The 100373-nt window shown below is 42.4% G+C and carries 97 protein-coding genes and 2 pseudogenes; 50 read left to right on the top strand and 49 right to left on the bottom strand.

Annotation, left to right across the window (positions count from 1 at the left end; genetic code table 11):
- Positions 1–170 precede the first annotated feature (170 nt).
- The 10 genes from rplI to ppsA all read right to left on the bottom strand — a co-directional run bounded on the left by rplI (position 171) and on the right by ppsA (position 10317).
- Positions 171–617 (bottom strand): 50S ribosomal protein L9, encoded by a 447-nt coding sequence (gene rplI, locus KUG37_RS04170; protein ID WP_216936339.1) that lies wholly within the window; start codon positions 615–617, stop codon positions 171–173.
- A 9-nt stretch (positions 618–626) separates the two neighbouring features.
- Positions 627–854, bottom strand: coding sequence for a 30S ribosomal protein S18 (rpsR, locus tag KUG37_RS04175; RefSeq protein WP_068888352.1), 228 nt, complete (start codon positions 852–854; stop codon positions 627–629).
- Positions 855–866: 12 nt separating this feature from the next.
- Entirely contained in the window at positions 867–1253 is a 387-nt protein-coding gene (gene rpsF / locus KUG37_RS04180) for a 30S ribosomal protein S6 (protein ID WP_153371619.1), read from the bottom strand.
- Positions 1254–1498: 245 nt separating this feature from the next.
- Entirely contained in the window at positions 1499–2377 is an 879-nt protein-coding gene (gene cyoE, locus KUG37_RS04185) for a heme o synthase (protein ID WP_216936337.1), read from the bottom strand.
- 10 nt (positions 2378–2387) lie between these two features.
- Positions 2388–2714: a cytochrome o ubiquinol oxidase subunit IV gene (locus KUG37_RS04190; protein ID WP_216936334.1), complete on the bottom strand. Its 327-nt coding sequence runs from the start codon at positions 2712–2714 to the stop codon at positions 2388–2390.
- A complete protein-coding gene (cyoC, locus tag KUG37_RS04195) occupies positions 2714–3334 on the bottom strand; it encodes a cytochrome o ubiquinol oxidase subunit III (RefSeq protein WP_216936331.1) in 621 nt (206 codons plus the stop codon). Before cyoC ends, KUG37_RS04190 begins: the two co-directional genes overlap by 1 nt.
- 4 nt (positions 3335–3338) lie before the next feature.
- The gene (gene cyoB / locus KUG37_RS04200; RefSeq protein ID WP_216936329.1) at positions 3339–5327 is read right to left on the bottom strand and encodes a cytochrome o ubiquinol oxidase subunit I; all 1989 of its coding nucleotides are present in this window, start codon (positions 5325–5327) and stop codon (positions 3339–3341) included.
- 3 nt (positions 5328–5330) lie between these two features.
- On the bottom strand, positions 5331–6425 hold the full coding sequence (gene cyoA, locus KUG37_RS04205; RefSeq protein ID WP_216936327.1) for a ubiquinol oxidase subunit II: 1095 nt from the start codon (positions 6423–6425) through the stop codon (positions 5331–5333).
- A gap of 300 nt (positions 6426–6725) precedes the next feature.
- Positions 6726–7523, bottom strand: coding sequence for an RDD family protein (locus tag KUG37_RS04210; RefSeq protein WP_216936325.1), 798 nt, complete (start codon positions 7521–7523; stop codon positions 6726–6728).
- Positions 7524–7938: 415 nt separating this feature from the next.
- Complete coding sequence (gene ppsA / locus KUG37_RS04215) at positions 7939–10317, bottom strand: phosphoenolpyruvate synthase (protein WP_216936323.1); 2379 nt, start codon at positions 10315–10317, stop codon at positions 7939–7941.
- 154 nt (positions 10318–10471) lie between these two features.
- Here ppsA and KUG37_RS04220 point away from each other — a divergent pair, with 154 nt between their 5' ends.
- Positions 10472–11308, top strand: coding sequence for a pyruvate, water dikinase regulatory protein (locus KUG37_RS04220; protein ID WP_216936320.1), 837 nt, complete (start codon positions 10472–10474; stop codon positions 11306–11308).
- Between the two features lie 237 nt (positions 11309–11545).
- On the opposite strand, the gene KUG37_RS04225 is transcribed toward KUG37_RS04220, so the two are convergent.
- The 4 genes from KUG37_RS04225 to KUG37_RS04240 form a co-directional block, all read right to left on the bottom strand.
- Entirely contained in the window at positions 11546–12106 is a 561-nt protein-coding gene (locus tag KUG37_RS04225; protein WP_216936318.1) for a flavoprotein, read from the bottom strand.
- 315 nt (positions 12107–12421) lie between these two features.
- A complete protein-coding gene (locus KUG37_RS04230) occupies positions 12422–13426 on the bottom strand; it encodes an LLM class flavin-dependent oxidoreductase (RefSeq protein WP_216936316.1) in 1005 nt (334 codons plus the stop codon).
- A gap of 155 nt (positions 13427–13581) precedes the next feature.
- Entirely contained in the window at positions 13582–14037 is a 456-nt protein-coding gene (locus KUG37_RS04235; protein WP_216936314.1) for a hypothetical protein, read from the bottom strand.
- Between the two features lie 236 nt (positions 14038–14273).
- Positions 14274–14705, bottom strand: coding sequence for a glycine zipper 2TM domain-containing protein (locus tag KUG37_RS04240; RefSeq protein ID WP_216936312.1), 432 nt, complete (start codon positions 14703–14705; stop codon positions 14274–14276).
- Positions 14706–15053: 348 nt separating this feature from the next.
- On the opposite strand from KUG37_RS04240, the gene prfA reads away from it, so the two are divergent.
- Both prfA and prmC read left to right on the top strand, forming a co-directional pair.
- On the top strand, positions 15054–16142 hold the full coding sequence (prfA, locus tag KUG37_RS04245; protein ID WP_216936310.1) for a peptide chain release factor 1: 1089 nt from the start codon (positions 15054–15056) through the stop codon (positions 16140–16142).
- Positions 16142–16960, top strand: coding sequence for a peptide chain release factor N(5)-glutamine methyltransferase (gene prmC, locus KUG37_RS04250; protein ID WP_216936308.1), 819 nt, complete (start codon positions 16142–16144; stop codon positions 16958–16960). The genes prfA and prmC overlap by 1 nt, the downstream gene beginning before the upstream one ends.
- Before the next feature lie 167 nt (positions 16961–17127).
- On the opposite strand, the gene KUG37_RS04255 is transcribed toward prmC, so the two are convergent.
- Together KUG37_RS04255 and KUG37_RS04260 are read right to left on the bottom strand one after the other, a co-directional pair.
- Positions 17128–17481, bottom strand: coding sequence for a hypothetical protein (locus KUG37_RS04255; protein ID WP_216936305.1), 354 nt, complete (start codon positions 17479–17481; stop codon positions 17128–17130).
- A 233-nt stretch (positions 17482–17714) separates the two neighbouring features.
- Complete coding sequence (locus KUG37_RS04260) at positions 17715–18737, bottom strand: AraC family transcriptional regulator (RefSeq protein ID WP_216936303.1); 1023 nt, start codon at positions 18735–18737, stop codon at positions 17715–17717.
- Positions 18738–18875: 138 nt separating this feature from the next.
- On the opposite strand from KUG37_RS04260, the gene KUG37_RS04265 reads away from it, so the two are divergent.
- From KUG37_RS04265 to KUG37_RS04275, 3 genes and pseudogenes are all read left to right on the top strand, one after another.
- Positions 18876–19646 carry an SDR family NAD(P)-dependent oxidoreductase gene (locus KUG37_RS04265; RefSeq protein WP_216936301.1) on the top strand — a complete coding sequence of 257 codons (771 nt, stop codon included), beginning with the start codon at positions 18876–18878 and terminating at the stop codon, positions 19644–19646.
- A 171-nt stretch (positions 19647–19817) separates the two neighbouring features.
- Entirely contained in the window at positions 19818–20954 is a 1137-nt protein-coding gene (locus KUG37_RS04270) for an acyl-CoA dehydrogenase family protein (RefSeq protein ID WP_216940201.1), read from the top strand.
- Between the two features lie 260 nt (positions 20955–21214).
- Positions 21215–22862: pseudogene (locus tag KUG37_RS04275) on the top strand (AMP-binding protein).
- Between the two features lie 236 nt (positions 22863–23098).
- Here KUG37_RS04275 and KUG37_RS04280 read toward each other — a convergent pair.
- Positions 23099–23632, bottom strand: a complete 534-nt coding sequence (locus KUG37_RS04280) for a pyridoxamine 5'-phosphate oxidase family protein (protein ID WP_216940232.1) — start codon at positions 23630–23632, stop codon at positions 23099–23101.
- A gap of 313 nt (positions 23633–23945) precedes the next feature.
- Positions 23946–25139, bottom strand: a complete 1194-nt coding sequence (locus tag KUG37_RS04285; RefSeq protein ID WP_254202608.1) for a multidrug effflux MFS transporter — start codon at positions 25137–25139, stop codon at positions 23946–23948.
- Between the two features lie 72 nt (positions 25140–25211).
- Between KUG37_RS04285 and KUG37_RS04290 the strand changes: the two genes are divergently transcribed.
- The 5 genes from KUG37_RS04290 (at position 25212) to KUG37_RS04310 (ending at position 28910) form a co-directional block, all read left to right on the top strand.
- Positions 25212–25826: a TetR/AcrR family transcriptional regulator gene (locus tag KUG37_RS04290; RefSeq protein ID WP_216940203.1), complete on the top strand. Its 615-nt coding sequence runs from the start codon at positions 25212–25214 to the stop codon at positions 25824–25826.
- Positions 25827–25846: 20 nt separating this feature from the next.
- Positions 25847–26632: a HesA/MoeB/ThiF family protein gene (locus KUG37_RS04295; RefSeq protein WP_216940204.1), complete on the top strand. Its 786-nt coding sequence runs from the start codon at positions 25847–25849 to the stop codon at positions 26630–26632.
- A gap of 58 nt (positions 26633–26690) precedes the next feature.
- On the top strand, positions 26691–27989 hold the full coding sequence (locus KUG37_RS04300) for an AarF/ABC1/UbiB kinase family protein (RefSeq protein ID WP_216940207.1): 1299 nt from the start codon (positions 26691–26693) through the stop codon (positions 27987–27989).
- 146 nt (positions 27990–28135) lie between these two features.
- Positions 28136–28516, top strand: a complete 381-nt coding sequence (folB, locus tag KUG37_RS04305; protein ID WP_216937691.1) for a dihydroneopterin aldolase — start codon at positions 28136–28138, stop codon at positions 28514–28516.
- The gene (locus KUG37_RS04310; protein ID WP_216937689.1) at positions 28473–28910 is read left to right on the top strand and encodes a 2-amino-4-hydroxy-6-hydroxymethyldihydropteridine diphosphokinase; all 438 of its coding nucleotides are present in this window, start codon (positions 28473–28475) and stop codon (positions 28908–28910) included. The genes folB and KUG37_RS04310 overlap by 44 nt, the downstream gene beginning before the upstream one ends.
- Positions 28911–29420: 510 nt before the next feature.
- Here KUG37_RS04310 and KUG37_RS04315 read toward each other — a convergent pair.
- Positions 29421–30122: a VIT family protein gene (locus tag KUG37_RS04315; protein WP_216937687.1), complete on the bottom strand. Its 702-nt coding sequence runs from the start codon at positions 30120–30122 to the stop codon at positions 29421–29423.
- 275 nt (positions 30123–30397) lie between these two features.
- On the opposite strand from KUG37_RS04315, the gene KUG37_RS04320 reads away from it, so the two are divergent.
- Positions 30398–31099, top strand: a complete 702-nt coding sequence (locus KUG37_RS04320) for a DUF1003 domain-containing protein (protein WP_216937685.1) — start codon at positions 30398–30400, stop codon at positions 31097–31099.
- 143 nt (positions 31100–31242) lie between these two features.
- Here the strand turns inward: KUG37_RS04320 and coq7 are convergent, their stop codons facing one another.
- Both coq7 and KUG37_RS04330 read right to left on the bottom strand, forming a co-directional pair.
- Complete coding sequence (coq7, locus tag KUG37_RS04325; RefSeq protein ID WP_216937683.1) at positions 31243–31878, bottom strand: 2-polyprenyl-3-methyl-6-methoxy-1,4-benzoquinone monooxygenase; 636 nt, start codon at positions 31876–31878, stop codon at positions 31243–31245.
- Positions 31879–31881: 3 nt separating this feature from the next.
- Positions 31882–33201, bottom strand: coding sequence for an MFS transporter (locus KUG37_RS04330; protein WP_216940208.1), 1320 nt, complete (start codon positions 33199–33201; stop codon positions 31882–31884).
- A gap of 174 nt (positions 33202–33375) precedes the next feature.
- On the opposite strand from KUG37_RS04330, the gene KUG37_RS04335 reads away from it, so the two are divergent.
- From KUG37_RS04335 to KUG37_RS04360, 6 genes are all read left to right on the top strand, one after another.
- Positions 33376–36132 carry an autotransporter assembly complex family protein gene (locus KUG37_RS04335; protein WP_216937679.1) on the top strand — a complete coding sequence of 919 codons (2757 nt, stop codon included), beginning with the start codon at positions 33376–33378 and terminating at the stop codon, positions 36130–36132.
- A gap of 36 nt (positions 36133–36168) precedes the next feature.
- Entirely contained in the window at positions 36169–40692 is a 4524-nt protein-coding gene (locus tag KUG37_RS04340) for a translocation/assembly module TamB domain-containing protein (protein ID WP_216937675.1), read from the top strand.
- 162 nt (positions 40693–40854) lie between these two features.
- Positions 40855–41004 carry a hypothetical protein gene (locus KUG37_RS04345; RefSeq protein WP_216937673.1) on the top strand — a complete coding sequence of 50 codons (150 nt, stop codon included), beginning with the start codon at positions 40855–40857 and terminating at the stop codon, positions 41002–41004.
- A 400-nt stretch (positions 41005–41404) separates the two neighbouring features.
- Positions 41405–41674: a hypothetical protein gene (locus KUG37_RS04350; protein ID WP_216938102.1), complete on the top strand. Its 270-nt coding sequence runs from the start codon at positions 41405–41407 to the stop codon at positions 41672–41674.
- Positions 41675–41831: 157 nt separating this feature from the next.
- Positions 41832–41972 carry a hypothetical protein gene (locus tag KUG37_RS04355; protein WP_216938081.1) on the top strand — a complete coding sequence of 47 codons (141 nt, stop codon included), beginning with the start codon at positions 41832–41834 and terminating at the stop codon, positions 41970–41972.
- Between the two features lie 1054 nt (positions 41973–43026).
- Positions 43027–43227, top strand: coding sequence for a hypothetical protein (locus tag KUG37_RS04360; protein ID WP_216938082.1), 201 nt, complete (start codon positions 43027–43029; stop codon positions 43225–43227).
- A 228-nt stretch (positions 43228–43455) separates the two neighbouring features.
- Here the strand turns inward: KUG37_RS04360 and xseB are convergent, their stop codons facing one another.
- Positions 43456–43650 (bottom strand): exodeoxyribonuclease VII small subunit, encoded by a 195-nt coding sequence (xseB, locus tag KUG37_RS04365; protein WP_216938083.1) that lies wholly within the window; start codon positions 43648–43650, stop codon positions 43456–43458.
- Positions 43640–44911 carry an exodeoxyribonuclease VII large subunit gene (gene xseA, locus KUG37_RS04370; RefSeq protein WP_216940211.1) on the bottom strand — a complete coding sequence of 424 codons (1272 nt, stop codon included), beginning with the start codon at positions 44909–44911 and terminating at the stop codon, positions 43640–43642. Before xseA ends, xseB begins: the two co-directional genes overlap by 11 nt.
- Positions 44912–45261: 350 nt before the next feature.
- Here xseA and KUG37_RS04375 point away from each other — a divergent pair, with 350 nt between their 5' ends.
- The 4 genes from KUG37_RS04375 to KUG37_RS04390 all read left to right on the top strand — a co-directional run bounded on the left by KUG37_RS04375 (position 45262) and on the right by KUG37_RS04390 (position 49583).
- Positions 45262–45696 (top strand): I78 family peptidase inhibitor, encoded by a 435-nt coding sequence (locus tag KUG37_RS04375; protein ID WP_216938087.1) that lies wholly within the window; start codon positions 45262–45264, stop codon positions 45694–45696.
- Between the two features lie 113 nt (positions 45697–45809).
- A complete protein-coding gene (locus KUG37_RS04380) occupies positions 45810–46169 on the top strand; it encodes a hypothetical protein (RefSeq protein ID WP_216938089.1) in 360 nt (119 codons plus the stop codon).
- A gap of 207 nt (positions 46170–46376) precedes the next feature.
- On the top strand, positions 46377–46646 hold the full coding sequence (locus tag KUG37_RS04385) for a hypothetical protein (RefSeq protein ID WP_216938091.1): 270 nt from the start codon (positions 46377–46379) through the stop codon (positions 46644–46646).
- 297 nt (positions 46647–46943) lie between these two features.
- Complete coding sequence (locus KUG37_RS04390) at positions 46944–49583, top strand: bifunctional aconitate hydratase 2/2-methylisocitrate dehydratase (protein ID WP_216938093.1); 2640 nt, start codon at positions 46944–46946, stop codon at positions 49581–49583.
- Between the two features lie 113 nt (positions 49584–49696).
- On the opposite strand, the gene KUG37_RS04395 is transcribed toward KUG37_RS04390, so the two are convergent.
- Entirely contained in the window at positions 49697–50440 is a 744-nt protein-coding gene (locus KUG37_RS04395) for a hypothetical protein (RefSeq protein ID WP_216938095.1), read from the bottom strand.
- A 176-nt stretch (positions 50441–50616) separates the two neighbouring features.
- Here KUG37_RS04395 and KUG37_RS04400 point away from each other — a divergent pair, with 176 nt between their 5' ends.
- On the top strand, positions 50617–50835 hold the full coding sequence (locus KUG37_RS04400) for a hypothetical protein (RefSeq protein ID WP_216938097.1): 219 nt from the start codon (positions 50617–50619) through the stop codon (positions 50833–50835).
- Between the two features lie 168 nt (positions 50836–51003).
- Here KUG37_RS04400 and KUG37_RS04405 read toward each other — a convergent pair whose 3' ends face one another.
- Positions 51004–52461, bottom strand: coding sequence for a DASS family sodium-coupled anion symporter (locus KUG37_RS04405; RefSeq protein ID WP_216940213.1), 1458 nt, complete (start codon positions 52459–52461; stop codon positions 51004–51006).
- 351 nt (positions 52462–52812) lie between these two features.
- Entirely contained in the window at positions 52813–53298 is a 486-nt protein-coding gene (locus tag KUG37_RS04410; RefSeq protein ID WP_216938214.1) for an Lrp/AsnC family transcriptional regulator, read from the bottom strand.
- A 264-nt stretch (positions 53299–53562) separates the two neighbouring features.
- Here KUG37_RS04410 and gltS point away from each other — a divergent pair, with 264 nt between their 5' ends.
- The gene (gene gltS, locus KUG37_RS04415; protein WP_216940215.1) at positions 53563–54789 is read left to right on the top strand and encodes a sodium/glutamate symporter; all 1227 of its coding nucleotides are present in this window, start codon (positions 53563–53565) and stop codon (positions 54787–54789) included.
- A gap of 172 nt (positions 54790–54961) precedes the next feature.
- Here the strand turns inward: gltS and KUG37_RS04420 are convergent, their stop codons facing one another.
- Complete coding sequence (locus tag KUG37_RS04420; protein WP_216940217.1) at positions 54962–55819, bottom strand: alpha/beta fold hydrolase; 858 nt, start codon at positions 55817–55819, stop codon at positions 54962–54964.
- 117 nt (positions 55820–55936) lie between these two features.
- On the opposite strand from KUG37_RS04420, the gene KUG37_RS04425 reads away from it, so the two are divergent.
- A complete protein-coding gene (locus KUG37_RS04425; RefSeq protein ID WP_216940218.1) occupies positions 55937–56395 on the top strand; it encodes a hypothetical protein in 459 nt (152 codons plus the stop codon).
- Positions 56396–56509: 114 nt separating this feature from the next.
- On the opposite strand, the gene KUG37_RS04430 is transcribed toward KUG37_RS04425, so the two are convergent.
- The gene (locus tag KUG37_RS04430; protein ID WP_216940220.1) at positions 56510–56728 is read right to left on the bottom strand and encodes a hypothetical protein; all 219 of its coding nucleotides are present in this window, start codon (positions 56726–56728) and stop codon (positions 56510–56512) included.
- 588 nt (positions 56729–57316) lie between these two features.
- A complete protein-coding gene (brnQ, locus tag KUG37_RS04435) occupies positions 57317–58603 on the bottom strand; it encodes a branched-chain amino acid transport system II carrier protein (protein WP_216940221.1) in 1287 nt (428 codons plus the stop codon).
- A 349-nt stretch (positions 58604–58952) separates the two neighbouring features.
- On the opposite strand from brnQ, the gene map reads away from it, so the two are divergent.
- Positions 58953–59747, top strand: coding sequence for a type I methionyl aminopeptidase (map, locus tag KUG37_RS04440; protein WP_216937380.1), 795 nt, complete (start codon positions 58953–58955; stop codon positions 59745–59747).
- 246 nt (positions 59748–59993) lie between these two features.
- Here the strand turns inward: map and KUG37_RS04445 are convergent, their stop codons facing one another.
- From KUG37_RS04445 to KUG37_RS04460, 4 genes are all read right to left on the bottom strand, one after another.
- Positions 59994–60893 carry a LysR substrate-binding domain-containing protein gene (locus tag KUG37_RS04445; protein ID WP_216937378.1) on the bottom strand — a complete coding sequence of 300 codons (900 nt, stop codon included), beginning with the start codon at positions 60891–60893 and terminating at the stop codon, positions 59994–59996.
- 84 nt (positions 60894–60977) lie between these two features.
- Entirely contained in the window at positions 60978–61682 is a 705-nt protein-coding gene (locus KUG37_RS04450; protein WP_216937376.1) for a Sir2 family NAD-dependent protein deacetylase, read from the bottom strand.
- 19 nt (positions 61683–61701) lie between these two features.
- A complete protein-coding gene (locus KUG37_RS04455; protein ID WP_216937374.1) occupies positions 61702–62634 on the bottom strand; it encodes an alpha/beta fold hydrolase in 933 nt (310 codons plus the stop codon).
- A 14-nt stretch (positions 62635–62648) separates the two neighbouring features.
- Complete coding sequence (locus KUG37_RS04460; protein ID WP_216937366.1) at positions 62649–63197, bottom strand: PadR family transcriptional regulator; 549 nt, start codon at positions 63195–63197, stop codon at positions 62649–62651.
- A gap of 166 nt (positions 63198–63363) precedes the next feature.
- Here KUG37_RS04460 and KUG37_RS04465 point away from each other — a divergent pair, with 166 nt between their 5' ends.
- The 3 genes from KUG37_RS04465 to KUG37_RS04475 all read left to right on the top strand — a co-directional run bounded on the left by KUG37_RS04465 (position 63364) and on the right by KUG37_RS04475 (position 67218).
- Positions 63364–65388 carry an NADPH-dependent 2,4-dienoyl-CoA reductase gene (locus KUG37_RS04465; RefSeq protein ID WP_216937364.1) on the top strand — a complete coding sequence of 675 codons (2025 nt, stop codon included), beginning with the start codon at positions 63364–63366 and terminating at the stop codon, positions 65386–65388.
- A 236-nt stretch (positions 65389–65624) separates the two neighbouring features.
- Positions 65625–66035, top strand: a complete 411-nt coding sequence (locus KUG37_RS04470; protein ID WP_216937361.1) for a nuclear transport factor 2 family protein — start codon at positions 65625–65627, stop codon at positions 66033–66035.
- Positions 66036–66105: 70 nt separating this feature from the next.
- Positions 66106–67218, top strand: coding sequence for a YheT family hydrolase (locus tag KUG37_RS04475; RefSeq protein ID WP_216937359.1), 1113 nt, complete (start codon positions 66106–66108; stop codon positions 67216–67218).
- Between the two features lie 55 nt (positions 67219–67273).
- Here the strand turns inward: KUG37_RS04475 and KUG37_RS04480 are convergent, their stop codons facing one another.
- On the bottom strand, positions 67274–67693 hold the full coding sequence (locus KUG37_RS04480; RefSeq protein WP_216937357.1) for a hypothetical protein: 420 nt from the start codon (positions 67691–67693) through the stop codon (positions 67274–67276).
- A 228-nt stretch (positions 67694–67921) separates the two neighbouring features.
- Between KUG37_RS04480 and KUG37_RS04485 the strand changes: the two genes are divergently transcribed.
- The 6 genes from KUG37_RS04485 to rodA all read left to right on the top strand — a co-directional run bounded on the left by KUG37_RS04485 (position 67922) and on the right by rodA (position 74135).
- Entirely contained in the window at positions 67922–69559 is a 1638-nt protein-coding gene (locus KUG37_RS04485; protein ID WP_216937355.1) for a CTP synthase, read from the top strand.
- 32 nt (positions 69560–69591) lie between these two features.
- Positions 69592–70449, top strand: a complete 858-nt coding sequence (gene kdsA / locus KUG37_RS04490) for a 3-deoxy-8-phosphooctulonate synthase (RefSeq protein ID WP_216937353.1) — start codon at positions 69592–69594, stop codon at positions 70447–70449.
- A gap of 59 nt (positions 70450–70508) precedes the next feature.
- A complete protein-coding gene (gene eno, locus KUG37_RS04495; RefSeq protein WP_216937350.1) occupies positions 70509–71798 on the top strand; it encodes a phosphopyruvate hydratase in 1290 nt (429 codons plus the stop codon).
- A 7-nt stretch (positions 71799–71805) separates the two neighbouring features.
- Entirely contained in the window at positions 71806–72198 is a 393-nt protein-coding gene (locus KUG37_RS04500) for a septum formation initiator family protein (protein WP_216937348.1), read from the top strand.
- Positions 72167–72883, top strand: coding sequence for a 2-C-methyl-D-erythritol 4-phosphate cytidylyltransferase (gene ispD, locus KUG37_RS04505; protein ID WP_216937333.1), 717 nt, complete (start codon positions 72167–72169; stop codon positions 72881–72883). The genes KUG37_RS04500 and ispD overlap by 32 nt, the downstream gene beginning before the upstream one ends.
- A 112-nt stretch (positions 72884–72995) precedes the next feature.
- Positions 72996–74135: a rod shape-determining protein RodA gene (gene rodA / locus KUG37_RS04510; RefSeq protein ID WP_216937331.1), complete on the top strand. Its 1140-nt coding sequence runs from the start codon at positions 72996–72998 to the stop codon at positions 74133–74135.
- Between the two features lie 800 nt (positions 74136–74935).
- Here the strand turns inward: rodA and KUG37_RS04515 are convergent.
- The 10 genes from KUG37_RS04515 to KUG37_RS04560 form a co-directional block, all read right to left on the bottom strand.
- Positions 74936–75238 carry a cyd operon YbgE family protein gene (locus KUG37_RS04515; protein WP_216940222.1) on the bottom strand — a complete coding sequence of 101 codons (303 nt, stop codon included), beginning with the start codon at positions 75236–75238 and terminating at the stop codon, positions 74936–74938.
- A gap of 3 nt (positions 75239–75241) precedes the next feature.
- On the bottom strand, positions 75242–75343 hold the full coding sequence (cydX, locus tag KUG37_RS04520) for a cytochrome bd-I oxidase subunit CydX (protein ID WP_216937326.1): 102 nt from the start codon (positions 75341–75343) through the stop codon (positions 75242–75244).
- Positions 75344–75368: 25 nt separating this feature from the next.
- The gene (cydB, locus tag KUG37_RS04525; protein WP_216937324.1) at positions 75369–76514 is read right to left on the bottom strand and encodes a cytochrome d ubiquinol oxidase subunit II; all 1146 of its coding nucleotides are present in this window, start codon (positions 76512–76514) and stop codon (positions 75369–75371) included.
- Positions 76511–78130 carry a cytochrome ubiquinol oxidase subunit I gene (locus KUG37_RS04530; protein WP_216940223.1) on the bottom strand — a complete coding sequence of 540 codons (1620 nt, stop codon included), beginning with the start codon at positions 78128–78130 and terminating at the stop codon, positions 76511–76513. The genes cydB and KUG37_RS04530 overlap by 4 nt, the downstream gene beginning before the upstream one ends.
- Complete coding sequence (gene cydP / locus KUG37_RS04535) at positions 78130–78321, bottom strand: cytochrome oxidase putative small subunit CydP (RefSeq protein WP_216937110.1); 192 nt, start codon at positions 78319–78321, stop codon at positions 78130–78132. Before cydP ends, KUG37_RS04530 begins: the two co-directional genes overlap by 1 nt.
- A gap of 443 nt (positions 78322–78764) precedes the next feature.
- Positions 78765–79817: a porin gene (locus tag KUG37_RS04540; RefSeq protein WP_216937109.1), complete on the bottom strand. Its 1053-nt coding sequence runs from the start codon at positions 79815–79817 to the stop codon at positions 78765–78767.
- Positions 79818–80127: 310 nt separating this feature from the next.
- Positions 80128–80541: an HIT family protein gene (locus tag KUG37_RS04545; protein WP_216940224.1), complete on the bottom strand. Its 414-nt coding sequence runs from the start codon at positions 80539–80541 to the stop codon at positions 80128–80130.
- 31 nt (positions 80542–80572) lie between these two features.
- Entirely contained in the window at positions 80573–80842 is a 270-nt protein-coding gene (locus KUG37_RS04550) for a YARHG domain-containing protein (protein WP_216937107.1), read from the bottom strand.
- Positions 80843–80928: 86 nt separating this feature from the next.
- Positions 80929–81804, bottom strand: coding sequence for an NAD(P)-dependent oxidoreductase (locus KUG37_RS04555; RefSeq protein ID WP_216940225.1), 876 nt, complete (start codon positions 81802–81804; stop codon positions 80929–80931).
- 69 nt (positions 81805–81873) lie between these two features.
- Positions 81874–82971, bottom strand: coding sequence for an alpha/beta fold hydrolase (locus tag KUG37_RS04560; RefSeq protein ID WP_216937105.1), 1098 nt, complete (start codon positions 82969–82971; stop codon positions 81874–81876).
- A 142-nt stretch (positions 82972–83113) separates the two neighbouring features.
- On the opposite strand from KUG37_RS04560, the gene KUG37_RS04565 reads away from it, so the two are divergent.
- The 9 genes from KUG37_RS04565 to trpB all read left to right on the top strand — a co-directional run bounded on the left by KUG37_RS04565 (position 83114) and on the right by trpB (position 90821).
- The gene (locus tag KUG37_RS04565; protein WP_216937104.1) at positions 83114–84301 is read left to right on the top strand and encodes an O-succinylhomoserine sulfhydrylase; all 1188 of its coding nucleotides are present in this window, start codon (positions 83114–83116) and stop codon (positions 84299–84301) included.
- 28 nt (positions 84302–84329) lie between these two features.
- Entirely contained in the window at positions 84330–84659 is a 330-nt protein-coding gene (locus tag KUG37_RS04570; RefSeq protein WP_004731251.1) for a YbaB/EbfC family nucleoid-associated protein, read from the top strand.
- Positions 84660–84672: 13 nt separating this feature from the next.
- Positions 84673–85269 carry a recombination mediator RecR gene (recR, locus tag KUG37_RS04575; protein WP_216937103.1) on the top strand — a complete coding sequence of 199 codons (597 nt, stop codon included), beginning with the start codon at positions 84673–84675 and terminating at the stop codon, positions 85267–85269.
- 178 nt (positions 85270–85447) lie between these two features.
- The gene (locus KUG37_RS04580) at positions 85448–86590 is read left to right on the top strand and encodes an HRDC domain-containing protein (RefSeq protein ID WP_216937102.1); all 1143 of its coding nucleotides are present in this window, start codon (positions 85448–85450) and stop codon (positions 86588–86590) included.
- A 130-nt stretch (positions 86591–86720) separates the two neighbouring features.
- The gene (locus tag KUG37_RS04585; protein WP_216937101.1) at positions 86721–87026 is read left to right on the top strand and encodes a YcgL domain-containing protein; all 306 of its coding nucleotides are present in this window, start codon (positions 86721–86723) and stop codon (positions 87024–87026) included.
- Between the two features lie 21 nt (positions 87027–87047).
- Positions 87048–87431: a hypothetical protein gene (locus tag KUG37_RS04590; RefSeq protein WP_216937100.1), complete on the top strand. Its 384-nt coding sequence runs from the start codon at positions 87048–87050 to the stop codon at positions 87429–87431.
- 20 nt (positions 87432–87451) lie between these two features.
- Entirely contained in the window at positions 87452–88303 is an 852-nt protein-coding gene (locus tag KUG37_RS04595; RefSeq protein WP_216937099.1) for a MoxR family ATPase, read from the top strand.
- 13 nt (positions 88304–88316) lie between these two features.
- The gene (locus KUG37_RS04600) at positions 88317–89504 is read left to right on the top strand and encodes a VWA domain-containing protein (protein WP_216937098.1); all 1188 of its coding nucleotides are present in this window, start codon (positions 88317–88319) and stop codon (positions 89502–89504) included.
- 108 nt (positions 89505–89612) lie between these two features.
- Positions 89613–90821, top strand: coding sequence for a tryptophan synthase subunit beta (trpB, locus tag KUG37_RS04605; RefSeq protein ID WP_216937097.1), 1209 nt, complete (start codon positions 89613–89615; stop codon positions 90819–90821).
- A gap of 143 nt (positions 90822–90964) precedes the next feature.
- Here trpB and KUG37_RS04610 read toward each other — a convergent pair whose 3' ends face one another.
- The 3 genes from KUG37_RS04610 to KUG37_RS04620 form a co-directional block, all read right to left on the bottom strand.
- Positions 90965–91396, bottom strand: coding sequence for a CBS domain-containing protein (locus tag KUG37_RS04610; protein ID WP_216937096.1), 432 nt, complete (start codon positions 91394–91396; stop codon positions 90965–90967).
- A 104-nt stretch (positions 91397–91500) separates the two neighbouring features.
- On the bottom strand, positions 91501–91881 hold the full coding sequence (locus KUG37_RS04615) for a DUF2750 domain-containing protein (protein ID WP_216937095.1): 381 nt from the start codon (positions 91879–91881) through the stop codon (positions 91501–91503).
- A 151-nt stretch (positions 91882–92032) separates the two neighbouring features.
- Complete coding sequence (locus KUG37_RS04620) at positions 92033–92266, bottom strand: hypothetical protein (RefSeq protein ID WP_216937094.1); 234 nt, start codon at positions 92264–92266, stop codon at positions 92033–92035.
- A gap of 222 nt (positions 92267–92488) precedes the next feature.
- On the opposite strand from KUG37_RS04620, the gene KUG37_RS04625 reads away from it, so the two are divergent.
- Positions 92489–92851, top strand: coding sequence for a hypothetical protein (locus KUG37_RS04625; protein WP_216937093.1), 363 nt, complete (start codon positions 92489–92491; stop codon positions 92849–92851).
- 99 nt (positions 92852–92950) lie between these two features.
- A complete protein-coding gene (locus tag KUG37_RS04630) occupies positions 92951–93274 on the top strand; it encodes a hypothetical protein (protein ID WP_216937092.1) in 324 nt (107 codons plus the stop codon).
- On the opposite strand, the gene KUG37_RS04635 is transcribed toward KUG37_RS04630, so the two are convergent.
- Together KUG37_RS04635 and KUG37_RS04640 are read right to left on the bottom strand one after the other, a co-directional pair.
- Positions 93198–94775: a pitrilysin family protein gene (locus KUG37_RS04635; RefSeq protein ID WP_216940227.1), complete on the bottom strand. Its 1578-nt coding sequence runs from the start codon at positions 94773–94775 to the stop codon at positions 93198–93200. The genes KUG37_RS04630 and KUG37_RS04635 overlap by 77 nt on opposite strands.
- A gap of 11 nt (positions 94776–94786) precedes the next feature.
- Positions 94787–96181 carry a pitrilysin family protein gene (locus tag KUG37_RS04640; protein WP_216937090.1) on the bottom strand — a complete coding sequence of 465 codons (1395 nt, stop codon included), beginning with the start codon at positions 96179–96181 and terminating at the stop codon, positions 94787–94789.
- 178 nt (positions 96182–96359) lie between these two features.
- Here KUG37_RS04640 and ftsY point away from each other — a divergent pair, with 178 nt between their 5' ends.
- The 4 genes and pseudogenes from ftsY (at position 96360) to KUG37_RS04660 (ending at position 99940) form a co-directional block, all read left to right on the top strand.
- Positions 96360–97463 carry a signal recognition particle-docking protein FtsY gene (gene ftsY, locus KUG37_RS04645; protein ID WP_216940229.1) on the top strand — a complete coding sequence of 368 codons (1104 nt, stop codon included), beginning with the start codon at positions 96360–96362 and terminating at the stop codon, positions 97461–97463.
- 176 nt (positions 97464–97639) lie between these two features.
- Positions 97640–98329, top strand: a complete 690-nt coding sequence (locus tag KUG37_RS04650) for a nitroreductase family protein (RefSeq protein WP_216940231.1) — start codon at positions 97640–97642, stop codon at positions 98327–98329.
- Between the two features lie 196 nt (positions 98330–98525).
- The gene (locus tag KUG37_RS04655) at positions 98526–99119 is read left to right on the top strand and encodes a nitroreductase family protein (RefSeq protein ID WP_216937087.1); all 594 of its coding nucleotides are present in this window, start codon (positions 98526–98528) and stop codon (positions 99117–99119) included.
- A 214-nt stretch (positions 99120–99333) separates the two neighbouring features.
- Positions 99334–99940: pseudogene (locus KUG37_RS04660) on the top strand (DUF2057 family protein).
- The last annotated feature ends 433 nt before the right edge of the window (positions 99941–100373 follow it).

Below are 100373 nucleotides of genomic sequence, written 5' to 3' on the forward strand. Positions count from 1 at the left end.
TTCTTGGGTAAGGTGAGTATAGTTCATGATGCAACTTTGACTTTGGTCGGTCGGAAGCAAAATGCTAGCTCATCTTGCTTCTTTCCAATAATTTAATCTCTGTTGCACTTCATTTGAGAATCTAAGAGATAAAAAAAGCATGCTTTCGCATGCTTTTTTGAGGCGAGAAATTACTCAGCTACGATAGTAACTAGAACTTCTGCAATAACATCATGGTGCAATTGGATTGCGATGTTAAATTCGCCAGTGTGACGAAGTGCGCCATTTGGAAGACGTACTTCAGCACGGTCTACTTCTAGACCAGCATTTGTCAACGCGTCAGCGATGTCACGAGTACCGATTGAACCGAATAGTTTACCTTCGTCACCAGCTTTCGCAGTGATTACGATATTTACTTCGTTCAATTGGTCAGCACGTGCTTGAGCAGCAGCTAAAATATCAGCTTCAGCTTTCTCAAGTTCAGCACGACGAGCTTCAAAAGCAGCAGTGTTTGATTCTGTTGCAGCAACTGCCATACCTTGTGGGATAAGGAAGTTACGGCCATAACCAGCTTTAACTGATACTTTATCGCCTAGTTTACCTAGGTTTTTAATGCGTTGTAATAAAATAATATCCACAGCTCAACCTCACTTATGATTGTCAGTGTAAGGGATCAAAGACAAGTAGCGAGCTTGTTTAATAGCAAGCGCTAATTGACGTTGGTAACGAGCTTTAGTACCTGTAATACGGCTAGGAACAATTTTGCCGTTTTCAGTAACGTACTGTTTTAAAGTGTCGATATCTTTGTAATCGATGTACGCAACTTTCTCAGCTGTAAAGCGGCAGAACTTGCGACGACGGTAAAAACGTGCCATGTAATGTTCTCCTTATGCTTCAGCAGAATCTTGAGATTGTTGTGCTTCTTCACGTTGAGCTTTACGCGCACGCTTTTCTTCAGCACTTTTAGCAAGCAATGACTCTTCAGTGATTGCATTTTCACGACGGATGATCAGGCTACGAATGATTGCGTCGTTATAACGGAACAATTCTTCAAGCTCATCAAGAGTCGTTTGACCACACTCAACATTCATAAGAATGTAGTGAGCTTTATGGATCTTGTTAATTGGGTAAGCCAATTGACGACGACCCCAGTCTTCTAGACGGTGGATTTGACCTTCAGCTTCTTTGATGTGAGTTAGGTAACGTTCTACCATTCCCACAACTTGATCGCTTTGGTCTGGATGTACCAATAGTACGATTTCGTAGTGACGCATTGTCAGCTCCTTACGGTTTAGGCAGCCCCAATTTATAGTTAAATTGAAGCAAGGAGTCACAACCGAAGTTGTGCCGCTATTAAAAGCGAAGGGTGAATTGTAGTGATTTTAGCGCTGAAATACAAGTATTTCTGAGCAAAGGAACCGCCGGAGACAAAATCAAGCAGATCGGGTAGGGAGATGGTTAAAAATTTGAGAGTTCAGCAGGAATCAAAATAAAAAAAGATAGAGACTAACTCTATCTTTTAAAAAAACACAATCTGTGTAGGTGGTGCAGTTGAGGTAAAACTAAAGATAATACTGATTACAGTAATCAGGATCACAGAGAACAGGAAATATTTCTTTGCCCAAAGTTGATCATTTTCAGCTTTAAATCCAATGACACCCAGATACAACCAGTAAATGCACAGTAAGTTTAAAACCACTGCATAGAACCAGTTGGCATAACCAAAGACAAATAACGCATTCATGGTCAGGGTGAATAACACCACATAAACCAGTGATTCAATCTTGGTACGATGAATCGAACGCGCCACTGGCAAGATCGGAATACCTGCGTTTTTGTAATCATCAAAGCGGTAAATCGCAATCGCCCATGAGTGAGGCATTTGCCATAGTGCATAACCTAAAAAGATCAGTAACGCACCCAGGTCAAATTGATTGGCCACTGCGGTATAACCAATGACAGGCGGAGCTGCACCAGAGATACTGCCGACTACAGTTTGATGAATTGTGGTTCGTTTTGTCCATAAGCTGTAAAAACCAACATATACGACAAAACCAATCACCGCGAATAAGAAAGCGTACGCATTTACCCAGAACCATAAAAGACTAAAACCAACGATGCCTAATACCAGGGCAAATGCCAGGGCAACAGGTTCGGAAATGGTTTTGGTGACGAGAGCACGGTTTTGTGTGCGCTGCATTTTTTGGTCGATGTCCTGGTCAATCACGTTGTTGACCACACATCCTGATGCTACGACAAGCGTAGTACCGAGAAGGGTAATAAGCAGGAGAAGGAAATCTACAGAACCTTGAGTGGCTACGAAGTAGCCACCCAAAGTGGTAACAAAGTTACCGAAGAGAATTCCTGGCTTAGTCAGGAATAAATACTTTTTCAGCATGATGATCAGTTTAGATCATCATGTTGTAGTGTAGGTAATTCATGATCCATACAGAACCCACTAAAAGAATAGCGATGGTTAAGATGGTATACACGAACGCAATCACGTTCCAGCGTTGCTCTGAAGAAGAGTTCATATGCAGGAAGTAAATTAACTGCACAAGAATCTGAGCAACCGCAGTAATCGCAATGACGGTAATCAATGTACCACGGCCAAAACCGCCTGCCATTACCATACCGAATGGAATTACGGTAAGGATGACAGAAAGGATGAAACCAACAGTATATTGCTTAACGTTACCGTGTGATTCGCCAGCAGCATTATGATCGTGACTCATTACAGAACTCCCATCAAGTAAACTACGCTGAATACACAGATCCAAACGATGTCAAGGAAGTGCCAGAACAAGCTTAGGCAAGCTAGACGACGCGTGTTTGCAAGAGTCAAACCATATTTCTTGATTTGAACCATAAGCACGATCATCCAGACCAGACCAGAAGTTACGTGAATACCGTGCGTACCTACCAAAGTAAAGAACGCAGATAAGAACGCACTTGTGCTTGGACCATGACCGGCATGAACTAAATGATTGAACTCATAAAGTTCCATGCCGATAAACGCAGCACCGAATACCCAAGTAATCGCTAACCAAGTCAGTACTTTTGCAACATCTTTTTTGTATGCAGCAAGAACTGCAAAACCAAAGGTTACAGAAGAGATCAAGAGGGCGAAGGTTTCAGTAAGAACGAAACCTAAAGAGTCGCCAAACAGGTCTCTCGCACTTGGAGTACCCACAGGGATGTGGCTACTTAAAACAGCGAACGCAATGAAGAGTGTACCGAACAGGACAAGGTCACTCATCAAGTAAGTCCAGAAACCAAAGACGGTGATATCAGTATCATCGTGATGATGATGCTCATCGTGTCCTTGGTTATCGTGATGAAGTACTTCAGCCATTGTCTTAGTCCTTCTTCAAGTGTTTTTCAAGAATCGCATAGCGTTCGTTTTCAATACGCTCAACTTCAGCAGCTGGAACATAGTAATCCACTTTCTTGGTGAAAGAAGACACGATGAAGCTAACGATAGAAGCAATGAACGTAACAACTACTAACCACCAGATGTGCCAGATTAAACCGAAGCCCATAATAGTGATGAACATCGCGATAACGAAACCAGCAGCACGGTTAGTCGGCATATGCACGTCTTCATACTTCGTCGGTTTTGCGTACGCAACACCATTTTCTTTCTCGATCCAGAAAGTATCAATACCATGGATCGTTGGAAGATGAGCGAAGTTATAGAATGGAGCAGGAGATGATGTCGACCATTCAAGGGTACGACCATCCCATGGATCGCCAGTCAAATCTAGACGTTGCTCACGTTGTAGGAAACCAACCACGATTTGCATGATGAAACATACAATACCCAGCGCAATCAGAATTGCACCAAACATTGCAATGTTTACATACGGGTCCCAGTCTGGGTTATCAAATGTATTCAAACGACGAGTCATACCCATGAAACCAAGGATATAAAGCGGCATGAATGCAAAGTAGAAACCGAAGAACCAGAACCAGAACGCTGCTTTACCCCAAGTTTCATTCAGTCTCCAACCGAACATTTTCGGCCAGTAGAAGATGATACCTGCGAACATCGCGAATACTACACCACCAATAATTACGTTATGGAAGTGGGCAATCAGGAATAAAGAGTTATGTACCAGGAAGTCCGCTGGTGGAACCGCCATCAATACACCTGTTAAACCACCGATACCGAAAGTCACAAGGAAGCCAAGTGTCCATAGCATTGGGGTAGTGTAAACAATACGACCCTTGTACATGGTGAACAGCCAAGAGAAGATCTTCACACCTGTAGGAATCGCAATAATCATGGTCATGATACCGAAGAACGCGTTAACGTTGGCACCTGCACCCATAGTAAAGAAGTGGTGAACCCATACAACGAATGACAATACTGTGATTGCTACTGTTGCATACACCATTGATTTGTAACCGAACAATGCTTTGCGCGAGAAAGTCGCAACAACTTCTGAGTAAATACCAAATGCTGGTAATACCAGGATATACACTTCCGGGTGACCCCAAGTCCAAATCAAGTTTACATACAACATTGGGCTACCACCCAAGTCGTTGGTAAAGAAGTGGAAACCGAAGTAACGGTCAAGCGTTAACATTGCAATTGTTGCAGTCAACACTGGGAAAGCGGCAATAATCAATACTGCTGTACATAAAGATGTCCAGGTAAAGATTGGCATTTCCATAAGTTTCATGCCAGGTGCACGCATTTTGATGATGGTAACGAAGAAGTTAACACCCGTTAATAGCGTACCTAGACCTGAAATTTGCAGTGCCCAGATGTAGTAGTCCATACCTACGCCTGGAGAATATTCGATACCAGACAGTGGAGGGTATGCCATCCAGCCTGTTGCAGCGAACTCACCTAACGCGAGTGACACCATCATCAGACCCGCAGCGCCGGCGAATAACCAGAAGCTTAGAGAGTTCAATAATGGGAATGCAACGTCACGTGCACCGATTTGAAGCGGTACAGAGATGTTCATTAAACCAACTACAAGACCCATTGCCACGAAGAAGATCATAATCACGCCATGCGCGGTAAAGATCTGGTCGTAATGCTCAGGGTGTAAATAACCTTCGCCGCCACCTTTTGCAAGGAACTGCTGAAGACGCATCATGATCGCATCGGCGAAACCACGCACCAGCATGATCACAGATACGAAGATATACATGATACCAATTTTTTTATGGTCTACAGATGTGAACCATTCGTTCCACAGGTAGCCCCATTTTTTAAAGTAGGTAATACCGGCAACAACTACGATACCACCCAAGATCATCATTGCAACAGTTGCCAATACGATTGGATCGTAAGGAATTGCATCTGGACCTAACTTACCTAAGAAGCTCATGTCTTATTCCCCTTGAGAAGCAGTCGCATGTTCACCAGCTACATGAGCTTCAGAAGCAGCCGCTTCATGAGCAACAGCATCAGTCGCTGCAGCTTCTACAGGAGCTGAATGGTCAGCACCGTGGTAGTTACTCATATACTTGTGAATCACAGATTCAAACAAACCTGGCTCTACAGAAGAGTAGTAAGTCACAGGATGTGGCTTAGTTGGATAAGGCTTCATTGCTTCAGCAGTAGCCTTCTCTTCAGGAGTTTTAGCTTTTGCAATAATCACTTCGATTTGGTGTTTACCACGGTTACCGTCACGTAAATTTGCAAATTCAGCTTGGTCTAGAACAGTTTTTTGTACTGCATTCGGGTTAACTGAAGTACCGTTTCCTGCCTGAATAGCAGAAACCCATTCAGCAAATTGAGCATCGGTCACAGAATGTGCACGGAAGCGCATTTGTGAGAAGCCGTAACCTGAATAGTTTGAGGAGAAACCACGGTAGCCTTCAGCTGGACTAGTTTCATCAGCTAACAGGTTGAGGTGAGTTTGCATGCCTGCCATTGCATAAATCTGACCACTTAACGCCGGGATGAAGAATGAGTTCATCGTGAAGTTAGAGGTTAAACGAAGGCTTACCGGAGTTTTCTCTGGGAAACGCATTTCGTTAATTGTTGCAATACCTTGCTCAGGATAGATGAAGAGCCATTTAAATTGTTCAGCAATAACCTGAACAGTTAAAGGTGCTTTATCTGCTTCAATTGGACGGTATGGGTCATACTTGTGGGAACCCCACCAAGTTAACCAAGCTAAAATACCAATAATAATGACAGGGATACCCCATACTACAATTTCAATCGCAGTAGAGTGTGCCCATGTAGGTTTATAGTCTGCGTCTTTATTCGATGCGCGATATTTCCAACCGAACCATAATGCCATGATAATTGATGGAATAACCACCAACAGCATTAAGTAAATCGCAGTCATCATCAGGTTACTTTGACCTGCTGCAACTGGACCTTTAGAGTTCAGAAGTACCATATCACCACCACACCCGGTCAAGAGTGCAGTCATCGCAGATAAAGACAATACAGCTAAAATCGTTTGTCTCATTTTACAACCTCGGTGAAGAGTCCCATTCCCTAATTTAATATGGGATAGCGATTAAAGTGCACATGACTAAAAAGGCTGATTTTTTACAAAACATCCTATTTATCACAACGCACCGCTACGTTGTTGGGCATTATGCCTGAGATTAATGAACTAAGCTATATGTAAAGGCGCTTAAATGCCTGTAATAAAAACCGATTTTGGTAGGAGGGTTTGGGTAATATTTATAGGAATTTTATTTCAATTTCAAAGTTATGTAGGAAAAAACGGGATAAAGATCATCCCGTTTTATATGTTGCTAAATTATTGTTTTACTACTTGAGTTTTGGCCAGTTTATCGTGCAGGGTCTGACGTTTTTTACCCAAGCCGAAAGCCCAATCTATAATTAAGCTGAGAGGCATAAACATGATATTAAAGAAAATGAACAGCACACTGCGGATGGTGAAAGCACGCAATAAGCTGGTTTTTTCACCAGATTCAGCATCTACGATTTTGATTTTGGTTAGTTTTTTACCAATACTTTGGCCTGATTTGGCAATCAGGAAAGCTTGAATGGCCAGCATGATTATTAAATAGACCGCTGTGGCAAGCCATGCCTGCTGAGAAAACATCTCAAACATTTGGGTCTGTAATTGCTGAGCCAACGCAGGATCTGCATCACTGCTCAGCACTACATTCATAAACTGCTGGTTCAGTTGAGCGAAGCGGGTTTCCTGTTCAGGAGTGAAAAATGCAGTCAGGATGAAGGTCGCAGGTAGCCACAATAACAGATCTACAATTTTAGCCAGGATACGACTGGGGATACTGGCAAGTTCATTTTTCTTTGCAGCTACTTGAGATCCGGGCTGGCTATACGACGTTTTCGTTGTGTGGTTATGCTGAAACACAGGCGTTTCAGGTGTTGCTGCTGGAGCGACGTAGCCTTCAGGTTGATATACTGATTTACCTTGGGTAAGTTCACCCAAGGCTTTCCACTCTTTCATGCCTTGATGCCATGCTAGGTCAGTCAGCATGACTTGTTGATTCGCCAGCATCTGATTCAATTGCTCGAGCGTATATGGACCAGCTTGTTGATTGTTTCGTGCCAAGTAAATCTGCATATAGACTGAATCTCAATATATAAATGTGAACTGATAGTAGGTTTAATCGAGATTGTATTGAATTCGGTTTTGAAAACAAACATCCTCTCATCGTAAGATATAGATTAATTGAGGATTTTCAATCATATTTCTCATTAAAATGCGTCTTATGCGTAAACAGCAAGCGTCTGCATTTTTAAAGATATCTTACTGGACAGCTAGATAGATATTCATTATTGCCATTTTGATATGACTTTACTGTTGGTATTTGTTTGTCATTACAGTTTTCGTGTACTAATAGGCTTGAATATAATTATATTTATGAATTCAATTGTTTAGCTTTTAAATAGATTTGGGGTGGTAGATTTTCAAATAACAAATTATCTCGTCCATAAAAAAAGACCCTTTAACAGGGTCTTTTTTTATGAGTAATTAATTATGCTTTTTGCACTTTTTCTTCAGCTAGGAAGAACCAGGTGTCTAATACTGAGTCTGGGTTAAGCGACACAGATTCGATTCCCTGTTCCATCAGCCATTGTGCAAGATCTGGATGGTCAGAAGGACCTTGACCACAGATACCGACATATTTGCCGGCTTTATGGCAAGCTTGGATTGCCATAGAAAGCAATGCTTTCACCGCAGGATCACGTTCGTCGAACAGATGCGAAACAATACCAGAGTCACGGTCCAGACCAAGGGTTAACTGAGTCAAGTCATTCGAACCAATCGAGAAGCCATCGAAGTGCTCAAGGAATTGATCAGCCAATAGCGCATTGGTTGGAAGTTCGCACATCATGATCACTTTAAGACCATTTTCACCGCGCTTAAGACCATTCAATGCCAACAGCTCGATCACGCGTTTCGCTTCAGCCACAGTACGCACAAATGGAATCATGATCTGTACATTGGTTAAGCCCATTTCGTCACGAACTTTTTTCAATGCACGGCATTCAAGCTCGAAGCAGTCACGGAAGTTGTCAGACACGTAGCGGCTAGCACCACGGAAGCCCAGCATCGGGTTTTCTTCTTCTGGCTCGTATAACTTACCGCCAATCAGGTTTGCGTATTCGTTTGACTTGAAGTCAGACATACGTACGATCACTGGCTTGTCTGCGAATGCAGCAGCAAGAGTAGAAACACCTTCAACCAGTTTTTCTACATAGAATTCGATTGGAGAAGCATAACCTGCAGTACGCGCCATCACAGCAGCCCGTGTTTCGCGTGGCAGGCTGTCAATATTCAACAATGCTTTAGGATGCACACCGATCATACGGTTGATGATGAATTCTAAACGTGCAAGGCCAATACCTGCGTTTGGAATTTGCGCGAAGTCGAATGCACGATCAGGGTTACCCACGTTCATCATGACTTTAAATGGAAGAGCAGGCATAGATTCAATCGAATTACGTTGAATTTCGAAATCTAAAGCACCTTCATAAATAAAGCCTGTGTCGCCTTCAGCACAAGACACAGTCACTTCCTGACCGTCAACCAGCACTTCAGTAGCATTACCACAACCTACAATCGCAGGAACACCTAACTCACGTGCAATGATCGCAGCGTGACAGGTGCGGCCACCACGGTTGGTGATAATCGCAGCCGCACGCTTCATTACTGGCTCCCAATCTGGGTCAGTCATGTCCGATACCAGCACATCACCGTCTTGTACTTTGTCCATTTCTTTGATTGACGTTACGATACGGACTTTACCAGAACCGATACGTTGACCAATTGAGCGGCCTTCACAGATTACAGTACCGCGTTGCTTCAACAGGTAGCGTTCCATGGTGCCGACATTTTCACGGCTTTTTACTGTTTCAGGACGCGCCTGAACGATATAAATTTTGCCATCATCGCCATCTTTTGCCCACTCGATGTCCATTGGAGAACCGTAATGGTTTTCAATGATCAATGCTTGTTTGGCAAGTTCTTGTAGTTCCTGGTCGTTTAGAGCGAATTGTTGGCGTTCAGCTTTTTCAACATCAACCACAACGACCGATTTACCCGCAGAAGCTTCTTCACCATAAATCATTTTCTGGTGCTTGGAACCCAAGTTACGGCGAAGGATCGCGTGTCGGCCTGCATTTAAAAGCGGTTTAGAAATATAGAATTCGTCCGGGTTAACTGCACCTTGAACGACCATTTCACCCAAACCATAAGATGCGGTAATGAATACTGCATCACGGAAGCCTGATTCGGTATCCAATGTGAACATAACACCTGCAGCGCCAGTTTCAGAGCGAACCATGCGCTGGATACCCGCTGAAAGGGCAACTACGTCATGCGCGAAGTTTTGGTGTACACGGTAAGAGATTGCGCGGTCGTTATATAGTGATGCAAATACTTCCTTGATCGCAATCAGTACGTTATCAATACCGCGAATATTTAAGAAAGTTTCTTGCTGTCCAGCAAAAGAAGCATCCGGTAAATCTTCTGCAGTGGCAGATGAACGAACGGCAACCGCGATGTCAGGGTTGCCGTGAGAAAGTTCTGCAAATGCTGTACGAACTTCTTGTTCTAATGCCGGTGTAAGTGGAGTATCCACAATCCATTGACGAATTTTTGCGCCAGTTTCTGCGAGTGCATTCACATCATCAACATTGAGTGCAGCAAGCTCTGCAATGATTTTAGCGTTTAGGCCACTTTGCTCGAGAAATTCACGGTAGGCATCGGCAGTCGTTGCGAAACCACCTGGCACAGATACACCAGCATTTGCTAAGTGGCTGATCATTTCGCCTAGTGATGAGTTTTTCCCACCGACCAGCTCAACGTCGTGTTTCCCTAATTTTTCCAGACCAATTACGCGCGCTTCCAAAGTTGTTACTCCACTTTTGCAGTATTAATCACTATCTTGGCATGAGAGTATAGCAAATCATCTAGGTTTTTGATTTTACTAAGCGACAGTCATGTAAGATCGGTTTACTATAAAGATTATATAGCACTAAGACAAATGTTGGAGGAGAATTTTAATGTCGGAAGGTAAACAAATTCAGCGTAGTGTTTTCTTTATTTCAGATGGTACGGCCATCACCGCTGAAACGCTTGGACACTCGCTGTTGGCGCAGTTTCCACATGTTAAATTTGACATTCATATTATCCCTTACATTAGCTCTGAAGAAGCCGCTACAAGCGTGGTGGCAGAGATCAATGCAAGAGCTCAAATAGACGGTGAAAAACCCCTCGTATTTGATACCTTGGTTGATCCTTATGTGCGCGATATTATTAATACAGCAAATGCAGTAAATCTTGATGTATTTGAAGGTCTTATTAGTAAATTGGCCGAAGAATTGGGCACGATTCCTACGACTTTAGTCGGGCAGACCCATGCGGTGACGGACTCCGAATCCTATAAAGCCCGTATTGATGCTGTCCATTTTGCTTTGGATAACGATGATGGCGCACGCACCCGTCATTATGATAAAGCCGATCTGATTCTGATTGGCGTATCGCGTTCAGGTAAAACTCCAACCTCTATTTACCTGTCTTTGCAGTTCGGTATTCGCGTGGCGAACTACCCGCTAACCGAAGAAGATTTGGACGATAACCGACTACCAGCTGTGCTGCGACCGCATAAAAACAAGCTCTTTGGCTTGATGATTGATGCAGATCGCCTTGTAGCTATTCGTTCTGAGCGTAAGGCCAATAGCCGTTATGCCAGTTTTAGTCAGTGCCAGATGGAGTTGCGTGCGATTGAGGGGATTTATATTTCAGAGGGCATTAAGTATCTGAATGTCTCCGAAATGTCGATTGAGGAAATCTCGACACGGATATTGCAAATGACAGGTTTGAAACGTCGTATCGGTTAAAAACCAGATCAGAGCTAAACCTTGGTTTGGCTCTGATTTATAGTTAAAAATTACAAGTAAGCGGTTATTAATCGAAATAATGTATGAGATTTATAATCTAAATAAAATACCAAGCATCATATTTAAAAATATTACTTAGCTATTTTGTAAAATGAATCGTCAATTGGTGCTTGGCATGTAACTCCAATCTCATCATCAGCCCAGCATTTTTTATATTTAACTGCCCTCTTCAATTATTTATTCTGCTGAATAAGTATGAATAATGATATCGACTTGATGCTGCTCACCATTGATGCAATGAATCGTATTTTCAGAAATTTTCAGAATAGGCCAGGTAATCAGCTGGCAATTTTCACGCTGTAGCGCACCATAATAATGATCTGACTTCAGATAAGTTTTAGGAGATGATGCCAGATTTGGCATTAATTGGCGTCTTAGCCATAAATTTTGCACCTGATGTTCTAAAAATCGCAGAGAAAGCAGACTTTTAATCCGGTTATTAAACAAGCGACGATTTTTGCCAATCAGCGGATGATTAATAATTCGTTGCAGAATGCGGTCTGAACCTGGCAGTACAAAAGCAGGATTAATCTGGAAAACTTTCACAGAACGGGCATGTAGACTGATTTTATCCAGCTGGCTTACAGTAAACTGATCCGTACCAATAATCGCGATATCTTGATCTGCATAATCTAATGCTAGCAGCTCGGAAGAGGGCACTTTAATACCAGTAAACTGCTGAAAATGTTCAGGGCGATTTTCAAAAATAGCAGCCTGTGGATCCTGCTTGGTAGACATTAGAATTCCTTGAATTTATTTAATAATTAGTTTTTCTTTGGATAAGATATAAACAAAAACTTGAGCAAGGGTAAAGTGAAAAATTTAACTTAGACAGTCATCCATTTGTTCGAAATATAAAATCCGGTTTCATTGAGCTCTGAATGGCTTTAAATACGCTCTAAAAGAAATGAAGTTATCGCTTCAGAAGAGCAAGCTACTTCATGGCGTAGTAGATAGAAATGCTTTTAAGCGGATTAGTTTTATTTTAGCCTTTCATCTTTAACGATTAAAAACATCTACCCATTGCTGAGAATAGGTAGATGCCGCTTTCATTTATTGCCAGTTTTTAAGCTGCATCAACAGTTCAAAGTTACGCAGACGCTTGTCAGCGTCATAGATGTCACAAGTAAAGATAAACTCATCAACATCATATCTGGCTAAAAGCGATTCCAGCCCAGCTTTAACGGTTTCTTTGGAACCGACCTGAGCCATAGCAAAAAAATTATCGACTGACATTTTTTCAGGAGGCGTCCACAGACCTTCCATGGAGTCTATTGGTGCTTTAAGTTTCAGGCTTTGACCACGAATCAGTGACAAAACACGCTGATAGGCACTGGTCGCCAGATATTCTGCTTCTTCATCTGTATCTGCGACACAAGTCGGAACGCCCATTGAGATATAAGGACGATCCAGATATTCAGAAGGTTCAAAATTCTCACGATAGAGTTGAATTGCTTGACCAAGCATACGCGGAGCAAAATGTGAGGCAAATGAATAAGGCAGACCGAGTTTCGCAGCCAGCTGTGCACTAAACAGGCTGGAACCTAGAAGCCATACGGGTACGTGGGTGCTTTGACCTGGTGTGGCTACAATACGCTGATGCGGCTCTGGATCTTTAAAATATTGCAGAATTTCTAGCACATCTTGTGGGAACTGGTCTTCAGTTTCCTGGCGGCCACGACGCAGGGCACGCATGGTCATTTGATCAGTACCTGGAGCACGCCCCAAACCCAGTTCAACCCGGTTCGGATAGAGTGTTGCCAATGTACCGAACTGTTCAGCCACTACCAGCGGGGCATGGTTGGGCAGCATAACTCCGCCCGAGCCTAAAGTTAAGGTTTTGGTGTTCGCCAGTAAATAGCCTAAGAGAACTGCGGTTGCTGAACTGGCGATGCCATCCATATTATGATGTTCTGCCAGCCACATCCGGCGATAACCCAATTTTTCTGCTGCTTGGGCAAGTTCCAGCGCATGGTTCAGCGCGAATTGAATGGTCTTGTCGTCACGAACAGGAACCAGTTCGAGTATAGAGAACTGGGTATCGTTAAGCGTACGCATAGTATTACTCTTAAATAGATATCTCTAAAAGCATACGACTTTAGATTGTATTTGTATATCGAAAGAAATCGATATAAGTGTAAATCAAAAATAAAAACAAAAAAAATAAGCATCCGAAGATGCTTATAAAGGAGGAACGAGCAAAAGGGAGAATCTTAACGACGACGGTTGTTATAGCGATAATCGTTATAACGGTAATTACGAGAAGAGTTATAGCGACGTTCGTTACGGTCATCATAACGACGGTCTTCGCTTACTTTTTTACCTAAAGCTGAACCACCTGCTGAACCAAGTGCCGCACCGATATAACCCGCATTGCTACCGCCCATGTTTCGGCCTACCGCATAACCGGCACCGCCACCTAATGCGCCACCGATAATCGCACCATTACGGTCACGTTTATTTGCAGCTACTGCAGCACCCGCACCACCACCAATCGCAGAGCCGATTGTCGCACCAGTTGTACCACCCATTTTATTACCTACTGCGGCACCAACTACACCACCCAAAGCAGAAGCTAAAGCTGTATTGGTTGTATTGCCTGCATTGGCAGCTGTCATACCCATGGCTGAGGTTGCTACAACAGCGATCATTAAAGATTTATAGTTCATGAGGGCACCTTTTATATATATCTAGCTATATTGTGTTGATAAGATAAATTTAATCTAGCAAGCGCTAAACAGCATGGAGGCAATGTTGGCGAATTGTGATTTTTATCTCCTTAATTTATTCATGATGTATATATGATAATTTCATGTATTACTTGAAGTTTAATCTTATAGAGAAGCAATAAAAAAAGCACCCGAAGGTGCTCTTAAAGACGAATATTTTAGGTCTAACGCATTGATCAGTTATAACGATAATGACGTTTTTTCTTGTAGTGACGTGATTTGGCTTTTTCTGCAGTTTTGTCTTTGGAAATCTTGTTACCTAATGCAGCACCACCGGCAGCACCCAGGGCTGAACCGATATAACCGCCGTTGCTACCGCCCATATTTTTACCTACGGTATAACCTGCACCACCACCTAGCGCACCACCAATTGCAGATTCAGTACGGTTTTGCTTGCTGCTTGCAACCGCTGCACCGCCAGCACCACCTAAAGCCGCACCAAGGGTTGCGCCGGTGTTGCCACCCATGTTTTTACCTAATGCTGTACCTGCAACACTACCTAAAGCACTTGCTGCTGCAACACGAGCCGTACTGTCTGCATGTGCGTTTACGGTCAGCATTGAACCAGCAGCTAAAACTGTACTTATTAAAAGCGCATTGAGTTTCATGGCATTACTCCATGTCCATTTATAGGACTATATTTATTTCGATGTGACAAATGTAACAAATCATACCCAAAACAATATGAAGATGTTTCTTCATAATTAGCAGCTTTATTTGGCAAATTGTAAAATCAGCAAGAAATAAGAATAAGTTCGACTATAAAAAAGGCAATTTCACTGTTTTTAATCATATTTGCTAATAGGTGCTGTAAGAGCGATGAATGATCCGCGACACGGACTTACTCAATAATGATGTTCATTAGAAGCCAGAGTCGTTAAACTAGGCGCAATTTTTTGATTTCGCTGTGCTAAAGCAATTTTTAGTCACAGCCAATGTTTGAGATTTTTTAGAAAATGAAAGAATCGTTACGTTTACGATTAGACCAACTCTCTGACCGTCATGAAGAACTGACCGCATTACTGGCTGATATAGAAGTCATTTCTGATAATAAGCGCTTCCGTCAACTGTCACGTGAGCATAATGACTTAACAGAAATCACCAATGTCTGGACCAAGTACAGACAGGCTGAACAAGACATCGAAACCGCTCAGGCTATGTTGTCAGATCCTGACTTCAAGGAAATGGCTCAGGAAGAAATTAAAGAGAATAAAGCTTTAATTGAGTCGCTCGAAGCTGAGCTGAACATCCTGATGATTCCGAAAGACCCGAATGATGCCAATTCTGCATATTTAGAAATTCGTGCTGGAACCGGTGGTGATGAAGCAGCAATTTTCTCCGGTGATTTATACCGCATGTATAGTAAATATGCGGAGTCACAAGGCTGGCGTCTTGAAATTTTGTCTGAAAATGAAGGCGAGCATGGCGGTTATAAAGAAGTCATTTGTCTGATTAATGGTGAAGGGGTTTACGGTCGTTTAAAATTTGAAAGTGGTGCGCACCGTGTACAGCGTGTACCGGCGACCGAATCACAGGGCCGTGTGCATACGTCTGCCTGTACCGTTGCGATTTTGCCTGAAGTAGATGTGGATACTTCGGTTGAAATTAATTCAGCTGATTTACGGATTGATACCTATCGTGCCTCAGGTGCGGGTGGTCAGCACATTAACAAAACCGATTCTGCGGTACGTATTACCCATATTCCAACTGGTACTGTGGTGGAATGTCAGGATGAGCGTTCACAGCATAAGAACAAGGCCAAGGCGATGGCACTGCTGGTATCACGTTTAGAAAATGCTAAACGTGCTGCTGCAGATGCTGCAACCTCGGAAATGCGTCGTGACCTGGTGGGTTCGGGGGATCGTTCAGAACGTATCCGTACCTATAACTATCCGCAAGGGCGTATGACTGACCATCGTATTAACTTAACCTTGTATAAGTTAGATGCGGTCATGGAAGGTGATCTGACTGAATTGCTGGACAGCTTGCATCGCGAATATCAGGCCGATCAGTTGGCCATGCTTGCACAGCAGAATGGTGGATAATGAATATTTTACAAGCACTGGCTTTGCGCGGCGAAGCTGAAAGTTACGAACGTCAGGAAAATGCCTGGTTACTGGAACACATCACCAAGATTGATTCATTTGATCTGCTGATGAAAAAAGATCAGGAATTAAGTCCTGAACAGGAACAGGCTTATAAGGACGGTCTGGCACGTATTGCTGCTGGTGAACCTTTGGCTTATGTCACAGGTTCACAGCCATTTTGGACTTTGGATCTGAAAGTGACTAAAGATACTTTGGTGCCACGTCCGGATACTGAAGTGCTGGTGGAAACCGTGTTGAAGTTGGATTTGCCTGAAGATGCCCGTGTGGCAGATTTGGGTACAGGGACAGGTGCAATTGCCTTATCGCTGGCATCGGAGCGTCCTGAATGGGTAATTGTGGCATCAGATATTTATGCGCCTACCCTCGAAGTGGCGAAATACAATGCCGAACAGCATGATATTGAGAATGTAGAATTTATTCTGGGTTCGTGGCTGAAGCCATTTGGCCGTCAGTTCTTTGACGTGATTGCTTCAAATCCGCCGTATATCGATGCGAACGATACGCATATGCAGCATCTGGCGACAGAGCCGGAACGTGCACTGGTTGCGCAGAAAAAGGGTCTGGCTGATCTGGAAGACATTATCATTCAGGCCAAAAAGCATTTAACCGTCAAGGGTTGGGTGGTGCTAGAACATGGTTATGATCAGGCTGATGCCGTACAGCATTTGTTTAAACAAGCAGGTTATAAGCAAGTCCGTACTGTAAAAGATTACGGCGGTAATGACCGGGTGACTTTAGGCCAGTGGCCGCATTAATCTGTGATCTTTCTTTATAAAAAAGCGGCCGAAGTGGTCGCTTTTTTATTGGTTTTTTTAAAGCTCTAGCATATGACACACTCAGTATTTTAATGACATTCCAGTAAACTCTTATAAATAAAAAAAACGATGCCGGAGCATCGCTTTTGATAAATTCTTAAAAAGAATTACATCGGACAGTCTTGCAGACAGTCATACACTTCTACCTGCTCCAGACTACCGGTTTCGATTGCCAAGCAGAGTGCCACAACTTTTAAGGTATCTGCAAAACACTTTTCATCCTTCAAGGCAATACCTTGCTGTAATTCATTGATACGTTCTGCCGAAATTTCAAGCGCCTGCGCTGTTTCCACTGCGTCTACCTGGTTAAAGAAGTGCAGAATTGCACCTTTCAGTTCTGCATCCGATGCATTTAAAATCCCTTGATTCAACTGTTCCGTGATCAGATCTGTCGAAGAAAATAAAGCTTTAGAGAAGTTTTGGACAAGATTTTGTCCAAGTACATCAGACATCTTTAACATGGAGATACCTTCAAAATGAAAGGAAAATGAAAATAGAGAATTCAGCCAATAGCAAAGTGCTATAAATTGAGTGAAAAGTAATCTATTCTAAGTGGAATTACAAAGCTTTCAGGATGACTGTATAGTCCTGCTAATATATGCTTTAGGGCTTGAAATATATAATCATAATAAAAATAATATCTTAGATTGAGCGTGTGTATTATTGATATTTTTAATGTCTATCTTTATATATATTAACTAATATTATTCTGGCGGTAAGCACCTGGACTGACTCCAGTCCATTTCTTAAAGGCACGATGAAATGCACTGGCTTCCTGAAAGTTAAGCTGATCGCTAATTTCTTGCAAACTTTGTTCAGTACGGGTTAGCAATTCAATTGCCGTATCCCGGCGTATATCATTTTTCAACTGTTGATAGCTGACACCTTCGCTTTTTAAACGCCGTTGCATGGTTGCTTCAGACATATTCATTTTTAAAGCCAGTTCATTGAGTTCCAGCCATTCTGATGGTGAAACTTGTAGAAGTTTCCGGCGAATCTGGGTGCTTAATGCATAAGGATTTTTAAAACGTACCAATATATTTTGTGGCGTTTGCTGAATAAACTGATACCAGGACCGGGTATCTTGTTTAATCGGGAGTTGCAGATAGCTCGCATCGAATTGCACATAGTTTTCACTGGCCTGATATTCAATCTGTTCACAAAAACGGACTTTGTAATCAAAATCATCCAGGGGTGCTGCACATTTCAGTTGAATCTGATTGAGTAAGATCCGTTGCCCACTTAACCAGCAGATCAAGGTGTGAATCAGCATCAGGTAGGTCGCATAACTAAACACGCGTTTGGTGGCTTTTAAATCATAAATCACGATATAGGCATAGTGTTCCTCAACCATAAGCGTGCTTTGCAAATCGTCCAGGAGCAAGTTGAGAAATTGTAAAATGTGTTGTAGCGCCTTTTCCAGTGTATCTGCCTGAATGACCATTTTTGAAAGTAATTTAAAGCTGCCACGGCGCATCGCATGACTGTCCATACCAAAAAATTCGTCATTCATGCTGTCTGCAAGCACAGTCCATAACTGGGCAAATTGACTGACCGACACCCGTGCCTTGGGAGCATTCAGTAATTCCGCTGGAATGTTGGCTTTTTTCAAAATTTCAGGGATATCAAATTGCAGCCGTTTTGCATCTAGCAGGGCTTCGTTCACCAGATCAATCGAAATGGTGCCTTTGCTATATTCCAATACAATCTTATGCATATTCGGTCTGATATCCTTATTTTCATTGTCCAAATACATCATGCAAGATGCAATATTTGGAAATTGTACAGAAGAAGAGTTCTGTTTACTCTGCATATTAAGTCGTATCTGAAATATAAAAATTGCGAGGGAAGAAACATGAAAATTCAGGGAAAAGTAATAGTCATTACCGGTGGCGCCTCAGGTTTGGGGGCAGCCACTGCAACTCACTTGGTTGAACACGGCGCTAAAGTGATTCTGGTGGATATGAATCAGGAGCAGGGCCAAGCACTACAGCAGCAACTGGGTTCCCAGTCTGAATTTGTACAGCTGGATGTCATCGATGAGCAGGCAGTTGAAGCTTTTCTTGCACACGTCGAAAATACTTATGGTCAACTGAATGGTCTGGTCAATTGTGCCGGTATTGCGCCATCTGCCAAAGTGTTGGGACGTAATGGCATCCATGAATTAGCCATGTTCCAAAAAGTGCTGAATATTAATGTGACTGGCACATTTAATATGTTGCGTCATGCAGCAGCTTTAATTGCAAAATATGAGCTGCAATCTGGCGAAGAAGAGCGTGGCGTAATTGTGAATACCGCCTCGGTTGCCGCTTATGACGGTCAAATTGGCCAGACTGCCTATGCTGCGTCTAAAGGTGCTGTGGTCGCAATGACTTTACCTTTGGCACGAGAGCTGGCTCGGGAGGCCATTCGAGTGATGACCATCGCGCCAGGCATTATGGAAACCCCAATGCTGAAAGGCATGCCACAAAATGTTCAGGATGCTTTGGGGCAAATGGTGCCATTTCCACCGCGTCTGGCCAAACCACAGGAATTCGCCCAGCTGGTAGGACATATTTTTGAAAATAGCTATTTAAATGGTGAGGTCATTCGTCTGGATGGCGCAATCCGTATGGCACCAAAATAATCTTTTAACTTAAACACACTTTCCCTGATTCATAAGAATAGCAACTGTATGTCAGGGGAAAGTTGCAGCCTGAATTTGCCGAATACCTCTAGGAAAGATGAGGGCAAGAGCAGTTAGTACATTTTGCTGAAGATGAATGCAGAACAGAAATAAATAAGAGGGAAATAGCCCGTGCTTTTAAATGACGAACAAAAAATGATTCAGGACATGATGCGTAACTATTCGCAGCAAAAACTGAAACCCACAGCAGCCTTACGCGATAAAACAGCACAATTTCCAGCACAGGAACTCAAAGAACTTGGTGAGCTTGGTGCGCTCGGTATGACGGTAGCTGAAGAGTGGGGCGGTGCAGGTCTGGATTATGTCTCACTGGTTTTGGCTCTTGAAGAAATTGCCGCAGGCGATGGAGCAATCTCGACCATCATTAGTGTGCAGAACTCTTTGCCTTGTGGCATTACCCAGCGCTATGGCACTGAAGCACAAAAACAGCAGTATTTGACCAAACTGGCAACTGGTGAATGGCTCGGCTGTTTCTGTTTAACAGAACCTCAGGCCGGTTCAGATGCCAGTGCGCTTGAGTGTAAAGCTGAACGTGATGGTGATGAATGGGTGTTAAATGGCACCAAGCAGTTTATTACGACAGGTAAACATGCGCAGATCGCCTTGGTCTTTGCTGTCACGGATAAGTCGGCAGGCAAAAAAGGTATTTCATGCTTCTTGGTGCCAACCGATGCACCGGGTTATATCGTGTCACGCCTAGAAGAAAAAATGGGTCAGCATTGTTCCGATACCGCGACCATTGTTCTGGATCAGTGCCGGATTCCAGCGGAGAATCTGCTGGGTCAGGAAGGTGAAGGCTACAAGATTGCCCTGTCGAACCTTGAGTCGGGTCGTATCGGAATTGCTGCACAATCGGTAGGAATGGCTCGCGCTGCACTCGATGCTGCGGTGGAATATGCCAATGAGCGTAAAGCTTTTGGTGTGGAAATTGTGCAGCATCAAGCCGTAGCTTTTAGACTGGCAGACATGGCAACACAAATAGAAGCTGCACGTCAGCTCACCTTACATGCTGCGACTTTAAAAGATGCAGGATTGGCCTGTTTAAAAGAAGCTTCAATGGCAAAACTGTTTGCATCTATCATTGCAGAACGGGTCTGTTCCGATGCGATCCAGATTCATGGTGGCTATGGTTATGTATCTGATTTTCCTGTTGAGCGGATTTATCGAGATGTGCGCGTCAGTCAGATTTATGAAGGCGCATCGGATATTCAACGCTTGGTGATTGCGCGTGAAGTCTGTCAGCGCTGAGACTATTTAAAAATAAATTTGGTCGATGCTCAAAGCCAGATTTTTTATTTATAAGTGTGAAAATTGCCAGTATCAACGAGACATGATGAGGGCATGGCCTGTATTACTCAGACTAGACAAAAAATCTTCATTCCTGTTCTAGCCATAGGGAATGCAGTTTTGAAAAAACATGCTGACGGAATTAGCAAGAACAATAATGATAAATGGACACAGTCAGGCAGGGTCGCCTGAAACATATAACAGGAAAAGAGGTTGTCGTCATGAAGACATTAGAACAAGCATATGTTGAATTTGATTTTGAAAAAATGGTTCAGGAACAGCTGGTGGGAAATGCAGATTGCATCAATGCCTATACCGAATGTTGTGGGCGGTTACCTAGGTCAAAACCGAACGGCGCTAATCTGGGAAGACAAGAATGGTGAAGCAGAGCAGTGGACCTTTGAACAACTGGCAGTCGCTTCAGGGCAGCTGGCCAATTATATGCATTCCTTGGGGTTGAAAGCCGGCGACTGTATTGCGGGATTGCTACCAAGAACACCAGCACTCTTAATTACTATATTAGCAACCTGGCGGATTGGTGCCATTTATCAACCTTTATTTACTGCCTTTGAAAGCAAAGCCATTGAACATCGTATCAGTACAGCCAATACCCAATTGATTGTCACTGACCAAGAGCAGCAACTGAAACTTCATGATCTGAATGTCCCCAACATTCTAACTGTGCATCAGGAAGCGGCAGAACAATATCCAGATGCCGATTTCTGGACAGAGCTACAGCGACAACCAGAAGAGTTTGAACCCTTAAGTTGCAAGTTTAATGATATCTTTTTGATGATGTTTACTTCAGGCACCACTGGTTTGGCTAAATCGGTTCCGGTGCCTTTAAAAGCCTTACTGGCCTTTAAAGGCTATATGCTGCACGCTGTAGATCTGCGGAAAGAAGATTCCTTCTGGAATCTGGCAGACCCGGGCTGGGCATATGGACTATATTATGGCATTGCCGGGCCACTCAGTTTAGGGCACAGCATCATCATGGATGAACGTGGCTTTAGTGTAGATAACGCCGTACAAATCATTCAAAAATATCAGGTCAGCAATCTGACGGGATCGCCCACCGCATTTCGCATGTTGTTTGGCTTTAAAGAAAAATTTGATGCAGGCATCAGTTCGCATTTACGCGTGGTGAGTAGCGCAGGTGAGCCGCTTACGCCTGAAGTGATTCAGTGGTTCAACCATGATTTAAATGTGAATATTTATGATCAATATGGACAGACTGAACTCGGTATGGTGATTGCCAATCATCATGGCCTGGAACATCATAAAAAAGTCGGTTCAGCTGGTTTTGCCATTCCTGGGCATCGCTTTGCGGTGTTGACTAAAGAACATCAGGAGGTAGAAAAAGGGGAGATTGGAACTTTAGCAATAGACTGTTCAGCTTCACCTTTGATGTGGTTTGAAGGCTATGCAGGACATAACCGTAAATCATTTGTCGGGCAGTATTATTTAACTGGCGATACCGTAAAACTGAATGAATATGGTGGCATTGATTTTATTGGGCGTGCGGACGATGTCATTACAACTTCGGGCTATCGGGTCGGGCCTTTTGATGTAGAAAGTACCTTGCTTGAATGTGAAGAGGTACTTGAGTCTGCAGTAGTCGGTAAACCAGATCCAGAACGAACGGAAATTGTAAAAGCCTTTGTGGTGCTTAAATCAGCTTATCCCGCCACTGAGGAATTAATGTTGAAGCTGCAAAGCTATGTACGTTCAAGATTATCCAAACATGCATATCCAAAAGAGATTGAGTTTGTCGAATCTTTACCTAAAACCTCCAGTGGTAAAATTCAGCGTAATTTACTCAAACAGCAGGAAATTGCCAAAATCCAAGAAATAAAACAAGTCAGTTAGTTTTTAAAACTAATTTTTTAATGAAATGCCAAAAGGCTGCCATGGCAGCCTTTTGTGTTTGAGAAATAATCATTTTCTAGTTAAATTTTAAGTCACATATAGGACTGATTTTTAAAACAGTGAATTGAATTAAACGGAAATATATTTTTATGTAATTACATAAAAATTACAATAATATTTAAAATGAAATATATCAAAAATTTAGCCTCTTAATTTGAAGAGGCTAAATACACCAATTACCAGATATTGCCTTGTAAATTTATTTTCTGGTGTTCGGCATGAGGCTCGCCCGCTTCACCGGTAACGCCGCCCTTTAAAGCTTTAAAAAGCTGGGTAACTTTGTTGTCTGTGACATTCCAATATTCTGCGCTGACAGCTTCAGCAATCAATACCCGTACAGTCGGATCATCCTTGCCCTCAAACCAGCTTTCTGCCCACGGATTCCACAATTGTTCAATTAAAATACGGTCAGTACTAATCTGAGCATGTGCGCTGATTGACACATAAATACCATCTGACGGTTTAGCAAAAGACAGACCAATCTGACCACGCCCTGTTTCTACTGCTTTAACTAAATCATTGGTATTACGCAGGATGAAATATAAATTTTGCCGTTCACTCATCTGCTCGGAGTTCAACATGGTCATCGGCTGTGAATGTAGTTCATGGGTGTCGGTTAAATGGCTGATCATGGTGTAACGGACATCCTTGATCAATTCCCATAATTTTTCTCGATTATCATGTTCTGTAGCGTTATGAGTATTATGCATTGTCATGTCTGCTCCCTATGATTCTGGAAAGATGCAATTATTGCTCGGTATTTGCAGCTTACTCATATTTATGCAGCTCGGTGACATGTCTCACTCAAATCGTACATTTTCCTACTTAAAGACAAGTAGAGGCTACACAATTGCTATGCAGAAGCTTCTGTTTACAAGGAGATCAAAGATAAAAAATGAAAGGATAAGAGAAACAAATTGATTAAATAATAAAAACCAAATCAATGATTTAATCAATTTGTTTTTACTGACGATCCATGCGGAATAGATCGTTAGCCGTATTGTATAAATGTCGTTGAAAAAATTAAGCAGAAAGTAATTTTTTAGGAAATAGAATCAGACACATGAGGCCAGAAACTAGAGCACAAATAAAGATAATACTGATTAAGCTTATGCTACCCGAACTGGCATAAATACCGGTTAAGGTAGTGGCTAGCGCACCAAAACCAAACTGAAGTGAGCCCAATAATGCAGAAGCCGTTCCGACAAGTGTATGTTGATGCATCAAGGCTAATTGACTGCCTGTCGGCATAATGAAACCGAGTAAAGTCACTGCCATAAACAGGCCGGCACATAGAATAATCAAGTGATTCAAACCCAAGTACAGGCAGACCAGTAAAATAGCCATCACCGCCAGAAAGCCTAGATTTACAATTTTATAAGCTTTTAAGGGACCAAATTTTTCATGCAATTGTGGATTTAAAATTGCAGCTGCAATCAGCCCTACAGCATTGACGGCAAACAGCAAACTGAACTGGGTCGAACTTAAGTGATATTCAGAAATAAAAACACTAGCAGAACCGGCGATATAAGCAAAGAAACCGGCTTGGGCGATACATAAAGTCAAAGCATAGAAAATGAATTTGCGATCGGTAGCAATTTTTACATAATGGCTAAAAGTTTTGCGTAGCTGAAACTGAGTACGTTGTTCCACTGTGCGGGTTTCTGGCAGAAAGGTACATACAGCTATCAAAACAATCGCGGCATATGCTGCAAGAAAAATAAAAATCGTGCGCCATGAACCGAGTTGTTGTAGACCATCACCGATCAACGGGGCAGCCACGGGTGATAATCCCAGAATTGCTAAAACCATCGATATCATTTTACCCATGGCTGGGCCCTGAAATTGATCCTTAACAATGGCGAAGGCAATTACCATACCAATTGAGCCACCTAGACCCTGGACAAAACGAAGCCATTGCAGTTGCTGTACGGTTTCTGCCAAGGCGCAGGCGATCGAACCAAGTGTAAAAATGCTGAGCCCAAGATAAATAAGAGGTTTACGGCCAAACTTGTCTGATAAAGGTCCATATAAAAGCTGACCCAGCATTAACCCGACAAAAAAGGTCATTAAGCTCAATTGCACAGCACCTTCGCTGCTACCCAAGGCGTCTGCCATTGCGGGAATACTGGGAAGATACATGTCGATCCCCAGTGGACCGATGGTCGCGAGTAAGGCAATCAGCAAAGGCATTGCACGATTTGGTGAGGCTGTCATAATTTATCAAGGATTAGAAATTGAACTGCTAATTATGAAACCCAATGGTTTCCTAAGTCAAGGTAATTTGAAATGACAAAACTAGGACGTCCGTTAGTGATGTCAGCAGAAGACCGGCGTAAAGAAATTTTTAATGCAGCAGAACAACTGTTTGGAGAGAAGGGTTTTGAACAGGTCAGCATGGCAGAAATTGCAGCTGCGGTGGGCATGTCGAAAAAGACCCTATATGTGCATTTTTCGGATAAGCGAGATTTATTGAAATCGCTGGTGTCATCTTCTTATATCTGGCCAGAAAATGCCTTTAAAGATTTCAGTCAGGATCAGATTCAGCAGTTGAAGCAATGTCTGAAAATGATAGCGGTACATGTGCTTTCCGAACGGCATATCAAGCTGTGCCGTCTGGCGATCGTAGAACAGATTGGAGTGGAGGGTTTATCACAGACCTTTTATGAAATGGGTATTGCCGCTAGCCGAGATCATCTGATTGCTACAATCGACCAGATTTCCAAGCAGCAATTAAATCTGAAGTTATCTAGCGAAATTTTGGCCGATATGCTGTTTGGTGCAAGCATTTCAAAACCTTTTATCGATTTATTATTTGTCAATCGTCAGGTTGATATGAAAGAGATTGATCAGCAGATTGATCATTCAGTAGATGCGTTCTTTGTATCCTCAGTTCTTAAATAATTTCACAGTAAGGAAAGATTTTGTCTACATTTAATACATATGCGTTATCCCCAGAATTCGAACTTACCGATGCTGAACTGCATCTGTATAGCCGCCAGATTCTCTTGGATGGCTGGGATATCGATGCTCAGGAACGCTTGAAATTTTCCAATGTTTGCATTATCGGTTGTGGTGGAATTGGCTGTGCACTGGCAGAACTTCTGGCGCGCGCAGGCGTGGGAAAAATTACCCTGATTGATCCGGATACGATCGAGATGAGTAATTTACAGCGTCAACTGGCATTTACACCGCAGGATCTCGGGTTTTATAAGGCTGAAACCTTGGCGAAAAGACTGGGGCAGATTAATCCGAATGTTCAGGTTGAATATCTGAACCTGGCCTTAAGGGCTGAAAATGCTGCAAGCCTGATCAAACATCAGGATCTGGTACTGGATGGCTGCGACCAGTTTGCCACACGTTATCTGGTCAACCAGATTTGTATTGAACAGAATGTGCCTTTGTTGAGTGCCTCGGCAATTGGCTTGCAAGGCCAGCTGTTTATGGTCGAAGGGGATTCCGCCTGTTATGCCTGTCTGTTTCCACCCGAAAACCAGGCTGATGAAAGTCTACGCTGTGCAGATTCCGGTGTGCTGGCGACCACGCCCAATGTAATGGCCAGCTTGCAGGCACATCATGCCTTGTTATATCTAGGTCTGGGTGAGATGCCACTCCGACAAAAACTGTTGTTGTGGGATGGTATGAGTTTTAAACAGCGAATTCTCGCTTTCGAAAAAGATACAGATTGCCCAATCTGTCAGGCAAGATAAGCCTGCAAAGTGAATTTTTTTTGCTACACTGCGTTTAATTAATTTTTCCTAAGACATTATGAAAAACAATATCTGGTTAGATGGAATGCGTTCAGTTGCCCGTATGGGAGAAACAGCAGTCGTTGCGGCAAAGGCGGGCTTTAAATATGCCACTGAAAAGCCGAGCAATGCCAAACTGATGCGTGAGACTTTTGAGTCATTAGGTTCAACTTATATCAAGCTGGGCCAGTTCATTGCCAGCACGCCGTCCCTGTTTCCACGTGAATACGTTGAGGAATTTCAGGGCTGTCTGGATCAGACACCACGTTTGCCGTTTAGCTATATCCAGCAAGTGTTGGCCTCTGAATTTGCAGGGCGTAATCTGGATGAAATTTTTGCTTCTATTGAAGAAACGCCATTAGCTTCTGCTTCCATTGCACAAGTGCATGCAGCCAAACTGGTATCCGGTGAAGATGTCGTCATTAAGGTACAAAAACCTGGTGTGGAAACCATTTTATATACCGACCTGAATGTATTGCATTGGGCGACCAAGTTGCTGGAAAAAGCAGTACCGAAAGTCAAGTTTGCGTCACTGGCCGATATTGTCGATGAAATCAAAACCCGTATGGTACGTGAAGTCGATTTTATTGAAGAAGCGCAGAATTTGGATGATTTCGTCAATTACCTGAATATCACCAACAATAAGGCAGCCACTGCACCGAAAGTTTATCATCAGTATTCGACCCGTCGTGTGCTTACAATGGAGCGTTTATATGGTGTGCCTTTGACAGATTTTGAAGTGGTCAAAAAAGTATCTAAAGATCCGTCTCAGGTGCTTATTACCGCGATGAATACTTGGTTTGGCAGCTTGATGATGTGTAACAGCTTCCATGCCGATCTGCATGCCGGCAACCTGATGCTACTCGAAGATGGCCGTGTTGGTTTTATTGATTTTGGCATTGTCGGCCAGCTCAAGCCCGAGGTATGGACTGCATGTATGGCGTTTATGGATTCATTGCAACATACCAATTATGAGCTGATGGCACAAAACATGCTGAAAATGGGCATGACTGCTGTGCAGATTGATACCAAAGTCTTGGCGGCTGATCTGGAGCGTTTGTTTAGTGGCGTGTTAATGGCAGATCCGCAGGAATTATTGACCTCCAATCCAGCTGACCTGAACGATATCATGATGGATATGGTGGCTGTGGGTGAACGTCACGGGATCCGGTTCCCGCGCGACTTTGCTTTGCTGTTTAAGCAAATGCTGTATTTCGACCGTTTCATGCGAATTCTTGCGCCGTATACCGATATCTATGCCGATCAGCGTTTGCAAATGGTGCAAACCATGGATCCGAATCTGCTGTTAAAGCATTAACCTAGACCAGAATCCCTCCCAACCTCCCTTTAAAAAGGGAGGAGCGACACGCTCATCAAAATATGTTGAGAAGTGGAAAGTCCCTCTTTTATAAAGAGGGATTTAGGGAGATTATTGAAGTGATTTTAAGACTCCCGAGTAAGAACATGGACGCCATTATTATTGAAGGTCTAAAGGTTGAGACAGTCGTGGGCTGCTTTAACTGGGAACGTCAAATTATTCAGCCCTTGATGCTGGATTTGACCATTCAAACTGATTTAGAACAGGCATCAAACTCAGATGCACTGGCAGATACGCTGAACTATGCAGAAATTTGTGAGATTTCAGCCAAAGTCATTCAAGAGGCACAGCCTGAATTGATCGAACATGCAGCAAAGCTAGTGCTGAATGCACTTTTTACTACCTTTACAGCAATTGAATCGATTAATATTACGATCCGTAAGCCTGCCATTATCGCGCAAGCCCATTCTGTAGGGATACGTCTTGAACGCCACCGAAACGATTTTCGCCCTAGCATTAGCGAGTAATTGTCATCCTCAGCAACACTTTCAAGCTGCGCAGCAATGTATTGCCGAATGGGGAGACGTTCAGTTTTCTCCCATTTATATGATTCCGTGCCGGGATGGTATAGGCGCCGATTACTGGAATGCAGCATGTTTATTGCGAAGTTCAGAATCCAGTGAAGACCTGATTGAGCTGCTCAAACAGCTAGAACAGGCGTCGGGGCGAATACGTCCATCGCATCAGATTACCCTGGATGTTGATCTGATTGCCTGGGGACATCATCTGGCGCATATGCAGTTTAATGAAAAAAAATTACCCTTGGCTCTGGATGTGAAAGTACCCATGTTTGATATCTGGCCAGATGCCATATTCGAGCATGGAAGACATGATTTCCCAATAGTCGAACAGCCCATTTAAATCAAATCATATGATTTCTTGCTCATGCAAATTGATACAGCATTGATGATCAACCCGCCTGACTCAGTAAGATCAGGCTTTTTTATGACTCTTTTTTGTTTTTATATCAAAAGAAAAATACAGATAAGCTGTGTCACCTGAGGATTTCTTTGTTTTCCCCTGGGAAATTAATATTTGATTGATCGGATGCTATAGAGTTGATTCTAAGCTCGATGAAAAAACTCAAAGTACTAAACTTGAATTATCGCCCTTTCACTTTTTCTTTTTATAAAAAATGATCAGCAATCCTATAATAATTGCCAAGATGACCAGAATGATCGCAGTTTCTATAGACATACCTCTCAGGCATATATCTTGACTCTTAAGCGTCTCAATTAAAACCGAACGTAGACCAAGTTAGATTCGAATTTTGTCAGTGTAGCCAGTATTTTAAAAAAACTTCAGATTAGGGATGTTAAAAGAATGGTTGTCCAGTCATATGCTGTAATATTCTAAAGTATAAATAGATGTTCAGGCGACTGACACATTAAATAATGATCCGATCCATGCGCTAAATAACATGGCGATAATTCCCCAGAGCATTACCCGCATAGCACCTCTCCAGACACTCACGCCACCGGCATAACTTGCCAGTGCGCCCATCATCCCCAGGCTTAAAACACCAATCAGCATGACGCCTTTATCCAGATACTGTTCTGGCAGAATCATAATTGAAATTAAAGGAAATAAGGAGCCCACAGTAAATGCCAGCGCCGACGAAAATGCAGCGAGAAAGGGCCGGGCGGAGGTATGCGCTGAAATCCCGATCTCATCACGGGCATGGGCATCTAGGGCATTATATTCGGTGAGCTGCTCAGCAACCTTTTGCGCCAAGGCAGGTTCCAGACCTCGCCGTATATAAATCGTCTTGAGCTCATTTAATTCGTGGACAGGATGGCGTTGGAGTTCACGCTCTTCCATCAGCAGATCATTGGTTTCAATGTCTTGTTGGGACTTAACAGAAATATATTCACCAGCCGCCATTGATGCAGCACCAGAGATTAATCCGGCAACACAGGTCACCAATAAAATTTCCGTGGATGCCCCACTGGCTGCGATACCTACGACCAGACTGGTGACCGAAATAATCCCGTCATTTGCCCCCAGTACAGCTGCACGAAGCCAGCCCGCACGTTCGATATAATGTTTTTCAAAATGGTAGGAGTGGCGCACAATGAAGCCCCTTTTTTATTATTATGATTATAGTAAATTTAAGCCATGTATAGATAATAAGATTGAATCGATCTGAAAACTAGCCTGAATGATCAGATTATAGTGCGCTTGGTTAAGCATTTTATCAACCCAAAATAAAACCGAGGTGAAATTCATTTATTCAAAAGACCAGACGGACTTGATATATAATTGATATCCAAGGGATCAAACTTATTTAATAAAAACAATTATATAAAAATTATAGCTAAGTGAGCTTGTTTAAAAAGAGAATTATCATGAAAGAAAAAAATGAGAGCCATAAATGTTTGGTGTGCGGCAAGCACTTTCTTCTGAAAGATCTCACTCCGATGGGAACGGTCAGAAAAGTCATTACTGAAGAGATTGGCAAGGATATTCCAGTCTGGACGCCGCAAGATTATATTTGTCAGACAGATCTAACCCGCTATCGCATGCAGTATGTACATTCATTATTAAGTTTGGAAAAGGGTGAGGTCACAGATCTTGAGGTTGAAGTGATTCATAGCATGCATCAGCATGAACTGATCACCAAAAATGTGGAAACGGAATTAGAGCAAAAATGGACCTTGGGTGAAAGGCTGGCCGATAAAGTTGCAACTTTTGGTGGAAGCTGGAGATTTTTGATTTGTTTTGCAATCTTTCTGGGGCTGTGGATTATAATTAATACGGTTGTTTTGGTCACTCGACCCGCCGATCCTTATCCCTTTATTCTGTTGAATTTAATTCTCTCCTGTCTCGCGGCAATTCAGGCACCTATTATTATGATGAGCCAGAATAGACAGGAAGCAAAAGACCGCTTACGTTCACAAAATGATTATCAGATTAATTTAAAAGCCGAGCTCGAAATTCAGCATTTGCATGAAAAACTAGATCATCTGTTGCTGCATCAATGGGAAAGGCTGGCTCAAATACAGGAAATCCAGCTAGATTTACTCTCTGAAATGAACAAGAAGTATTGAAAGTATATAAGACGAGGAACCTCTATTATTTTATGGGGTGATCTTGAGGCATGACCACATAGTTTTAACCGGTTAATTTAGATCAGGATTTGAGATGTATTAAAAAGCCCACAATGAGTGGGCTAAAACCGAAACAGTCTTATTTAAATAAAATAACTGGTCTTGGTCATAAGTTTGGAAATGGCAGTCATGGTCATTTTGACCGGAACAGGCAGGTCTACACCGCCAGCGTTTAGTGCAGTTTCACGATGATGCAGTTCATCTTCATTCATCTGTTCCAGAATGCGGCGAGAACGCTCATCTTGCGGTGGCAACTGACTAATATGATGCTGTAAATGCATGCTGACCTGGCGTTCTGTTTCAGCCACAAAACCCAAGCTGTATTTATCGCCCGCGATCCCGGCAATCGCACCCATACCGAAGGAAAGGCCGTACCAGACCGGATTAAGAAGACTGGTATGGCTATCCAGTTCTTTTAAACGGTCTTCACACCAGGCCAGATGATCTTGTTCTTCAATTGCAGCCTGTTCCATTTCACGGCGCACATTCGGGAGTTTCGCCGTCATGGCCTGACCATGATACAGCGCCTGTGCACAGACCTCACCACTATGATTGACTCGCATCAAACCTGCTACATGACGTGCATCACTGACCGTTAACTGGGTTTCTACCGGCTGGGCAGGATTTTCACGTTGTGCAGAAGTCGTGCCTGGGACGAGACTGCGCAATGCCTGATCAAAAGAGTGAATAAGCTTATCGACACCTGTATGTTGACGCATGAATTAATCCTCCAAGGGTACTTTCGCGGTTTTGATCATCGGTTTCAGTCGGAAAAGCAGCCATAAGGTAAACAGGCCACTTAACACTGCAGTAATGCAAAAAAGTATTTTAAGATCAAGCTCTAAAAGACTTAAAATAATAATCGAAAATATAGCAGAAGATACCATGAAAACGGCATTCAGAATGTTATTTGCTGCAACCACACGCGCACGATGTGAGCGGGGAGAATGCGCCTGCATCATGGCATAGAGCGGTACGATATAAAAACCGCCACTAATTCCGAGCAAGGTGACAGCCAGCATCACATGATAATAGCTCCAGTCTTGCTGAAAAACATCTGCCAGACCGATTAATTCACCGGTACGTTCCGGAACAAAGGCCAGACTTGCGGCCAGATACAGGGCAAATACCACTAGGCCGACTGCACCCACTGGCACCATTTTAATATTGACTTCGCTACCACCAATTTTACGACATAGGAATGAACCCAGCCCAATGCCGACAGAAAAGAAGGTTAAGAGTAAGCTCGCGACATTTTCAGAAGCATGCAGATTTTGCAAAGTCAGTTGAGGAATTTGAGTCAGGTAAGTTGCGCCGTAGAACCAGTACCACGAATTACCCAATAAAATAGTAAAGACCAAAGGTAAACCCTTGGCATATTTCAATGTTTGCAAACTGGTCCGGAAAAAATTCCAGTCAACTTGAAGTTCGGGCGCAGGAATACTTTGCTTGAGAATATAGCGACTTGAACCATAACCAATCAGTGCGATGCTGATGATAGTTAAGCTGATCCAGATCAGATTGCCAGAAGATGCAGCAATAACGGCACCTCCGAGAATCATACCAAATAAAATAGCTAAAGAAGTGCCTGACTGAAACAGGGCATTTCCCGACATTAACTCATTGGGTTTGAGGACTTCTGGCAAAATTGCGTACTTGATTGGGCCGAAAAAGGTCGACTGGGTTCCCATCAAAAATAAGGCAAATAATAAAATCCATAAATTGCCGAGCAGAAAACCGATGGTTCCCAACAGCATAATGACAATTTCCAGGATTTTTAAATAACGAATGAGCTGAGAACGTTCATATTTGTCGGCAATCTGCCCGGCAGTGGCTGAAAAAATAAAATATGGCAAGATAAACAGTAAAGCCGCCAGATTGTTCAATGTGCTGATGCTGGCTAATTGCTGTTGAATCCAACCATAAGTGATGACCAGCAGTAACGCCTGTTTAAATACATTATCGTTTAATGCACCAAAAAACTGCGTCAGAAACATCGGTAGAAAGCGCCGAGAAGCTAACAAATTTTTATTTTTGTTCATAGAGGACGTGCTACATTAAGTTTTATTAAGAAATGTCAGTTATGCGTAAACATAGAGAAAAATCATGTAAGATACTGTCAGCCATGTGAAGGTAAAAACCAATTAATTAAGCTCCTTAGCTTATATTTTTCGGTCAAATAATCAATCAAAGAATGTATTCGTTTAGAGTTTGCTATGCCTGCAAAGAAAAATTTTAAAAAAACGATGCTAAATCGCAGTATGGGGCCTCACATACCACAACATGGTGGTATGCAGCTGTGTATGAGCATCTTTTTTATGATGTTATCCCATCAGAGCATAGCACAAACCGAACAGCCCGAAACTCCCGTGGCCATTTCTCCAGCAGAAATGGTAGACGAGCTATCCAAAGAAGCGATTCGTCAGGGTTTAGTCACGTCAGAAACAGAAGCAACAGAAAAAATTGAAGAAGCTCTAGAACAGGAAGTGCCGGTTGACAGCATGGTGATGCTGGAACAACAGCAAAATGCAGGATCTGGTCTGGATGCATTTACTCCGATCGAGTTTGATGATCTGGAAGAACTGCCTGTACAGACCATTGACCAGAACATGGCCAATGAAATTTATCGTGTGGCTGAACAAGCCAAACAGGAAGCGCAAAATTATCGCAATAGCCAGACCAGCGAAACTGTAGTGGCAGATATCAGCCAGCAAGAACTGCTGGAAATCAATCAGGCACCGGTCAATGTCGACCAGTTGATGCAGTCCATTCAGGCAGACAGCCAGATTATCGTGCAAAACAACGAAGCAGGCATGACCTTACCAGAAATACCTGACTCGCTTTCACCTGAAAATGACAAGCGTCCAAATATTTTTAAAAGACTGTTTTATAAGATCCGCCCGCCACGCCAGATTATGACGGCAAGAGTTCCTCGGATTAGTGCAGATGTAGTCATTGTGAATGAGGAAGGTGTGGCGCAAAGCAACGGCACACTGAATCGCAAGACTGAATCCCAGGGTTATCTGAATTTAAGAAATAATGTCAAAGCCAAGCTCTCTAGTTTTACCCAGGAGTCTTTTGGCGACTTTAATTCAGCTTTGCCGCAATTACGGGCACTGTCACGGCAGGCAGCCCAGGCGGTGGGTTATTACGATGCCCAGTTCAGGTTTGAAAAAGTATCAGACAGCAGGCTTCGTGTTTTTGTCACACCTAATGAACCTGTGATTATTACCAGTTATGACTTGGAATTTACCGGAGCGGGCGCAGAGCAGCCACAATTTCAGGTCATCAGTATTTTGCCTGAACAGCAAGATGGCGATATTTTCAATCATGGCGATTATGAAAAGACCAAGAACCGGATTGTTACTGCAGCCAATAATAATGGTTATTTTGATTCATACTGGCGTATGCATGATGTCAGGATTGCATTGCCAGAGAATACTGCGGATGTGAATCTTCGTTTTGAGACTGGTGATCGTTATAAGCTGGGAAATGTCGAGTTCAGAATGAGTGATCCTGAAAAGGAATTTCCACTGGACCGCGATGTACTCGAAAGTCTGGTTACCTGGAAAGATGGGGCGGATTATACCTTCTGGCGAGTCAATAGCCTGGCCAATAATCTGACCAATTCACGCTATTTTAACTATACCATGGTCGATGCGGTTCGCCCTGATCCGATTGAAAAGGAATTGGAATTGGCGCCGGATATTCAACAGCTGATTGAAGAACAAAAACTTTCTGAAGATCAGTCTGTAGAGAAAAAACCGGCCCGCTCGCCAGCCTCTTCTCAGGAGGTAACCCAGAATGTCGTGGATGAAGACCAGTTTGCCGGTAGCCGTGATCAGGAAAATCCAAACCTAAGAACCCTGCGGGTTGAGCAGCAGACCAAAGAAAATGAACAGGATCGTTTAAAGGAACAGGCACGGGAAGAGAAGAAAATTCCAGTCATCGTGACTTTAAATGCAGACCGGGTAAACAGTGCAGAGCTGGGTCTGGGTTATGGAACAGATACCGATATTCGTCTGCGTGGTCAATACAGGCGCGCTATTGTAAATAAGCGTGGCCACTCTTTTGATGCCAATATCGAGTTGTCAGGCATCCGCCAGTCGATTGATGGACGTTATAATATTCCTTATAACCATCCGCTAAATGATTATGTCAGTATTGTGGGTGGTTACGAGCGTGAAGAGCGTGATAGCGTTGCACAGGGCCAAGGCTTGATGATCGAATCAGCAGTGTTGGGTGCAGACCGGATTATTAAAAATCCATTGGGTAACTGGCAGCGTACTTTTGGAGCGCGTTATCGTCTGGATCGCTTAACACAGGATGGTTCTGTTGATTTTAACCAGATTCCTGAAGCGTTTCGCTTTAATACCGAAGATGAACAGCAGTCGCTCCTTGTTGGTTATGAAGTTTCACGTACCGATAGCGATCGTCGGGTTAATCCGACCCAGGGTTTCAAGCAAACCTATAAAGTTGAGCTAGGCAGCGAGGCTTTATTATCCGATGCAGATATGGCCATTGTGAATGCGGGCTGGCGTTTTATCTATTCATTCGGTGAAAATGCAGATTATCAGTTTGTTGGGCGTATGGATTTAGGCTATATCTTTACCGATGATTTTGCCAAAGTGCCATATAACCTGAGATATTTCACCGGTGGTGACCAGAGTATTCGCGGCTTTGACTACAAGAGCCTTTCTCCGGAAATTGATGGCTTTAAAGTGGGTGGTCAGGCCTTGGGTGTGGCTTCATTAGAATATAATTATCAATTTAAGGAAGGCTGGCGTGCTGCGGTCTTTGCAGATGCCGGAAATGCCTATAATAAGGAATTCAGTAATCCGACCGAATATGGTGCGGGGGTAGGCTTACGTTGGGCTTCACCGATTGGGCCAATACGTGTAGATGTTGCGACGGGGTTGTCTGATGACAATCATCCGATTCGGTTACATTTCTTTATTGGATCACAGTTATAAAACTTCAATTTTAAAAAATAGTTATTTGGGTAGATCATGGTCGAGAACCAACCACAGCCAGAACAAGAACCACAAAATAGCGTTGTGCCAAAAAAGCGTCGCATATTTAGAAGTATCTTATTGTCAGTACTTTTCTCCCTGATTTTTCTGCTATCTGTGCTGGCTCTCTTGTTTTCGACCAATCAGGGCAGTAAATTCCTGCTGGATCAGGTGCTGCAACGCCAGCAAATTATTCATTATGAATATGAAGGCGGTAATTTATGGCGTGGAATTATCCTTAAAAATGTGCTGGTCACTTTAAAACCGGTCGATGTCAAAATTGATCGTGCTGATATCAAGCTGGGCTGGCGGGCAATTGTCAAAAAAGAAATTCATCTTACTGAAGCTGATGTCCTCAATCTGCAAATTATTAATAAAACCCCTTCCAGTGGCGAACCTTTCAAGTTTAATGCCATCCGTTTGCCCTTTGTACTGCGTGTCGATCATCTGCTGCTGGATCATCTGGTAATTAACACCCAGACCAGTGCTGTGGATTTTTACAATATTGAATTAAATGATGCGCTCTGGTCTGGCACCGAATTAAATTTTGAAGATTCCCGTATGGATATGGGCTATCTTTCGCTACGTGAAGCCACGGGTAAAATGCAGTTCGAAGGCAAATATCCTCTGGATGCCACGGGTATCGTCAATCTGCCTTCTTTAAGAGAAAGCTTGAATATTCATGATATTCAGGTTCGGGCGCGTGGAACGCTAGATACTATTCAGGCAGGAGTAGCGACCAATACGCCTGATTTGTTGACCGGTTGGGTTATCGTACATCCAATGCGTCCACAGGTACCGATGCGCGGCGAATTACAGTTTAAAGATTATCACTGGCCGATTCTGACTGAGCAGAAACTGTTTAGCAAAGACGGGGTTGCCGAATTCAATGGCGATATCAAGCGCCTGGATCTGAATGTTCGTACTGACTTAGTTGGCGAGAATGTTCCACAAGGCCAGTATAACGCGGTGATGTATACCGATCTGGTCAATCAGCTGAATATTACCGACCTGAATGGCCAGTTGATGAAAGGTGCAGTCAGCCTTGCCGGTACGGTAGGCTGGAACGAGCGAGTGAGCTGGGATTTAGCCGGACGCCTGAATGGGATTGATCCTAAACATGAACGTATTCCGCTTGTGGTTCAAGATTTCTTGCCGCCAAGTCTGGATGGAAAGATTGCTTCCGCAGGTAACCTGGAAAATGGTTTACATCTGACTGCTGTGGTGGATTTTGACCGTTATGAAACTTGGAATATCAAGCTGGATCAGAATCCAGTCAAAGACAATAAAGCACAACCGATGCTTCTGGATGTTGCATGGCAAAATATCGACCGCGCCGTACCTTATGTGGGCTGGCTCAGCAGTCAGTCCGGTGATGTCAAATTGGCACTGGTTGAAGGTCAGCAGAATATTCATGTGGCGACCAAAGTTGAGCAGCATGAACAAGGTCTTATGCCTGCAGGCATGTATCAGGCCAAACTGAATCTGAAAAATAATATCCTGAATGTTCCGAGTTTTAATTATAGTGCTAGTGCACAGGCGGGCAGCTTAAGCGGCAATGCGCGGATTGAACTGCCACAAGAAAAACGTCAGTTGAAATGGACAGCGGTATTAAATGCCAAAAATTTAAATACTCAAAGTATTGCAGCGGCTTCACCGGTAGATCGTTTGAATGGTCAGGTTAGGGCCAATGGCTATGCACAACCGAATCAGCAGATAATCAAACTCAATAGTGTTGACTTGACCGGACGACTGGCACAGCAGAATGAAACTGTACGCCTGACCGGCAACAGTACCATTGCCTTGTTATTCCATAGTGAAAAAGCTGGTGGTGGTTTTAAAGGCTATGCAGTTAATTATGATGGCGCTTTAAATGCCAGTCAGCTTAAAGCCAGTCAGGGCATGCTGAAACTGCGTGTTTCTGGTACGCCAGAGATGCTGAGAGTCAATGAATTCCGTCATGATGGCATAGCTGGCAAGATTAATGCCAGTGGTCTGGTCAATCTGTCGAATGGCATTGGTTGGGATATTAATGCTTCATTAATCCGCTTTAAGCCGCAATACTTTAATGCCCAATTGAAGGGCGAGTTGTCAGGCAATGTGAAAACCCAAGGGATTTGGTCAGATGCTTTAAAACGTATTCAGATCCAGCGTTTGAATCTGGCCGGTATGCTGAATAACAAACCGGTGCGTGGCACAGGGAATTTATCGGTGATTATCAACTCAAATCAGCGTGGCTTCGTCCCACAGCAGTTTGAAGCCAATAACCTGTTCTTGTCTTATGCCAGCAACCAGATTCAGGCGACTGGAAATGCGCAGAACCTGCAACTGAAGGTGAATGCGCCGGCATTGTATGAGTTATATCCGGGCTTAAGAGGTCGTGCGCAGGGCTATATCAATATACAGGCGCAACCGCGCTTGCAGGCTTCGGCAAATCTTTCAATCGACAATTTTGCTTTTAAAAACCTGTTCAGCGTACAGAAAGTCCGTATTCGTGGACAGTTGCCAACGTCGCAGACTACACCAACCTTATTGACTGCGACAATGGATCGCTTGCGTAATGGCTCACGGGAAATTGTTCGAGGCGAAGTATCACTTGCCGGCACACGTGCTGCGCATATACTTAAAGTTCAGGCAGAAAATAAACTGTCAAAATTCTTTGTTCAGCTGGCTGGTGGCTTTAATGCACAAAATAACTGGCTGGGTCAGATTCAAAAAGGTGACTTCGACTCTTTGCGTGCCCATTTGGTACAGCGTCAAAATGCAGCAGTGATTTATAACACTGCCCAGTCCAGTCTGTTTATCGGTGCTCATTGCTGGATGAGTCAACAAAGCCAGTTGTGTTTTGATCAGCCGATCCGGGTCAATAAAACTGGAGGTAGTGTCTCTTTTATTACCCAAAACCTTGATCTGGAAGACTTCAGTGCATTTCTGCCTGATGGATTGGCGTTGACAGGTAAAGTCAATGGCTATGCCAAGGCAGCTTGGGCACAAGGGGCTAAACCAAAAATTGACGCACGTTTGGTCACCCGAAATGGCGTTGTAGGTTTATCTTCTGAAGACCCGGAATATTTAGGTTCTACGCTAAAATATGATGAAGTGGGTTTGGTGGCAAAAAGTGTGGCGCAAGGCTTGCAGCTTCGCCTGGATGTAAAAACTCCAGATATCGGTGCAGGTTATGCCAATGTAATTATTGACCCATATCGGGACAGCAAACCGATGCGTGGCGAAATTGCCTTTAACCAGGTGCAGCTCAAGGTCTTTAAACCATTTATTGAGGACATTCGTAATCTGGACGGAACTTTATCCTATGCCGGAAAGATTGGTGGCACTTTAACGGATCCTTTGCTCGAAGGTGAGCTTCGGGTCAAAGATGCCTCGATCAGTATGATTTCTTTGCCGGTGAATCTGACCAATGTACAATTGTATTCATCCATACGTCAGAACTCTGCCAGCATTAATGGGGCATTTAACAGCGGTCAGGGTGTGGGTAAATTAACCGGATCGGTCGACTGGAAAAGTGATCCAAGGGTGCAGTTAAAACTGCAAGGTGAAAATCTGCTGATTCGTCAGGCACCATTAATTACGGCCATGGTGACGCCTGATTTGACCCTGGACATGTATCCATTTAATAAAAAACTGAGTTTAACTGGCACGGTCGATGTACCGCGTGCACTGATTTCAATGCCTGAAGCTTCGGAACCGGTAGTCGGCTTATCCCCAGATGTACGTGTCGTGCGTGAAGGTGAGGATCAACTGGCGATTTTGAGAGCGGCACGTCCATGGGATATCCGGGCGGATGTGGTTGTTTCTTTGGGTAATCAGGTGATCTTCCAGGGCTTTGACAGTCGTATCCCGCTATTAGGCCGAGTGAACCTGTCACAGCGTGGTCTGGAAACCGCAATGCGCGCCAATGGTGCAATCGGGGTGTCTCAACGGGTGAAAATCGAAGCCTATGGTCAGAGTCTGGATTTGAATCGTGCCATCGCGCGTTTTAATGGTGAACTCACCAATCCGACGCTAGACATTGATGCCAATAAAATGGTTCAGGGTAGTACGGTCGGAGTGCGCGTAACAGGCACTGCATCGAGTCCAAGCATTCAGATTTATAATGATGCGGGCTTGTCAGAGCAGGAAGCCTTAAATGCCTTGATTACCGGTCGTATCAATGAAGGTGCATCCGGTTTAAACCAGACTGACGGATTCAGATCTGATGTAAATAATACGATTGCTGCTGCAGGTATCAGTCTGGGCTTGGGCGGCACTCGTGCGCTGACCAACCAGATCGGGCGTAGTTTTGGCTTAAGTGGTTTAGCCTTGGACGCACAAGGAACAGGAGATGATACCCAGGTTTCTGTGACTGGTTATATTACGCCAGATTTGTATCTTCGTTATGGAGTCGGGGTGTTTACACCAGTGAATAAACTGACTTTACGTTATCAAGTGAATCAGCGTCTTTACTTAGAAGCGAGTCAGTCCTTAGAACGCGCGATTGACTTGTTCTATAACTGGCGCTTCTAAGACCACTAAAAAAGCCCTCAATTGAGGGCTTTTTATGTTGAGTGATTGTATTGGTCATGAAGTAGACTGGTTTAGGCATAGACTATCTAGACTAGCAGAAACAACGACTGTCAGAATTTAAGCTCAATGGACTGTAAAAGAGTTGTGAGATACGGCTGAAATTTGACTGCACTAGGTATTCAATTTTTCTTTAACCCTGAAGTAACTGTGGTGTTGTGGATTTTCGCCGTACCTTTCATTTTGGGCATACCAATTTTGGCTTCTGTTATATTGGCAACCAATGAAGAACTGGATATTCATAGCGTCAACTAGACTTCAACCTTAAAGTGATGTGGAAAAAATTGCTCTTAGTTCTCTTGTAAATGCTCGAGAATAGTCTGATTTTTGAGTTCAATCTTTTATAAGGTTGTGAAAAAAATCACTGAGAAAGTCTTATTCGAAGCTCACCTATTCTTTACTGACAGAGCCGTCGACATTTGACCTTTTATTTTCAATAAAAAGTCCTCATTGTTGAGTCATGCCAGTCAGTTAAGTAGGTATTAAAAAAATGAGCGTGTAGTCGCTCATTTTTTTATGACTTTGTCTGAGAATTCTGATTTAGCTTTCCAATAATCCTGATTTACATAAACTCTAAGAAATAGTTGAATATTCATATCATTACTCATTCAAAATAGGGTTTCATCATAAAACTAACCATTTTAGAGAAAACAGAATGCCTAGAAATAATTATTTGCCAGCTCTAGAACAAGTTTATGAATTTTTAAAAGAGCGGCCAAGCTTTAAAGATAAAAGCGAATTTGATAAAGCGGTAGAGTATTTCAGAACTCTGCATGAAAGTGATCCTCTGGATTTCAGAGTTCAAGCATCCAGTGCCGTTGCTGGAAAATTTGGTGCTAAAGAAACTATACATTTAGGATCCATGCCAAAATTTAGTGATAAAGAAAATTTCATTAACTGGATAGATACGCAAATTAACCACTAGTTAAAAGATTTTAAGCAAGCTCATCATGTACTAGGATTTTAGTTACTATTCATACATTAAGTAACATGTAGTACAGAAAACAGTCGAAACTGAGTTGGAAAGCTACAAATTTGAATGGTAACTTTATATTCAAATCTTCCCGGTAATGAGGTGAGCAATGAAGTTGTTGACTTTGGTCGGTATGGGAGTAGCAGCAAGTTATTGTTATAAAACTATGAAAAATGGCAAGCTCGCTCTTTCAAAGCCTGACTTTGATGAAAGTGTAAAACGATTTATTCTGCAAGGATTTGCGGCTTAGTATTCATGATTTATTTCATAAAAAGGTTCATCGAATGGTGAGCTTTTTTATTTTATAAAAACTTATGCTTTAAATATTCAGATTAAAATCTGGTTAGTTATACTCACCGAGCTTTAAATCTATTTCGTAATCTATTTCGGAAAAATTAAATAAGAGCTAATGGATGATGCAATATAGGAACGTAGGGTTTGAGCTTAGATATTCGAAGCACTGGAACGACATAAATAGGAAAATTGCCCTCTAGTTAGTGAGATTTAATTCTTTGATATATATCTGGCAATCAAGTCAACATAAAAACAATAGATGACTAAAATCCTTAAGTAATTCAATAATCATAGATATTATGTATAGTTCTATATTTTTTTATATGATTATTAATATTGATATATTTTGATTCGCAGCTTGCTTATTCTCTGCTTGTTGGTCATTTTGACAACATACCTGAATCAGCGCAAAAGTGATAAAGGGGAAAGCCCACCAAAAGGTGGGCTTTTTTTATTGCATAATTTAGTACACGAAAATAAAAGTAACTCAAAGCAAACGTTAGGAAACAGTTTCCTAATACTCTCTATACTTTATTTTAGAATTTACAATGCTATATTCTTTTGGCGATAACAAGAAGACATAAGTAATACGAAGAAAATGACTATAGCACTAGCCCGCTTATTCGAAAGAGTAAGCGGGCTTTTTAATCGAAAAATTAATATAGTATTCTACTGATTTATATAATAGACTTCTTGCGTTAGTCAAAATTTAAACAGCCACAAGCTATATTTTATAAGGTTTTAGCTAATTCAAAAATTAGGTAAAAGCATACTTTCGCAAGAGGTCTAATATAAGTTTAGATCAAATCAATAATTAGAGTTTATAGCTGTAGTTTCATTTCCATTTTCTACCTTCTTCCTTAATGAGGCTTTTTTTGCACAGAGAAAAATAATGTTCCGATTTTTATTTTTTTTATATAGTTACACAAATGATCATCGTTAACTGTTGAATGAATTTGTCAAATGTTTGAGCATGATATTTTCTTGGTTAAATTAAGTGATGGATCGCCATGATAGATGAAGAAAAGCCCTTGAACTTTGACGATGATAATGAACCTCGAGATTTCGAAGATGAAGAATTTATCGACGATAAGAAAGAGGATGAAATGTATAACGCTATTACCAAAGATGGTTCAAGTGTTGATCCTGCGGATGATGGGACGCGCCATATTCGCCCTGAAGATGGCGATCCCATAGAAGTCGAAGAGTGAGAAAAAGCCCAATTTCGTATTGGGCTTTTCATTATCTGCCAGATCAGTATAAATCCGTCATATTTCCTACTCGATAATTCAAGGAGGTTAAAAACATAGCCATTTATAAAACTGAATGGTGGACTGAACCCATTTTTTTAAACTTAAGTCCCTAATTTTCAAGGGCCTTTAAGGTAGATCAATTAATTGAAAAATAGCCTAAGCTTTTAATCTCAATTCAATCAATAATTAATCGTTGAAAGTGTCATTGAGTGCCGTTTGCACTGCCTCGACACGTGCCTTACAGGCTTTATAGGCAGTCATGGATTCTTCTACGATTTTCATCAAGTTATCGATGTCCGGCTCTTGCTGAGATTCGAGCAGTTCCGCATTCTTTTTCAAGATGTCATAGCCTTGTTGGAAGCTCAAAGTATCATGATTCATAAGGAAGTACCTGTATAAGTTGTGCTGAAAAAATGCCGTCATGTAGTTCGACTTCAACCGTGTCGTGGGAATGAATCTGGCGAATCGAAGCAACCACATGTTCTTGCTGGCGCACGATGGCATAGCCTTTGGATAAAACATGTTGGGGGTTTTGTAGCAGCGTTTCCCGCATCAGGGCGTCGAGCTGTTGATTAATGAGCTGAGTATGTTGCTGGGCCAGACTAGCAGTATTGGCCTTGATCTGTTGCAGACGCTGTAGGGCATCCATAATCTGGCTATTGGCCAGACTCTGAATCAGTTTCAAAAATTGATCATTCTGATTTTGATAAGCCTGAAGCTGTTGTTGAGATAAACGCTGAATCCGCTGTAAGTAATTCAGGATATCCTGGATCAGCTTAGAGATATGATTGCGAATTCCTGCAATGACTTTACTTGGGGTGTCAAAGGAGCGGTGCGCAATCTCGTCCAGAATAGTGCGATCCTTTTCATGTCCAATGCCGACCCAGACTGGCACCGAGCGTTTGCAGAGCAGGGCAGCCAGATCATAATCATTTAAATAAGCCAGATCATTGACTGCACCACCACCCCGTATAATCACAATTAAATCTGGTGCGCTAGTATAGATCTGCGCCCATTGTTTGAGCGCTTGTGCCAGACTTTGCATAATACTTTGGGCGGCGGTATTTCCCTGAAAAGTCGCACCATGATAGATAAACTCACAAACCTGCGCACGCTGTAGGGCATCGGCATCTTTTTTGAAATCTCCGAGGCCTGCTGCATTTTCGGGAGCAATCACCAGAATCCGGTTCAGGTCAAAAGGATTGGGCAAATTTTTATTACGCTGAATCAGTCCTTCTATTGTCAACCTCTCAATAACCTGCTGATAACGCCGGGCAATATCTCCCAGGGTATAACCCGAATCAATCTCAATGATATTCAAAGAAAAGCCATATTGTGGATCAAAATTAGCTTTAACTTTAATCAGCACTTTCAGATCGCGACTGAGTTCAATCCCGCTTTCCCGTTCAAACTGGGTTACAATTTTTTGTGCACTAAATTTCCAGATGGTTGCACGGCAACTGGCAATGACCTGATCGCTATCAGCTTCTTTTTCTGCGAGTTCCAGATAATAATGGCCTGCTTTAATACTTAAATTACGAATCTCGGCTTTGACCCATACGGGTGTATCGAAAGTGAGTTTGACCACTTCCTGAACCGTAGCAAGATATTCCTTGAGAGAGAGTTGAGGATCGTCTGTCATGCCAATGGAAAGTTTAAAATTCAATCAAATATTAAATCAATCCAGCACAGATCACAAATCTAAATAGGAAGTCATATAACAATTATGTAATGACAATGTAATTTCATTGAATTACAAAATCATTTAATTTAGAAACCTGGTTCAGCATCTACTTGCTTCGAAATAACTCTCACTTAGATTTATTTTCAGTACAGAGCGATTTTTCAGGACTAAAAGTCTTAATTCACAAATGCCTTATTTTATAGTCTTTAATGAAAAAATATGGTTAAGAATGTACACAGACTTGTGCCTGGCAAGGACAAGGAAATATGCTAAATTGGTGAAGAATTATTGAAGAAGAATAGGCTCTCATGAAAAAAACAATACTGTTCAGTTTACTGGCTGTCGCTTTAAGCGCATGTACGACTACACCACAATCAGAGACGGAAGCTCCTAAAGTAGGAATGGCAAATCCGGCAAGTGAGTATTGTGTCAAGCAGGGTGGCAAGCTTGAAATTCGTAGTGAAAGCAATGGTCAGGTCGGATATTGTCATTTAAAAAATGGTCAGGTTGTCGAGGAGTGGGAGTTATTCCACCTGAATCAGCCTAAATGTATTGCTGATCAGGCGGCAGCATTGGTGGGGCAGTCCAACTTGACTGAAGCGCAAATCAAGCAGAAAACCAAGGCACAAATTGTACGGATAGTTGAACCGGGCCAAGCCGTGACCATGGATTATCGTGAAGAGCGTGTGACAGTAACAGTAGACCCTGCGAGTAAAAAGATTATTCAGGCTTCATGCGGTTAATCACAAAGAATGAAAAAGCCCATTGCTGGGCTTTTTTTAATTCAGTACAACAGACATTTTGAAATGACAAATCTTCCCCGATCTTTTATATTGCCCATCGGAAGGAGAAATTCATGAAAAAGTTATTGGCTTTATCGTTTATGCTGGCTCTGGCCGGTTGTGCCGAGAAGAAACCCTTAACCCCGGAAGAGCAGTGGCAAGGTTATTGTCGAAGTGTCGGCAATGCGGCGCGTACTATTATGCTGGATCGTCAGAATGCGATTGAGAAAGAAAAAGCAATCGAACACGCCAACAAGATCGACGATGAAACCACCAAAGGTTTTATCCTGACAATTATTGATGAAGTCTACGCACTTCCAGCTGACGAGATTAAGACAGATGTAAAAGCAGCCCGTGAAAAAGTCCGCGCTGAATTTACTGAAAAGTGTATTGCGACACCGCATGATGAATTACCAGATTACAAACCGTTCTAAGGAACGGTTTTTTTATATCTCAATAAAAATCAACCAGCCAATGTTCAAATGAAATGTATTTAAATATGCAAATATTTGAAATACTGGTCAACAAAATAGCCTAAGCAAACGTACACTTTGTGACAATATCTAAATCTAAAATATAGAAATACTTATCTTTATATTGAATAATGAATTTAACTCCAATAAACCAAGGAGTAGCACAATATGGAAGTCGTAAGATATTTACATCATTCTGATCTGCTACTAGAAGATGAACATGGTGTGGTGATTATTTACGGCAGTCGCTATGTACTCAGCGTCGGTGACAAAGTCGTTTTAAAAAAAGTTCTAGAACAAGATAAAAAGCGCTATCAGGTTGATATTTCTTTTGCCAGCAATAATCATAGTGTCACCCATGAGGATGAATGTGTGGTGAAATTCGAAGGCTGCCGAGACTCATATCAGCAGTATCTAAACTCGACCACTGTACACTAAGGTGGAGTATCTTTTTAACTTCAAATCAGGCAACATCATAGTTGCCTTTTTTATGCGTTATATTCGGTTAAAAGGGCCTATTGATGGACTTATTTCGTGTGGTCTGAGCTGAAACTGATTATTGAATAATCATCAAGAGCATCATTTAGTTATAAAATAACGAGCATCACGAAGAAATACTTGAGTTGCATTAACTTTTAACTGGAAATTTAGTAAAATTTCGGAGTCCATATTATTTGTGAAGCTTGGAATAAGCAGGAATTCATAAGTAATTTTTTAAAAAAGAGGAATAACACTGTGCTAGAAGCTTACCGCCAACACGTTGCAGAACGTGCCGCACTCGGAGTCCCACCGAAGCCACTTGACGATGCCCAAACAGCTGCATTAGTTGAACTACTAGTTAACCCGCCAGCTGGTGAAGAAGCATACTTGGTAGATTTGCTTGAAAACCGTGTACCAGCGGGTGTTGACCAAGCTGCATATGTAAAAGCTGCGTTCTTAGCTGCATTGGCAAAAGGCGAAGCAACCTCTCCACTTATTTCTAAAGAACGTGCGGTTTACTTACTAGGCACTATGCTTGGTGGTTATAACGTAGCGCCTTTAGTTGAACTTTTAGACAATGCTGAGCTTGCTGAACTTGCAGCTGAAGCATTGAAAAAAACGCTTCTTGTATTTGATGCATTCCATGATGTCGCTGATAAAGCAACAGCAGGTAACGCAAACGCTAAAGCTGTTATGCAGTCTTGGGCTGACGCTGAATGGTTTACTTCACGTCCAGACGTTCCTGAAGAAATTAAACTGACTGTTTTCAAAGTGACTGGCGAAACCAACACTGATGACCTGTCACCTGCACAAGATGCTTGGAGCCGTCCGGACATTCCATTGCACGCAAATGCAATGCTGAAAAACGTACGTGATGGTATTAACCCGGAAGTTCCTGGGGAAGTTGGTCCATTAAGCCAAATCAAAGAATTGATCGCGAAAGGCAACCAGGTTGCTTACGTGGGTGACGTTGTTGGTACAGGTTCATCTCGTAAATCTGCAACTAACTCTGTGCTTTGGTTCTTCGGTGATGACATTCCGCACATCCCGAACAAAAAAGACGGTGGTTACTGCCTAGGTTCTAAAATTGCTCCAATTTTCTTCAACACCATGGAAGATGCTGGTGCATTACCGATCGAGATCGATGTTGGCAACATGAACATGGGCGACGAAATCGTTCTTAAGATCGATCACGCTGCTGCTAAAGTGACTGCGTTCAAAGACGGCGCGCAAATCGCTGAAGCTGAACTTAAAACTCCAGTACTTCTAGACGAAGTTCGTGCTGGCGGTCGTATTAACCTGATCGTTGGTCGTGGTTTGACAACTAAGGCTCGTGAAGCTCTAGGTCTTCCAGTATCTACTTTGTTCCGTGTTCCCGTTCAACCTGCTGCAACTGGCAAAGGTTTCACTCAAGCACAGAAAATGGTTGGTCGCGCTTGTGGTCTTCCTGAAGGTCAAGGCGTACTTCCAGGTACTTACTGTGAACCACGCATGACGACTGTTGGTTCGCAAGATACAACTGGTCCAATGACGCGTGACGAATTGAAAGACTTGGCTTGCCTAGGTTTCTCTGCTGACCTTGTGATGCAATCTTTCTGTCATACAGCTGCGTATCCAAAACCAGTTGACGTTCAAATGCAACACTCGCTTCCTGATTTCATCATGAACCGTGGTGGTGTGTCTTTACGCCCAGGTGACGGTATTATTCACTCTTGGTTAAACCGTATGCTTCTTCCGGATACCGTTGGTACTGGTGGTGACTCGCATACCCGTTTCCCAATCGGTATTTCTTTCCCGGCGGGTTCTGGTCTTGTAGCGTTCGCTGCAGCAACTGGTGTGATGCCACTTGATATGCCTGAATCTGTACTTGTGAAGTTCAAAGGTAAAATGCAGCCTGGTATCACTCTACGTGACCTTGTACATGCAATTCCTTACTACGCAATTAAAGAAGGCGACTTGACTGTAGAGAAGAAAGGTAAGAAAAACATCTTCTCTGGTCGTATCCTTGAGATCGACTTAACAGAAATGGAAACTGACTTAACTGTTGAGCAAGCATTCGAATTGTCTGATGCTTCTGCTGAACGTTCAGCTGCTGGTTGTTCTATCACGCTTTCTGAAGAGAAAGTTGCTGAATACCTTCGTTCAAACATCACCATGTTGAAGTGGATGATTTCTGAAGGTTATGGCGATGCGCGTACTATGGCTCGTCGTGTTGAGAACATGGAAAAATGGTTGGCTAATCCATCGCTTCTTAAAGCTGATGCTGATGCTGAATACACGAAAGTGTATGAAATTGATCTTGCAGACATCAAAGAACCTATTCTTTGCTGCCCGAACGATCCAGATGATGCGAAACTTCTTTCTGATGTTCAAGGCGTGAAAATTGACGAAGTATTCGTTGGTTCTTGTATGACTAACATCGGTCACTTCCGTGCGACTGGTAAACTGTTAGAGAAAGTTCCTGGTGGTGCGTTGTCAACTCGTTTGTGGATTGCTCCACCTACGCGTATGGACGAACATCAGTTGATGGAAGAAGGTTACTACAACATTTATGGTAAAGCTGGCGCGCGTACTGAAATGCCAGGTTGTTCATTATGTATGGGTAACCAAGCACGTGTAGCGCCGAACACGACTTGTGTATCGACTTCTACGCGTAACTTCCCGAACCGTCTAGGTCAGGGTGCTAACGTTTACTTGGCTTCTGCTGAACTTGCTTCTGTTGCTGCTGTATTGGGTAAATTACCTTCTCCAGAAGAATACCAACAGTACGCAGCTCAAATTGACAGCATGTCAGCTGACATCTATCAATACTTAAGCTTCGACAAAATGAGCGAATATACTAACGCTGCTAAAGACGTTGATACCAAGAAAATTGCTGCTGCTCAGTTGACTTAATTCTTTGTTAATTAAGTAATAAGCGGTATAAGATAAGGGCTGATTAATCAGCCCTTATTTAATTAATATTATTGTAAAATATATCCAATACCAAAACTGATAACTGAAATTATTTAATAAAAATTAAATTCTTCTAATTCACCTATAAATAAAACCTTTCGGTTAGCAATCCATTCAGTGCCACTTCGTTCATTGATATCTATAAGATAATAATAATTGATAAAAAACCAACCTATATGTTCACTGAAGCTGAAACCAAATTGATCCGGGTTGTCTGTTAAATTGTAGTAATGCATTTCAGTCTTTCCTACAAAATGGAAACACTGATTCCCGAATTTATTTTTAACTTCATTATTTATACTCATTGTGATTTTTAAACCAGTTGTAAAGTGATTCAAATCATTTTTGATTATTTCAACTACATCTATTGGAACTTCAAAATTTGGATTTGCATAAATTCTACAACCAAAAGACTTTATGAAATATTTGAATAAGTTAGTTTGTTGAGATGGAAAATCAGCTCCATATATTTCTTCAAAATCAATAAAGCGTCTTTCACAAATTAAATCACAATTATTTATGACATATTGAATGAAATTATCATATGAAAAATCATAAGGTTGCGTTAGTGTATTGTTGCATTGCTTGCATAAATCTTTTGTATTTTTAATTACATCAGAGTTTGCACCCTGAAGCTTAGTTTCCTTTCCATTTTTAAAATGAATTGGTTGTTTTTCTCCTAAATTGTGATAAGAAGCTTTACCATAACCACGAATAATATCCGTTTTCTTTAAAGCATGTTCAGCAGTATCTGCAATATTAATGTTACATATCCAACATAAACGCGATATTTTCATAATTTAATCGTTAATTATCTTTTTCATATTTTCTATTTTAACTTTTTCGGAAAGCATATTCCAAATAATCTTATCTCTTACTTCTTCTTAATAGGCTAGCATATTGATGCTTTACACCTTAATGAATAAGTCGTTTAATCGACGCCTTGATAAACCAATCAAAAGATGATGTAACCATGGCAAAACAATCCCGATTTTTATGTATTGGTGGTTTCCTCAACGGAACCCAAGTCAAAGACCAAGGTGACAGCTTTGTCTGTGTCGAAAAGTCTAAAAATGTGACTTACCATAAAAAAGAAATCTTCCATCCAGATGCTTGGAATCACGACTACTATGTATGTGAAACTACGACAGATAAACAGGCGCGAAACTGGGTGTATGACATCGAGAATTAATTTTGATCCGCTCAAAAGTATTTAGAAAAATTCTAAGAGATGAAATTTCTTAAATAGCAGATATTAAAAAGCCCCTTGATTAGGGGCTAGTCATATAAACATGAGAGTGTTCAGGTTCCTGACTGTAACTTTCACCAGATCCTGGTAAATATCCATAATCCTTTAAATTTACCAATACCCGAGTATTTTCCACCAAATCCCACCTAATACTATAAAAATAAGCATATTGATTACACTCATGGCAAAACCGGCTTTCCACCATTCACCGAGTGTTGTATAACCTGAACCGTAAATAATAGGTGAGGTTCCGGTAGCATAATGGGTGAGGGTCATCATAATACTTGAGGCCGCAGCCATCATTAAAGCAAAGTACATTGGGGGGGCACCTACCGCAATACCCGCTATATAAAATGCCGAAAACATGGCGGTAATATGTGCCGTTGTACTGGCAAAAATATAGTGGGCATACATATAAGACAAGAGTAAAAACATGGATGCAGGAATCCAGCTTAAACCCATTTGTTCAATGCTTGCTTGTAAAGCACTCGAAAACCATGCAATCAGCCCCAGTTTATTAAGAAAGGTTGCCATCATAACCAAGGCTGCGAACCATGTAATAGTGTCCCATGCACTTTTATGGGTCAAAACATCATCCCAAGTCAGAACACCTGTTAGCAGTAAAAGTGATAATCCAATAAATGCAGTGGTCGTCGGGTCTAATGACCATATATCACCTAGAATCATGGCCGGAATTCCTGCCCAAAGTACCAATAAAATTCCGAATACAATCAACATAATTATTTCGTGCCTGCTGATGGGTCCCATTTCTTTTAAACGATCTTTGGCAAATTGCGCGGCATCCGGAGTCTTCTTGATTTCCGGAGGGTATATGAAATAGAGTGCAAGCGGCATGACGGCGAGTGCCACAATCCCGGGTAAAACCATTGCCAGTGCCCATGTAGTCCAACTCAGGGAAATCTGACTGTCGGTTGCATCCGCAATCAGTTGAACAATTAAAGGGTTAGGTGCAGTCGCAGTAATAAACATTGCAGAAGTAATTGGATTAGAATGGTAGTTAACCAAGGCTAAATATTTACCGATTTTACCTTCCGTACCTTTTGCCGGATCTGAGTCAAAACTGGTAGCAATGGAGCGGACAATCGGGTGAATGATCCCACCGCCACGTGCAGTATTACTGGGAGTAACAGGAGCAAGAATTAGTTCTGATAAGGCAAGGCTGTATCCGATTCCAATGGTTCTTTTGCCCCAGACGGCAATAAAATAATAACCTAGCCGAGCCCCCAAACCTGTTTTTTGCAATCCTTTTGAGATCATGATGGAGATCCCAATCAGCCAAATCAGTGGAAGAGCAAAGCCACTGAGCGCATCTTTAATCGCATCAGCGGGGTTTTCTGAAGTTACGCGTGTAACGGCGACGAGAGAAATTGCAATAATTGAAATCGCACCGATAGGCATCGCTTTACCTATAATGGCTGCAATGACGCCTATGAACATGGCGAAGAGTAACCATGCATTTGCTGTAACTTCTTGTGGTGTTGGAATGATAAGCCAGATAATCAGTGTGATAGCCACAGAAACTAATGTCGGTATTAATTTAAATCCCATGACGACTTACTCCCACACATTATAATAATTATTATTTGACCTGATTATAATGATCACACCTAATGTTGAAGTCTAGCCTTAGTAACATATCCTCAATAAAAAAGGCAGGTGCTTTAAAATAAGTTTTATTAAAATTGATTAAATTATTTATCTAAGATTTTATTTTAATTAATAATTTTATTTTAACTATATGTTAATAACAGTAAAGGTGAGGTGTATTCAGATACTTAAAAACTTCTCTATAGGGATTAATTTATTTACATAATGGCATGTATTTAAATAAGTACATTTTATTGCTGTAGGCAGACATAACAACAATAATTACTGGAATAATATAGTTCTTTCTGATGATTATTCAATCATGAGTAAGTCGGTATTGTTCGCCAATTTTAAGGGACGTAAAGCAAAGACCGAACGGGTATGACGTACACCTTTCATTGAATATAAGTTTTTACGCAAAAAACGTTCATAATGTTCTGAATTTTTAACAGCAACTTTGACCAGATAATCATAATCACCCGTAACTAAATGAGCTTCGACCACTTCAGGCATATTGGCTAAAGCTTCACTGAACTCATTGAGAATTTCATCATCATGACGCTCAAGTGTAATCTCAATAAAGAAAAGTTCATTGATTCCTAATGCTTTGGCATTAATGTTAGCTGTATAACCTTCAATAATATTATTATTTTCCAGACGCTTTAAACGTGTCCAGCAGGGAGAAGTCGACAGGCTCACTTTCTCTGCCAGCTCGGTTACGCTCAGGCGACCATCCTTACGTAGTTCACTCAGAATTTTGCGATCAATTCGATCCAGTACATAGTTATTGTCAGTCATGAGAAAGCGAGTAGTCCAAAGTATATAAATAAGTTATACCATTGATAACCGACAAGGTGAGAGGCATTGTGTATATGAGAGTTTTATGTAAATTAAAATTAAGCAAATTTATATATCTGATAAATGTAAAGAGTCTGTGAAATCTTTTAAATTTATTAAAGCTTTAACAAAAACAGTTATATATATAACAATTCTCGGGTTGATCCACTGCTTCGGATTGCGGAAAACTGAATAATAAAGGATAAATTTGTTGCTGGATTCAATATGACTTATGAACTGGATGCTTTTCTGACCATTATCGTGGCTGTTTTCGTTTTAATGGTGGGATTTTTGGTGGTCAATAAAATCAGCATTCTAAAACAATATAATATTCCTGAGCCTGTTGCCGGGGGACTCGTAGCTGCGTTCATTACTTATATTTTGTTTAAAAAGTTAAATATTACAGTCAATTTTGATGCCAATATTCAGCAGATATTTATGTTGATGTTCTTTACTTCTGTAGGACTCAGTGCCAGCCTGGTCAAGCTGAAAGAAGGTGGCAAAGCGCTGCTGCTATTTTTGGGTTGTGTCGTGGCTTTTGTCGTCGTTCAGAATGTGGTCGGAATCAGCCTGGCCAAGGCTTTAGGTTTAGATCCCCTGATTGGTCTGATTACAGGTTCAGTGACCTTGACCGGGGGACATGGTACAGCCGGCGCATGGGGGATGGTCTTTGAGCGGGAGTATGGTGTTCAGGGTGCTATTGTTTTAGGAATGGCCAGCGCAACTTTTGGTTTGATCATCGGCGGTATGATGGGTGGGCCAGCAGCCAAGTTTCTGATCCGTCGTTATCAATTGGCAGAAGAAATTGCACCACCAAGTTCAGGCCGTAATGAAGCACCACCTTCATCTGAAACAGCGCCCTTTGAATATCCAGAAAAAACACGACTGATTACAGCAGATGATGCGGTCAAAACTTTGGGCATGTTTGCCATCTGTATCAGTTTTGCCTATTTCATGACAGCAATCGCTAAAGGACAATGGTTTGAGTTACCGTCTTTTGTATGGGCTTTAATGTGTGGAGTGATCTTGCGGAATTTTCTGGAGAATATTCTTAAGATTGAAATATTTGACCGGTGTATTGATGTTTTTGGAAATGCATCATTGTCTTTATTCCTGGCTATGGCATTGATGTCATTACAGTTATGGTTATTGGCAGATTTAGCCGGTGCATTGGTGATTATTTTGATTGTACAAACCCTTGTACTTGCACTTTATCTGTACTTTGTGACGTTTAGAGTGATGGGTAAGAGTTATGATGCGGCAGTCCTCTGTGCAGGACAATGCGGGGTGAATCTGGGGGCTACCCCAACAGCAATTGCCAATATTCAGGCGGTAACCAATACTTATGGACCTTCCCATAAAGCGTTTCTAATTATTCCTTTAACAGGTGCTTTCTTTGTGGATATTGTGAATGCGGTGATGATTCAGTTTACGCTGAGTATTTTTGGTTAAATATAGGAATTTATTCAAATTCTTATAAATATTTTTCAGAAATTACAGGCAATAAAAAGCCCCATGGTTAGGGGCTAGTCGTATACAGGTCAAGCCCATATACTGTAAGAGGCTCATCTCAAACTGAGAGTATTAAAACACAGCAGCCTTCAAATAACTATCTAAATCTGACTTAAACTGCCAATTTTTGTTCAATCACCGGCCACAAGTTTTGATGTGATTTTTTAAACATCAACATATGACCAATCGCTTTATGATCATGGTTTTTAGGCTTTAACTCAATCATTTGAGTGTCTGCATTTGGGTATAAACGCAGTAAATCTTTTACGTTTGCAGCCGTTGCAATTTCATCATCCGACGACCAGATGGAGATAATCGGGCACGTAATTTCAGCATGATAATCTTCAAATACGGTTTTACCGATCGCATTCATGACATAACCCGGTTTACTACAGAATTGCGCCCATTGTTTAGCCACATCTTTAGGCAGGTTTTCACCCATACCAATCGCTTGAGTGGGGCCGTAGCCTTTGGTGATCCGAGCCAGTGGAAAAATGATATTAAACATGACCGGTGCCAGCAGTTTGGTTTTGCCTTTGAGTCCTTTGACATGTCCGCTTGAAGCAGATACAGCAACGACTTTTGCCACTTTATGATAATTTGGCACGATGCCTAAAAGCTGGCCACCAGCGCTATGTCCAAGTAAAGTCACTTTTTCTGCATCCGTACGTGCTAATAAAGCATCAATTGCGGCCGGAATATCCAGTTGACCCCATTGCACAATACTGGCTTTTGAGTTTTTCAACGGACCTGCCAGTGAATCGCCAATCCCCCGAAAATCAAAGACCATGACAGCATAGCCCTGAGCCTGTAACCAGGCACAGAACTGGTGATAAAACTGTTTGGTAATACCGGTGGCCGGGCACACTAATACTGGAAGCTTTTCAGATTCAGAAATAGCTGCATAAAAACGAGCACTTAAGTTATAGCTATCCTGGCACTGTAGAGTCAATGTTTCAAATTCAGACATACGTTACACTATGATTTTAGAATCCTGATGAAATTCTTACTGTATAGATTTTTGGTAGGGTAACTAGGGTAAAACATGACTTAAAAGTCAGTAAAACAATAGACATGGAATGAACTTATGCAGCTAATGGAACTTGAGCTGGCCGTTAAAATAGCCATTATTTTTAGTGGGATATTTTTATGGATCGGGATGTTTACCGGAGTCTGGAAATATTGGCAGATTCGTCAATCACCTCAGTCACGCGCACATTATTATGTGGATATTGCCCATCGTAGCAGCCTGCTTTATGCACCTGCAACATTAATTCTGGCAGTACTGGCATATTGTTCAGTGTTGCCGGGTATCGTGAATTTAATTTGCGTACTGCTCAATATTGCATTTTTCAGTTTTTCTATTGCAGCTTATATGCTGCATGGTTTCCTTCAAGACACGACCAATCAGTTTAAACAACCCCATCAACTGGGCAAGTTTCATTTGCCTGGTAGTTTAATAACTTTAGCGATGCTGGGTTTAATTGTCGCAGAATTAGGCGGGATGGGGGTTTTGCTCTATGGGGTATTTGCTGGATTGTTTTAATGATTGTGTTTATAAATATTCTGAAATAATGCTGGAATGATTGAAAACTAAAACTCTTTTTTCACCAGATGGACGACTGGCCAAATCATCCATCTGGGCTAATTTAAAATTTGATTATCGGTATTTCTGGTCTATGGCAGCCCAGAGGAAAAAGGCAGCTGAGACAATCAGTGCATAACCAAAGTATTCAAGTTTTAAATTACCTTGAATTAAACAATGGACGGTTAAAGTCAGCATGAGTGCAAAAGTGGTGCATACAAATGTCACCAGATTGGTATTGTTGGCTTTAAGAGCGTCAATGAAGACTTGCTTGTTGAAATGTAATGATAACATCTCCATCCCTCCCATTTATTTATGTTATTGAAGATTAAAGCAGATTTAATCAGTCAGAATTGAATATACAGTTGTACTGTTTAATTTAGACCTTTGCAACTGCTCTAGCAGGCTTTTACAGTCAAAATGGCCATCTTTAGTCGAATAACTATATAATCAATTGATTAAAAAAGAATTTATTTTAAGATTTCACCTCCCGCTCGTTTCGAAAACAAGATACGGTCATTATTCAGTGTGACCAGATAGAAAATGCAAATTCTACGCCAAATCTATGTAGTGTTAATCAGTACTATGTAAGTCTACGTATGGCTCGGAGGGGGACTTGGTATAAGTTGGCAACAATAAGTATCTAAAATCAGAAAATTAAAAGTTTTGTTTATATTTATATAAAAAATAAAATAATTAAACTGCGATCCTATCCTATAAATCAAATGTTATAGAAAGCCTCGGGATCAAGATTTACAGTACGGATTTGATGTCATGTTTAAGAAACAATAAATGTCCGTTTGGGTAAAACCTGACAATTATTGATCGCGCTCAAACCGATTTTGGGTAAAAATACGATTTTTATCAGACATCCTAGAAAGTTTAGTTTCTAATACGGTCAATCACAGCTGTAATTAGCAATACAATCATGGATGGGATAAACCAGGCCAGATTCTGTTCTGCGAAAGGTAAGTTTTGTAGCAATGCAGGCAATTCAAAACCAGCGACTTTTAGTCCGTCAAAAATACCAAAAATAAAGGCTACCAGGGTCACTGGGGCAATCACATGAGATGGTTTCTTGAAGAAGCTTGCACAGAAGCTCAGCATAATCACACTAATCGCAGGCGGATAAATCGCACTTAATACTGGCACCGAAACGGCAATCAGTTTGGTTAAACCCAGATTTGAAATCACCAGCGAGAAGCCTACCAGAATAAATACAAAAATCTTGTACGGGATTTTGGTCAAACTGGAGAAATAAGAAGCACAAGCACAGGTCAGACCAATTGCAGTCACCATACAGGCAATAAAAATCATGCCAGACAGGAAGTAAGCACCCATATCGCCAAATGCATGTTGTACATAAGCATGCAGGATAATGGCACCATTAGCTGCATTTGGTGCAATTTCATGGCTACCAAGTCCAAGTTTAAACAGACTTAAATACACCAGAGTTAAACCAATACCAGAGATAATACCGGCATTGACCGCATATTTGGTAATCAGTTTTTTATCCGTCACACCACGTGAAGTAATGGCTTTGACAATCACAATACCGAAAACTAAGGCGCCCAACGTATCCATGGTTAAATAACCATTGACGATGCCTTCAGTCACTGGACTGGTAATGTAATTATTGATCGCTGCAGGTGGATTGCTGGCAGGAATCATTACGGCTGCCACACCCAAAATTATCAAAGAAATAATTTTAAGTGGCGACAGGAAATAGCCGACGGTATCCAGAATCTTGTTTGGATATAACGACACCACGGTCACTACAGCAAAATAGATAATGCTGTATATGAGCAGGCTGCTAGATTCATTGCCAAAGTAAGATGAAAAACCGATTTCATAAGAAACGGTAGCGGTCCGTGGGGTCGCAAATAAAGGGCCAACAGCTAAGTAACACACCACAGTCAGCAAGATGCTGGCTGTTTTGCCCAGAGGTGAGCTTAGTGCCTGAATGGAACCTTCAAAGCGAGACAACGCAACAATGGTGATCACAGGTAAGCCAACTGCTGTAATAAGGAAACCTAAAGCAGCGAGCCATACGTGTTCACCGGCTTGTTGAGCCACAATCGGTGGGAAGATAATATTGCCTGCACCAATAAACAGTGCAAAGGTCATAAAACCTAAGGCAACAATATCCCGGGTACGCAGACTTGTCATAAGGGGAGATTAATTAACCAAAAGAAAGTAATTTTAGTGTATATATCCAGTTTTTTGGAGTTTATTTTAAGGCTGGAAGCCTTGATTTTAGTAAGTTTGCGGATCAAATAACCGGTCATTCAAATCCTGGTAGAAATATATGCTTGATAATTCGTGAAAAAATATATTATTTATTTTAAATTCATAAAAGTTCTCCAGTGGCTATCAAATTATATCGCTTATTGTTTGTGTAAATAATCGGCAGAAAAAATCCCTGTCTTCCAAAAAATTGATGCTTAGAAAATTCACAACTACGACATATATCGCAAAAAGGGATTATAATTCAGGGATTCATAGTGAGGATAGGTTTATGCGCGCTCCAGCGATTAGTCTTAAAACTGAGCAAGATGTAGAAAAACTGCGGATATCTGGGCGTTTGGCTGCAGAGGTTTTAGCGATGATCGGGGAGCATGTCAAGCCAGGTGTCACGACTGAATATCTGGATGATCTCTGTCATGATTTTATTGTAAATACCCTGCAAGTGACTCCGGCCAATATTGGCTATTATGGTTATACCAAAACTACCTGTATTTCACCGAATGAAGTGGTCTGTCATGGTATTCCATCATCGAAATTAGTTTTACAAGAGGGCGATATTATCAATATTGATGTCGCCATTATTAAAGACGGTTATTTTGGTGATACCAGCCGAATGTACTATGTCGGAACCCCATCTCCAGAAGCTAAACGACTGGTAAATACCACCTATGAAGCCATGTTGGCGGGGATTCACGCAGTGAAGCCAGGCGCGACCCTGGGTGATATTGGTTATGCCATTCAAACGGTTGCACAGCGTGAAGGCTATTCAATAGTGCGTGAATACTGCGGTCATGGTATTGGCAAAGTGTATCATGAGCAGCCAAACATTCTGCATTATGGGCAGCCAGGCCAAGGCATTAAACTGGTTCCGGGCATGGTCTTTACCATTGAGCCGATGGTGAATATGGGCAAAGCCCGCGTCAAAGAACTAAAAGATGGCTGGACTGTGGTGACTACGGATAAATCATGGTCTGCACAATGGGAACATATGGTGTATGTGACCGAAACCGGATTTGAAGTCTTGTCTCCTTGGCCTGAAGGCACCGGTGAGTATCCAGATATTTAAAGTATTGAGCAGATTAGGTTGATTAACCTCAATTCACTTACATAAATTACAGCTTATGCGTGCTTGCTGACGAAAGCATACGAAACACTACAGTAAACAGTGGTTTAAGCTAAGCTTTCTGATTAAGCTAACAGGTCAGATATATAGCTTCCTTTTTTGTTTACTATGCTGTAGTCAAATTTTCTCTAGCTCATTTTTCCCCAAGAATGAGCTATTTTTTGTCCGGTTTTTTTTAAAGTGGGCAATTTAGTGATGATTTAATTCAGCGACCAGATAATCAATAAAGACCCGGACTGCGGGCAACAAGCCACGACGTGAAGGATAAACGGCATGGAAAATACCATGCGGTGCTTTCCAGTCAGAAAGAACCCGAACCAGTTGACCATTTGCGACATACTGCTCGACCACATTATCTGGCAATAAAGTGACTCCTAAACCAGATGCTGCCAGTTGTGCCAGCATATTCAGATCGGAACCCATGACCGTTGGACTAACACGGATTTTTTTCTGTTCCTGCTGTTCATTTTGTAGGGTCAGGTACTGTTCTGTATGCTCTTCAGCCATACTCAGGATTTTATGTTCAGCCAGTTGCTCAGGGGTTTTTAAGTTACCAAATTCGTTTAAGTAACCCTGACTGGCAAACAGGTGTTGTTCAATTTTTTCAAACTGGCGAATGACCAGATTCGGGTCATCATCCAGGCTGGAACGAACCCGTAAGGCCAGATCAAAGCCTTCATTGATAATATCCACCCGGCGATTGGTGATCATCATCTGGACTTTAATTTCAGGATATTTTTTCAGAAAGTCCGGCAGAATTTTTGCCATTTCGTTCTGGGCAATCGATACCGGCAGGCTGACTTTAATGGTTCCGCGCGGTTCGGTACTCAGGTGATCCACCAGATCATGCGCCGCCTGTGCTGCACTGAGCATAACCTGAGCATGCCGGTAAATATTCATGCCGATATCGGTCACGGCAAAATGACGCGAACTGCGCTGAATCAGACGTACTCCCAGACGTTCTTCCAGATTAAACACCCGGCGGCTGAGTTTGGATTTGGGAATATCGGTCGCACGTTCAGCTGCACTAAAGCCGCCATGTTCTACCACCTGTGCAAAACAGTAAAAATCATCCAGATCGGTCAGCATTGTTTAATTCCATTCTTGCAACGATAAGCTGATTAAAGATTGATTGTTGCATACTGTCAATCAGAGAATGCAGTGCATAAACTTTTAATTTCCGGGTTTAATTAAACCAGATAGTGTTTGCATGCCTGCGGTTGCGCTCTGGGAAATCTTGTGAAATTGTGCAGGCAAGTGCTGCTGTTCGGCTTTCGGATCGATGTAATAGGCCTGACAGCTCGCAGGAATCTCATGAATTAATCCGGCGACCGGATAAACCTGTAGACTGGTACCAATCACTACAAAGATATCTGCATCCTGTACACAGTCTTGGGCTTCTGCATAAGCAGGCACAGCCTCGCCAAACCAGACCACATGTGGACGTAGCGGATAGCCTGCTTTACAGAAGTGCTTATTTAAATCTAATTCAGCACCTTCAACCGGATAGAACTCGGTCGTGCTTTGTGCATCCGGGCCTGAAGTTTTGGACAGTCGGATATTACCATGTAGATGAATCACTTTGCTGCTACCGGCACGTTCATGCAGATCATCAATATTCTGGGTAATGACATGCACATCAAAGTCATCTTCAAGCTCGGCAATGAGTTGATGTGCGGTATTTGGCTGGGCTTCCAGGATATTTTTACGGCGGGCATTATAAAAACGTTGCACCAGTTCCGGATTGTGAGCCCAGGCTTCAGGAGTAGCAACCTCTTCAATACGATATTGCTCCCATAGGCCATCGCTATCACGGAAGGTGTTAATACCACTTTCAGCGCTCATGCCCGCACCTGAAAAGACCACCAGTTTTTTCATTGTTCTGTCTCCTGAAACCTTAAACTGTTGAAGTACTTGATTGTGAATTTTCTTTCAAGAAAATGCCAAGTTCTCGGGCAAATTTTAGGGGTTCAGTCAGTAAGGGGGTATGACCAGATTTGCTGAAAATTACCTGCTTGGCCTGAGCTAAGCTTTCCGCAATCAGACGCTGGCCTTCAAAAGGATAAAGCTTGGATTGTACACCGCTAAAGAAAGTCACCGGACAGTTGAGCTGAGCCAGTGCCTCGCGGTAGTCTTCATGGTGATATAAATAATTATTGATATACCACGCCATATAATCCACCCGGCTAGATGGCAGGAGTAAGCTTTGCAGGCGAGGGTGATTCAGGATGAGCTGGAAAGCTTTCAAGCTATATTTTTGCTCATTTTGTAGCTGAATAAAGCGCAGCCATAATACCGCGATCTGTTTGCGTACCGAAACGTCAAGATCCCGGATTAATTCCACCTGCTGATATTGTGTAAGTAGATTAGAGATCTGCTGCAAAATCTTAATAAATTCTGCATGACGTGAACCAAAAAGACCAAAAGCCCAAGCATCATCAACCAGAATTTTAGGGGTTTGATCGATATGCAAATAAGCAGAAATCTGACTGGCAAAGTGGTCATAATGCAAGCCATGCATGGCGGTGGTGGCACCCATGGAATAGGCAATGACGATTACTTGCTCTAATTTTATCTGGGTCAGGACTGAACGCACATCCTGCCAGTGACTAGAGATTGCATCGAGATCTTGCGGGATTTTACAGCGACTGGAAGAACCAAAACCGCGCCATTCCGGAATAATAAAACGGAATTTTTTTTGATGCGGATAGAGAAAAGCTGCCCATTGCCAGCTCAGCATACCGAGCCCCGAAAGTACCAGTACCGGTTGTCCCTGACCGTATTCACGTACAAACAGCTGTTCACCATCGGGCATGCGATAAAAGGGCATGTGCTTCTCCGTGTTTATAATTGTTTTGTATCAAATTGTTGTAGTCGCGGAATGACCTGTTCCAGCCAGGCAATCCAGCCGAGTTCCTGATCAATACCCAGTTGCAGAATCATTTTATGAATATACAGGGTACGGTCATTTTCATCAGCCTGGGCAAAATCTTTAGCAAAAATATGCTGATAGGTGTTTAGTTTTTCTTTATGCAGTTTCAGATGGCGTTCCAGTTCGGGTAGGGTGTTATTGCCGCCAAGCTGCGCTTCGGCACGTAGACGCACCATCAGTTCTTCGCGCAGTTGTGCCGGTGGACTTTGTTGCAGCATCCAGTTGGCCAGTTCTTTCCGGCCAAGATGCTCTACCTGATAAGTCTTTTTGCGGCTAGTAGAGTCTTCCTCTTCCAGGGTGGAAATCCAGCCTTTTTGCTGCATGGCATTCAGCTCACGATAAATCTGCTGATGGGTGGCATTCCAGAAAAAACCCATGGAACGGTCAAAACGGCGGGCCAGTTCAATTCCGGTGCTGGGTTTTTCAAGCAGGCTGGTCAATAAAACATGCGCTAAAGACATATACGTCTCAAAAAAATGACTCGAGATTATTATGCAACATGTTGCATAAAAATCAATTCTGGCATATAAATTAGTGCAACAAGTTGCATTAAACTGGAAGATTGAGGGATCAAAATGCCAGTTTGTAAAAACAATAGCCAGCATACATGCACGCTCAGGAGTTGAAATGTCTAAATATCCGAATTTACTTGCCCCATTGAACCTTGGTTTTACCACGCTTAAAAACCGCGTGTTGATGGGTTCCATGCACGTTGGTCTTGAAGAAGCACCCGGCGGATATGATCGGATGGCAGCTTTTTATGCAGAGCGTGCCAAAGGTGGGGTGGCTTTAATTGTCACCGGTGGGATTTCTCCGAATGATCACGGTGTCACCTTTAAAGGCGGCTCCAAACTCGACACGATTGAAGAAGCAGAAAAACATAAGGTCATTACCCAAGCTGTACATGAGGCAGGTGGGAAAATCGCCATGCAGATTCTGCATACCGGACGTTATTCTTATCAATCCGAAAATGTTGCGCCGTCACCGATTCAGGCACCGATCAATCCAGTCAAGCCACATGCTTTAACGTCTGCCGAAGTGCAGCAAACCATTGATGATTTTGCGAATTGTGCCAAGCTGGCCCAATATGCCGGTTACGATGGTGTAGAAATCATGGGATCGGAAGGCTACCTGATTAACGAGTTTATTGCAGCGCGTACCAACCATCGTGATGATGAATGGGGTGGTAGTTATGAAAACCGCATCCGTTTCCCGATTGAAATTGTACGCCGTACCCGTGAAATGGTGGGTGAGAATTTTATCATTATTTATCGCCTTTCTATGCTGGATCTGGTTGAGGGTGGTTCAAGCCTGGAAGAAGTAATCCAGCTAGCCAAAGCCATTGAAAAAGCCGGTGCGACTATTATCAATACCGGAATTGGCTGGCATGAAGCACGCATTCCGACGATTGCCACCAAAGTGCCGCGTGCAGCCTTTACTTGGGTCACCCGTAAACTGAAAGGTCAGGTGAAAATTCCTTTAATTACTTCGAATCGTATCAATACCCCGGAAATGGCTGAATATGTATTGGCATCTGGTGATGCCGATATGATTTCTATGGCGCGTCCAATGCTGGCCGATTCGGAATTTGTCCTGAAAGCGGAACAGGGTCGTAGTGATGAAATCAATACCTGTATTGGTTGTAATCAGGCCTGTCTGGACCATATTTTCTCGATGAAAATTGCAACTTGTCTGGTTAATCCACGTGCGTGCTATGAAACTGAATTAATCTTTAAAGAAACCAGTGTGGCAAAAAATATCGCTGTGGTTGGAGCAGGTCCTGCGGGGCTCAGTTTTGCGGTATATGCTGCAAATCGTGGTCATCAGGTGACAGTATTTGAAGCTGCTGCTCAGATTGGTGGACAGTTTAATATCGCCAAAACCATTCCGGGCAAGGAAGAGTTTTATGAAACCTTGCGCTACTTCAAGCGTCAGATTGAATTACAGCCACGTATCAAATTGCAGCTGAATCATAAGGCGAGTCTGGAACAACTGGCTCAGTCTAAATTTGATGAAATTGTAGTGGCAAGCGGAGTGACGCCACGTCAACTTTCTATTCCAGGCATTGATCATCCAAAAGTACTGTCTTATCTGGACGTGCTAAAAGAGCGTAAGCCAGTGGGTCAGCGAGTTGCCATTATTGGTGCAGGCGGTATTGGTTTTGATACAGCCGAGTTCCTGAGCCATGAAGGGGAAAGTGGCAGCATCAATCCGGAAAAGTTCTATGATGAATGGGGCATTGATACTGACTATGAAAACGTCGGAGGCTTGAAAGCTGCACATGTAGAAAAACCGCAGCGTGAAATTTATTTATTGCAACGTACAGCCGCTTCAGTGGGTGCGAGTCTGGGTAAAACCACAGGCTGGATTCATCGTACAGGTTTAAAACACCGTGATGTAAAAATGATTGCGGGCGCCAATTATGAAAAAATTGATGATCAGGGCTTACACATAGTGGTAAATGACAAACCTGCGGTGCTAGAAGTTGATCATGTCATTATTTGTGCTGGCCAGGAATCTTATACCGCCATGTTTGATGAACTGAAAGCGGCTGGTAAAAACGTGCATCTGATTGGTGGAGCGAAAGAAGCGGGTGAGCTGGATGCCAAGCGCGCGATCCGTCAGGGTGCTGAACTGGCAGCGGTGATCTAATTCATCCCGACCTTCCTTTACCAAAGGAAGGAGAAGTCCCCCTTTTTTAAGGGGGATTGAGGGGGGATTTAATTCAAATTATTCTTTTAGAGTATGCAGTAAAACCCTTCTCAACCTTCTTTTCTTGCACTTTATTTTAAAGCAGTGCTTTAAAACTTTCTCAGGAGAAATCCTGTCTATATTAAAGGCGAGAAGTATTTAAACTTTGATTGAAAAACAACAAAAAGGAAGTGAAAATGTCTATTGAAACAACCAGACAATCCATTGCGTGCTGGCACGAGATGTTAGAAACACGTGATATGTCGATTTTGAATGAGTTACTTGCTGAAAATGTGGTATTTCGTTCCCCAGTGGCTTTTCAGCCTTATCCTGGAAAACAGGTAGTATTTTTTATTCTGACCAATGTAATTCAGGTCTTTGAAAACTTCACTTATCACCGTGAATTCTTCAGTGAAGATGGTAACAATGTCGTACTTGAGTTTTCCGCTCAAGTGGGCGATAAGAAACTTAAAGGAGTTGACATGATTCATTTTAATGATGAAGGTCAGATCACTGATTTTGAAGTCATGATTAGACCTAAATCCGGACTAGAAGCTTTAGCCTTACATATGGGCCAACGGATGCAGTCATTCCAAGCTAAAACTTAATTCGAATTATTGATATCAAGTCGGCATGAAATTTGTAAATCACAGCTAGTAATACTAGAGGGGATGACAGATGAAAATGTTGCTTAAAAAAATGGGTCAGCTTTCCACTGAATATCTGGACCGCTTCAGTGGAGCAGATCAGCCGACCCTCTATTACAATCCGAATGGTATTTTTTCAGGATTAATTGAATATTTACCACAACTTAAACAAAAATACCGTCCTACGCCGTGGCTAGCCAATGCACATGCACATATTCTGTATCTGGATCTGATAAAAAAACGCACCATCAAGCTGAGATATGATTTGCTTGAACAGCTGAAAATGTCAGATGGTGGGATTACCGGCATTGCCTGGTATGGTCTGGATCTTCCTGCAAATACGCCTACCATTGTTTTATTGCATACTATTACCGGTTCTCCAGAGTCAATGCGGGAACTGGTACGGGATCTGCATAAATATACGGGTTGGCGGGTAGCCTTGTGCTTGCGCCGTGGTCATGCACATCTGCCAATGCCTGTACCTAAAATAAATCTGTTTGGCTCGACCCAAGACTTGCGGGAACAACTGCTTTATATCCAAGATAAATTTCCTCAGTCGGAACTTTATGGTGTCGGGTCTTCTGCGGGTACGGGTTTGCTGGTTCGCTATCTGGGCGAAGAAGGAGAACAAACACCTTTAAAAGCCGCGTTTGCCTTGTGTCCAGGCTATAACATGGAAACTGGATTCGATTTTGTGCATCCATTTTATAGCAAGGTCATGACTAAAAAACTGATTAAGCGTTTTATCCAGCCTTATCAGGAAACCTGGCAAGTCTGTCCGAGCTGGAAACGATTATTGGAGGTTAAAGATCTATCTGAGTTTGAACAACTCTATTTTGAACTGGCCGGTTTTAAAGACTATGTGAGTTATACGCAAGCTACTAATCCTATTTACGTCTTTGAAAATGTCAAAATTCCATTGATGATTTTGAATTCAGAGGATGATCCGATTTGCAATATCCGCAACTTAGAGCCTCATAAGGATAAAATTAGAGCCATGCCGAATATTGTCGTAATTACTACTAAAAGAGGTAGTCATTGCGGTTTTTATCAAGGCTTGATGCAAACCGAATCATGGGCCACTCGTCTGATGGCAGATTACCTGATTCATTTATCTCGTGGCCCGGCAGCAGTATCCGCTTAAAAATATCAATAAAAAACCCAGCATCTGCTGGGTTTTTTTGATGAAGATATTGTACTTAGTTAAGTGCTGGCATTGCTGCAGCAATCGCGTCGGCAACCGCATCATCCTCAGACTTGTTTTCTGGATTTGAACTGGTTTCAGGTGCCGTTGCAGTAGGTTTTACAGCAGGTTCTTCGCTGGTTTCAGTCACTGGTGCCGGCTCAGTAGCTTCCGGTTTTTTAATTTCACGACGGATTTCAGTCGTGGTATTTGCAGTTTGTTCACGTCGAATTTCAACAGTTGGCGGTACTTCTTCAATGACAGTCGTTTCTTCTACAGGCTCAAGCGGTTCAAATTGCGCTGGTGCCGGAGACGAGATTTCGGATGCTGGAGTAACTTCTACTTGCTCTTCTTCTTTTGGTGCTTCTTTTTTTACACACGCCGTCAATGTAAGGCCAGTCAAGATTACGGTACAGATTAAAAGTTTCTTCATCATCATTGCATCAAACAGAAAAGTGTGGAGGGGATACACTATTATAGCAGCAAATTACAAGATAGAAATCATATGAACTTACTGTAATTTTTTATCGGAATTGCTGTTAGAATAGTCAATTGTTTATTGTTCTTTGAATTGATGCGGATTGACTTTGCTTTCTAGGTACAAGGTAAAGTAAAATTGCGCAACATTGCAGGCCGATTTAGGCTCGATTGTACGAGAAACCCAATGACCCATTTTATTTTCGTTACTGGTGGTGTAGTTTCATCACTAGGTAAAGGTATTTCAGCTGCTTCTGTCGCTGCACTTTTAGAGGCTCGTGGTTTAAAAGTGACCATGGTAAAAATGGATCCATACATTAATGTCGATCCAGGGACGATGAGCCCATTCCAGCATGGTGAAGTTTTTGTTACAGAAGATGGTGCTGAAACAGACTTAGATTTGGGTTACTACGAACGTTTCTTGCGTCGTGCGAAAATGACCAAACTGAATAACTTCACATCAGGTCGTGTTTATCAGGATGTTCTCAACAAAGAACGCCGTGGTGACTACCTGGGTGGTACTGTGCAAGTTATTCCACACATTACTGACAATATCAAAGAGCGTGTCCTGCGTGCAGGCGAAGGCTATGACGTTGCGATTGTCGAGATCGGCGGTACAGTAGGTGACATTGAATCTCTCCCATTCATGGAATCTGTACGTCAGTTAATGGTTGAACTTGGTCACAAGCGCACCATGCTTATGCACTTAACGTTACTCCCATACATTAAGTCTGCAGCAGAATTAAAAACCAAACCAACACAGCACTCTGTTAAAGAACTTCTGTCGATTGGTATTCAGCCAGACATTCTCATCTGCCGTACCGAGTACGATGTAGATGCAGATACTATCCGTAAGATTGCATTATTTACCAACGTTGAAGCACGTGCCGTTGTGGTATGTAAAGATGCACGTTCGATCTACCAGATTCCACGTACTTTCTACGAACAAAATGTTGACGATTTAATCTGTGAACGTTTTGGCTATGAGCTTCCTGAAGCTGATTTAACCGATTGGGATAACGTGGTAGAAGCTTTACTGAACCCTGCATACACAGTACGTGTAGCGATGGTCGGTAAATACGTTGAACTTCCAGATGCATATAAATCTGTAAACGAAGCACTTCTACATGCGGGCATTCAAAACCGTGTGAAAGTTCAGATTGACTACGTAAACGCTGAAGAACTTGAAAGCCAGGACGTCAATGAAGTATTGAAAGATGCGGATGCGATTCTGGTGCCAGGCGGTTTCGGTGAGCGCGGTACTGAAGGCAAAATGAAGGCGATTCAATTCGCTCGTGAAAACGGTGTGCCGTTCCTCGGTATTTGCTTGGGTATGCAGTTGGCTGTAATCGAATACGCACGTAATGTTGCCGGTATTGAAGATGCGACCTCGACTGAGTTTAACCGTTCTACCAAGTCTCCATTGATTGGTTTGATTACTGAATGGCTAGATGAACGCGGTGAAGTTCAGCAACGTTCTGCTGACTCTGATTTGGGTGGCACGATGCGTTTAGGCGCGCAAAAATCTGAACTGGTTGCAGGCACTAAAACTGCAGAAGTTTATGGTTCTGAAGAAATCATCGAGCGTCATCGTCACCGTTACGAGATGAACAACCGTTATATCCCAGTGCTGGAAGAAAAAGGCATGAAGATTTCTGGTTATTCTCCAGTACAGCATTTGGTAGAAACTGTTGAAATTCCTGCACATCCTTGGTTTATTGCAGTACAATTCCACCCGGAATTTACCAGCTCGCCACGTGAGGGTCACCCGTTGTTTGCAAGTTTCATTGCTGCTGCGAAAGAACAGTACCAAAAAACCAAATAATCGGTGTGTAGGACACAATTAGGGAAGTTTAAATGTCGCAATTAAAACCACAAGAAATTGTACGTTTGGGCGATATACAAATGGCAAATCATTTGCCATTTGTATTATTCGGCGGAATGAATGTACTTGAATCTAAAGACCTGGCTTTTGAAATCGCAGAGACCTATGTCGATATCTGTACACGTTTGGACATTCCTTACGTGTTCAAGGCGAGTTTTGATAAAGCCAACCGTTCAAGCCTGAAATCTTTCCGTGGTCCAGGCCTGGAAAAAGGTCTCGAGTGGTTAGCGGACATTAAAAAACACTTTAATGTGCCGATCATTACCGATGTGCATGAGCCGTATCAGGCGGCTCCTGTTGCAGAAGTAGCAGACATTATTCAATTGCCGGCTTTCTTGAGCCGTCAGACGGATCTTGTAGAATCCATAGCAAAAACGGATGCCATCATCAACATCAAAAAAGCACAATTCCTTGCGCCACACGAAATGCGTCATATTTTGCATAAGTGTCTGGAAGCTGGAAATGACAAACTGATTCTTTGTGAGCGCGGTTCAGCATTTGGTTATAACAATCTTGTTGTAGACATGCTGGGCTTCGACATCATGAAAGAAATGAATGTGCCAGTGTTTTTTGATGTGACTCATGCCTTACAAACCCCAGGTGGCCGTGCAGATTCTGCTGGCGGTCGTCGTGCCCAGATCGCGACATTGGCGCGTGCAGGTATGGCAACAGGTCTTGCAGGTCTGTTCCTAGAAGCACATCCAGATCCGGAAAAGGCCAAGTGTGATGGTCCATGTGCGCTACGCATGTCTCAGCTTGAGCCTTTCTTGGCACAGCTAAAAGAATTGGATACCTTGGTCAAAGGTTTCGAAAAGTTAGATACACACTGAGTTTATCACTCTTGCGCTGCTGTAAAGGCAGCTCATATTAATCAACTGAGGAATAGTTCATGAGCCAAATCGTTGACATTCGTGCACGTGAAATTTTGGACTCTCGTGGTAACCCTACCATCGAAGCAGACGTAATCTTAGCATCTGGCGTAGTTGGCCGTGCATGTGCACCATCTGGTGCTTCAACTGGTTCTCGTGAAGCTTTAGAACTTCGTGATGGCGATAAAACACGTTACTTAGGTAAAGGTGTTAAAACTGCGGTAAATAACGTAAATACCTTAATCCGTGACGCTTTAATCGGTAAATCAGTATTCGAGCAAAAAGACATCGATAACACGATGATCGCGCTTGACGGTACTGAAAACAAAGAAAAACTGGGTGCAAACGCAACTTTGGCCGTGTCTTTGGCTGCTGCACGTGCTGCAGCTGAAGAACAAAAAATTCCTTTGTTCCAATATATTGCCAACCTTCGCAACAACTCAATTTTGACGATGCCTGTACCAATGATGAACATCATCAATGGTGGTTCACATGCAGACAACAACGTTGATATTCAAGAGTTCATGATTGAGCCAGTGGGCTTCACTTCATTCTCTGAAGCGCTACGTGCGGGTGCTGAAATTTTCCATTCTCTAAAATCAGTTTTAAACAAAAAAGGTTTAAACACTGCAGTTGGTGATGAAGGTGGTTTTGCGCCAAACCTTCGTTCTAACGAAGAAGCAATCACGGTTATTCTTGAAGCGATTGGACAAACTGGTTACAAAGCTGGTTCTGACATCATGCTTGCACTTGACTGTGCATCTTCAGAATTCTACAAAGATGGTCAATATATTCTTGCTGGCGAAGGCAATAAAGCGTTCACAAGCAACCAGTTCTCTGACTACCTTGCAGGTCTGGTAAACCAGTACCCAATTATCTCGATTGAAGATGGTTTGGATGAATCTGACTGGGAAGGTTGGTCTTACCTGACTTCTATTCTTGGCGACAAGATCCAGTTAGTGGGTGATGACTTGTTCGTGACCAACCCTAAAATCCTGCAACGTGGTATCAATGAGAAAGTTGGTAACTCGATTCTGATCAAATACAACCAGATCGGTACCTTGACTGAAACTTTAGATGCGATCTATCTTGCGAAAGAAAATGGTTACTCTACTGTGATTTCACACCGTTCAGGCGAAACTGAAGACTCAACGATTGCTGATCTGGCAGTAGGTACAGCAGCGGGTCAAATCAAGACTGGTTCACTTTGCCGTTCTGACCGTGTAGCGAAATATAATCAATTACTTCGTATTGAAGAATTGACTCATGCTGCATATCGCGGTAAAGCTGAGTTCAAAGGTTTGAACTAAGCAACTTATGTCAATTTTAGATGTATTCGACTCGACTGCGAGTAAAGTACTGTTGGGCCTTGCGATCATTTTGATCGCAGGGTTTCAATATTTATACTGGTTTGGTGAAGGTGGTTATCATGAGCATCAGCAACTGACCCAGAAAATCCAGCAACAAATGGAATTGAATAATGACCTGAAAGAACGTAATCGCGTTCTGGCAGCGGAAGTTTATGATTTGAAGAATGGTATTGAAGCCATCGAAGAACATGCACGTTTAGATCTTGGCCTGATTAAGCCGCGTGAAACTTTTATTCAAATGAGCACGATCAGTACTCAATATAAACCGATCTATCTTAATCCCAATTCGAATGTAGACCTGCGAACCAATGAGTCAGCTGACGCGCCAACCACACCCTAAGCTTTGGGTCATTCTTCCAGCTGCAGGTTCCGGTAGCCGTTTCTCCAAAACAGAACTGAAACAATATCAGATGATTCAAGAGCGAACTGTTCTTGAACATACCGTTTCGCGTCTGAATCAATTGCCTTTGACGGGTTATGTGCTGGTGATTAATGAGCAGGATCATGTGGCGAAAACCCTGCCATTTTCCGGTCTGGAGAAAGCCCATTTTTGTCTGGGCGGTGCAGAGCGGGTAAATTCGGTGCTGAATGCACTCACGTATTTATCTAAAATGGCTTCTGAAGATGACTGGGTGCTGGTCCATGATGCAGCACGTCCCTGTGTCAGTCTCGATTGTCTGCAACAGTTGGTAAGTACCGCAATTACACAGGATCATGCTGCGATTCTTGCGATTCCGGTACGAGATACACTTAAGCGTGTAGTCACCGGTTTTGATATTCAGGAAACGGTGGATCGCTCAATGCTATGGCAGGCGCAAACACCACAAATGGCTAAGCTGGGAACATTAACACGGGCGATTGAGCAGGCCTTGCAGCAGGATGGTGCTATGATTACCGATGAAGCCAGTGCACTGGAACATATCGGTGAGCTGGTGAGTGTGGTTCAAGGGCGTTCTGATAATATTAAAATTACCTATCCGGATGATCTGGAACTCGCCAAGCTGATTTTACAAGCTCAGGCTTAAAAATATATTCGAATAAAATTTAAATAAAAGCAGAATAAATCTGGCTATAGCGATCTATTCTCTATAGCTTTCACTTATAATTTTGCCATCATTCTTTTTCACCTTCTGGCCAATGATACCTTCACAGCAGTATCGGTTTTTACGTCATTCTTTGCGTGATGGACGTAGTATTAACCCGCAAGATTCATCTCGATGGACCAAGTTGCACCTTGATCCATGGTTATTGTGCTTTCTGGTTCTCAATGCAATCCTGGGTTTAATGGTGGTGTATAGCGCGACCTCCGAAGACTCCGGGATGGTCGTTCGTCAGGCGATCAGTTTCGGGATTGGTTTTGTGCTGCTGTTTATCTGTGCGCAGGTTCCACCGAAAGTCTATCAGGCGATCAGTCCATACCTGTATGCCTTTGGCATATTCATGCTGCTCCTGGTGTTTGTAATTGGTGAAAAACGTTTAGGTGCAACGCGTTGGATTACTTTGCCTGGTATTGGGAGTATGCAACCGAGTGAGGTGATGAAATTTGCCATGCCTTTGACGATGGCCTGGTATTTTGCACGTAAGCCGTTTCCTCCCAAATTTGTGCATATTGTCGGTGCATTAATTTTACTGGGCATACCATTTGTTCTGGTTGCTCTTCAGCCTGACCTGAATATTGGTTTGGTAATTCCGGGTATTTTTGTTTTATTTTTAAGTGGGATGTCGTGGCGTCTGATTGTTGGTGCAGCGGCGGCAGTGGCTGTGGCAGCACCCGTTGCATGGATGTTCGTGCTACAAGAATATCAAAAGAAACGTATTACCACACTGTTTGATCCGGAGTCAGATGCCTTGGGTGCTGGCTGGAATATTATCCAGTCCAAAATTGCCATTGGTTCAGGTGGTTCCACAGGCAAAGGCTATACTGAGGGTACACAATCGCATTTGGGTTATTTGCCTGAACATCATACCGACTTTATTATGTCGACCTATGCCGAAGAATTCGGTTTTATCGGTGTTTTTCTGCTGTTCAGTTTATTTACTGCCATTATAATTCGCTGTTTGATCATTGGTTTAAACAGCTTTCATAATTTTGGTCGTTTATATGCCGGAGCTATTGGACTGACCTTCTTCTTCTTTGTATTTTTAAACTCAGGCATGGTGAGTGGGATTTTACCTGTGACCGGAGATCCATTGCCGCTGATGAGTTATGGTGGAACAGCGGTGATTTCCATGCTGGCCGGGATGGGTATTGTGATGTCGATTCATACTCATCGTTAAATGACATACACTTATTAAGCTGGCTTAGGTCAGCTTTTTTTATGGCTAAAATATGCTATACATGCTTTGAATGATGAAAAATAATTTTATTTTGAGGGAATGAGAATTTTGGCAAAATATGTATAAATAAAGACCTAATTTGAGAGCTTTTTTTTATTGTAACTGAGAGGATTGCTGATACTTTTTGTTGTAAAAAATTCTTCTGAATTGAAAAATTAAGATCGTTGATTATTTTTTGAATTTTTAATGTATAGCCAGAAAAGTGGTGCAAGTAATACAGTTAAAATAGCAATGAGAATAACGAATGAAATGCCAAATTCTTCACCTCTTCTCATTTCAGATGAAAAATAGAACATAGAATTGACCATAATAAAGAAGCTAATACATATCGATAAAAACTTTACGAATTCTGGATGTAATTTAGTCAAGACCTATCCCTCTTTAATTTTTTAAAAATGTATGATAAAGACATAACCATTGGCATCGAAATTTAAGTTGTATATCTCTATTTTTAAATAAAATTACCATTTTATTTGCTTAAAATATAAGCGCATAAGGTTTTTATGTAAAGGTTTTTTAATGGTTGTTTTTCATATTTATTGGGTGAATAATAATCTAAAAATCAGTAGCCCGTCTGCTTGAAATTCAGCATAATATTTACTGCGTGTCTTAGTGACTTTTTTGCTAAATGTTCTTGTTGATATTATTTTGAAAATTTGAGTGAAGCATAGTTAAAACCAAATATATATAAAAGTATGGAGCTAAAAAAGCACGCCGAAGCGTGCTTTTTTATACGATTCTTAGTTGAAAAACCAAGTGTAATAACCCCACAGCATTAGTGGCCAGGCCAAAAACGGACTAAATAGCCATTTCCAGAACCAGTGGCGGGGCACAAAGCCTACGCCATGGACAAAGCCTCCAGAAATACCAATCATGATATACATCATGGCACTATGGCTATATTCACCGTTGGCATCCAGCATTGCAGAGGGATGAACCAATAACACTGCTGCGAGAGGAAAAGCCAGCAGGCAGGAAATCATCATCGCAAATTTGTTTGGTTTCTTGTCTACAACGGTTTTTTCAAGCGCAGCTTCGGTCATGTTTTATTCCTCGTCCAAGTCTTGGTGTTGTTCCATGTAAATTGCAGCAATCACACTGGCAAAACACGCCATAAGTACTCCTAGAGTCCAGGCAAAATACCACATAATTTTGTCTCCTTAGAACACAGCCTTAGTACAGGCTGTGTGAATTATCTTCAATGTGTTTGTTGGTAATCACGCCCCACATCTTGTAATAACACCAGGTAGTGTATGCCAGGATGATAGGAACAAAGATACAGGCAGCAATAGTCATCACTGTTAAGGTATTTTTGCTGGATACTGCATCCCACATGGTCAGACTCACTGTAGGATTCAAGCTGGATGGCATCAAGAACGGGAACAGGGCAAAACCGGCAGTTAGAATTGCACCGACGACTGCCAGAGATGAACCCAGGAAGCTCAAGCCAGCTTTGTTTTTACCTGCTGCCAGCACAATAATTAAACCACCCAAAATGCCGGCAATCGGAGCTGCCATCGTAATTGGATAAGTCGAGTAGTTGTTCATCCAGCCAGGGTTGGCATTGGTCAGTACTTCTTTAGCGAGCGGATTGGCAACACCATTGGTATCAAAAGGAGTAACCAGTGTATAACCTTGAATGCCACCAAAGTACAACCATGCACCCGCAGCCAGGAAGGTTGCCAGGAAAATCAAGCCCATGATTTGCGTTGCTTTTGCAGAACGCTGACGTAGCTCACCATCTGTACGCAGCATCAGCCATGCACCACCATGTGCACATAGCATTGATAAACTGACCAGACCGCACACAATTGCAAATGGATTCAGCAGGGCAAAGAAACTGCCGGTATAGGTAGAGCGTACTGTTTCATCCAGGGTAAAAGGTACACCCAGGAACATATTACCGAACGCAACACCAAAGACCAGTGCCGGAACAGCGCCACCAATGGCCAAACCCCAGTCCCAAGAATTGCGCCATTTGGTATTTTTCAGTTTTGAGCGATAGTCAAATCCGACCGGGCGCAGGAACAGGGCAAACAGTACCAGCAACAGTGCCCAGTACATGCCGGAGAAGGCGGTTGCATAGACCATTGGCCAGGCAGCGAATAAAGCACCACCGGCTGTAATGAACCAGACCTGGTTGCCGTCCCAGTGCGGGGCAATGGTATTGATTGCGGCACGGCGCTCGCTATCATTTTTGCCCACAAATGGCATGATCGCCATAGCACCCATATCGAAGCCATCGGTGAGGGCAAAGCCAATCAGCAAGACACCGACCAATACCCACCAGATAATTTTGAGCAGTTCGTATTCAATCATGATTGAACCTCGCCAGTTGCGCCTTCTGGAAGAACTGCGTCTTCTTGCTCGGCTGTTACTTGAGAATTAGGTTTTTCGAAATGGTATTTACCCGTATGCAGTGAGCTTGGGCCAAGACGTGAGAACTTGATCATCAGATACATCTCAATGATCAGCAATACTGTATAGAACGCTGCCAGTGCCAGGATTGAACCCCAAACATCACCTGTGCTTAAGCTGGATGCTGAAAGATGAGTCGGCAATACTTCACCAATGGTCCATGGTTGACGGCCTACTTCTGCGACATACCAGCCGGTTTGTGCTGCAATCCAAGGTAAAGGAAGCGCAAATAAGGCAAATTTCAATAACCATGGCTTGTTTTCAGCATTACGTTTTGCTACTGCAAACGTTGCCAGAATGAATAGAAGCAGCATCAGGAAGCCAGAACCCACCATGGCACGGAATGCCCAGAACAGGCTTGGTACATGCGGAATCGTATCTGCAGCAGCAGATTTGATTTGCTCTTCAGTCGCATCGACTACATTTGGCGTGTATTTTTTCAGCAGCAGACCATAGCCGAGGTCTTTTTGTGATTCATCAAAGGCTGCTTTAAGTTCAGGTGATTTGTCTCCTGCACGTAACAGTTCTAACTGTTCATATGCAACCATACCGTTACGGATACGCTGTTCGTGCTGAGTAATCAGATCTTTAATACCGGTCACTTGTTCAGTTGTGGAACGGGTGGCAATCAAGCCCATCACATAAGGAATTCTGATTGCATAATCGGTAGTTTGCGTTTCTTCATTTGGAATACCAAATAAAGTAAATGCTGCTGGTGCAGGATGCGTATCCCATTCTGCTTCAATCGCAGCCAGTTTGGTTTTTTGGACATCACCCAGCTCATAACCCGATTCATCACCTAGTAAAATCACTGAAAGTGTAGAAGCAAGCCCGAAGATGGCTGCAATCGCAAAAGAACGGCGTGCAAACGGCAGGTCACGTTTTTTCAGCATATAGAAGCTTGAAATCGCCAGTACGAAAATAGCACCTGTGACATAACCGGCAGACACTGTATGTACGAATTTAACCTGAGCGACCGGATTAAAGATCAGTGCAGCAAAGTCTACCATTTCCATACGCATGGTTTCATAATTGAATACAGAGCCGACCGGGTTTTGCATCCAGCCATTGGCGATCAGAATCCATAGCGCAGACATGTTCGAACCTAAAGCTACCAGCCAGGTTACTATCAGATGCTGTACTTTAGACAGACGATCCCAGCCAAAGAAGAATAAGCCAATAAAGGTCGATTCAAGGAAGAAGGCCATCAAGCCTTCAATCGCAAGCGGTGCTCCAAAAATATCACCGACATAATGCGAGTAATAAGCCCAGTTGGTTCCGAACTGGAACTCCATGGTCAGGCCGGTGGTTACTCCTAATGCAAAGTTAATACCAAACAGCTTTCCCCAGAACTTGGTCATGTCTTTATAGATTTCTTTGCCGGAAATCACATAGGTGGTTTCCATAATGGCAAGCAGAAATGCTAGACCTAAAGTGAGTGGTACAAAAATAAAGTGATACATCGCGGTCATGGCAAACTGGAACCGCGAGAGATCGACCACGCTTTCAGAAATCATCAACGTGTCTCCTGGATTTGGGAAGAATTGCCGGCAATATGCTCGGCGACTTGGTTGTCAAAATTTTTAGGAATAGTAGGTGCGTCAAACCAGATACTTTTAATTATCAGCAAAAGAATAACTTTGATAATTAAAATAGCAGTTATTTCTCTAACCACTTTTTGGTTTAGATTTTTGCGAACTAAGCTCATTCGAATAAGCCTGTTTTATGACTTGTTGCATATTATTAATCTATTGTAACTAAAAAAGAAATAGGTGAAACAGTTTAAATAAATATATATTTATAAAATATTGAATTTAATGGTAATATTTTTATTCTAGCTTGATAATTATTCTAATTAAGATTGATTATTTTCTGTAACATTAGCTTATTATATACCCGACTAAAATGCTTATATTTATATATTTTAATGTAGATTGTTTTAGTGGGATTAATATGGTTTTATATTTTTTAATCAGATTAAAATGCTTGGATTTAAAATATTGGGATAAATTAATCAAACTATTTAAGTTGGTTTTATATAGGCCGGATATTAGTGTCATAATCTTTCTCATAATTTTTATTCCAATAAGACGCACAAAAAAGAACATGCTGGAAACATGTTCTTGTTCGGCTTGATGAGGCAGGTGGGATCTAGAAGTCGTAACGCATCCCTAAAGAAAGTCCCAAACTGTTTTCACCACGTGCGCCAGCTACAGCATTGCTGCGACCTTGTGCCCAAGGGCTAAGGCTTGAGTTTTCATCATTCAGTACAGTCGCAACATTGCCATAAATACGGACAGTTGGATCTAAAAGGTGCTCAAGCCCGATTGCAAGTAAAGTTGCATTCGCATCATCTGCATCGACATCACGGTGAAATACCTCACCACGCAATGAGGTTTTTGCTGCAAATTTATATTCACCCGCTATACCAAATACCTGTGCATCCGGATTTTCTTCAGAATTATCGTGTTGAAGGAATTGGTATAAACCACCCAGATTGAACTCAGGTGTGATTTTGTAGGCGCCGGCAATACGGAAGCCATCGCGCTCGCCACGAGCAGCTTCTTCTTCGTAGTGTTCATAGGCAGCAGCGAAATCAACTTTACCTTCCTTATAGGTTAAAGCGAGGTCATATGCTTTATCTTTGTTCTTTTCGCCATCTTTAGTTGCATCCGGGCTATTTGTTTCATGTAAGGAAAGTGCACCTAATACGTTAAAGCCGCTAGCAAATTTTGGTGATTTATATTCAATCGTGTTGGCATTACGTTCATCAAAACGCAGGTTGCCTACACGTGTGACGTTACGAACATCGCCGACCATATCGCCAAAGAAATTGACCGGGGCACGTGCTGCTTTAAATGGGCTGTCAAAGCGACCGATACGTGCTTGACCGAAATCACCCTTTAAACCTACGAAAGTATCGCGAGTCGCAAATTCAACATCATCGTTTGCAGAACCACTTGCAAAGTTAATTTCCTGTTCGATTTGACCGAATACGGTCATGCCATTTTCTAATTTTTGTTCAGCTTTAAAGCCCAGGCGCGATGAGTTTGAGGAAAGCCCGACTTCGTTATAATCTGCACCATCATCCAGATAATCTAAAGAAACGTGTGCGCGACCATATATTTTAACGTCAGCAGCAGCTGCCATGACAGGTGTTAAAATTGTTGCCCCGATTGCTAATGCAGATAACGTTTTTTTCATGTGTTGCTCCAATAAAGACTTTTTTATTCATCGTCTTAAAAACAAGTTTCAGTATCGTTTTGAAACATCTACTGCTCTATTGGTGCCAAGTATTCATTACAAATAAGTCAATATGATTAAGGGAATATTTCAAAAATATTAAACACAATCATTGCTTTATTTTTTAAAGGAGTGTGAGTGGGATAGAAGGCATTGATCCACATACAGATAAGTTGATGGAGATGTTATAAAAATTAAAAACAACCCAGAGTGAAATACATCAGATATAAAAAATGGAGCCGAAGCTCCATTTTTAGATGTTAAAAATAGCTTAAAGTGCTGCTTTTATTTTTTCGGCCAATGCTTTAATTTTTTTCTGATCGCCCATCTGTGCAGCATGTTTGCCCAGATTGTGCAAAGAGGTAGGAACCAGATGGAAATGTACGTGTGGAACGGTCTGACCCGCTGCGGCACCTGATAATTGCATCAGAACAATACCATCTACCCCCAAACCTTTTTCAATGGCTTTTGCAACTTTCTGTATGATTTGAATCGTATAGGCTGCAGCTTCAGGCGGTAAGTCCAGTAAAGTGATTGCCGGAGTTTTTGGAACAACCAGTGTATGACCTTCTGCCTGAGGCATGATGTCCATAAATGCAAGAACCTGGTCGTCTTCATACACTTTAATCGCAGGAAGTTCACCGCGTAGAATTCGTGCAAAAATATTCTGATCATCGTAAGTCATAAGTACATTCCTTGAGCGTCATTAAACTGAATTATTTACAGTTCAATTCTTTCTGACGATCTTTGATCGCGTCAAGACGTTGTTGCTCTTTTTCCGAGAATTTTGGCTTGGTTGTATAGCAGTTGTCATTACCGAACTTGGCTTTTGCTTCAGGGTCTTTGAAACAGAAACCTTTAGATGCATAAATCACATCGTGATCATTTTTTAATTTTTTGCACTCTTGTTCAGATGCAAAAACCGATGTCGAAGCCCCGAACATAGTTGCGATGCCAATCAATGCTGCAACAGAAAATTTCTTCATGCGAGTTTCCTCTGGGTTATCCACTATATGTGCCTGCCTACCAGTCACAATATGAGGTTTCATTATCATTATTCAATGGCGAGATATTACTCGATGGTAATATTACTCCATGATTCATACATTTTCACAGCACTGGAAAAATCACTGTTTTTATCCGACAGGTCGCTGGCTGCCTGAATCAGATTCTGGGTTAATAAAGATAACACAGGTGCAGAAAGTTTGGCTGCACGCGCGAGGTCGATTGCAATCCCGGTATCTTTGGCCAAGAGTGGCAGGGCAAAGGTTAAAGGAAAGCTTCGATTTAAAATACGCTGTGGCAATACTGTTTCGGTCACCATACTTTTACCACTTGAAGCATTAATACAGTCTAGTGCCTCATGCAGGTTTACCCCATGCGCTTTCAGGGTAGTAAAGCCTTCTGCGACGGCACACAGGTTTACAGCCATTAACATATTATTTACGGCTTTGACTGCAAAGCCTGCGCCAGATTCACCCACATGCTTGATCAGCTTGCCAAAAGCCTGCATTGCAGGAAGGGCTTTTTCATAACCCTGTGCATTGCCGCCCACCATCACCGTTAAAGTGCCATTTTCAGCACCCATGGTTTGGCCGCTCACGGGGGCATCCAGAAAGATCACCCCACGTCCAGCCAGGTGGGCTGCCAGTTTTTGCGCGGAATCTGGTACACCACTGGTGCAGTCGACCCAGACTGAACCCGATTTAAGCGACAAATTTTCCAGAAGTTGTTCTACATCGGCACTGGTGGGCAGGCAGGAAAAAATCACATCTGCCTGTGCGGCTTGTTCCAGTGTTACGGCCTGGGTGCCATATTCAGCAGCATGTTGCTCTGCCTTGTTAAAGTTGCGGTTCCAGACGTAGACCGTATCAAAATGCTTGGGCAAATGTGCTGCCATACGATAACCCATTGCACCTAAGCCAATAAATGCTACTGACTGAATCATGCTGTACCCTCTGAAAATGTTTAAATATATTGCTAAGTTTTAATGTGTTTGCTGATGCGGAAATCTACGTTAAGCATCAAGACGTTTCGAGCGTTGCGCCAACCAGGTCGTCATTTTTGGCCAGAATATATTTGCTGTTTTCTGGTTGGACATCAGCCCTAAATGGCCACCTGGAATAAGAGTAAACGTCTTATCTGGGCTACTTGTCAATTCTATCAAAGGCTTAGCTGACTGTTCTGTGACAATCTGGTCGAATTGACCGGCACCCACCAATAGGGAGCAGCTAATATTTTTAAGGTCAACGGTACGTCCATTTAAAGTAATAGAGCCTTGCTTTAAAGGATTTTGTAGCCATAAATGCAGCATCATGTCCTGATTAATCCCGCCCGGATAATCAATCATCTTATTCAGGAAGTTTCCCATGGTCGCATGTTCATAGACATCTTTGGCCTGATCCAGATTCAGCAAAAACCGCTTTTGGCTTTTGAACCAGCCGATCGGGTCAAGTAATTTGAAACCCAAGGCATTTAAAATACCCGGTGTATGAATATACTGTTTCGGAATCAGCCCTTGATGAATGGCCTGTTTTAGATTTTTATTTTTAGAAATCAGTTTATTGGTTGTAGAAAACAGTTTGCCAACACGTCCTGAAGCATAGCTGTCAATCGGGCTGCCAACCACGATCAGATTCTTGACATGTTCAGGCGAATGCAAGGCGGTATAGAGCGTGACAAACACGCCAGCCATACTCCAGCCGTGTAGGGAAATGAACTGACTACCAGAATGGTTGCAGATAGTTTCAATAGATTGAGGAATGGCAGCATCGATAAATGATAAAAAATTCAGGTGGCGATGTTTAAAGTTAAAACATTTCCATTCCACCAGATAGACATCAAACCCGCTATGCTGGAAATGCTTGACCAGCGAACGATAAGGATACAGATCATAGATATCCATATTAATCGCCAAGGGTGCAATGAACACCAGCGGTTCCTTGTATTTTTTTTCGGGTGAAGCGTAATAGCGAATCTTGCAAAACTTGGTGTCGGCAATATATTCAAACGGGTTTTTTTGAGACAGAATGAGCGAGGAGGCATTAAATATCCGGGTACTCAGGTGTTTCAATTTTTTTTGCTGGCGCTGAAAGTTTTGTTTTAACTGAATCATGTAAATAAAATATCCGTATCCGCGGGAGGATTGATCGAAGTCTAGGCAATATTCGCTTATTATGCCTTGACCTGAAATAGCTTAGGCGCTCAAAATGTTGGCAATTTTTTACAAAAGGCAGCCTGAGGGCTGAGGTAAAGCGATGAGCCAGCAAGACGATATTTCTTACCAATTAGAAACTTTAGCCATTCGTACCGGTCATACCCGCAGTTTTGAAGGTGAACATGGTGAACCGATTTTTCTAACATCGTCCTTTGTTTATGAAAATGCTGCTGAAGCCGCAGCAAAATTCTCAGGCCAGGAACCGGGCAATATCTATTCTCGCTTTACCAATCCTACTGTTGCCATGTTTGAAAAGCGACTGGCTGCACTTGAAGGTGCAGAGCGCGCCGTAGCCACCAGTTCTGGTATGGCGGCTATTATGGCAGTTGCGATGGCATTTTTAAAAGCGGGCGATCATGTGATTTGTTCACGTGCAGTCTTTGGCTCTACTGTTTCCATGTTTGAAAAATATGTCGCAAAATTTGGCGTCAGCGTTGATTTTGTTGACTTGAGCGACCTGGATGCATGGAAAAATGCCATCAAGCCTGAAACCAAACTTCTATTTGTTGAATCTCCCTCGAATCCGTTGGCAGAAGTGGCAGATATTCAGGCGCTTGCCGATATTGCGCATGCCAATGATGCTTTACTGGCGATTGATAACAGCTTCTGTACACCAGTGTTACAACAACCCCTCAAATTTGGTGCAGATCTGGTGGTGTATTCTGCGACTAAATATCTGGATGGCCAAGGCCGTGCGCTAGGTGGTGCTGTCGTCGGTAATCACAAGCTGCTTGAGGAAATCTTCGGTTATGTGCGTACTACTGGCCCGTCAATGAGCCCATTCAATGCCTGGGTTTTCCTGAAAGGCTTGGAAACTCTGCGTTTGCGCATGCGTGAACATTCAGCAAGTGCACAGCAACTGGCTGAATTTTTGAAACAGCATCCGAAAGTAGAGAAAGTTTATTATGCAGGTCTGCCTGAGCATGTGGGTCATGAACTGGCAGTGAAACAGCAGACCGGTTTTGGTGGTATTGTTTCTTTTGAAGTGAAAGGCGGTCGTGAAGGCGCTTGGACGGTCATCGATAATACTCAGTTTATCTCGATCACAGGTAATCTGGGTGATGTCAAATCCACGATTACTCATCCGGCAACCACGACACACGGTAAATTGTCGCCTGAAGCCAAAGAAGCTGCAGGCATCCGTGAAGGTTTAATTCGTGTTTCTGTTGGTTTGGAAGAGATTGGTGATATTATTCGTGATATTACTCGCGGTTTAGATCTTATCTAATTTTATAAATTTATGTTCGGAGATATTTATGAACATTAACATGTTGATGCAGCAAGCTCAGCGCATGCAAAAAGAAGTTGAAAACAATGTAAAAAAAGCCAAGGAAGAGCTGGCGCAAACTGAAGTGCATGCGGAAGCGGGTGGTGGTCTGGTGAAAGTGACCATGACTTGCCGTAATGTAGTGAAGCGTATCGAAATCAATCCTGAATTACTTCAGGATGATCCAGACATGATCGAAGACCTGATTGCAGCTGCAATGAATGATGCAGCGCGTCAGGCAGAACTGGTTTCTGATGAAAGAATGAAAGCCGCAAATTCGGGCATGGGTTTACCACCTGGCTTGGCTGGTATGTTCTAAGGAAGAATGCGCAATGTTTAGTGATCGTTTTGATCAACTCGTTCAAGCATTACGCATTTTGCCAAGCGTTGGGCCGAAATCGGCTCAACGTATGGCTTTGCATATGATAATGAAGAATCGTGAAGGTGCAGTCGGTCTGGCGCATGCATTGACTGAAGCCACCAACCACATTCATGAATGTTCAGTGTGTCATTCGCTGACCGAAGATGAAGTCTGCAATATTTGCAGTTCGCTGGATCGTGATGATGAATTGCTCTGTGTGGTGGAATCACCTGCAGATGTGATGGCGATTGAGCAAAGTGGCAGCTTTAGAGGTAAATATCATGTATTGGGCGGACACTTGTCTCCCCTCGATGGTATTGGACCGGAGGAGATAGGTATTCCGTACTTGTTGCACCGTTTGGCCAATAGTCAGGTTAAGGAAGTGATTCTGGCGACCAATGCGACGGTAGAAGGACAGGCTACTGCACATTATCTGGTAGAGGCCAGCAAGCATTTGCCAATCCACATGACCCGAATTGCCCAAGGCGTACCGCAAGGTGGTGAGCTGGAATATGTCGATAGTCATACCTTGAGTCAGGCGGTACATAACCGGATGCGCATGAAGTAAGTTTTACTTAAAAATCTTGTTAGTTTTAATATAAAAAAGATATTAATTGAAATGAAGAATCTTATGCATAAGGGTTGTTTTTTAGGAAATAGCGTGGAATAGGCGTTATTTTTTATACAAAAATTCTATAGATCAGTTAATATAGATCTATCAAGAATCTAATCTTAGACTCAGTTCTATGTTCCAATTTATTCAACATCAAAACGAATTAAATCAAGTACTAAACCTCATGGATCAGAGTTCTGTATATGGACTTGATACCGAGTTTATCAAGGTCGATACCTTGTGGCCTAAGCTGGGTGTTTTTCAGATCAATGTAGATAACAAAGTCTATTTGTTGGATGGAACCACGCTAGATCTGACCGAGTTCCTCAATAAAATTTTTAATGCTCAACAGAATATTTTTCATGCCTGTAGTGAAGATATCGACCTGATTTATCACTATACCCAGAAGAAATCGCTAAGTAATGTGTTTGATACCCAGGTCGGCATGTCATTTCTGGGGCATGGTCTGCAAGTGAGCTATCAAAATGCGCTGAAGCAGATGCTGGAAGTGGATATTGAAAAAGACCAGACCCGTTCTGACTGGCTGGCACGTCCACTTAGTTCCGAACAGTTGCTCTATGCTGCTAACGATGTGCATTATCTGGTACAACTGTCGGAAAAAATTAAACAGGATCTGGATAGAAAAGATCTGCTGGATTTTGCCTTGCAAGACTGTCGTTTTCTGACCCAGGAAATTGGTGAAGATACACCAACGGCTTTGTTATATCAGGATGTCGGCAATTACCGACATTCACGCCGTCAGCTGATGCAACTGCAGCAATTGATGGTCTGGCGCGATCAGATTGCCAAAGCACTGAATCAGCCACGCAGTTTCATCCTGAAAAATGCCAGCATGATCGACCTGGTCGAAAAGTTCCCGCGTAATAATTTTCAGCTCAGTCATGTGAAAGATATTCGTTCGAATGTAATCCGTGAGCATGGCAAAACCATTTTGGATTTACTGAAATTCCTGCCTGAACCGGCACACTGGCCACTACGTCTGGCACGTCCAATTCGCCATTCTTCCAGAGATATCGGCGAAAAAATTGATGCTATTATCCAGAACGTGGTCAATGAAACCTCAATTCCGAAAGAAGTCTTGATGCGCAAAAAATGGCTGAATGCCTTGTATCAGCATGTGGTCTTTCATAAGGATGAGCAGGATCTGCCGGAATATCTACTGGGCTGGCGTTATGAGTTATTAACTCAGCCACTGATTCAGGTATTGCATCAAGATGAATCTTATCTGTCTACCCAAATGAAAGTCAGCGAGTGATTGGCTACAGGATTGGTTAAAGAAAAGGCAATTATACAAAATCACGACTCATGCATGAGACGTGGCTAATGTTTCTGTCTTTTTTTTGATGTATCCTTGCGGTTGTTTTTCCAGAAAAGTCGTTTGAAATATGCAAGTGTCTATCTACAAATCCAGCAAAAAAAGTGAAATGTATCTGTATGTGGCGCGTCCTGCGAATGAAAGCGAAGCTGAAACATTCGAACCTTTAAGCGTTCTGTCAGAAGCCGTGCAAGCTGCATTTGGCCGTGCGACTTTTGTCATGCATCTTGAATTAAGCGAATCGCGTAAACTGGCACGTGCCAATGTCTTGCATGTCATGGATTCTATTGCAACCCGCGGTTTCTTTCTGCAAATGCCGCCCGAAGGTTTGATTGATCCCAATGCAGTTGCACCAGAAGGCTTACGCGGTGCTTAATGTTGATTCAGGAGTTGTGAAATGAATGGTTATGTCGCTGTATTAGACTCAATTCCTGAACAGAGCATTGCTGTGGCAGTTTATCTGCTTGGCAGCCTGATTGCTTTATGGTGCTGGTATGACATAACCAAGCGCCTGCCTAAACCTATGGGCGGTTTTTTGTGGATTGTGGCCTTTGCGATTCTGCTGACCCCAACGGTATCCGAGGGGCCGAATGCTTCCATTGCACCAGCGATCTTCGGTCTGTTATTCGGCATGTTGACCAAGGAACAGCCCCTGGTTTGGATTAATGCGTCACTTATTTTATTTGTCATTGGGATTGGATCTGTGATTGGCTATTGCTGGTCGACCTATGTGTCGAACAAAAGCAATATTCGTGTTCACGAGAAAAGTTCACCGCTGTAAGTAAAAAATAAGGTTCAATCATGTCTGCTGATAATCAACAATTTTCAGGTACCGATCAGTACATCGCGACTGACAGTTTAAAGCTTGCAGTAAAAGCTGCACGCAGTTTGCAAAAACCGTTGCTGGTCAAAGGCGAGCCGGGTACAGGGAAGACCTTACTGGCCGAGCAAGTAGCAGAAAGCCTGGGTTTAAAACTGATTACCTGGCATATCAAGTCCACTACCAAGGCGCAACAAGGTCTATATGAATACGATGCCGTATCGCGCCTGCGTGACAGCCAGCTTGGTGATGATCGTGTCTATGACATCAAGAACTACATCAAGCCGGGCAAACTGTGGGAAGCCTTTACCAGTGAAGAGCGCTGTGTACTGCTGATTGATGAAATTGACAAGGCAGACATTGAGTTTCCAAATGACTTGTTGCATGAACTCGATAAAATGTCGTTCTATGTGTACGAGACGGGCGAGACCATTACCGCAACCCAGCGTCCGATTGTGATCATTACTTCAAATAATGAAAAAGAATTGCCGGATGCATTCCTGCGCCGTTGTTTCTTTCACTATATCGAATTCCCGGATGAAGCCACCATGCGTGAAATCATCGATGTGCATTTTGAGAATATCTCTGCAACATTGGTGAATGAAGCTTTGCAAGTCTTCTTTAAATTGCGTCAGATTCCGGGGTTGAAAAAACCACCTTCAACTTCTGAACTGATTGACTGGCTCAGTCTGCTCATGGCTGACGACATGCCGGAAGATATTCTGCGCAATACCGACAAATCTAAAGCGATTCCACCCTTGTACGGCGCATTGATTAAAAACGAGCAGGATGTGCAGTTGCTTGAACGTCTAGCCTTTATGTCACGTCGTTAAGGGAGAAACACGCATGTTTGTGCGACTGTTTTATACCTTACGCAAATACGGCGTGCCGGTATCGACCCGCGAACTGATTGACCTGAATCAGGCGGTTGCCGCAGGACTGGTCTTTGCCGATCAGGACGAATTCTATCAGCTCGCCAAAACCGTGATGGTCAAGGACGAGCGTTATTTCGATAAGTTCGACCGCGCCATGAAAGATTACTTTGATGGTATTCAGACCTTTGATATTGATGAGCTTCTTAATCAGGTACATAAGTTACCCAAAGACTGGTTTGATCTGGAGCTTATCGAGAAACATCTGACCCCTGAACAGCGCGAAGAACTGAAAAAAGCCGGATCGCTGGAAGAACTGATGAAAATGCTCGAAGAGCGCTTGCGTGAACAGCATAAAAAACATCAGGGCGGCAACAAGATGATTGGCACTGGCGGCACTTCGCCGTTTGGTGCTTATGGTGATCACCCTGAAGGGGTGCGTATTGGTGGGCCGGGACGGAAACGCTCTGCGGTGAAAGTCTGGGAGCAGCGCCAATATCGAAATCTGGATGATGAGCAGATTCTGGGGAGTCGCCAGATGCAAATGGCGCTGCGCCGTTTGCGTAAATTTGCCCGTCAGGGTGCAGCAGAAGAGCTGGATATTGACGGAACGATTCGTGAAACGGCCAAGCAGGGTATTCTGGATGTGCAATTGGTGCCGGAACGCCGTAACCGTATTAAGGTCTTGATGCTGTTTGATGTTGGCGGTTCGATGGATGCGCATATTGCCCAGTGTGAAAAACTGTTTAGTGCAGCCAAAACCGAATTCAAGACTCTGGAATATTTCTATTTCCATAACTGTTTGTATGACTATGTTTGGAAAGACAATGTCCGTCGTTCCAGCTCACGCATGAATACCTGGGATTTATTCAATACCTATGGTCGTGATTACCGGGTGATAGTGGTCGGTGATGCCAGTATGGCACCTTATGAACTGACCTCGGTCGGCGGTTCGGTTGAATATATGAATGATGAAGCTGGGCAAATCTGGCTACAGCGTTTGCGTCAGCATTTTGATAAAACTGCCTGGCTCAATCCGGAAGAAGAAAATTACTGGCATTACACGCATAGCATTGGCTTAATCAAGCAAATTTTTGAAGATCATATGTTTCCAATGACCCTAAAAGGCATTGAGGATATGACTAAATATCTGGCGCGTTAATTCCATTTATCTATAAGTGACTTTAGCTATAGTAATTAGTGCTTTAAAACAAATTATTCTAGTATAAAGTCACTCATTATCTCTTATTTTAAAATCTCGGGCGTGATTATGTCTCATCAAATTAATGGTATTGCATTACCGAATGAAGAGGGTTTTTTTGGTCAATATGGCGGTCAGTTTATTCCACCTGATCTGAAGCAGGCCATGGACGATATTAATGTAGCCTATCAGGAAATTCGTCAGACTGAAGAGTTTCAGAATGAACTGAAAGATCTGTTTGCCCATTATGTTGGTCGTCCAAGTCCTTTATTTCATGCCAAGCGTTTGTCTGAACAGCTGGGTGGGGCGCAGATTTATCTGAAACGTGAAGATCTGAACCATACCGGCGCACATAAAATCAATCACTGTCTGGGCGAAGCTTTGCTGGCCAAATATATGGGCAAGACCAAAGTGATTGCAGAAACCGGTGCTGGCCAGCATGGTGTTGCACTGGCAACCGCATGTGCCTTGGTTGGTATTCCATGTGAAATTCATATGGGGCAGGTGGATATCGAAAAAGAACATCCAAATGTCGTGAAAATGAAGATTCTGGGTGCCAAGTTGATCTCCGTGACCCGTGGTACAGCAACCTTAAAAGATGCAGTCGACAGTGCCTTCGAAGAATATTTAAAAGATCCGAAAAATTACATCTACGCCATTGGTTCAGTGGTCGGACCGCATCCATTTCCAATGATGGTACGTGATTTTCAGTCTATTATTGGCGATGAAATTAAAGTCCAGGCCAATGAGCGTTTTGGTGCAAATCCTGACTATATTGTTGCCTGTGTCGGTGGTGGTTCTAATGCAGTAGGTGCATTTACTGCATTTTTGAATGAACCTGAGGTAAAGCTGGTTGGAGTTGAGCCGGCAGGACATGGTTTAGATACCGATATGCATTCAGCCACTTTGACCCTGGGTAAACCGAGCCAGTTACATGGTATGGCCTGTTATGTTCTGGAAGATGAACAAGGCGAGCCATTGCCAGTGCATTCAATTGCTTCTGGTCTGGATTACCCGGGTGTGGGGCCACAGCATAGCTTGCTCAAAGATTTGGGTCGGGTAGAGTACACCACTGCGACCGATGAGGAATGTCTGAATGCATTTATGACTTTATCACGTGTAGAAGGTATTGTGCCTGCACTAGAAAGTGCGCACGCGGTAGCTTGGGTAATTCGTGAAGCCGGGAAACTGCCAAAAGATATCAAGATTGTGGTCAACCTATCGGGCCGTGGTGATAAAGACTCAGATTACGTTGCAGAGAAATTAGGTTTGAACTGATTTTATTTAGAGTATTTATATAAAAAATCCCGGTACGTGTACCGGGATTTTTTATGCATCAGATATAAATTTTCAACTTGATCATATTTAAATTCAGGATATTCAAAAGGGTTTTAAATATTTAAAAAAATCCAGATGTTGTTTTAACCTGAGATATATTGCTGTAATTGTTCAATTAATTTTCGTTGATCATCCATAGCGGCTTTGACCAAATCCCCAATTGAAATCAAACCGATCAGTTTTTCATGTTCTACAACGGGTAAATGCCGCATGTGGCGATCAGTCATCAGTGACAAACAGTCTTCTACTGTGGTGGCGGTATTTACGGTAATCACTTTCGAGGTCATGATCTCATTGACTGTAGTATCAAATGAGGTTCTTTGCATCAGGGCAATCTTACGGGTATAGTCTCTTTCTGACAAAATCCCCACCACACTGTCTTCATGGGTTACCACAAGCGCCCCGATTCCTTTGTCGGCCATCAAGGTGATGGCCTCTAAAACTGTGGAATCTGGACGGATGGTATAAATAGCTTGATGCATTTTTTCACTGAGCACCTGTGCCACATTGGTCATGCTTAATCATCCTTATCGGTCAATTTATTATTAGTCCTAGAGTATGTATTCAACCTGAACATCTCTAAGTGTTTAGGTTTTAATCTTTAAAAATAACATGTTATTTAAGCAATGTGCAGTCTTTGTTGCGAAAAAAATAGATGGCGCATCTGTGCAGCAGTCAGTTTAAGTTTAGTGCCATTGGTATTGCACAGGGCTGGCGTCACATTCAGTCGCGACAAGGTCGGCAATAATGCATTTTCAAAATCTTCAGAATTGATTTTACGTGGGATGTAATCAGGCCAATGTTGCTGGGCATAATTTTTGGCATCGAGTGGATTGAGCCAGAATGGAAAAATACAGTCTTCCTGGTCACGCATCATTGCCCAGCCTTTATAATATGCACCCCATAGCTCACCACAATTCATCATGGATTTCAGCATTGTGATCTTCAGAAGAAATTCTTTGCAGATCGGATCAATTTGAATAATTGTTCGTGGTTTCATTGGAATTAAGTGCTATTGGATGACAGCCCCTATTCTAGAAACTTTATAAGTAATTACTGTTTCAGCTTTGCAAGTAATCGTAAGAAAATATGTCTTTATTGCTATTTATCGAAAAAATGGCTGAAAAAAACGCCACCTAGGCGACGTTTTTCTATGCTTGCATGGTGGCCATGTTTTGCCAGTACTGAGCTTTGAGTGAATCTCGTTCCACCCGAAAACCCTGATAATAAAGTTCTGCTAAAAAAAGCGCTGCTTTACCATGGCCGGCACGAGCTGCATCTTCGAGCTGTTTGACCGCATCGACAAAGTTCATTTGTGATTGAATAGTGTTCACAGCATCTGCATACAGATGTTCAAGATCGTGTTGAGAGAGTTGTTGTATCATATAAAAACTCCTTAATTTTAATTATGATTACAGGACAGACTCATAAGTCTAAATACAAATATAACTTAGTATTATTAAACTAATATTACAAAATAATGGAAATGTCAACTATTCGACTTTATTCGTTTACTTCAGTTATAGTTTAACTGATTAAACTATACACAACTATAAATATTATTAAGCTACATTGTAAATGGATAGCAAACAAATAAGGAGAAAGCCATGACGACAAGAACTCTAGATGGTGTGAAATTTGATATGCCACCGACTGCAGGTCAAATTATGGAGCTTGCCGATTTGCATCGCAAAAAGCTTGATGCTGCCATATTTAGCAAATCTACCCATTTGGGTGAATGTGGTCTGGCACAGCGCAAAGAAGTATATAATTTTACTCGTGAGCTGGATGAAAACCAGCGTGAGCAGTTTTATAAACTCTATAATGGCGAATTAGTCCGTATTGCAGATGAAGACCGCTTGCATCCACCTGAAGCAGAAGCAGGTTTAAGTAAATTTGCGATTCTACTCGTACTGGCAGTGGTGGCAGCGGTGCTCTATTCCACAATTCTAACCAAAGCAATGAATTAAGCTTGGCATAAGTAGATTTCCAGTCCTTGTGAATATTGAGTGTACTGACTTGAACTTATGCAGTGGCGACCATACACTACCTTTAACCTGAGGTAGTGTATGTCTATAGATACAGAAAAACTAAGTCAATTTTTCAGCAGAATTAATCTGGAACAGATTTATAACAGTGTGGTTATTTTTATTATTGCAGTGATTTTATTTTTAGCCGCATTTGCTCTCTATCGTCCGCTTAACATTACTCAGGTCACCCAGATTCGGCAACTTTCCGAACAGCAAAACTTACCGCAAACTCAGGATATGGCACTTGCTCTATTAGAGCAGCAGCATATCCGCCGTGGACAGTATCTTAAATTGATGCAGGCTTATCAGCAGGAGTCGTCGCGGGCACGTCAACTTCCACCGGTTTCTGTGGAGATGCGTTAGGCACAGGGTTTGTGGGTAAGTAGAAATTGGTATCAATCAAATTCTGCTCCAAACGCATTTTTAAGGCATCTTTATCCAGTTCTTTGTTGACGACAACTAGAGTTAAACGATCTGGATGGAAATGCTTGCGTACTGCATTTTGTACCTCTGTTGCCGTGATCTTAGCCAAGCGCTCTGGATAACTGGATAAATAATCATTTTGTTCACCATAAAAGCCCATATTACCTAATTGGGCATTAATGGTGGCATTACTGCTGTAATTGTTAGGGAAGGCCCGCAGCATGCCTGCTTTGGTTTCTTCCAGACGCTGAGCATCAATCGGTTGACTGACAAAGTTGATAAATGCCTGATGTGCGATCTGAATGCTGTCCAGCAGTTGATCCTGACGCGTAGAATATTTAAAGCTGAATACTCCCGGTGCCTGACTAAAGCTTAATGAACTATAAGCTCCGTAGGTAAAACCACGTTTGACCCGTAGTTCCTGCATGAGTACCGCATTAAATCCACTACCGCCAAACATGCGATTGGCGACTTCTAAAGCCAGTTTTTCTTCAGTAAAGCGGGTTGGGCCTAAATGTCCAAAAGTGACATGTGCCTGAGACGAGTTATAGGCTAAATGTACCACTTCAAAACCAGATTTAATTTCAGGTTGGGGTAATGCCGCTGCTTTTTGTCCTTGAGGTAAATTGCCGGCAATTCGTTCAGACAGTTCGCGTGCCTGCTTCGGGCTAAGTTTCCCCGTAATAGCAATATTCATATTTTGTGCCACCAGAAACTGATCGCGGAATTTTTTTAATAATTCTGCGTTAATTTTCTTGGTACTGCCTTGGGTGCCACTAATCGGTTCTGCATAAGGATGTTGGCCATACAGGGCGCGATAAAAGCGGATATCCATTAGCCGGCTGGGATTTTCCTGTAATTGCTTTTGTCCTACTTGTGTATTGCTTAATGCCAGATTAATACTGGATGGTTTAAATGAGGCATTCTTTAAAACCTCCATCATCATTCCGAGTGCCGGCTCCAATTTCTTTGGGTCTGAAAGCGTACGCAGACGAACCACGAACATGTCCCGATAAGCTTGTACGCTAAATTGTGCACCGGTTTGGTCAAAAACTGCCGCCACCTGGTTCGCGTTATATTTGTCTGTACCTTCACGCATCAACTTGGCTGCCATATTTGACAGACCAGAGAGTCCTTTGGCAATTTCCTGATCACGGGCCGAGCCGGCATTAAAGGTCAGCTGGATATCCACCATCGGAAGATCCTGCGTTTCAACAAATAGCGTACGTACCTCGTAGCGGTTGTTCAGGTCATGAATGTACGGTGCCTGAAATGCACGCTGCGGATTGATGTCTTTGAGACTTTGCAACAGGGGAATAGACTGTAACTGGTTCGGATTATCATTTTGATCAGGTTCAGGATCCAGATAGTTTTCTGGATGGACAGCAGTACCAAAACTTAAAATAGGAATAAGTAAAAAAGGACGGAGGTGATGAAGCATTGCAATCCCCATTATTGGGCTTTTTGTTCAGGCGAGAGATAAAGTGTACTGAGGTTGTCACGGACGAAATAGGCATTGGCGACGCGCTGGATATCCTGGACGCTGACACTTTCAAAGTGTTTCGGTAATTCATCCATCAGGCGATAACTCAGTCCATTTACTTCTAGATTTCCAATCATTTTGGCCTGGCCAGCAATATCGTCCTGGCTATAAATTAAACTGGAAATAAAGCGGGTGCTGATAGGGTTAACTTCCTGCTGGGTCATGGCGGTGGTTTTGAGTAAATCTACTTCATCCTGAATTGCTTGCTGTGCTTCTTGCAAAGATACGCCTGGTGCAGGTAGGGCAGAAATGCCAAACAGGCTGTCACCTCGATTATAAGGATCATAAGAAACACTGACAGAGGTCAGGATCTTACGATCACGTACCAAGCGGTCTTGCAGGCGCGAAGAAATACCACTGTCCAAAAGGCTGCGAATAATAGTCAAGGCATACGAATCTTGGGGGTTTTTGGCAGTAGCGAGAGATTTTACATTCCAGGTCATGTACAGATTTGCTACCTGAACATTGCTGTTAATTTCCATATGCCGATAGCCCAAGCGTTCAAATTCCAGTACATCATTGCGTGCTGGTGTTGGGCGTGAGGGGATGTCAGCAAAATATTTTTGTACCTGAGCCAAAGCCGCTTCAGATTCTACATTCCCTACAATCACCAGAATGGCATTATTCGGGCTATACCAGTCCCGATACCATTTTTTGACATCATTCAATTGAATATTGTTCAGGGTTTTCATATGCCCAATCACCGGCTGGCGATAATGGCTGGTTGGATAACTGATCCATTTAAACCGTTCAAAGGCCTGAGCACGCGGGTTGTCATCGGTACGCTGTCGCCGTTCCTCCATGACCACTTTAATTTCTGGCGCAAAGTCCTGCTGCCGCAGTAATAAGTTACTCATACGGTCAGATTCAAGTTCCAAGGCCATGGGAAAATAGGCTTTCGGATAGAGCTGATAATAATTGGTGTAATTGGTAAAGGTGGCTGCGTTGATACTGCCGCCATAAATCCGGCTAAGACGGGTAAATTCGTCATTTGGAACTTTATGCGTACCTTTGAACATCATGTGTTCAAGTGCATGTGATACCCCCAAAATATTTCCAGATTCATCACTGCTGCCGACTTTGTACCAGATCTGTGTCATCACCATGGGCGCACGATGGTCTTCTCGAATAATGACTTTTAAACCATTAGCTAAGGTAGTTTCAAAAGTAGTACGTGACAATTCACTTCGGGTTTGGGCCTGAACCGGGCTAAAACTCAGGCTGAGCAAGACAGCGCCGAGTGGATAAAGCATCTGTTTGATCATTTGAGAGAAAGAGGAGACAGTCAAAAAGGTGGTGGACACTAGATCTCCCAAAAATAGGCATTTGTATTTATAGTTATTTTTAATAAATGCGTGCTTGAAAGCAACCGAGAGCTGTAGCTTTTTGGTATGTTTGTCCAGCATTTGCATTGCTAGCTGCAAAGCAGGCAAGTTATGGTAGAATCTGGGTTTTTAACGCAATGCTTTTCAAGGATTCGGCATGCAACAGCAATCTAATGGGCAAAACAAATTTTTGATTGATGCTGATATCGGAGATGATGATGTCACATTACCGAGCTTACCTGCGGTCAATGTGCCTATCGTAGAAACGCCAGGTGAAACAGCTGTAGTTTCTGCACCTGCCTTAACAGAAGCAGAGACCGAAGATGCTGCGGCTAAAGGTGGCTTCTTTAGCCGTATGAAAGAGGGTTTAACCAAAACCCGTAAAAATCTTGCCGGTGGGATGGTCAATATCCTGATTGGTGGTAAAGAAATTGATGATGAATTATTAGAAGAAGTCGAAGAGCAGCTTTTGGTGGCCGATATTGGTGTTGAAGCAACCAGAACTATTATCGCTAACCTGACTGAACGTACAGCACGTGGTGATCTGATCTACTCGCATTCACTCTATAAAGCGCTTCAGGAAGAACTGGTGGCTTTATTGGCACCACGGGTAAAACCGATGCATATTGATCCGAATAAATCACCTTATGTGATTTTGGTGGTCGGTGTGAATGGTGTCGGTAAAACCACCACGATTGGCAAACTGGCCAAACGCCTACAAGGTGAAGGTAAGACTGTCATGCTGGCAGCAGGTGATACTTTCCGTGCAGCTGCAACTGAACAGCTACAGATCTGGGGTGAGCGTAATAATATTGCGGTCGTGGCTCAAGGCCATGGTGCAGACTCAGCTTCGGTCATTTTCGATGCTTTTGAAAGTGCTCGTGCCAAAGGTGTAGATGTATTAATTGCTGATACAGCCGGTCGTTTGCATAACAAAGGTTATTTAATGCAGGAATTGACCAAAATAAAACGTGTCATGCAGAAAATTGATGCTACTGCACCGCATGAAGTCATGTTGGTTGTGGATGCCGGAACAGGCCAGAATGCCATTAACCAGGTCGAAATGTTTGATGAGGCTGTAGGCTTAACCGGTTTGACGATTACGAAACTGGATGGCACTGCCAAAGGTGGTGTGCTGTTTAATATCGCCAGTCGTACCCATGTGCCGATTCGCTTTATTGGGGTGGGTGAAAAAATTGATGATTTACGCCCATTCTCTGCCAAATCTTTTGTTGCTGCATTGTTTGAAACTGAAAAATGAATAATGCGTTATAGTTCACACAAACTCCGCTAAGTGCGGAGTTTGTTGTTTTTAAAGGGTTTGAATGTTCTAAAAAGCAGCTTGAAAATATCAAGCAGAGTTATCTGTCTCAATAAAACCATTATAATTATAGGGGATTATCCGGGCTGTTTTAGCTTGGTTTTGTGAGGTAGAGCATGGCATTGCTAAATAAAATTGGTCAGGTATTAACAAGCGATATAACCAAGGACTTTAAATTTTCGAAAAAAAACAAACCGAATAATGACTTGGAACTGACTTTTGTTGATCAATTGAAAAAGCGCCGTAGTGTCTATCAACTTGGAAAGCGGGTGCATTATAGTCAGGCTTATCTTTGCGAAATCATTCAGGAAGCCGTACGCAGTTGTCCTTCCGCGTATGATTCTCAAAGTACGCGCATTGTGGTGTTATTTGCGGATTCTCATTATAAGTTCTGGGAAATTGTTAAACAGGTCCAACGCCAGCATGTACCAGGGCATATTTATGAAGGAGTAGAGCTGAAACTGAATCAGTGTACTCAAGCCTATGGCACGATTTTATTCTATGAAGATCAATCCGTGATTCAGCAATTACAAAAGAAAATGCCATTAAATAGCGAGGATTTTCCAACATGGTCTGAACAGACTTCCGGTATGGCGCAATTTGCCGTATGGGCAACGCTGGCAGATTCTGGTTTGGGAGCATCCTTGCAGCATTATAATCCACTGATTGATGAAAAGATCGCTGAGCATTTTGACATTGAAAAGAACTGGTGGTTGCGTGCACAACTTTGCTTTGGTTCAATTGAGCAAGCGGTAGAAGAAAAATTACAAAAGTCGGATCAGCACCGTTTCAAAGTATTTAATTAAAATTCTATAGAACGCATGATCTCGAACGGCATGCTAGCGGTGCATGGAATTAGATACAAATACGCTACTCAGAACTAAATCCGATTGTTCTATAAATAAAACACATTGTTATCGAAATGCACCTGTATTGGGTGCTTAAAGCACGTAGTATGACTTTATCGAGTTACTGATAATCAAAATATACAGAGGTGAATTCATGGCATTTTTAGATCAGATTAAGCAGCGCCGTAGTATTTATTCGATTGGAAAAAATGTAAGTCTGGATCAGGCAGAAATTGAAAAAATTATTAAAGATGCAGTGAAATACAGTCCTTCATCTTTTAACTCGCAAACATCACGTGTGGTAATTTTATTCGGGCAATCACATGATACCTTCTGGCATATTGTACGTGAAACTTTACGTGATCTTGTGTCAGCAGATGCATTTGAGGCGACCAATAGCAAGATCAATGCTTTTGCTGCAGGTTATGGTACCGCACTGTTTTATGAGGACCAGAATGTGGTGAAATCAATGCAGGAGCAGTTTGCACTCTATGCCGATAATTTCCCGGTCTGGTCAGAGCATTCTTCTGCTATTGCACAGTTTGCAACCTGGACAGCTTTGGCAGAAAAAAATATTGGGGCTTCATTACAGCACTACAATCCAATTATTGATGAAGAAGTTGCACAAACTTTCGGAATACCATCTCACTGGAAACTTCGCGCTCAGTTGGTATTTGGTTCGATTGAAGCACCTGCAGGCGAAAAAACCTTTATAGATGATGCAGAGCGCTTTAAGACTTTCACATAAATCGTTTTAGGTCGAAAAGTTAGATGAAAAGAAGCACTTTAGTGCTTCTTTTTTTATATCTTAGAGTCATATTTATTAGATATTATGTGATATGTCTAGCCAAATAAATGCTAAAAACTCAGGCTGTATCACTCCAGCTTTGTCATAAAATTGTCATTTAGACGCAGCATAGTGCAGCTAATTTTTAATAAATAACCAAAAATGAGTAAAGGATATGGGTTTACCTATTGCAGCAACTGCCGCAGTATTTTTATTTAGTACATCAGTTTTTCGGCAGTGACTGTCACAGTACCTGAAGAAATAAAAAGTGTTGCCGTAAATGACCAGGAGCTAAAGTCCGGTCTATTACGTTCTAATCAAGCTTATGCTTTAGATGCAAGTGTAAATGCGATCAGCGTACGCTATAACGAATTTTCCCAGCATACGGATAACTCACATGACATTTTAATGTCGGGTGTGGTTGCGCTTAAAACCCCAAGTCTTAAAGATGGTGAAACTTATCGTTTATTCCTCATTCAGGTGCCTGAAGATTTTGAAGCCGCACAGAAATATAAGGTCAGCCAATTATTGGTCCCTAGTATGATGCAAAAAATCAGCTGCTGGTTCAGCAGACGGGTGCTAAAGATGCAGCGAAACCATGGTTTGGAAATCGTATGCTGACTAAAAAAGTTGATATGACAACTAAAGCTGCAACAGAAGTGAAGCAACCTGCAGTCGTATATACTCAGTTAGCGGATCAGGTTGATCAGCAGCTGATTCAATTATGGCAGAAGGCCTCGAAAACTGAGCGTCAAAAATTTATGGTGTGGCTCGCTGAGTAGACAAATTAAAATATTCTTATGAAGAATCAAAAAGATCATGTTTAGGTGATCTTTTTTTATAAGAATAAGGCTGGGTAATTCACATTTGCTTAAACTTTTAATGCAGAAATAGATAGAAAAACTCAAAAAAAATGTTAAAAATAACCTTTTAGGTCAAAAAATAAACGGATGGTTGCTTTTTTTGAATATTTCCAAGAAAAGCTCTTGCGCTTGTTTTGAAACTGTATAGAATACGCAGCACACCAACGCAATGCATGAAACGAAAAGTTAAGTGATTGGGTTGGAGCTTAGAACTGACGAGGTTTTAAGAAGATCATTAAGAGCTTATGAAGAACAACTTGTGTGGATTTTTACCGGTTGATTGATCGAAATTATTTTCATTGATTGATGGTAGAAATTACTCGAAGTTTATTTGAGAAATATTTGTCAGAAA

Source organism: Acinetobacter sp. BY419, from assembly GCF_019038395.1.
In the GTDB taxonomy this organism is placed as follows: domain Bacteria; phylum Pseudomonadota; class Gammaproteobacteria; order Pseudomonadales; family Moraxellaceae; genus Acinetobacter.

Coding starts and splice junctions, on each gene's coding strand:
- rpsR (WP_068888352.1), bottom strand. CDS start 854: ATGGCACGTTTTTACCGTCGTCGCAAGTTCTGCCGCTTTACAGCTGAG.
- rpsF (WP_153371619.1), bottom strand. CDS start 1,253: ATGCGTCACTACGAAATCGTACTATTGGTACATCCAGACCAAAGCGAT.
- cyoE (WP_216936337.1), bottom strand. CDS start 2,377: ATGCTGAAAAAGTATTTATTCCTGACTAAGCCAGGAATTCTCTTCGGT.
- KUG37_RS04190 (WP_216936334.1), bottom strand. CDS start 2,714: ATGAGTCACGATCATAATGCTGCTGGCGAATCACACGGTAACGTTAAG.
- cyoC (WP_216936331.1), bottom strand. CDS start 3,334: ATGGCTGAAGTACTTCATCACGATAACCAAGGACACGATGAGCATCAT.
- cyoB (WP_216936329.1), bottom strand. CDS start 5,327: ATGAGCTTCTTAGGTAAGTTAGGTCCAGATGCAATTCCTTACGATCCA.
- cyoA (WP_216936327.1), bottom strand. CDS start 6,425: ATGAGACAAACGATTTTAGCTGTATTGTCTTTATCTGCGATGACTGCA.
- KUG37_RS04210 (WP_216936325.1), bottom strand. CDS start 7,523: ATGCAGATTTACTTGGCACGAAACAATCAACAAGCTGGTCCATATACG.
- KUG37_RS04220 (WP_216936320.1), top strand. CDS start 10,472: ATGTCGGAAGGTAAACAAATTCAGCGTAGTGTTTTCTTTATTTCAGAT.
- KUG37_RS04225 (WP_216936318.1), bottom strand. CDS start 12,106: ATGTCTACCAAGCAGGATCCACAGGCTGCTATTTTTGAAAATCGCCCT.
- KUG37_RS04230 (WP_216936316.1), bottom strand. CDS start 13,426: ATGCGTACGCTTAACGATACCCAGTTCTCTATACTCGAACTGGTTCCT.
- KUG37_RS04235 (WP_216936314.1), bottom strand. CDS start 14,037: ATGAACTATAAATCTTTAATGATCGCTGTTGTAGCAACCTCAGCCATG.
- KUG37_RS04240 (WP_216936312.1), bottom strand. CDS start 14,705: ATGAAACTCAATGCGCTTTTAATAAGTACAGTTTTAGCTGCTGGTTCA.
- prfA (WP_216936310.1), top strand. CDS start 15,054: ATGAAAGAATCGTTACGTTTACGATTAGACCAACTCTCTGACCGTCAT.
- prmC (WP_216936308.1), top strand. CDS start 16,142: ATGAATATTTTACAAGCACTGGCTTTGCGCGGCGAAGCTGAAAGTTAC.
- KUG37_RS04255 (WP_216936305.1), bottom strand. CDS start 17,481: ATGTTAAAGATGTCTGATGTACTTGGACAAAATCTTGTCCAAAACTTC.
- KUG37_RS04260 (WP_216936303.1), bottom strand. CDS start 18,737: ATGCATAAGATTGTATTGGAATATAGCAAAGGCACCATTTCGATTGAT.
- KUG37_RS04265 (WP_216936301.1), top strand. CDS start 18,876: ATGAAAATTCAGGGAAAAGTAATAGTCATTACCGGTGGCGCCTCAGGT.
- KUG37_RS04280 (WP_216940232.1), bottom strand. CDS start 23,632: ATGCATAATACTCATAACGCTACAGAACATGATAATCGAGAAAAATTA.
- KUG37_RS04285 (WP_254202608.1), bottom strand. CDS start 25,139: ATGACAGCCTCACCAAATCGTGCAATGCCTTTGCTGATTGCCTTACTC.
- KUG37_RS04290 (WP_216940203.1), top strand. CDS start 25,212: ATGACAAAACTAGGACGTCCGTTAGTGATGTCAGCAGAAGACCGGCGT.
- KUG37_RS04300 (WP_216940207.1), top strand. CDS start 26,691: ATGAAAAACAATATCTGGTTAGATGGAATGCGTTCAGTTGCCCGTATG.
- folB (WP_216937691.1), top strand. CDS start 28,136: ATGGACGCCATTATTATTGAAGGTCTAAAGGTTGAGACAGTCGTGGGC.
- KUG37_RS04320 (WP_216937685.1), top strand. CDS start 30,398: ATGAAAGAAAAAAATGAGAGCCATAAATGTTTGGTGTGCGGCAAGCAC.
- coq7 (WP_216937683.1), bottom strand. CDS start 31,878: ATGCGTCAACATACAGGTGTCGATAAGCTTATTCACTCTTTTGATCAG.
- KUG37_RS04330 (WP_216940208.1), bottom strand. CDS start 33,201: ATGAACAAAAATAAAAATTTGTTAGCTTCTCGGCGCTTTCTACCGATG.
- KUG37_RS04335 (WP_216937679.1), top strand. CDS start 33,376: ATGCCTGCAAAGAAAAATTTTAAAAAAACGATGCTAAATCGCAGTATG.
- KUG37_RS04340 (WP_216937675.1), top strand. CDS start 36,169: ATGGTCGAGAACCAACCACAGCCAGAACAAGAACCACAAAATAGCGTT.
- KUG37_RS04350 (WP_216938102.1), top strand. CDS start 41,405: ATGCCTAGAAATAATTATTTGCCAGCTCTAGAACAAGTTTATGAATTT.
- KUG37_RS04355 (WP_216938081.1), top strand. CDS start 41,832: ATGAAGTTGTTGACTTTGGTCGGTATGGGAGTAGCAGCAAGTTATTGT.
- KUG37_RS04360 (WP_216938082.1), top strand. CDS start 43,027: ATGATAGATGAAGAAAAGCCCTTGAACTTTGACGATGATAATGAACCT.
- xseB (WP_216938083.1), bottom strand. CDS start 43,650: ATGAATCATGATACTTTGAGCTTCCAACAAGGCTATGACATCTTGAAA.
- xseA (WP_216940211.1), bottom strand. CDS start 44,911: ATGACAGACGATCCTCAACTCTCTCTCAAGGAATATCTTGCTACGGTT.
- KUG37_RS04375 (WP_216938087.1), top strand. CDS start 45,262: ATGAAAAAAACAATACTGTTCAGTTTACTGGCTGTCGCTTTAAGCGCA.
- KUG37_RS04380 (WP_216938089.1), top strand. CDS start 45,810: ATGAAAAAGTTATTGGCTTTATCGTTTATGCTGGCTCTGGCCGGTTGT.
- KUG37_RS04385 (WP_216938091.1), top strand. CDS start 46,377: ATGGAAGTCGTAAGATATTTACATCATTCTGATCTGCTACTAGAAGAT.
- KUG37_RS04395 (WP_216938095.1), bottom strand. CDS start 50,440: ATGAAAATATCGCGTTTATGTTGGATATGTAACATTAATATTGCAGAT.
- KUG37_RS04400 (WP_216938097.1), top strand. CDS start 50,617: ATGGCAAAACAATCCCGATTTTTATGTATTGGTGGTTTCCTCAACGGA.
- KUG37_RS04405 (WP_216940213.1), bottom strand. CDS start 52,461: ATGGGATTTAAATTAATACCGACATTAGTTTCTGTGGCTATCACACTG.
- KUG37_RS04410 (WP_216938214.1), bottom strand. CDS start 53,298: ATGACTGACAATAACTATGTACTGGATCGAATTGATCGCAAAATTCTG.
- gltS (WP_216940215.1), top strand. CDS start 53,563: ATGACTTATGAACTGGATGCTTTTCTGACCATTATCGTGGCTGTTTTC.
- KUG37_RS04420 (WP_216940217.1), bottom strand. CDS start 55,819: ATGTCTGAATTTGAAACATTGACTCTACAGTGCCAGGATAGCTATAAC.
- KUG37_RS04425 (WP_216940218.1), top strand. CDS start 55,937: ATGCAGCTAATGGAACTTGAGCTGGCCGTTAAAATAGCCATTATTTTT.
- KUG37_RS04430 (WP_216940220.1), bottom strand. CDS start 56,728: ATGTTATCATTACATTTCAACAAGCAAGTCTTCATTGACGCTCTTAAA.
- brnQ (WP_216940221.1), bottom strand. CDS start 58,603: ATGACAAGTCTGCGTACCCGGGATATTGTTGCCTTAGGTTTTATGACC.
- map (WP_216937380.1), top strand. CDS start 58,953: ATGCGCGCTCCAGCGATTAGTCTTAAAACTGAGCAAGATGTAGAAAAA.
- KUG37_RS04445 (WP_216937378.1), bottom strand. CDS start 60,893: ATGCTGACCGATCTGGATGATTTTTACTGTTTTGCACAGGTGGTAGAA.
- KUG37_RS04450 (WP_216937376.1), bottom strand. CDS start 61,682: ATGAAAAAACTGGTGGTCTTTTCAGGTGCGGGCATGAGCGCTGAAAGT.
- KUG37_RS04455 (WP_216937374.1), bottom strand. CDS start 62,634: ATGCCCTTTTATCGCATGCCCGATGGTGAACAGCTGTTTGTACGTGAA.
- KUG37_RS04460 (WP_216937366.1), bottom strand. CDS start 63,197: ATGTCTTTAGCGCATGTTTTATTGACCAGCCTGCTTGAAAAACCCAGC.
- KUG37_RS04465 (WP_216937364.1), top strand. CDS start 63,364: ATGTCTAAATATCCGAATTTACTTGCCCCATTGAACCTTGGTTTTACC.
- KUG37_RS04470 (WP_216937361.1), top strand. CDS start 65,625: ATGTCTATTGAAACAACCAGACAATCCATTGCGTGCTGGCACGAGATG.
- KUG37_RS04475 (WP_216937359.1), top strand. CDS start 66,106: ATGAAAATGTTGCTTAAAAAAATGGGTCAGCTTTCCACTGAATATCTG.
- KUG37_RS04480 (WP_216937357.1), bottom strand. CDS start 67,693: ATGATGAAGAAACTTTTAATCTGTACCGTAATCTTGACTGGCCTTACA.
- KUG37_RS04485 (WP_216937355.1), top strand. CDS start 67,922: ATGACCCATTTTATTTTCGTTACTGGTGGTGTAGTTTCATCACTAGGT.
- kdsA (WP_216937353.1), top strand. CDS start 69,592: ATGTCGCAATTAAAACCACAAGAAATTGTACGTTTGGGCGATATACAA.
- eno (WP_216937350.1), top strand. CDS start 70,509: ATGAGCCAAATCGTTGACATTCGTGCACGTGAAATTTTGGACTCTCGT.
- KUG37_RS04500 (WP_216937348.1), top strand. CDS start 71,806: ATGTCAATTTTAGATGTATTCGACTCGACTGCGAGTAAAGTACTGTTG.
- ispD (WP_216937333.1), top strand. CDS start 72,167: ATGAGTCAGCTGACGCGCCAACCACACCCTAAGCTTTGGGTCATTCTT.
- rodA (WP_216937331.1), top strand. CDS start 72,996: ATGATACCTTCACAGCAGTATCGGTTTTTACGTCATTCTTTGCGTGAT.
- KUG37_RS04515 (WP_216940222.1), bottom strand. CDS start 75,238: ATGACCGAAGCTGCGCTTGAAAAAACCGTTGTAGACAAGAAACCAAAC.
- cydX (WP_216937326.1), bottom strand. CDS start 75,343: ATGTGGTATTTTGCCTGGACTCTAGGAGTACTTATGGCGTGTTTTGCC.
- cydB (WP_216937324.1), bottom strand. CDS start 76,514: ATGATTGAATACGAACTGCTCAAAATTATCTGGTGGGTATTGGTCGGT.
- KUG37_RS04530 (WP_216940223.1), bottom strand. CDS start 78,130: ATGATTTCTGAAAGCGTGGTCGATCTCTCGCGGTTCCAGTTTGCCATG.
- cydP (WP_216937110.1), bottom strand. CDS start 78,321: ATGAGCTTAGTTCGCAAAAATCTAAACCAAAAAGTGGTTAGAGAAATA.
- KUG37_RS04540 (WP_216937109.1), bottom strand. CDS start 79,817: ATGAAAAAAACGTTATCTGCATTAGCAATCGGGGCAACAATTTTAACA.
- KUG37_RS04545 (WP_216940224.1), bottom strand. CDS start 80,541: ATGACTTACGATGATCAGAATATTTTTGCACGAATTCTACGCGGTGAA.
- KUG37_RS04550 (WP_216937107.1), bottom strand. CDS start 80,842: ATGAAGAAATTTTCTGTTGCAGCATTGATTGGCATCGCAACTATGTTC.
- KUG37_RS04555 (WP_216940225.1), bottom strand. CDS start 81,804: ATGATTCAGTCAGTAGCATTTATTGGCTTAGGTGCAATGGGTTATCGT.
- KUG37_RS04560 (WP_216937105.1), bottom strand. CDS start 82,971: ATGATTCAGTTAAAACAAAACTTTCAGCGCCAGCAAAAAAAATTGAAA.
- KUG37_RS04565 (WP_216937104.1), top strand. CDS start 83,114: ATGAGCCAGCAAGACGATATTTCTTACCAATTAGAAACTTTAGCCATT.
- KUG37_RS04570 (WP_004731251.1), top strand. CDS start 84,330: ATGAACATTAACATGTTGATGCAGCAAGCTCAGCGCATGCAAAAAGAA.
- recR (WP_216937103.1), top strand. CDS start 84,673: ATGTTTAGTGATCGTTTTGATCAACTCGTTCAAGCATTACGCATTTTG.
- KUG37_RS04580 (WP_216937102.1), top strand. CDS start 85,448: ATGTTCCAATTTATTCAACATCAAAACGAATTAAATCAAGTACTAAAC.
- KUG37_RS04585 (WP_216937101.1), top strand. CDS start 86,721: ATGCAAGTGTCTATCTACAAATCCAGCAAAAAAAGTGAAATGTATCTG.
- KUG37_RS04590 (WP_216937100.1), top strand. CDS start 87,048: ATGAATGGTTATGTCGCTGTATTAGACTCAATTCCTGAACAGAGCATT.
- KUG37_RS04595 (WP_216937099.1), top strand. CDS start 87,452: ATGTCTGCTGATAATCAACAATTTTCAGGTACCGATCAGTACATCGCG.
- KUG37_RS04600 (WP_216937098.1), top strand. CDS start 88,317: ATGTTTGTGCGACTGTTTTATACCTTACGCAAATACGGCGTGCCGGTA.
- trpB (WP_216937097.1), top strand. CDS start 89,613: ATGTCTCATCAAATTAATGGTATTGCATTACCGAATGAAGAGGGTTTT.
- KUG37_RS04610 (WP_216937096.1), bottom strand. CDS start 91,396: ATGACCAATGTGGCACAGGTGCTCAGTGAAAAAATGCATCAAGCTATT.
- KUG37_RS04615 (WP_216937095.1), bottom strand. CDS start 91,881: ATGAAACCACGAACAATTATTCAAATTGATCCGATCTGCAAAGAATTT.
- KUG37_RS04620 (WP_216937094.1), bottom strand. CDS start 92,266: ATGATACAACAACTCTCTCAACACGATCTTGAACATCTGTATGCAGAT.
- KUG37_RS04625 (WP_216937093.1), top strand. CDS start 92,489: ATGACGACAAGAACTCTAGATGGTGTGAAATTTGATATGCCACCGACT.
- KUG37_RS04630 (WP_216937092.1), top strand. CDS start 92,951: ATGTCTATAGATACAGAAAAACTAAGTCAATTTTTCAGCAGAATTAAT.
- KUG37_RS04635 (WP_216940227.1), bottom strand. CDS start 94,775: ATGCTTCATCACCTCCGTCCTTTTTTACTTATTCCTATTTTAAGTTTT.
- ftsY (WP_216940229.1), top strand. CDS start 96,360: ATGCAACAGCAATCTAATGGGCAAAACAAATTTTTGATTGATGCTGAT.
- KUG37_RS04650 (WP_216940231.1), top strand. CDS start 97,640: ATGGCATTGCTAAATAAAATTGGTCAGGTATTAACAAGCGATATAACC.
- KUG37_RS04655 (WP_216937087.1), top strand. CDS start 98,526: ATGGCATTTTTAGATCAGATTAAGCAGCGCCGTAGTATTTATTCGATT.